Raw genomic sequence first — 115,343 nt, forward strand, 5'->3', positions numbered from 1 at the left:
CGGGGCACGTTGTTTTCGATCCTGGGCTACGGTGCTGTGCTGGCGTGCTTCGCCTATATGTCGACCTGGCAGGGGGAGGAAGAGCCCTACGGCGTACTGAGTCTGCTGCCGTCCCTCCTGATCGTCGTTATCGCTATAAAAACCAAACGCCCCCTCGAATCCATTTTTGCCGGTATCATCGCCGGTTCCCTCCTGATCGATCCGACCAACCTTTTCAGCAGCCTTGGCGAACTCTCCATGAACGTGGTCCAGAACGAGACCATCGCCTGGATCGTGCTGGTCTGCGGCATGATGGGCGGGCTGATCAACATGCTCGAGCGCGGCGGCAGTGTGCTGAGTTTCGGCCAGATGCTGGCGAATCGCATCAAGACCAAGCGCGGCACCATGCTGACCACCTCTTTCCTCGGGCTTGCGGTGTTCATCGACGATTATCTGAATTCACTGGCCGTGTCGGCCTCGATGAAGAATCTGACTGACCGTTTCAAGATCTCCCGGGAGAAACTGGCATTCCTGGTGGATTCCACTGCGGCGCCGGTGTGTATCCTGGTGCCGATTTCCACCTGGGCGGTTTACTTCGGCGCCCTGCTTGAGGAGAACGGCGCCGTGCCCGATGGTCAGGGGATGTCGCTGTATATCGAGTCGATCCCATATATGGCCTATGGCTGGGCCGCGATACTGGTGGTATTCCTGGTTGCGGTGGGGCTGCTGAAGGACTTCGGCCCGATGAAAAAGGCTGAGGAGCGCGCGCGCAACGGTCAGCCGGTTCCAGACGGGGTCGAAGACGTCGGCTTCGATACCAGTAATGTTCGCCGCACCTCCACGACAGTCGGGCTGATGAACTTCCTGCTACCGATGGCCGTGCTGATCATCGCCAGTATTTACTATGAGATCGATCTGCTGCTGGGTGCCCTGGTAGCGTCGATTTTCACCATGGTTCTCTATTTCGCGCAGCGGCTGATGAGCTTCGGCGAGCTGACCGATTCCATGCTCGATGGCTTCAAGGTGATGCTGCACCCGATTGCGGTGGTCTGCGCCGGCTTCATGGTTAAGGCCATCAACGATGAACTGGGTATGACCACGTACATCATCGATACCATCAGCCCTTACCTTTCGCCGGAGCTTTTGCCCGCGCTGGTTTTCGCCACCATGGCGGCCGTGGTGTTTTCGACCGGTTCCAGCTGGGGCGTGTTCGTGGTGTCGTTGCCTATCGTTATCCCGATGGCCCAGGCGGAGAGTCGGCAACGATTCTGACGAAATCCTCCAAAAAGCGCATTAACCATCTGTTTTACAAACCCTAAATTAACTATTTCATCACGTGCAGACGATGCGTTACCTGCTGTATTCCCACACCCAGTAGCCAAAAGCCGTGGCACATAAAAGCCATGTGCCAATAACGACTGCGGCCGCAACGTGGCTGATCGGCGTGATTGCCACTTTAGCTGCTTTCGAGCGACTCGCTTCTATCACATTCGATGGCGTCAGCTTGATGACAAGGACGATGCCCAACGGGACCAAGATAATGTCGTCAAGATAGCCTAGGATCGGTATGAAGTCTGGAATGAGATCAATTGGACTCATGGCGTACGCTGCGATTGCGAGCGCAAGCAGCCGAACGACTATGGGGGTATTCGGGTCTCGCGCCACAAAATAAACCGTCAGCGCATCATGCTGAATGCGTTTTGCCGCAGCTCGCAGCCTGCCAAAGATCACGGTAGACATCTAACTTCTCCTTGCGCGAGTGGCATTGCTTGCAACTCTCAGGGCTGATCGGGTCGTCAATCACCGGCTATTTGGCCAGGCTTGTTTGAAGTTGTTTCAATTGACCCTGGAGGACAGCTTTCTCCTGCAGTAATTCGCGATTCTGATCGTTGAGGAACTGGTTTCGGTCGTCAACCGCCGCCACGCGCTCTCTGAGGTCGGAGATCCGCTGCTGGCAGGCCGCGAGATGTTTTTCAGAATCCGTTAGGGTCGCACTAAGCTTCTCCCGGTGTTCGGCGTCGCTATCTCGCTCCAGCTGGAGGCGGTCGACTGTCGCTTCCAGCGTTTCTGTTCGCGTTGCCCATTGTGTTATGACGGCCTGGCTCGCGTGCAACTTTTCTTTCAAGTTTTCAGCGTGATCCTGACTGGCCTCATAGCGCTGGTTTATTTGGTCGCGATGTTGTCTTAGCGTGTCGCGGTCCTGTTCGCTGGAACGGAGCTGCTGCGTCAGCTGATCCACCTGACCCTCCAGCCCTGACTGAGTCCTGTGGAACTGGTCCCGTTCATGACGGCGATCCTCGGCAATCTCCTGCTGGTAGTGCTCGAAATGGCTGCGGATATCGCGGTTTTCCTGCTTCATTTCTTGGACGGTTGCAGTGATCTCACTGAGTTTCTCCTGACTTGCCTCCAGTTTGGACGTGAGTGAGGCCGCGCGGTGCTGTTCCTGTTGCAGAGCGTGGGCCTGGGCATCGTTTTCTTTGCGAAGCGCTTCATTGGCCTTCTCCAGCCCGCAGCGTTGCTCTTCCAGTGACTCGCACCGCTGCCGCCCCTCTTCCAGCTCGGTGCGCCATTGCTGTTCCAGCGCCTGGTGCGCTTCGCGCTCCTGCGCAATACGTTCATCGGCCGCGTATTGAGCTCGCTCATGCAGGGCTTTCACGGCTGCCACCAAGTCAGCCGGGAGTCCGTTCAGATCCGCTGCGGCTTCGCTGCCTGTTTTCCAACGTTTCAGCATTGGCCCGAGAGTGCTGCGACTGCCGGTACCGAGTTCTGATCGCACCCGGTCGACAGTGGGCTCGTCACCGCGTTGGCGGACGCGTTGCGCAGCGTTGGCGACATCCTGGTAAGTAATTCCGGCGCGGGACATGACATGCCTCATTTTTATCATATAACGTGATATGTAATATTACGTTATTTATGAGATAATTAACAAAGTTAATTTAAGATACATATGGCACGTTAAAGCGCACTAACGTGCGTTAGAGCGTGGTCTGTTCTATCCTGCCCCTGTAACGCCGGTACACGAGCGGCTCTTGAAAGCACGCCTCGAATTGGAGCGATCATGGATCCAAAACCCACTGTCAGGTCCACATTACGTAACGCGGAAAAGACCGTGTTAGCCGGTTCGGCTAACCGGTACATCCACATGGCCACCACCGACAACACGCGCCGGACCTACCGTGCGGCCATTCGCAGCTTTGAGCGCTGGGGCGGACGTCTCCCGACACAGCCGTCGACCCTGGCGGCCTACCTGTCCGACCAGGCAGCCGCGCTGAATCCTCGCACGCTGGATGTTTACCTGACGGCCCTGGGGCGCTGGCACCAGACTCAGGGATTGCGTGATCCCGCTCGAGACCCCGGCGTGCGCAAAACGTTGGAGGGGATTCGTCGCGCCCATGGTCGACCGAAACGGCAAGCCCGGGCGCTGCGACTCGAACACATGGCGGCCTTCCTGCAAACACTCCAGCAACAGCCTGACTCGCTCAAGAAGCATCGCGACTGGGCCTTGCTGCAGGTGGGTTTTTTGGGGCGTTTCGCCGCAGTGAATTGGTAACGATTGAGGTGAAGCACTTGTCGTGGGAGCCGGAAGGGCTGGTGGTGACCCTGCCGCGCTCCAAAACAGACCCTCACGGTGAAGGCCTGAAGCGGGCCCTGCCTCGGGGCAACGAGTTGGTCTGCCCGGTCAGCGCCCTCGAAAACTGGCTACAGCATGCCGGTATTCACGAAGGCCCCGTCTTCCGCGCCGTCAACCGCTGGGGTCGGTTGCAACCCCAAGCCCTTTCAGGCGGGTCGGTGAATCGCATCCTGAAGGCGCTCGGGGAAACCTGCGGTCTGGACTTCGTGCCGACCCTGAGCAGTCACAGCTTCCGGCGCGGTCTGTCCACCGCCGCCGCGCGGGAGAAGGTAGACTTTGCGCAGATCAAGCGCCAGGGCGGCTGGAAGCATGACGGGACGGTACGGGGCTACATCGAGGAAGGACAGCAATTTACGGACAACGCCGCAAACACCTTACTGACCAAAGTCGCCAGGTTGATCCGGGACAACGACTAATGGTGAGCCTGGTCGCGGCTGACTACGCTGCCCGGAAGCACTCAGAGCACGATGGACAGGTGTCTGTAGTGGCTCACAAAGCTAATCTGTCGGGGCCCGCAATTACCCTGAGCAGTGGGAACACATTGGGTGAGAACGGGCGCCCGGATGAGCCCAGATTAGCTGCGAACCGACGAACCTCGGATGCCAACGAGCTCGCAAACATCGACTTCGGCCCACGCTTTGTGAGAATGAGGGTTGACGGACAAACGTGAAAAATCCGCCACATGCCATCCAACCCTCCACTTTTTGCCATTAAAGCATTGACCCTATGTCAGAAGCTCCTGTTGGATAGGCGAACATTGTCATCTTGAGATCCGTCGTGGTGAGCCCGTGACGGATGGCCAGTGCGAACAAGTTGATAACCTCATCCACGTTGGGGCCGACGAGGTGAGCTCCCAATATGTGTTCGCTTTCTTCCTCGATCAGGATTTTGAAGCCATAGACCGGCTCGGCCGCTTGACGCGCGGTGAACCAATCCGAAGTGCGCTGGCTTGAGACACGAAACCGTAACCCCTGCTCACGGGCCTGTGCTTCGTTGAGCCCGGTCGAGGCAATAGGCGGTATCGTAAAAGCGACACTCGGCACACCGACGTAGTCCGGTTTGGCAGGCTTGCCATAGACCAGATGGGCGGCCACGACCTTAGCGTCGTGACTTGAGACGGGCGTGAGAGGCGGCCCTACCTGAGCGGCATCACCAGCGGCGTAGACCGCAGGATTCGATGTACTCTGCAGGTGCTCATTCAGTAATAGCCGGCCTTTCTCGGTCTCTACGCCGGCCGCTTCCAGATTAAGATCCTTGAGCGCCGGTACTCTGCCGGCCGCATGAACGACCAGATCCGCTTCAACGGTATCAGTCTTGCCATTAGAGGCTATGCGTACGCTATAGCCGGTCGCTGTTTTCTCAATGGCTTCGACGTTGCTTTGGGTTCGCACATCGATACCCTGGTGATGGAAGCTGTCCATCAGCCAATCCACCAGATCAGGATCGAACAGCTTGAGCATGCGCTCACCCCGCTGAAGAATGGTGACCTGCGCACCTGCACGGGCAGCCAGATGGGAAAACTCGGCGGCAATGTACCCCCCGCCCACCAGGACAATTCGCGGCGGCAATCTTTCCAGCGCCAGAAACTCTTCATTGTCTATCAAATGTTCTTCACCCGGGATTCCCAGCGTTACCGGCTCGGCTCCGGAAGCGATTAACACATGCCGGGCGTCCAGCGTCTGACCGTCAACTTCGAGGCTATTGGCGCCGGTGAAGCGAGCTTGCCCGTGGAACGTATCGATCCCTTTGTCTTCGAAGCTGTCTTCGTTCTTCTGCGGTATGGGATCGGTGAACCCTCGCTTGAAACGGATCAGGTCTGCCCAGTCGAGGTCGACATCGCCTTTCACACCTTTGCCCCGCATCCGACGAGCGTGGTCCAATGCCTTTGCACCCTGGATCATCATCTTTTTCGGATCACAGCCGCGCAGTGCGCAGGTGCCACCATAAGGGCGGGAATCGATGATTGCGATACGCCAGCCCTTGGCTTGCGCGCGCATAGCCACCACTTTGGCGGCGGTACCAGTACCGACGATAACGAGATCATAGTTTGTTGCCATAACGTTGCCTCCTTGGATTAGCGGCGTCTCGGTATGCAGTTAGCCGAAATGTTGAAGCGACCATCGCCCCCGGTGCAGCGGCACCTTGGGAACGATCGACTTGGGTCCGCGGTTGGCAAGGCACTGTCAACTTTTTCCATCGCCAATCCATGGAAGGTAACATGCCCGCGATTGGCTCGGCGATAGATCCGAATAGACGCATCTTATTTATCCGCGCTGGCTCATCCTGCATAGTTATGCCATGGGGTCATGAAGGTTCCGGAAACCACTGGGCAATGACCATCGCCCCATCATTAACTACGTTGGCAACCAATCGGGCACTCTGTCTGGGCTCATGATTTCTTCAAGCAGAGCCAGCGGCATATTACCGTGGACCTTAAGAATCCTCTTCCGTTCATAAATAACGAAACGGCCCCCTTCTTATGCTGATAATTATTTGTGGAATCAGTAGGGAGCAGCTATGGGGGTACCGTGTGGCTTATGCAGACGCGGCCGGAAAAGCGCCAAATTTAGTTCGCTGACCTGAAGCTCGACCGACTGCCGGACAAAACCACGGCTAAGTGGACCAAAACCTGAATCAACCGCGACGATATTGTTCGTTTCCATCTGCCGCACAATATAGGTGCAGAGCAGTCAGCGGGGAGGCTAAATATTTCAATATTGCATGAAGTAAGCAACTCTTCTATCATTGAAACATGAAACAAGACAGCAATGAAATCGTGGCAAAAAAACTGGCCGCTCTCGCTCACCCTGTGCGCCTGGCGGCCATTCGCCAACTGGCAGCTGCGGGGCCTGCCGGTCTAGCAGCAGGCAAGCTTGCCGAGCGGTTGGGCGCGGCACCGAATGCGCTGACCTTCCACCTGCAGAAGCTGGCTGTCGCCGGCTTGGTAGCGTCACACCGTGAGGGCCAGTTCGTCTATTACCGCGCGGAGTTCAATGCACTGCTGGCATTGACGGATCATCTGGTCGGTGCCTGCTGTAACGAATCGGACGAAAGCTGCGGGCCACGCTGCCCCTCGGCCGTGAATGTGCCGGACGCCGACTAATCTTTCTCAACCGAAGAGGAGAGCGAATATGACACATTCCACTACGTGGACGCGGGCGATTGGCATAGGGCTTGGCGTTTCCATTCTCACCGCTATCGTGGCGGTGGCCTTGTTGAAAGCCGGAGTGTCGCCTTTTCCGAAGCCGCCGTCGCTGGCCTTTGCCGAAACCCTGCTGGGGCGCACCCTTCCACTGCCCGTGGGGCTGCTTTTCCACACGGCCTACGTCACTTTCTGGTCAGTCGTGTTCGTGCGTTTTTTCCCACGCAAAAACCTGCTGACTGCGCTGGGCCTGGCCGCTGCGCTCTGGGTGGTGATCCTGGTGGTGTTCTTCCCCTTGGTGGGCTGGGGTGTCGCGGGTCTGGCGATCAGTCCCAAGCTGATCGTCGCGTCCGCCGTGCCGCACCTGCTGTTCGGCCTGCTGCTGTGGGGGCTGGACCGCTACCTTGCCAAGCCGTATCACGCCTGAGCCCGGACGTATACCATGCCAACGATTGATACTGCGACCCTGCGTGACTGGCAGACCCGTGGCCAAGATTTCACCCTGGTTGATACCCTGCCGGCCGATACCTTCGCCAAGGGACACCTGCCGGGGGCCGTCAACATTGTCTCCGATGACATATCCAATTAGGCACCCAGATGGCTTCCTGACAAGAAGGCGACCATCGTCGTGTATTGCGCCAGCGAAGATTGCAGGCGGGCCGGTAAGGCAGCTGTGCGGCTGGAACGCCTCGGCTATACCGAGGTTTACCACTGTAAGGGCGTTAAGCGGGCCTGGCTGGGCAACGGCTTACCTCTGGGAGACTGACAAAGGACTATAACCCATGCGCGACTGGATGGAACGCCAGCAATCCTGGATCTATCTGCTTTCTATCCTGGCTGGCCTCGCCATCGGCCTGGACCAGCCGGGGATGACCTCCTCACTTGAGGTCTTTCTCTGGCCACTGCTTGGTGGACTGCTCTAAGCCACCTTCACGCAGGTGCCGTTAACGCGGATCGGTCAGGGCATGAAGGATGGGCGCTTCCTGTCGGCCCTGCTGCTCGGTAACTTCGTAATCATTCCTCTCGTCCTGGGTGGACTGATGGCCATCCTGCCCGTATCGCAGGCCGTCCAGGCCGGCGTACTGCTCGTGTTGCTCGTTCCTTGTACCGACTGGTTCATCTCCTTTACTCACCTGGGCAAAGGAGATACGGGCAGGGCCATTTCTGCCGCGCCGGTGCTGTTGATCGTGCAGTTGTTGGCTTTGCCCCTGTATCTTTGGTTCTTTCTGGGCGGGGCGTGGTTCGAGACCGCAATCAGTAGCCACCTGCTTAGCGCCTTTGTGGGATTGATTCTTGTTCCCCTGGGATTGGCTTGGGCGACAGAGCGGTTGGCTGAGCGCAGCCGCCATGCCCGACGATTGGTGCATGGCCTGGGGATGTTACCGGTGCCACTGCTGGCACTGGTGGTCTTTGTTATCGCGGCATCACAGGTGACGACCGTTACCGGCCTCACCGGCGTACTGATGCAGGTGCTGTTGATCTTCATCGCCTACTTGATCTTCGCCGCTTTCCTGGGCAAAGCCCTCGGCAGACTATTTCGGCTGCCCGTTCCGACGGCCAGGACCCTGACCTTCAGCTTCGGCACCCGCAACTCCTTCGTGGTGCTGCCCATCGCCTTGGCGCTGCCCGAGGCCTGGCAAGCCGCCGTGGTGGTTATTGTCTTCCAGTCGCTGGTCGAGCTGTTCGGCATGGTGGCCTACCTGAGCTGGGTGCCGCGCAAATTGATTCCGGAACCCTCGCCCTACTAGCCGCACGGCATCCATGATGCCTCCTCTCGGCGGTGCCGGGCGATCTGCACCATGGCGCCGACCGGAAGATAGCTCACCAGACCCATCCCATGAGTAAACCAAGCACCCATCAACCGAGAAATACCGTGAGGCAGAGCGTAGGGACCTTCTAACGATAACCAGAAATCAGCCAGATATTCCCGGTACCAAAATCCGGATACCCAAAAATACTACTAATAGTCAGGTTCTCAGCAGGGTTTCCAGGTTGGCGGTGATCGTTCGCGCGAGGCGTCTGGCCCGATCGGCGGTGGTTCCGCTGAAGCGCTCGTCCACGGTGTCGAGAAACAGCGCCAACCATCTTTGAAAGTGCTGATGCTGTAAGGAGTGCCGGCTATGGAGCGCCTGGTGCCGGGCGATCATATTACGTCGGTACGCGTCATGCTCGCCGAGCAACATCTTTCGCCAGTAGGCGTAAATCTTTGGTTTGTGTCGGGGCAGATCCATGCCCTGGAACATCGGCGCCAATATGTCGTCAGCCACGACTTTCGCATAGAAGGCATCGACGAGTTCGGTTATGGCATCGGGCGAGTTCAGTTCACGCATGCGGTGGGCACTCCAGCAATCAAGAGATGATCGCCCCGGTTGTTTTGCACTTTACCCGTGATGACCATTGAAATAGCCCTGGGTGCCCTGTTGCGCCATGGCATCCACAATCCGCCCGACACCCTGGATATAGGCGGCTGTGCGCAAGGGTATGGCTTTCTCCTCCGCCATGTTGAAACAGGCATTCGCTTCACGCTCAAGACGCTGCCTGAGTTGCTTTTCCACGGCTTCGCCTGACCAGTAATCGCCCATCCGGTTCTGAACCCATTCCAGATGGCTGACTATCACGCCGCCGGCATTGGCGATGATGTCAGGAATCACGGGGATATTACGATCCTGCAGGACGCGGTCACCGCCGGTGCTGATGGGGCCATTCGCGATCTCCATGATCGCCCTGGCCCGGACCCGGTCCGCGTTGGCGTCCGTTATCTGGTTTTCCAGCGCGGCCAACACCAGAACATCGACGTCCAGTTCCAGCAACTCATCGCCATTAAGGGGCTGCGTCTGCGCGGCGTCACACACGGAATCGTCGCAATAGACCATGCCCTTGAGTTCACGGGTACGGTTCTTGTGACGCAGGATGGGCCCAGGGTTCAATCCCTCTTCACTGTAGATGGCGCCCCGGGAGTCGGACAACGCGACAATATTGTAACCGGCATGGTGCGCCAGGCGCGCAAAATGCTGGCCAGCGTTACCGAATCCCTGGACAGCCACTCTCAGATCTCCCGGTTCCTGGTGCTGCCGTTTTACCCACAGGTCCAACACCTGCAACGCGCCTGCACCAGTGGCTTCCTCACGACCAATGGAGCCCCCCAGCCCCAGGGGCTTACCAGTAATGACGCCGGGCGCGTGCCGACGTTCGATCTGGGCGTATTCGTCCACCATCCAGCCCATGACAATGGCGTTAGTGTTGACGTCGGGGGCCGGAATATCGCGTTCGGGACCAATTACATCGTGAAAAGCACGGATATAGCTACGGGACAATCGCTCCAACTCCATACGGGAGAGGGTCTTCGGATCGACACAGATACCCCCTTTGGCACCACCAAACGGCAGGTCGACCGCAGCACACTTCAACGTCATCCAGAAACTCAGTGTCGCGACCTCATCCTCGGTGACATCGGGGTGGAAGCGAATGCCACCCTTGGTGGGTCCGCGGGTATCGTCGTACTGCACGCGCCAGGCTGGAAAGACACGCAGCGAGCCATCATCCATGCGCACCGATAAACTGGCCTGATGGATGCGTTTAGGTTGCCCCAGGCGGTGGCGACTATCGTCAGCCACCTCCAGCCACTCGTAAATGTCAGCCATTCGGGATTGGGCATCTTCGAGCAAGTGATGGGTATTGCTGCTCATGGTTACCTCAATATCTCAATAGGGAAAGTAAGGTGTAGACAGCCGTGTCTTTTCTCACTGCCCGATGTCGGCGTTGACTTATGGCCGGTCTGAATCACTTACCCCGGCTCCAGGTTCGGCCTTCGTCAGCACTAGAGTACACCGGAACAGCGCTTCCTTAGTGTGGCACATCGCATTGACGCTTTACCGGGCGGATCATGTTCCAGACAGAAGAGACAACCATCAACACAAGGCCGGAGTAAAAAACAAATTGTGCATAGGACGCGTATTGGCCTAACTTAAGCTGGAAAGGGAGGACACCGGCAAACACCAGAAGCGGCCCCAAGCACCCCCAGAATCCCGCGGCCACGCTGCCGGTGGATGCGCCACGTCATGACATTGGCAACCAGAGCGATGAACGCAAAAATCGGGATCAGAGTCGTTATGAAAACCCGCTCCCATGACGCCAGGAAACCGAGGCCCAACGTCGCCCCGATGCCAGCCAATGCGGGAAAACAGACGGCGCAACCCATTCCGGACACAACGCTGCCGATGGAACCTGCTTTATCGGCAATTCGCGAGATCAAATCCATGTTTCTACTCCTCTGCTTTCAATTCTGACTTTATAAATGATGCCCGTTTCGAAAACCGGCAAAACGGCTGTAGCAATCAGTTATCCGTTCAGATTCAGCCGCTTCATGCTGTCACGCAAGCCATTCCCGGCTGCCTTGCCTATCCCGCGCAGCAGGATAGTTTTTGACATCCCTGGTAAAGGTTTGAGCACACAGCTTCAGACCCTCAACCACCGTCGGGTACGGAAACAGCTCATATTGCAACAGCACCTTTTATGGACTTGTTCGACAGGCTAACCTTAAAGCCGTAGTCAACTACGGAGTCAAGGCAAATGTCGAAGGAAGCGAATTCATTTACCATCGGGAGCCTGGCCAAGGCGGCTAACGTCCCAGTCGAAACCATCCGCATCTCTTGTCCTCTAATTCAGTCATTGCATGAAGGTGTTGGGCCAAAGAGTCAAGAGGTAATCGAAGACTGACACGAACAGATACAGTGCGTGACGTTTAACTTATGCGCTGTGTCTTCAGTTCATCAAATGTGCTGAGCTACGCACCAGTTAAAAACAGTGCGTTAACTGGCGAGGCTGCTTCTTCCGTTCATGAAGCCTGTTCATATGCAGTATCTGAGAATAAATCCATGAACCATTTCCTATAGTTTGGCTGCGGTAACTCAACCAAGCTTTCCGAGAACTGGAAACATCGACAACATCCACGACGTGAATAGAGTCATCTGGCCGGTGAGCACCAACACTCCCATGACAACGAGCAGCAGGCCTGCAAACGCTCTCAGCCATCGACTCCAGCGACTTAGCCAGCGTACTCGTTGGCGAAAGTGTTCAATGAACAGAGCGGGTTCCGAGGAAGGGGAGAGCCAAACCCAGCGAATAAACCGCAAGATACAGCATGCCCGCTTCAGCACTGGCCTCTGTGGCACTGAGCGCCAATATGGCCCCGAGTATGGGGCCTATGCAGGGTGTCCAGCCAATGGCAAACGCTATGCCCAGCATAAATGAGGCAGTGGGGCGCCCACCTTTCAAGTGGACTGTCCGATACGCCAGTCCCTCTGTAAAACCGGCAGGCTCCACCAGCCCAGCATAAATAAACCCATCAGCACGATGAGTACGCCAGCTACCAGGTTGGCCTCTTCACGATAAGCCATCAACCATTGCCCGAGAACACTGGCGCTTGCGCCCAAGGCAACAAAGATCAGGCTAAAACCCATCACAAAACACAGGCTCAGCCAGAACGCCTTTAAGCGATTCGAAGCCTCGGTCAGCGCACTCCCGGTAACAACCGACAGATAGCCGGGAACCAGAGGCAACGTGCAGGGAGAGAAGAACGAAACGAGACCACCGGCAAACGCGGCGGCCATTCCCCAGGTCGGAAGATCAAGCATTTAGCCTCCTGGCATTTTGCCAGTAGCGCACTCCTGCCGGGTGATACTCCTCTGGTAAAAGAGCTGGCATAACGGCTTTGATAGCCACCAAGGCACCGTTACCGAATCCCTGGACAGCCACTCTCAGATCTCCCGGTTCCACGCTCTGCCTTTGTCAGCACTTGGGTGCAGCGATTCAGCGCCGCCCTCTTAACGGCAATCGTATCCTGTATTTGCCGCTTTGCTGTGCGGCACTGCTGCTCATCCCCGTTGTCGAGCGAATGAACAAACTCGGCGATCTCCGGAAGCCCCAGGCCTGCCTCACGACAAGCCCCAATGAACTTCAGCCGTTCCAGACAGCGGTCATCAAACAAGCGAAAGCCCCCCGAGGTTCTTCCGCAGGCCTGCACCAGTCGCATATCCAGGTACGTGCGAATCTGAGGCACCGACAGGCCACAGCGGCGGGCCGCCTCGGAAATGACATAGCCTTGGCTCTGTGTTTCCGGTCCGCGTTCAACGTCGGTTCCGCTATTAGGGTATTAATCGTCATGTCAGTCACTTCCTGCTTTGTCGAGCAATTGCCGGGCAATACCCTGACCCAGTTCGAACCTTCCTGAACAGTCACAATGCTCGCGTCGGGTCTGTCCCGGGACCACGCCTCCCCGGCAGATCGAGAAGCAAAAAAGTGGACATCGCAACAGAAGGCACTGCGAATGTCGCCCTCCGTGGCCACGGACACCAGCGAGAGAACCGCGTCCTCTGGCTGAAGCGAAAGCACCTCCTGCGGTGTGACCGTCAAGGTGACCGGCTTGTGGGTGCGGGGACAGTGCGACCGGACCTGTGCGGGTTCGCCAATGACAGCCGGAAACATCAAGGCGTCGAGTGCACACCAGGTGTAGAGCGGCTGATCGTTTACCACAAACGCATGCGGCGTTTCACGCAGGGTGATGCCGGAGCCGACCAGCCGTCCCTGACCGTCATACTCGACGGTTTCCGCAAGGCAGCTGTTCCAGCACCTGCACCACCTGGCCCGTCGTCCAGTTGAGCGACGCTGCAAGCCGCTCAAGAGTGACCGGACGACCCTGGACCAGCTCACGCAATAGCGCCACATGAAGCGTGGCCTCCGCTTCTCCGGTCAGGCCCAGCCGATTCACGATTTCACGCACATCATTCATGGGGCCTTGCCTTATCCCGCGCAGCAGGATAATTGTTTGACATCCTTGGTAAAGGTTTGAGCGCACAGCTTCAGACCCTCAACCATCGTCAGGTACGGGAACAGCTCATCGGCAATCTCGTTGACGGTCATGCCGGCGCGTAGCGCCATCACCGCAGTCTGGATCAGTTCGCCGGCCTCACCCGCGACGGATTGCACACCCAGTAGCCGTCCGCTTTCCCGTTCCGCGACCATTTTAATGAAGCCTCCGGTATCAAAGTTGACCAGGGCCCGTGGCACGTTGTCGAGGGTCAGGGTACGGCTGTCGGTGACGTAGCTCTTTGCCTCGGCGTCGGCCTCGGACAAACCGACAGTCGCGATCTGCGGCTCGGTAAAGACCACCTCCGGCATGGCACTGAGATCCAGGCGGGCATCGCCGTCGGTCATATTGATCGCGGCCCGGCTACCACCTGCGGCCGCCACATAGACAAACTGGGGCTGATTGGTACAGTCGCCGGAAGCGTAAATGCCCGGCACCCGGGTCTGGAGTTGCTCATTGACGACAATGGACCCGCGATCCGTTTCGACACCGACCGCTTCCAGATTCAGCCTGTCTGTGTTCGGTGTGCGTCCCACGGCCACCAGCAGCCGATCGGCCCGCAGTTCCCCTGCGTTCGTGTCGAGCACGAATTCCTCGTTGGTATAACTGATCTGGCTCGCCTGCGTGTCATTCAGAACCTTGATACCCTCGGTTTTGAACGCGGTTTCAATGGCCTCGCCAACAGCCGGGTCCTCGCGGGAAAACAGTCGGCTACGCGCCAGGATGGTCACCTCGCCCAGTCGGGCAAACGCCTGTGCCAGTTCCACTGCAACGACGGACGCCCCGATGACAACCAGTCGGTCCGGAATGGTGTCGCTGGCCAGTGCCGTGGTGGACGTCCAGTAAGGCGTATCGGACAGGCCCGGAACCGGGGGGATGGTAGGCCGCGCACCGGTACCAATGAACGCGCGATCAAACCGTACCTCGTTTTCCGTGCCGTCGGTTCCCGTCACTGTCAGCTTATTGGCGTCGGTAAACGGGCCTCACCCCGCACGACAGTAATCGCCGAATTGTCTTCGAGAATGCCCTCATACTTGTCGCGACGAAGCTCATCGACCCGGGCCTGTTGCTGGGCCAGCAACCGGGGCGGTCAATGGTCGGCTCGACTGCCGCAATGCCCTCGTCGAACGGACTGGTGCGGCGCATGTGAGCCACGTTTGCGGCCCGGATCATGATTTTCGAGGGCACACAGCCGATATTGACGCAGGTGCCACCGATGGTGCCACGCTCGATCAGCGTGACCCGTGCTCCGCGTTCCGTTGACTTCAGGGCGGCGGCCATGGCAGCGCCGCCACTCCCAATCACAGCAATATGCAGGTTGTCGTTACTCATTCATGTGACTCCTTGGTAGATGGGCTATCGCAGCAGGCGTCGTATTTTTTTTGCGCCATACGGCGTAGCAGGTCAGGCCGATAAAATGGCGAGCGCCGGCAACAGCACGTAATCCAGGTAGCCGGTCAGCGCTGCCAGGCCAACGGATCCGAGTAAAACCACCAGAATCGGCGTGAAGCAGCACAGCGCGACCACGACAGTGCCAATAGCACTCGCTCTCAACAGCGTCTTGGATCTTTCATGGTTACTCCTTGGTCGTCCCGGTTTATTTCAGGGTGGACGGATAACCCGCATTGGTGGTTGGCCTGAGTCAGCGCCTCAACGGAGGTTTTCTCATCGTCAAAGGTCACCGTCGCATCCCGTTCCTCATATCGGACATCCACAGCACTTACGCCGTCGACCCGCTTCAGGGCGGCTTTGACGGTAATCGGGCAGGCCGCACAGGTCATGCCTGGAACGGACAAGGTCACCGTTTGTTGTGCCGCCAGGGTAGGCAGGCTGAACAGCGCAAACAGTACGGCAGTGATCAGGGACTTTTTCATGGTGTGGTGCCTCTAAGTTAATAGGTTGGATCAGGTTTCAGTAAAACAGCGGTAAGACGAAAGGGAACGCCAACGCCGTCATTATCAGCAGCGCAACAATCCAGAACACGACTTTATAAGCAGTGCGCACTTGCGGTACCGCGCAGACTTCGCCCGGTTCGCAGTCCTGCGCGGGCCGGTATATCCGACGCCAGGCAAACACCATGGCCACCAGCGCAGCACCAATGAACCACGGACGGTAGGGCTCCAGGGCGGCCAGGTTGCCGATCCATGCACCGGAAACACCCAGTGTGATCAGGACCAGGGGACCCAGACAGCAGGCCGATGCGAGCAGCGCTGCAACCCCGCCTGCGATTAACGACCCGCGACCGGATTTTGACTCTGAATTCAACTCTGACATTGTGATTGCACCTTTTATGGCCTTGTTCGATAAGCTAAGCTTAAAGCCGTAGTCAACTACGGAGGCAAGGAAAATGTCGGATGAAATGAACTCATTGACCATCGGGGGGCTGGCTAAGGCGGCGAACGTCTCAGTTGAGACCATCCGCTACTACCAGCGACGTGGGTTAATACCTGAGCCCCAGCGTCCTCTCGGGGGGATTCGGCGCTACGGTGCCAGCGATATTGGCAGGTTGAGCTTTGTGAAAACCTCGCAGCAGTTAGGCTTTAGTCTCGATGAGATACACGACTTGCTTCAATTGGATGATGGTACTCACTGCCTGGAAGCCAGCACTCTCGCGGAGCGTAAGTTGCACGACGTACGTGGGAAGCTCGAAAAGCTACAGCAAATTGAGGCTTTGCTGAGCGACATGGTTGATCGGTGCTGCGCCTACGAGGGCAATATCTCGTGCCCTTTAATTGCGTCATTACATGAAGGGGTTGGGCGAAAAGTTAGTACCTACCCTAGCTAGAGTGGGATCCCTGCCAAACCTCAGTGACAAAGGGCAGAATGGCAACCACACAGGCCCTCAGAATGTCCAGTGTGACCAGCAGAGTACGGCGGGGAAGTTTTTGGGCAACAGCCCCAAACAGAGGCGCTATTAGCACGTAGCGAGCGACGATCGGGACAGTGGCGTTCACAAAATAAGGGGCGGTTCCTTTGGTCTTGACGAATTGCTGCCTACTATAAGCAATGCCTCCCTCAAGAGCGAACGTACTGTGAGTTAACGCCTCTCAATGGAACCCCATAGCAAAGGACTGCGTATGAGTAGTCTCCATGAAACCGCCTATCCGCGATTGAAGGCGGAGGTCTCGGATCAAGAACTGGCAGAAATTTATACACCCTCTGCCCAGGAACGATCCTTTGCCCGAAAGCACGGTCGAACTCCGGCTGCTCGTGGCGCCCTGCTCATTCTCCTGAAAACAGTGCAGCGCCTGGGCTACTTTGTCCACCTCATAGCCGTTCCCCAATCCATTACAACGCACATTCTGGCGTGCGACGACCTTTCACATCTCGCAGCGAGCCAGCTCAGGGTCTACGACCGTAATGGCGGCGCCCGTCAGCGGATGTTGGACACGGTTCGTCAACAGGTGAACATCAAGGCGTTCACCGTTGAAGGCAAGGCAATTGTACGGGAACTAGCGCGTGAAGCGGCCACCACCAAGCAGGACCTGGCGGACATCATCAATGTGGTGATTGAAGAGCTGGTGCGCCAGCGTTTTGAGTTACCGGGTTTTTCAACGTTGCAACGGACCGCGCGTCAGGCTCGCAGCACGGTCAATACCGGTTACTTTCGGACGCTCAATGTGGGTTTGACAGCGCATCAAAAAAACGAATTTGACCAGTTGCTGCAAGTGCCGGATGATTCCCCTCATACCAGTTGGCATAAGTTGAAACAGGAACCCAAAAAGCCGACCAATACGGAAGTGAAGAAGTATCTTCAGCACCTGGAATGGCTTCAGGGTTGGTGTCAACAATTGCCCGCTGTTGATCACATTCCCGCCGCCAAATATCACCACTTCATACTGGAAGCACGAGCGCTGGGCGCGGCCAACATCAAGGCCATGCAAAGAACCAAACGCTATGCCTTGATGGTTCTGCTGGTCCATGCCCAATTGCGTCGCGCGATGGACGATGCGGTCGACATCTTTGTCCGCAAGATGCGCAACATCAAGACCAAGGCAGAAGCCAACCTGAACCAATATCACCTGGATCATATGAAGCGCATGGACAAGCTGGTGGCTCAACTGCGTGACGTACTGACCGCCGTCCAGGAAGCGCCAACGGATTCTGAGCGAGGTGCCCGAGTGGCGGCTGCCATCCAGAGTGATCCTGATGAATTACTGGCCGAGTGTGAGGAACACATGGCCTATGCTGGCAATAACTTCATCCCGTTCATGCTGCAACCCTACCGCCCGTTACGCCCCCTGTTATTCAATTGCCTTGAACTACTGGATCTGGCGGCAACCAGCCACGATCAATCCTTGATTGAGGCGATTGCGGCTCTGAAAAAGCACCGGCACAGCCGTAAGGAATGCCTTGTGCTCAGCACTCAACCCGTCGACGTGTCCTGGCTACCGGAGCGTTGGCGCCGTTTGGTATTGGGGGCGGGGCCAAGCCAGCTACCGCCCGGCATGGTCTACCGGAAGTATTTCGAGCTGGGCGTACTGACACAGGTGAAGCGTGAACTGATTTCCGGCGATCTCGCGGTCGCGAACAGCGACCAATACAGTGACTACCGCGATCAGCTGGTGGATTGGAGTGTCTATGATGCCCAGATAGCGGACTACAGCGCGATGATTGATATCGAATCCGACCCCGCCGCTTTTGTGGCACAAGCCCACTCCCGGTTGAGCGAAACGGCCGACCGCATTGACCATGGCTTCCCAGAGAATGAATACGCCGTCTTCCATGGTGAAGATCTGGTGATACGGAAGCACCGTCGTAGAGCGCCTCCGGATGGGTTAGCTGAGATTGATAAGCAGTTATCCCAGAATTTGCCCGAAAAGAATATTCTCGACATCCTGGTGGAAGCCGAAAAATGGCTGGGCCTCCACAAACGCTTTGGGCCACTTTCCGGATTTGAGGGCAAGCTCGATGACCCCCGTACCCGCTTTGTTTCGACCTTATTTTGCTATGGCTGCAATCTCGGGCCAACTCAGACCGCGCGATCCATCACGACCCTTAATCGCCGGCAGGTGTCCTGGCTCAACCTGCGGCACGTCACCGAAGAGCGCCTGGAGCAGGCGATTGTACAGGTTATCAATGCCTACAACCGCTACCGGCTGCCGCGACACTGGGGAACCGGCCAGCGGGCCGCCGCCGATGGCACAAAATGGAACCTGTACGAACAGAACCTGCTATCGGAATACCACATACGGTACGGTGGCTATGGCGGGGTGGGCTACTACCACGTCTCGGACAAATACATCGCGCTGTTCAGCCACTTCATTCCTTGCGGCGTTTATGAGGCCATTTATATCCTTGATGGGCTGATCAAAAACGACTCCGATATCCAGCCTGACAGCCTGCATGGCGATACCCAGGCGCAAAGTGCGCCCGTCTTCGGGTTGGCTTATCTGCTGGGTATCAACCTCATGCCCCGAATCCGAAATCTGAAGCAACTGGTGTTCTACAAGCCCGATAAACGCCAGCAGTATGAGCACATCAATGCCTTGTTCAGCGAAACCGTCAACTGGAAACTGATTGAAACCCATGTACCCGACATGCTCCGGGTAGCGCTATCGATCAAGGCTGGCAAGATCGCACCCTCCACGATACTGCGGCGCTTGGGTACCGCAAGCCTCAAGAACAAACTCTACTTTGCTTTCCGGGAACTGGGGAGGGTTGTTCGGACGACCTTTCTTTTGGATTACATTGGCAACGTGGAGTTGCGGCGAACCATTCATGCGGAAACGAACAAAACGGAAGAATTCAACCAGTTCGTGAAATGGCTATTCTTCGGCGGCGAGGGGGTGATCGCCGAGAATATCCGCCACGAGCAACGGAAAGTGATCAAATATAACCATTTGGTGGCCAACCTGGTCATTCTTCACAATGTGGAGTCGATGACGTTGACTCTTAAAGCTCTCAAGGATCAAGGTCATCATATAGATCACGATATTCTCAAAGGGTTGGCCCCATACCGCACGGACCATATCAATCGATTCGGCGATTATACGCTTGATTTTGATCGGCAGGTTTCACCCATGAGCTACAATACAAAAATAATTTAAATCCAATAGGTTAGTGCACTTTCTGGAGGATTTCGTCAGAATCGTTGCCGACCCTCAGGCGATGGATATGTCCATGCCGCTGACGGTCGGCGCCCTGCTCTCGGCCTCGGCCTTCGGTAGTCACGCCTGTTTCTTCAGTGACTCGACGGTGCTGACCTCCACCGGCTCGGGCTGTACGCCGATGCAGCATGCGTTGACGCAGATCCCCTATGCCTTGATCGGAGCGACGCTGGCGTTCGTGTCATTCATTATCATGGGGTATGCGATTGCCTAGGGCGTGCTGAACTGGAAAAGCCGGGTCAGGTTCTGTGCCTTGCCCGGCTTTTTTATGGAATGGAGCTAGAATGATTACCAGGGATCGGACCGGGCACCTGCGGTGCCTCAGAAGCTGAAGAGGGTGTTGCAAAACTACTGCGCTCGGCCATGCGGCGTTGAAAATCCACTCAAAATGCTCATTTACTACTAGTAAACTGCGCTTTTTCGCGGATTTCCGCCTTGCCTGGCCTTCGCTCGCGACGTTTTGCAACACCCTCTAAAGCTTCTGCTACATACTCGAGTTGAATGTAGCCGATCTCGAGTTGAATGTAGCCGATGCTTCAGCTTCGGAGGGCCCACAAGGGCCCCATGGAGTCGGACTTGAATATAAATGGGACCCTACCGAACATTACCGCTCAACCTTCTGCAAAAGAAAATTGGCCATCCAGTGCGCCACTTGCAGCGAATCGGTGTGGGCCGAAGCCTCACCTAGCCCGGCCAACGCATGGTCCGTTGCCTCTGCTGGGATCGGATCATCGCGGCGTGCCTGGAGGAGTTCAGTTTCAAAATCCACATTGAATTCCGGATGCGCCTGCAGGGTCAGAATACGGTTATCGTACTGAAGCGCCGCGAAGGGACAGAACGACGAATAGGCAATGACTTCGGCCTGTTTCGGCTTTGTCAGCACCTGATCCTGATGCACGGCGTTCAGGGTAAATTGACCCCCGAGCGACGCCAGCTCCGGAATGTCCTTTTCCAGTTGAATGTTCTTTTCGAGTTGATAGGTGTGCAGGCCCACGCCCCAACCCGGCAGATATTTGTTGACGTCCGCGCCAAAGGCTTCGGCCACAATCTGGTGGCCAAAACAGATGCCGACGAGGGGGCGGCCCCTATCGTAGATTTCCAGGATCAGGTCTTTGAGACGTGCCATCCATGGCGTCTTCTCGTAAACATTGGACTTGGAGCCGGTGATGATCCAGGCATCACAGACAGCCCCGGAATCGGGGAAGACATCGTCGCGGACATCGTAAACGTCGTAGTCAAAATCGTACCCGGCCCGACCGAACAGCGCCATGAACATGTCCGCGTAGGACCCGTGGGTCTCTATCAGTTCCTCCGGGGTGATGCCGGTGGCGAGAATGCCAATCTTAAAACTCATCAGCTACTCCTGACACGCGGCCTCGCCGCGCGTTACCGAAAGGATTTCAGGCTTGAGGTTTCTGAGTCGGCCTGGATCAGAGCAAGCCCAGATAAGCCTCATACTCGATATCCGAGATCCGCTCGCTTAGCAGGCGGCGCTCCTGGCGCTTGGCTTCGGCGTAGACATGGACGAATTCCTCGCCCAGATAGGCTCGCAGAATCTCGCTCTCTTCAAATCGGTCAGTGGCTTCCAGCCATTCGCAGGGCAACGGGAATTCCGGGTTTTCCTCAGCGTAAGCATCGCCCTCGACCGGTGCTGACGGCTGGAGTTTATTTTCCATGCCATACAGCGCGCCGACCAACACGGTGGCCAGGACCAGATAGGGATTGGCATCGGCGCCAGCGACCCGGTGTTCGATACGCCGCGCGACGTTCGGGCTTTCCGGCACTCGCAAGGCAACGGTGCGGTTCTCATAACCCCAGCTGGCAAACGTCGGCGCGTAGGCCCCCGGCATAAAGCGGCGATAGGAATTCAGGTGCGGCGCAAAGGTGAGCATGCTTTCGGGCATCAGTTGCATCAAGCCAGCGATGGCATGGCGTAAGAGGTCGCTGCCCTCCTCCGTACCGTTGTCGAAAACGTTGTTGCCGTCTTTATCGATCAGGCTGAAATGCACATGGAAGCCATTGCCGCTCTCCTCGGCGTAGGGCTTGGCCATAAACGTCGCCGCGTAGCCGTGGCGACGGGAAACGCCACGAACCAGGCGCTTGAACAGGATGGATTGATCAGCGGCATTTAGCGGGTCAGCCACGTGATTGAGGTTAACCTCGAACTGCCCCGGACCCATTTCGGCAATGATGGTGTCCGCGCCGATACCCTGTGCCTCGCAAGCGGAGCGAACATCGGCGAAGAAGGCATCGAAGCCATCCATTTCCTCTACCGCGTAGCCTTCCGTGTTAGCCAGGCGCCGGCCTTTACCATCGGCCAGCGCAGGCGGTATGGGACGTTGTGTGCTCTCGGATTCCGCATCCATGAGATAGAACTCAAGCTCGGTCGCCATGACCGGCGTTAATCCGCGCTCGGCAAACTGGTCGACGATGCGTTTGAGGACCTGACGGGGGTCCGCCTCGAACGGCGTGCCGTCGGGATTGAACATCATGGCCAGCATCTGGTCCCGCGGTGCTTCGGACCAGGGCACCGGCGTTGGATTTTCCGCGACAGGCATACAGATGCCGTCACTGTCGCCGGTTTCGAACACCAGGCCATTCTCCAATACGTCTGCACCCCAGAAATCGAAGCCAACCACCGAGCGTGGCAATTTGAGCCCCTCTTTCATGGCTTTCTTCAGGCCGCTGGCAGGCAGGCGCTTGCCGCGCAGATTGCCGTTGAGGTCCGTGATGAAGAGGTCCAGGTCGCGGCTCTTGTCCTGATTGTTATTAATGGTCATACGCATCACTCTTGAATGCTTTTCGAAAATCAGACGCCCAAGATATCCCATTGCAGGCAGCGTGTATCTATCACCCAAGGGGTAGGAATCGGCCCATGTTCGCGTCATGGTTGAGCTGACCTACGGCGTGAGGAACATATCCGGGACGCTGGAGGGGTATCGACGCAGGGGTATTGAGGGAGGGCTATCGACGAAGGGGGGCAAGACAGGCTAATAATCTGCCTCGTTCGGAATCAGGCGGTGGTGCCGTGGCCGATACAATACGGGCGGCCTTCGCTATTGAGTGTGACGGCGCCTCTGACCTTGAATATGTCAGCAAGAAGAGATTCGGTGATCACTTGCCCCGGCGCACCGGCGGCTTTTACCTGCCCAGCGTCCAGCACCAGCACATGATCAGCAAATTGCGCGGCCTGGTTCAAATCGTGCAGAGACATGACGACCGTGAGGCTGCGGGCGCGATTGAGTTCTACCAGCAGTTCCAGCACTTCCAGTTGATAGCCCCAATCCAGATAGGTCGTGGGCTCGTCCAGCAACAGGATATCCGTCTGCTGGGCCAGCGCCATGGCAATCCAGGCCCGCTGTTGCTGCCCGCCTGACAGCGCGGCCACCGGTCGTTCGGAATATGCATCCACACCGGTCATCTGCATGGCCTGCTGACCCGCTTCACGATCGGCTCCGGTATCTCGCTGCCACCATTTGCGATGAGGGAACCGGCCCAGCGCGACCAGATCCTTCACCAGAATGCCCTCGGGCACGATGGGCTTTTGCGGCAACATGGCCAGCCGCAGCGCCAATTCGTTTCGGCTCCATGCGGACAGGGGTTGCCTCTCAAGTAGCACCTGTCCTTGGCGTGGCGCTATTAAGCCCGCGAGCCCCTTTAACAGGGTGCTTTTCCCGGAGCCGTTGGGGCCTACCAGGCAAGTGATTTCACCTGCCGGGATAGCCACTGACAACTCGCGCACAACATCCGTATGGCCGTATGCGAGGGTAAGTCGATCGGTGCTCAACATTGCAGACTTCCTGACGATTGCCGGGTCATGGCTGGCGCGATAACAGATAAAGAAAAAAGGGAACGCCCAGTGCCGCCGATACCACGCCAACGGGTAACTCATAGGGTGCGAAAACAGTCCGTCCCAGCGTATCGGCCAGGACAGCCAGCATGGCGCCAAGCGCCGTACACAGCAAAAACTGAACCCCCAGCCCTGAACCTGCCAAGCGTCGGCTGATATGGGGCACCAGTAACCCGATAAAACCAACCGGTCCCACAATGCCCACGGCGCTTGCGGCCATCAGCGCGGCCACCACCAGTGCGATGGCCCGCCATCGGTTCAGATGCAGCCCGAGGCTGCGTGCGTGCTCGTCTTCCAGTTGCATGGCGCTAAGCGGACGCAACAAAATCAGGACCCCGAGCAACCCTATCAAAGTCCAGGGAAGCAACGCCTCCAGGTGCGCCCAGGTCGTGCCATACAGGGAGCCGGCCAGCCATTGCGCTACCAGTTCGGTGTGCGCGTGCCCCCAGAATGCCAGACCGCCGGTGGTCAGCGCGTGTAGCATACCGGCCAATACCGCACCTGTCAGGGTTAGCTTCATTGGCGAGAGGCCGCCATGACGCAGGCTCAAGCCGTAAACGGCCAGTGCCGCGAGTAAACCACCCAGCATGGCGAGCAACGGCAGGTACTGAAGGGCAAAGGGAACGCCGGCGTAGGGATTATCGCCCGGCTGCAGCCAGTCGCCCACCACAAACGCGGCCACCGCCACCAGGCTGGCTCCACCGGAGATGCCTAAAATACCGGCTTCCGCCAGTGGGTTGCGGGTCAGTAGCTGCAACAGCCAGCCCGACACAGCGAAGTGAACACCGATGATTAAACCAATCAGGGCCCGGGGTAGCCGCAGGTCCACGACGACTCGCTGAACGTGGGTTGAGCCCTCCCCCGACAAGCCGGCCAGGACTTGCTGCAAGCTCAGGTCCGTGGCGCCAAACTGAAGACCCAGCCAGGGCGTCAGTACGATGAGCCCGCAGCCGAGCCACATCAGGACGCCTGTCCGCCGCAGTAGAGGGAGCTTCAGAGCGTCTCTGGCTTCAGCGGACATGGCCAGTCTCACGGGCGTTCAGTAAATAAAGCAGCCATGGCGCGCCAATCAGTGCCGTCAGCATACCCACGGGCAACTCCTGTGGAAAAGCAAGCTGCCGCGCCAGCATGTCCGCGGCCAGTAACAGTAACCCACCCAGCATCGCGCTGAGCGGTAGCCAATGCTGAAACTGGTCGCCAATCAGGTGCCGTGCAATATGGGGTGCGACCAGACCGATAAAGATCACCGGGCCGGTTACCGACACCAGCGCAGCCGCCATGATCAACGCCAGCATCAGAAACAGCAGTCGCCAACGACCGACCGCCAACCCCATGGACAGCGCCAGGTCGTCATCGAGTTGCAGCACCCGGAAAGGACGGCGCAAAACCAGTGCCCCCACCAGCGGCAGAACCAGCCACCCGGAAACGAGTTCGAGTTGCAACCAGCCCCGCCCCATCAGGCTGCCGGCTAACCAGTAGTAAAGCTCTGCGGCTTCGGAGCCGGACACCAGCAAGGTGCCCGTGGTGAGGGCCGTGCATAATGCGGTGATAGCAATGCCGGCCAGCACCACTCGCTCAGGCTGGAGCCGGCTGCGGCCGGCGATGAGAAATGTCAGCAGCCCGCCCAGAAGCCCGCCACACAGAGCAATGGCCGGCAGCCACAACGCGTCGGGGGTGAAAAAGGTCTGTGTGCCCACGACCCCAAATGCCGCGGCGGCAATGACCCCTGTCAGTCCGGGTGACGCGAGCGGATTGCGGGTCACGCCCTGCATAATGGCGCCAGCCGCGCCAAGAGCGGCCCCACCCAATAGGGCGAGTAGATTGCGAGGTAAGCGAAGCTCCAGCACGCTGACCCGCTCTATGACGCTCCCCTCGCCGTGCAGGATGCCCCAGAGCACGTCCGGGCCGGTCCACTGCCGGCCAATCATCAGCCCCATCAGAAACAGTGCGCCGAGCGCCAGCGTCGCCGCTCCATAGATATAGGCCATAGGGGTGCCGCTAGGTGCCCGCGTCATCGCGACGAGGTCTTGAGCGGCGTGTCATCCGGGAGAAGCAGGCGCTCTATGTCGTCGAGCACCAGAGACCGTGCTATGGGTCCGGCGCTCTCTTTCCAGTGCTGACCCACCTCAAATACCTGATCGTTCTTGACGGCCTGCAGATAAGGCCACACGGGGTTGACGGTGAAACCCCGCTGGCGATTACTCGGTAGCAACAAAATAACATCTGGATTCAGTGCCAAAAGCGCCTCGAGGCTGATGCGGTAACCCAGGGGAATACCCGACTCGGGATTAGGGGGTGACCCGCCCACGTTGTCGAAGTGCAGCCGCTCCAGCAATGATGCGGTGAGAAAGTGGTCGTAGTAGACGAAAGGCGTTTCGCCGCCGCTGGTGAGAATGGCCACTGTGCGGTTGCCGGGACTCCGGGCTGCAAGGCTGTCGAGACGGGCCTTGAAGCGCTGATTGATTTCGCGCGCCTGCTGCGGTCGCCCGAGCGCGTCGCCGGCCAGGGCCACAGCATCAAGACTGTCCTGCAGAGTAATGAGATCCATCGCGACCATGGGGGCGATGGCTTCAATCTGAGGGCCATCCTTTTCGGTATAGCGCCGAATGGCAAACACCAGATCCGGGGCAATGCGCGATAGTTGTTCCAGGTTAGGCTGATGACGAGGACCGAGACTGGGTATCTTCTCCATCTCGGGTCCCAGGTAGGCGGGTACCCCCTGCAAACCAAAAGTCGTAATCGCAACCGGCTGGCGGCCCAGGGCTACTGATACGTCGGCACCAAATGTCGATATGGCGGCCGGTCTGGTAGCCGGCTGCGCCAACTCAATGGTTTTACCCCGGTCATCGGTGAGGCTAACGGGGTGATTTTCCGCCTGGGTCATGGCAGGAATTAGGATAGTCATCCAGGTGAGGAATGCGGTGAATCCGCGTCTGAGTGCGGGACCTGTCTTAATGCGGAGTCTTGGTTTATCCACGTTAGTGGCGCCCGATAGCCTATTAAATGGGAATCATTAGTAATTGACGCGGTAGTCTAATGGGCTCGCAGGGGCGATTCAACCATTTCGCCCCTGCGAATGCGTTATCTTGATCAAGCCGGAGCCCACAGAGTGGCCCCGGCGCCGGTGGGAGGCCGGATCAGAAGTCGAGTTGCGCCTCCAGAATAAAGCTGCGGCCAGGCTGCGGGAGGCGGCCAACCGGGCTTACGTCCACACCGCGGAAATAGGCGTCGTCGTCCAGCAGGTTGTTCACCGCCAGAGCCAGGTTCAGGTTACGCCCGCTCCCCACGGCAATATCGCGGCCCAGACGGGTGTTGACCAAGTGGTAGGCAGGCAGTTCGCCAGCGCTGCCGTTGGCGGTTTCCTCTTCGGTATTGTCCGCGTCGCTGTAGCTGGTGCTGACGTACACCCAGTTCAAACTGGCAATCCACGCCTGGTAGGTATAAGCCGCGTCGGCACTGACTTTGTGTTCCGGGGCGTTGGGTAATTCGTTGCCGGCGTTGTCGCCGTTGAGCTGTTCCGTGTCGAGATAGGTATAGCCCAGCCCCAGCTCCAGGTTCGGATTCACTTGCCAGCGGTTATCCAGCTCGATGCCCTGGTGCCGTGTTTCACCCAAGTTCTCGAAGCGGCTATCGGTGCGGTTGAATTGAATCTGGTCTTCGTAGTCGATACGGAACAGGGTCACCGACGTCAGTAGCTCGGGGTTCAGCTGCATCCGGCCACCCAACTCGTAGTTCCAAGCTGTCTCGTTGGCCACGTCACCGTCCCGTGTTGTTTGAGCGATTTGCACGGGTACCAGGGAGCGCTGGCTATTGGCGAACAGGAAAAGGCGGTCCGTTGCCTGATAGCCAACCGTCAGTCCCGGCAACCATTCTTCGGTATCGTTCTTTTCCTTGTTGTCGTTCAGATTGTCACGAAAATCCATGTTCACATCTTCGTAGCGCAATCCGGGCGTGACTGTCAGCCGATCGTTGAGAAAGCGCATGGAGTCACTGACGTAAAGAGCCAGCGCCTGGGTGTCGAGATGCCAGTCCCTCGCGGTGGAGCGGGTATTGCTGGCAAATTCGACGCGGTTGACGTCGAAGTCGACATCTTCGGTCAGGTAACGTGCTCCGACGGTGATATCGTGCCGCCCCTTGCTGACCGCCAGGCGTGGCTCGGTACTGTAGACCCGGAAAAGTCTTGGGGAGTCGGCCCGGTGCGTCGAGGGCAGCCCCGGGTCGGCCCAATGACCGGTGCCGCTCAGATTCTGGCCGAAAAAGAACGTCCGATCCGCATCGTGGACGAAGTTGCGCCATTGGAACTCAACGTCCGGCGACGGCGTGTAGGTCCAGGTGAAGGTTGCGCGGGTCATGTCGGCTTCATAGGCATCATGCGGCCGCTGGCTCTGGGTGCGGTCTTCCTCGTAGGCTTGCGGCGTTAAAGCGCCAGGCAGTTCGGCATCGACATCGTAATACTGCAACTGGGTAGCGAGCTCATGCTCACTGTTCAGGTAGTAGCGGGCATCGACGATGAAATTGTCCACCTCGGTATCCGAATGGTCCCGGAACCCATCACCACGCTGGATATTGGCCTGGAATTGCAAATCGAGTTTGTCAGTGGCCGGGCCGCCCACGCGATAGTAGGTATCGGTGAAAATATTGCCGGTGTCTTCCGCGATGGTGACCCGCTCGCGCAACGTCTGGGACGTTTCAGCCGGAATGGGGCGCGTTACGAAGTTAACCACCCCACCGACGTTATTGGGGCCATAGTGTACGGCAGCCCCGCCCCGCACCACGTCTATAGCTTCCAGGCTGGGCAGAGTCACCGGGAACAGGGAAACACCCACATTGCTATAGGGGCCGATGGCGATAGGGTAACCGTCGGTCAGGATCTGCAGGCGCTCGCTGCGCAGAGGATTCAGGCCGCGGACCCCGATATTGGGCAGAATGCCTGTCCCGGTTTCGTCCAGCACCTGGACACCGGGCGTTGCCCGCAGGGCGTCTTCAAGATTGAGCGCCCCACGCTCGTGCAATTCTTCGTTATCGACCACGGTACGCGAGCCCGTGTAGGTTTTTTCGGATTCTTCCGTGGGCGCCCCTAACCAGTCCCCTGTCACGGTAAGGGTCGGCAGGACAAACTGCGTATCGCTGCTACCGGCAGCCGGACTCTGTGCCATGACCGGTGTGCTGATAAGAGCAGCTATTGAAACAGGTACGAGAGAGCTTGAGAGGGGGCGAAGAGACACCGGTCGGGACAGGTACCTGATGGTCGAGAAGAGCATGAAACCTCCATGATTAGCACTACTTGATTGTTTGCATTCTATTTAATGATCGCAAATTATAATGATATTAGTTCTCATTACAATCCAATCAGGCGATACGGAACCGGTTTCTTTCTCAGGTCATGGTTTCGCCCAGGAAGTACTCGACAGGAGGCGGGTGCATCAGAAAATCCTTATGGGAAATGTTCCAGGCATACGCGCCGGCATAGGTGAATATCACCAAGTCCCCTACGTCCAGAACGGGCACGTTAACGCCGCGGGCCAGCACATCTTTGGGGGTGCAGAGTTGGCCGACCAAGGTGACGGCCTGGTGATGAAGACCGGTTTGCGACTGTGCCGCAGGATCGGTCAAGGACATGGCTTCGAAGGGATGGTTGTGGGATTGGGCGGCAGGCGTTCGAAAGTGGTGGGTGCCTCCCCGGCAGACGGCGAAGGCTTCCCCCTGGCTGTGCTTGATATCCAGCACCTCCGTGACGTAATAGCCACAGGCCGCGGCGAGGAAGCGTCCGCACTCGAACCGGATACACCACTCGGGTGCGGCCTCTTTTTCCAGTAAGTCGGTCATTTTTCCGCAAAAATACGGCCAGTCGAATTGTTGGCCGGGCTCGACGTAGTTAATGCCGATGCCACCCCCCACATTGATCTGCTCGATCTGCAGACCGTAGTCCTTCTCCCAGTCTCTGACCCGTCGAAAGTACGCCTGCATCAACGCCAGATGGCGGTCCGGCTCCAGTTGATGGGACATAAGATGAAAGTGAAAACCTTTCAGCTTCAGGTACGCTGCGCTGCCCAGCATGGATAGCGCCTGCTGGAGCGTCTCTTCGTCCATGCCGAAGGGGGTTGGAACGCCCCCCATGGTCAAACGGGTGGTCGCCATTTCCGGCAGGTTCAGGTTAATTCGCAGTAGAATATTCTGGGTACGACGGGCTTTCTCCGTTATCGCCTTCAGGCGTTTCAGTTCCAACAGGCTTTCCACGTGAATCAGTTCGACCTCTGATTCGACAGCATGCTGAAGCTCTGAAACCAGCTTGCCGGGCCCGCCAAAGATGACCGGCACGTCGGGAAAATGGCGCTGCACCCACTGCAACTCGCCACCCGAGGCCACTTCCAGCCCATGGACCCATGGCGCCAGGGTTCGAAGCAATGGCAGCGCCGGGTTGGCTTTGGTGGCGTAAAACATTTCGCATTGCGGCGGCAGGCATTCGACCACCGCCTGCACGTGCTGACTCAGGCTGTCTAGATCGTATATGTAGGCGCAGAGAGGATCGCTGTGCTGGCGCTGCAATGCTTTGGCAGCCATGCGCACGCTATCCGGCACCCTGCCCTCCGATACTTTTGCCTCTGGCATGTTTCCGTTTGGCACGTTTCCCCCTGTTACTTTTTCCTCTGATACTGTCCCGTCCGGTATTTTCCTGTCCGCTAAGTTCGATTGCGCTGCCGTTTTCATGACGTGCTACCCCAGCCGTTGGCTGTATCTTCTGTTTCGGTGTCTTTAGTTTCGGTACCTTCAATGTCGGTGCCTTTAGTTTCGATACATTTACCCCCGACAGGGCCAAGGCGGATGTCCCGCGCCGGTGGCGCCGAAGTCAACGCGGCAAGCGGATTGGGCACCTGCACGTATTCGGAATCCCGGTCTGCCCGCTTGAGCAAACGGGTGATCAGATTGCTTTTGTTGGGAAGAGGCTCGCCCCGCAGTAGGCCGCCGATAACCCGGTGCGCCCAGGCGCTGTCACAACGATCCAGGTACCGTTCCAGATGGGCTCGCCAGACCCGCCACAGGTCCGTCTCCAGGTCCAGATCGTCCAGGGCGAGATAACTGACCGCCTGAAACAGGTTGTTGATCAGCAGGCAGTAGGCAATGCGCTTCCAACCTTTGTCGGCGCTGTAGTGAATCGAGGCCTGCACACGTTCGTCGAGCCCGGCGGGGAGGGGTTCGCTCCAGAGGCCGGCAACCAGCTTGGTGCCCTCGAGGTCGCGTACGAATACCTGGGCGGGCCAGCCGTTTTTCAATCCCACGACGACGTTCTGCAGGTGAGGTTCAAACACCACCCCGTGGATAAACAGGGCGTCGAGCACAGGCGGCATCAGCAGTTCCAGATAGCGCTCGAACCAGTCGATGGTCGCCTGACGCCGGTTGAGTCCGGCGGCGCGCGCGCAGGTATCCACGGCGTCCTTGACCGGACACTGGTCGAAGCGATCCTCACTGAAGAGAGACGCTGCCAGTACCGGCGTCACGCCGTTTTCCAGCAGCGGCTCCAGACTGTTGCGCAAGATCAGGCCAAAGCCTTCCATGAGCGAATGACGAAGGGTGTCTTCCGCTTCGGTAAAATCGAGAGTGACGTAGGCCGGTTCATACATCAGCTCAAACCCCGGATAGCCGGCCAGCAACGGTTCGAGGCGGTTCCGCAAAAGGTGCGACAGGGCCACCGCGCTCTCCAGTTCGTAGTACGCGTTCTTGCGCACGCAGTTGGTGAGCCGGACATGGGTTGAGAACTTATAGAAAAATGCATTGCCTGGCTGGTAAAGCGTGCGCACCGAGGCTGTGGGATAGAAAATACTGCCGCCCTGCCCCAGCGGCTGGATACGCCTACTGCGAATGGCCTCCAGCACAAAGGACTGGCGCATGAGGTAGCGTGCCTGCCAGGGATGCACCGGAAGCGCCACGAAGCCCGGCGGCACCGCAAGCCCCGCTGGCGCGCCCAGATTCTCTAAAGCACCCGCGCTCAGGCCGCGGCTGCGCAGGTCCTCCCGGCGGATCGCGAAATAATAGAGTGCGAATCCCCCACCCATTTCCGGCGAATACTGCAGCGTATCTTCCTCGCTGAAGCCTTCCCGGGCTTTGGGAGCAGGATGGTAGCGATGCCCGAAGCTCAGTGCCTGTTCCGACCACCGGTAACCGGTCAACCCCTGCCCCCAGTCTGCCGGGACCTGGCTATAACTCAGGATGCGCCGCATGACCTCGCGGCTGCCCAGAACCTGCTGATACAGCTCGCCATTGAACGGTTGCCCAAAACGCAGGGCCAGGTTCTGAAGCAGCACTCTCGCCAGCCGGGCCAAATCAAGCACTTGCCAGCCCCGGGACGGTGACTTGTAAAACGGAGCTGACTGGAAACGATAGCTTCCCGCCAGGGAATCCCTCGACACGGCCAGCAACAGTGCCCCCGCCAGTTCCGGCAATTGGACCATCAAGGCCGTGGCGTTGCCGGTCGCCAGCTTCAGTCGCAACGCCTGGGGCCAGCTCTGGCCACTGTCTGGCGGCGCCACCTGCAACTCGCTGGCCGGGGCTGCGATATCGCGGCAATAACAGTTGAGCAAGGCGTCCATGCTGCGTTGGCCGGCGAGGTCCTCGCATTGTTTGTCGCGATAGTGATGATTGAGTGCTGTACTGAACATAATGCGAGTCCTTCCTCCATGAGTATGTTCTGCGGTGTCAGGTGATTGGCTGTTCGGGAGCAGCGTCCGAAGGCGTGGGCTGCCGGACGGTATGAATCAGCGGTAGCGACGCCAGCAATACCCCTGCCCCCAGCCACAAGGGCGCGGCCATGCCCGCGGGGCCACTCAACGCACCGGCGGCCAGGCCGGCTGCCACACCCGCCCATTTACTGACGCTATCCAGCGTGCCAAAGGTGCGTCCGGCGTGGTCGATTTTGGTCATCTGGGCGATCCAGCCGTGCAGGACAAAAAAGCCAAGCGTCATCCCGGCTCCCATGACCATGCGCCATACCGACAGCTCAGCCAGGGTGCCCGACCAGGTCTGGCCGATATAGGAAACGGCCATTAACAGAAAGCCGGCCGCCAAGCCTGTCTGATTCACCCGGCCCATCGTTTTGCCGGCGGGTATCCAGAGCGCAAACAGATAAATCAGGTGCGGCAGGCTATAGAGCATTCCGGCTGCCAGCGGGCCGATACCGACCGTTTGCTGAGCCCAGGGAATGAAATAGGGAAAGGTGACGACCATGGAAAAACTGAAAGCGAACTGCACCGCCCACAACCGTCGCCAATCTTCCAATAAGGTCTTCGATGCCGCCGTGGTCCTGCTGGGTGTTACGGGCGCGGTTGCTCCGGATACCGCAACCTTCGGCGCGGGCTTATCCGCCGAGGTCGCAAAACCGAGCAACAGTGCGGCCAATATAGGCAGCGCCGCCAGATACAAGTAGATATCCTGCGGCGGGAAGATACTGATCAGTGCACCGAACAGCACCGGCGCCAAGACCATGGCGGCCCGGGCCGAGCCCTGCATCCAGTTGAGGCCGCGACTGAGATCGCTCCCCGTCAGGCTGGTCGACAAATAGGCGCTCGAGGCCGCAAACGTGCCGCCAAGCAACCCTTGCAGCACGAGAGCACCCAGGAACACCCAGGCTTGCGGCGCCAGCCCCGCCAGCGCGAAGCCGAGCGCAAGCCCCAGTTGCGCCCGCAGAAGAGACCACCGGCGCCCCCAGCGATCAGCCGCCCTGCCCCATAACGGCGCGGCCAGAGCCGCGCACACGGTGGGCACCACGTAAAACCAGCCCACCCATTGTGTCCCCTTGACGGCAAAAGCGTCGGACAGGATCAAGCCGAAGAAAGGCGGCATGCCGAGTGCCACCAGGGCGGCGGTGAAATGGCACAGCAGCACGATCGCCAACTGTCTGCGTTGGCTCCGGGTCATACAGGACACCGGAGGAAGTTGGGGGCCGTCTTACCGTAGAACTTGTTAATGTCCGTGGCGCCGGTGCTCGCTTTGCTCTCCAGACTGCCCGCCCTTAGCAGGTATTTGACGTAGAGGTAGTCGTCCTCCAGCAAACACTGACGGGCGGTGCCGGTCTCCACACCCTCCTGCTCAAGTTCGTGTAGCGCGCCGGCTATCTGTTGCCGTAACCGGGCATAGCACTCGTTCCGGCTGCGGTGGCCCCTCGCGATCACTTCTTCAAGCAGTACAGCGATATTGAGTTGCAGCGTAATGGTGGTGAACATCTGCGCCAGGGGTTCTTCGGCATCGACCAGGATACGGTCGTCACGAAGTTCAGCCACCAGCGGCGCCAGCGTTTCAAGGCGGGCGCACAACCGCGCAGCCCAAAGCCGGGGGGCATCGTTGTCCTTCATCAGTAACCTAGGCGGGCCAGCCTCTTGCAGTACCAGCATGGAATTCTGCTGGTTCGACTCAAGCGCAACGCCGTACTTCAGCCACAGGCGCAAATGCACCGACAGGGTCAGGTTGAGATAGTCCTCGAGGAAGGCCGTCAGGTCGCCGCCGTAAAAGCGCTCAGCCAACACCTCCATCACGCAGCGCCCGTCGGGGCCGGGCGCCGCCAGAGCCGCCACGGGAACCACCGTTGCACCCTCGATCTCGACCGGGTAACGGCGCACGATCATCCCTAGCCAGTTCAGGTCACCGACGTGGGCGCCGGTGGATTCGTCGGTCAGGATGTACCGCTCTGCCAGCGCCCGGTCATTGGCAGCCAACGCTGACAACAGTCGCTGTACCGTATAGCCGTCGTAAATCGTACTGGGTTTGACCGTACGAATATTACGCGCGCCGAGGGTTCTGATGGTCAGCGGCACCTTTAAGTGGAGCGACGGCTCATCGGTCACTTGCAGGGTGCGTACCGATAACGTCGGCGTCACCCAGACGGCCGGTTTCGGGGCTAAACGAACCTGACCTTCGAGATCCGAGCCGGACAGATACTGCGTAAGGGCGCGGTCCCACACATGCGGGTGTATCGGTATCAGGCAATGGCTCTCGTCCATTGCGGCATCCAGACCGACCGCGGGAAAGTCCGGCCAGCATTCGGGCAGGTCGCCTTGGGCCTGCACGCGCGACTTGGGAACGGCCAGCCAGCGCAACGCGAAGGTTGGCGAAAACTCCGGTGCGTAGGCCTGCAGCGCCTCATAGTCGAAGCCGGTTTTTGCGCGCGCACTGGGGTAGAACGGATGGTCGTGGAACGCAGCCAGGCGGTCGTAAAACAACATGCCGCCCGCACCGTCACCGAATGGGAGCGAAGTCCCACCGGCCTTAGCCAGCCCATGGAACCAGCGGGCCTGCGCCTGCCGGCATAACTGATCGTGGGCAACGGCGGTATCACATTCGGTTTCGTAAGCCCGGTGCTGAGCGAGTGCCTCGCTACCTGCCGCCGGCCGCAAACAGGACAGTATCTCGTCAAACCGGTCCAGCTGCGTCCAGCCATCCACCGCATCGCGGGCCTGCCATAGCAGCGCTTCTCCACTCCAGCGCCAGGTCTGCATAAAACAAGCCGTTTGTACCGGCAGCCACAGGACGCCCCGCTCAAGCTCCCACTTCAGCCATGTGTCGGGCGATGCGGGGGCGTGCGGCACCTTATGCGCGGACACCCGCGCAGCCCTGCTTTGGCAGCCCGCCACGTCTTCACGGATCAGCGTATCGATCAGGCGTTTCGTCAGATGGCGACAGGCGTCTGACTCCGGGGAGATCGCCGGTGCATTCATGAGCGCAGCTCCCATTCATCGAGCAGCAGACCACTCCAGTCGTCCAGGGCTGAGTCGACTGCGGCTGGATCGCTCGCAAAAATGTGCAGGATGCCGAAATAATCCTTGTTGGAATGGGTGATCCGGACTTCGTCGCCAACCTTTCTCAGGGGCTTGAACACCAGCTCGCCGTCACCGCAGGCTTGCTGACGAGCCGCACCTGCCCGAGCGATTTCGCCGGCACCGGGAGCCATCAGATAGCGAACGTGAGCGGCATGGCGAGGCGGTTCAAGCGGGGGTAAGGACTGCCCCAGGTGCAGGCGGAGTACACTGTCGAACCAGCGGTCACCGAGCATGCGATCCAGCAGGAACTCGCGCCCGTCGCCGATGCTGCGGTAATTGATCTCGATCAGTTGGGGACCGGTTGCCGTCAGTACAAACTCGCTGTGGCAGGCGCCGAACTGCACGCCGAAGGCCCGCACCTGCTCCAGCATACGCTGCACGAGCGGGTCGTCTGATTCGAACGAACGCCAACGGGCATCCAACTCCACAAAATGAGGGGGCGGGGACAAGGTCACGTCAAATCCCCCCAGGGCGATCAGGTCGTGCTGATCTCCAAGGGTTTCCAGCGTATGCAGGGACCCTTCAAGGAACGCCTCCAAGATGAGAGGCTGTCCCGGGTTCTGACGCCAGAAATCATCACAGTAATCGTCGAGTTGTGCGCGATTCTCGACTTTCGACACATGCAGGCTCGCCACCCCCTCCCGTGGTTTAACCACGCAGGGGTACGGCACGTCCTCCGGCAACGCGTTCAGGCTCTGCGGATTCTGAAGCTCCGCATACCAGCACCCTCCGCCCTGCTCTGTAGTTTGCAGGCGTGAGCGCATGGCCGCTTTATTTTTGGCCTGATAGCAAACCCGCCAGTCCTTTCCCGGCAATCCGAAATAGGCCGCAGCCATCGCCGTGACCGTTTGCAGGTGATCGCTGTTGGAAAATACGCCGGCCAGGGGCGCCATCGGCGCCAGTACGTCCAGAACGGCAAGCGGATTGAAGACATCGCACTCGACGATATCAGCCGGGTAGGCTGGCAAGTCTGGCTGACTGAAGTGTCGATGATGGGCGGCGACCTGATCGGTTACGATAACGACCCGGCAACCAAGCCGATGAGCGGCGGGCAAGAACCCGGAATTAACAGCGTCCGTGGGCACGTGGGCCAGCATAACCAGGGTATTACTCATCCTGATACTCCCTGTTGATGTCATTTCAGTTTTGCGTCTCATATATATTTTGAGTAATGGGACGCATTATCATTAAAGGCTTATAAATAACCGAAGTTTCTATTCTTTCGGGTGGTAAAGGGCGTCTAAAAAGGCCTGCGTGGCCGGTTAAACTTTGCTGTTGTCGAGGTGAGCCTTGAGTTGCCTGAACATAATGCTGCGGTCTTCACCCAGCAGGAAAGCCTGCGCGCCCCAGGCACGCCAGTGCGCTAACTGTTCGGCTGTGCGGGGCAAGGCGCAAAAATGCCGGCCGGCAGTGCGGCAGGCTTCGGCCAGGCCACGGATCGCCTCCTGTACATGTGGATGAAGGGGCTCGCCAGGGACGCCAAGCGATTGGGAGAGGTCCACAGCGCCCTCCAGCAGCCAGTCGACACCCGGCACACGGGCGATGTCCTCGCCATTGCGCAGACCTTCGGCATCCTCAATCATCAGGACGACGAGTATTTCGCGGTTGGCCTGCTCAAGATAACGGCCAAGAGGAAGGGTCCCGAACCCGGTGGTGCGACCGCCGGTGATACCCCGCTCTCCCTGTGGAGCATAGCGCGCCATATTAACCACGGCTCTGGCCTCAGCCGCGTTGCGCACCCGAGGCACAACGATGCCTTGCGCACCACTATCCAGGGCGTGGGCGATGGCCGCCACATCGGGCTGTGGTACCCGAACCAGCGGCGTGATTCCCGCGCACTCCGCCGCACGGATCATATGCTCAACGGATTCGGGATTGGTGGACAGGTGCTCCGTATCCAGGATGACGAAGTCATACCCGGCGTAACCGATCATCTCTACCAACCAGGGAGACGGCACCGCGTTTAGCAGTCCGTACACCGCTTTTCCTTCCCAGAGCTTGTGCTTAGTCGCGTTCGTGGTGAGCATGGTCCAGCGCCTACTGTTTCGAGCATTGTCGCGAATAGTAATCATTGTCATTACTGGGGTCAACACGACTTTTAGGGCTGTCCAAAAACAGTTTCGGAATGGGTAATCTGCTCGCGGTATGATCCTTGTCGCGAGCCGGGCTGGCTCTGGTCCGCCAACTGGTTTAGCCTGAAAAACAGAATTAGAAGGGCATGTGATGAGAGATCGCGTCAATCAGATACAGACCAATGAGAGCTGGCAGAAAAACCTTGCGGTCCTCATCGAGCACCAGCGTTTGCGTAGCTTTCCGGCGATGCTCGAGGCGTTCCTGTCGACCCTGTGCTTTTTCGATACGATTCTGCTACTGACCTACAAGAAGGCGCTGCGGCCCCTCCTCGTCCACCCGTCCGATCCCGAGGAACAAAGCGATACTCTACGCCAGTACCTGAAGCACGCCTACGTGCTCGACCCGCTGTTCCACGCGATCAAGAACGGTACGTCGCCAGGCATCGTGCGGCTGGCCGAGATCATGCCGGATTCGTTCAAGAGCACCGAGTATTACCAGACCTGTTACCAGAATTTTGGCCTGGTGGACGAGATCAACCTGTTGATCCGCCTCGATGACAAACTAACCTGCGCCATTACCCTCGGCCGCAAGGCGTCGCTGGACTGTATTTCCCGCACCGAATTGAATGCGTTACAGGAGTTCTACCCCGTCATCAGCGCTCTGGTCAGACAGTTCTGGCAGGCCCAGTCCGGCGAATTTCTTCAATACGGCCGCTCTGACGGCCCCATGAAGCGGGCCCTGAGCACCTTTGCCAGCGGGGTATTGACCCAGCGCGAACGCGAAATCACCGACCTGATCCTGCGCGGCTTTTCTTCCCAGGCTATCGCCGACCACCTGAAGATCAGCGTGGGAACCGTGAAGGTGCACCGCAAGAACATCCATACGCGGCTGAACACCTCCACTCAGGCGGAAATATTCACGCAATTCATCAACCACCTGAACCAACTGGAAGAACCCCAGTAGCCGGGCACTAGCAACTGATCCAAACGTTCAGAGGCTGATCCAGACGGTTTTCAGGTCGGTGTATTTTTCCAGCGAATGCAGGGATTTGTCGCGGCCGTAGCCGGACGCCTTCACGCCACCGAAGGGCATGGTGCTGTCGCCACCGCCCCAGCCGTTGACCCAGACCATTCCACTCTGGATCTTGCGGCTGACCCGGTGCGCCCGGGACAGGTTGCCCGTCCACACCGAGGCGCCAAGCCCGTAGCGATTGTCGTTGGCCAGATGAATGGCCTCCGCTTCGTCGCTGAATTCGCCGACCGCAAGTACCGGGCCGAAGATTTCCTCCTGCACGAAGCGCATGTGATTCTGTGCCTCGCCGATAATGGTGGGCTCGACGAAGTACCCTTTTCCCGGCTCGGCTTCGGGCACACCGCCGGTCAGCACCCTGGCGCCCTCGTCGATGGCGGACTGGATATAGCTGGCCACCGTTTCCAACTGGGTTTTGTCGACCAGCGCGCCCATGCGGGTTTCCGGATCGAGCGGATTTCGAGGCCGGTAGACTTTCGCCGCCTCGAGCAGCGCTTCGGTGAAACGCTCGCGAATGGAGGACTGCACATAGAGCCGGGAACAGGCGATACACACCTCGCCCTGGTTGGAAAAGATCGCCGCTGCGGCGGTTGATGCCGCTTTTTCGATGTCCTCGCAATCCTCGAACACCAGCATTGGCGATTTGCCGCCCGCTTCGATCCAGACCCGTTTCAGGTTGGATTGACCGGCGTATTCCATCAGCAGACCGCCCACCCGGCTGGAGCCGGTGAAGGTCAGTACGTTGACGTCGTTGTGCAGCGCCAGGGCTTTGCCGGCGGTGTGGCCGAAACCCGGCAGCACGTTAAATACACCGTCGGGTATGCCCGCCGCCTTGGCCAGCGCTGCCAGACGCAGCACACTCAGCGCGCTTTTTTCAGAAGGCTTGAGGATGACCGAGTTGCCCGCCGCCAATGCCGGGGCGATTTTCCAGGTGGCCATCATCAGCGGGTAGTTCCAGGGCGTGATCGCCGCCACGACACCCGCCGGCTCGTGACTGATCAGGCCCAGGGTGTCATGGCCGGTGGGTGCAATCTCGCCGTATAGCTTGTCAATGGATTCCGCCGTCCAGCGCAGGCAATTGATGGAATCCGGCACATCCACGCTGATCATTTCGCTGATGGGCTTGCCCATATCCAGACTGTCGAGCACGGCCAGTTCGTCACCATGTTGCTCCATCAGGTCGGCCAGACGCAGCAGAACCCGCTTGCGGTCGCCTGGCGCCAGGTCAGACCACGCCCCTGAGACAAACGCGTCGCGGGCGGCCGCGACGGCCTGATCGACGTCGTCCGCATCGCAACTGGCGATATCGGCCAACCGAGTTGCCGTCGCTGGGTTAATGGCCGGGAATGTCTCACCGGACAAAGCGTCCTGGAATCGGCCATTGATAAAGGCCTGCCCATGCAAGGTGACCGATTCGCTCAGGGCTTTCCATTCCGCACTGGTTTTCATGGTCTTCTCCCGACGTTGAATGACTTTTCAGTCAAGCCTAACCGGGGGCGCTGCCAACGCACTATATACCCTAGGAGGTAGACAGCCGGCTGCGCGCTACAACCAGTTCTTCGTCTTGAAATACAGGTAGGGGGCAATACCGGCCATGATCATCAGGCCGATGGCCATGGGATACCCCAGCAGCCAATCCAATTCCGGCATGACTTTGAAGTTCATGCCGTAGATGCTGGCGACCAGCGTTGGCGGCAGGAAAACCACGGCGGCGATGGAGAAGATCTTGATGATCTGGTTCTGTTCGATATTGATGAAACCCTGAGTGGAGTCCATCAGGAAGTTGATCTTGTCGAACAGGAAGGCGGTGTGGGACATCAAGGTTTCCACGTCGCGCATGATTTCCCGCAAGGTATCGGCATGTTCCGGGTCCTTGCGAAGATGCCGTAAAAGGAACGAGATATCCCGCTGGGAGTCCATCAGACACAAACGGATCTTGCCGTTACTGTCTTCCAGGCGGGCCAGTTGCTCGATGGCTTCGTTGAGTTCGGCGTCTTCGTCTTCCAATACCAGATAGCTGACGTCTTCCAGTTGACGGTGAAGGTCCTCAAGGGTATCGGCGTGATTTTCCAGCTTCTGCTCGAACAGCGTCACCAATAGCTCCGCTGGCGACCGAGCCTCGATCTGCCCGCGCCGGGCACGCATGCGCATGAGCCGGAAGTCCGCGACGTCACCCTCGCGTATGGTAATCAGTCGTTTTCTCTGCAGGATACAGGCGACGGAAATGGTGGCGTGCCGGCCCTCGCTGTGTGTCACAAACAGCGAGTGGACGTGGATACCCGCCTGATCGACAAAACAACGGGCGGAGGCTTCGATCTCCTCGACCTCCTCGAACTCCGGCACGTCGCCATGGAGTAGCTTCTGCAACAATGTCCGTTCGCGCTCATCCGGCTCGTGGGCATCAATCCAGTCTGCGGTGGCGAGGTTATCCGCAAGTTCCTCCGCGGTTCCTTCGATTTCCCTGATGACGCCGTTGTCGATGCCGAAAAGCCTGAGCATAGGATGTCCTCGTGTCCCGAAAGTAAATTCCGTTACCCAGCAGTGTAGGCAACTTGATTGGGATTCATCAGCTTATCGCCTCGGGGCATAGGTCGAAATTGCTCCACACGAGGCTGGCGTGAATCGATAACTGGCTTTAAGGGGCGGTATCGATGTGAGATTGGGGATTAAGTGGCGGCAATGCCTGCTTAGCCGAGGCCTCTTTACGCCCGGCTATCCGGGCCCCGGCAACCGCGCGTTCCAGGTCTCTCCAAACCCGGTCGGTGTTGGCCTCCCCTCGGCCGCCGTAGCGCGCTTCACCGAGTTTCAGGAGTGCTTTCCTGAGTTCCGGGTTATGGCGCGGATCGTGTCCGGGCGTTCTTGCGGCCCAAACATCCAATGCCGCATACAGCCGCGCGTTATCCCGCCGGGCGATGGTCTTTTTAACATCGCGATAGGCATGGGTTTCGGAATCACGGCGACGTGCACGTGCTGTCTCCCAGCGATGGCGCACGGCCCCGCCCCACCGCCGTACGATCCAGAATCCGGCCAGTAGACACAGTAATAACAGCATGGCTACGACGACAACTGAGCGCCAATTGACCTCTGCGCGTGCGGGGGCCGGCGGACCGTCCACATCAAACGCAAAGCCTTCGACCGACGCCGTCTCCACGTTACCGGTGGTCAGGTTGTACCAATCCAGCGAAACGCTCGGAACGTCATACTCGCCACCGCCTTGCGCCACAAAAGTGACGCTTTCGGTGCGCGTGCCGGCCATGGTTCCACGGTCAGACGTCTCCGAAACGACCGGTTCATCCGGATAGACGGCCACGCCGGGGAACTCCAGCTCAGGTAGCAGCGAGGGTAAGAACATCGGCGAGGTCCCCGTCACTTTGGCGACCACCGTCCAGCTCAGGCTGTCGCCGGGCTTCATGGGGTCATCGCCACCCTCGCGGCTCTGTTCGAGCTCCAGCGACTCGGCTGCCAGGAACGGGTCCAGTGATTGGGTGCCCGCCGGGACCACGCCACGGAAACGCAACGGGTCCGTCGAAAGATCCACCTGACGCCGGTCGCCGTTTTCGGAATCGGCGTAAGTGACGCGGACCGTCTGCGGCGGTAAGACAAAATCCCCGGCGACCATCGGATAGAGCCGGTAATGCCGGGTAATGCCCGCCCACGTGTCGCCGTCGACGCGCTCGCTGGTTGGGTTCGTCGAGCGTTCGGGCAAACGCACCATCAGGTTGGGCGCTTCCAGGCCGGGCCACTCCGGCGGCGACGGTAGGTATGTGGGCACCAGCACGGTCAGGCGCAGGCTGAGGGGCGTTCCGGGGATTGCATCGGTCTGTTCGAGCTCGGTTTTCAGTACCGGTGTCTGCTGGCCCATCGCCGGCAACGCCACAAGCAATAAAATCAGCATGCTCCAGAGGTAGTTCATGGCGCCTCCCGCGACTGATCGCGAGCCTCAATCATAAAGCGTTGACGCAGGAAGTCGCCGGTGCGGGTATCGACCGTATTCATCCACTGCTCGGTGCTGAGCAAAGCGCCCTCGCCCTTCTCCTGCGGGACTTGCATTTGGGTCTCTGCACCCCGGTTGGACTCGTTGTCGAAGACCACCTCGTCAGCACCCAACTGTTCCTCGCCGGTGTCCGACTGCTCGCGGGTGCGCTCGATATAATCGACAATCTCCCGGGCGACATCGAGGTTGGTCTGCGCATTCGGATAGTTCGGATCACGTTGCAGCGTGGTTTGAAAAGAGCGAACGGCATCGCGGTAGCCGCGGGATTTAATGTGCGCCATGCCCTGAATGAAGGCGGCCTGGGCAGTTTCGACCCGATCCAGTGTCGTGATGGCCTCGTCGTATTGGCCGTTGCGATAGAGGGCGTAGCCGCGCCACAGTGGGTCGGTGAAACGTTCCGCCGCCGCGGAAAAATCCCGGTCGCGGAATGCCCGCTGGCCCTGCTGGTCCGGGGTCGGGAACCAGTCGATCCAACCGTCCGCACGCGCTGGCTCGACCGGCACCACCAACGCGGCAAGCAACGCCAGACCACTCCAACGCATGGTCCAGCCCCGCCGGAACCACAGCAGCATGAGCAGCGCGACCGGCCAGGCCAGCCAATGGCCGCGATCCAGCCAAGGCTGGTCGACGTTATCCAGCAACGCCTGGCGATAGGCGCTATTCAGTGCCCTTTCGATACGGTCGAGATCCTCGTCGTCCGGTGTGACTGTCACTGAGGTCGCCGAGAGCTGGTTGAGCCCCCGGTCGGGACTATCGCCGGGGCGCAACGCCAAAACCGCAATGGACGAAGCAGTAAACCCGTTGAGCGCCTCGGCGTCGGCAGCAGCCAGTTCATCCAGCACAAAGAGGATACCGCCAGGCTCCGCCTCCCGCTCGAGGATCTCGGAGGCCAACTGCAATGCTGCACCGGCTGCGTCACCGTCTTCCGGCATGACGTCGGGTTCCAGCCCGTCGAGATACGGCACCATGACCTCAGGGTCCTCGGTCATGGGTACGACACGGTGGGCGGTGCCGGCATAGGCCACCAGGGCGGTCCGCGCCCCGGCTCGCCGGTCCAGCAGATCGCGGATTTTTTGTTTGCCACGCTCAAGACGGGACGGCGCCACATCGGTTTCCAGCATCGACGGGGTCACTTTCAGGACCACGACTACCGGTGCAGACTGCGCCACGAAAGGGTCAGGCTGCCGGGACCAGGTCGGCCCGGCTGCGCCGACGATTACCAGAATCAGGCTCAGGCCCACGCCATCGATGGCCTGCCAACGCCGTTTTCCGCTGGAGCCCACCGTCAATGCTTTACGAAGGTGCGGGGCGATGGTCTCGTCGACGGTCACGCGGGAGCGGTGAATCCGGCGCGTGCGCCACCAGAGGAATACCACCAACGGCAGCAGCAACAGCCACAGCGGTCTCATGAAATGGAAAGCCGAAACCAGCAGATTCCAGTCACTCATGACAGCGCTCCCCGGCGAACGCCCCACTGCAGCCATCCCAAGGCCATCAAGCCAATTAACGCTGCGGCCAGCAGCGGCAAGTAGGCCAAAGACTGCCGTGGGCGGTATGACAGGGATTCCACCACGCGAGGCGCCAGCGCATCGATACGCTGGTAGACCTGCTCCAGCGATGCCTCGTTCTCCGCATAGAAATACGCGCCCTGGGTGCTTTGGGCGATGGTTTTCAGGGTCTCCAGATCGACTTTTTCCTCGCCCCGGGCCTGCGGATCGCCGACGCCAATCGTGTAGATCTCCACACCCTGGTCCCGGGCAATCGCCGCCGCATTCACCGGGCTCATGCGGCTCGCAGTGTCGCTGCCGTCCGACAGAAGGATGAGCAGACGCTGCTCGATGTCGCTGGCCTCGAACGTCTTGATGGCGAGGCCGATGGTGTCTCCCAGCGCCGTGTGAGGGCCGGCCATGCCCACCTCGGTACGCCGGAGCAGTTCGGTGACGGTATTCAAGTCTTCGGTTAGCGGGGCCTGAACGTAGGCCTTGGAGCCGAAGACGATCAGCGCCATACGATCGCCCTCACGCCGTGAGATAAAGTCTTCGACCACGTCCCGCACCGCTGCAAAACGCTGCTCCGGCTCACCGTCCGGATTCTGGAAATCCCGGGTGTCCATGGAGCCGGAGATGTCGATGGCCAGCACCACATCCCGGGCCGAGCGGCTCATCTCCACAGGCGCCCCCACCCGCTCCGGCTGCGCCAGGGCCAGAACCAGCAGACTCCAGGCCAGGATCGCTGCGAGCATCTGCAGGCGGCGGCGAACCCGCACAATGGCGCCGGGCCCGGTGGTTGCCCCGGCGGCTTCGACCACGCGCCGGAAGAAGGGGAAACGCAGCGCCGGGACGCGCTCGCGATACGGCGGCAAAAGCCACCAGACTAGTAGTGGCAAGGGCAGCAAAGCCAGCGCCCAGGGCTGGCCGAGGGAGATCACCCGGCCTTCTCCGGCTGCGGTGCACGGTGGTGGCGAATCCAGTCCGCTGCCAATGCCCTCAAGGGTGAATTCGACGCCCTGCCTTTATTCGCGACATAGGGCGCTCGAATCAAGTCACCGCCGCCCTGGGCGAATCGTCCGCCGCCACCGGTCTGATCGAGGAATTGCAGCCAGTCATTGCCGGTCAGGGACACCACTTCACGCCGTGGCCAGGCCGCCAGAGCGGTGCGACGCGGCACTTGGGCAACGATCACCGGATCGCCCTCGGACCGGGCTAGGGCGGCCAGCGCTTCCCGGCGATAAGCGTTGGCCCGCCAACGCCGAGCCGCACGCGAGCCCAAACAGGCCAGCACCAGCAATACGATAAGCGCCAGCCAGAGCCAACCCTGGGTTTGTGGCAGCATTGAGACAGCCGGTGGCTCCGCCGGCTCGGCCAGCCGGCCCATCAGATCAATCAGATCGGGCGTAGCCACAGCAGGTTCGGGCGCACTCATCGCGGCATCAACCCGGTCAGCCGGCGCACTTGCGGCAGGGTTTCCTCGGCGGCGCTGATCGGCAATATCGGTACGCCATACCGGCGTTGCCAATCCAGCACCTGTGCCAGCCGGCCCTGTGCCAGGTCGAGCAGTCGGCGGTGAACGATACGGTCCCCGGTATCGATGTCGGCCTGCAGTTCGCCATTGGATACCACCAGTCGCAGCCCTTCGGGCAGGTTCTCCGCAAAGGGATCGGTGATCAGCCCCAGCACCAGATCGTTGTGCCTGGCGACCCCTGCAATGAGCCGTTCGGTCTCGTCGTCGATCACGTCGAAATCGCTCAGCACGACGACGAGATGGTTCCAGGGCGCAATCCGCGCCACCGATTGCAGGACGCGTGTCAGCGAAACAGGTGTCACTTCCGGGGCATCCGCACGCAATAAATGGTTGGCATCGGTAAGCGCCTGGAGAAAACGATCCAGTGATTTGCGCTGGCGCTGGGGACGGATTTCCGCCAACTGCTCGTCGCCAAAGACGATACCGCCGACGCGGTCGCCCTGATCCAGTATGCGAAAGGCCGCCAATGCCGCCACTTCCGCGGCGGTCACTGACTTCATGTTGAGGCGGGAGCCGAAAAACATCGACATCCGCTGATCGACGACAATCAATGCCGGCCGGTCCCTTTCCTCGTTCATCACCCGGACATGGGTCTCTCCGGTCCGTGCGGTCACTTTCCAGTCGATACTGCGGATGTCGTCGCCCGGCAGATAATGCCGCAGGCTGTCGAAATCGAGCCCACGGCCGCGCAACCTCGAGGCATGGCGCCCGTTCAGTACCGACCGAGCTGGCTGCCGTGGCAGAAAGGTGAGCTTGCGGGCCTCGAATTCAAGGGCACGCAACTGCTCTACTGTTACGTGGACATGGGGTGATGCGTTCGTCGCGCCCCGCTGGGGCGGCATGATTCCGGTACGCATACGGGCGGCACGATCGCGCATGACGAGACCCTCAAGGCAGAGCGACCTGTTGGATGAGTTCGGCGACCACCTGATCCGGTGTCACACCTTCGCCCTGGGCTTCGTAGCTCAGGGTCAGGCGATGGCGCAGAACGTCCGGTGCAATCGCGCGGACATCTTCCGGGTCGACATAATCCCGGCCCTGCAGCCAGGCATGGACCCGGCCACAACGGTCCAGTGCAAGGCTGGCGCGGGGGCTGGCGCCGATGTCGATCCAGCGTGGCAAGTCGTCGCCGAATTCCGCAGGTATCCGCGTGGCGTTCACAATATCGGCCATATACCGGACCATGGCATCGGAAACATGGATGGCCGCGATCTCCCGGCGCGCGGCGAAGACCGCCTCCTGGGGAATGGGCGCAGGTTTTTCGCCTGAGGAGCCTTCGCGTGGCACGTCTGCCTTTGCCTGCTCTTCCCCGCGCACCAGCAGGATCACTTTCACCTCGTCCTCCACCGGCGGATAGGTGATATGCACGTGCATCAGGAAACGGTCCATCTGTGCTTCCGGCAGCGGATAGGTGCCCTCTTGGTCCACCGGGTTCTGGGTCGCCATGACGATAAACAGCGGCTCCATCCGATGGGTTTTGCCGGCAATCGTGACTTGCCGTTCCTCCATTGCTTCGAGCAAGGCGGCCTGAACCTTGGCGGGTGCGCGGTTGATTTCGTCGGCCAGAACAACGTTGGCGAAAATAGGACCGGGCTCGAAACGGAACTCCCCACCCTCATCTGTACGAAAGTATATTTCGGTGCCGGTGACATCGGCCGGGAGCAGATCGGGCGTGAATTGGATGCGGCTGAAGTCGCATTCCAGATTGCGGGCCAGTGCCTTGATGGCGCGGGTCTTGGCCAACCCCGGCATCCCTTCGATGAGCAGATTGCCGTCGGCTAACAGGCCGATGAGCAAACGCTCGATCACGGCGGCCTGGCCGATAATCGCCTCGCTCATCCGTGTCCGCAAGGCAGCGATTTGCTCACGGGCATCTATGGACTCTGTGGCCATACCTGCTCCCAATCCGCTGCCATATCAATCACAACCCAGCCACGCTGTTCCGCTTCGTCGAGCCCGCGGTCCAGCGTTCCAATGTGGCTCTCCCGGTCATAAGCCCATTCCCGCTCACTGTCGGTGTGATGGACAATAAGTCCCAGCCGCGGTCCTTCGCCGGCGGTCGTCCACTCCAGCATCTGGAAGTCGCCATCGGAATTGCCGCCGGCGAGAATCGGCCGTTTGCCGATATGGGTATCAATCGCGACCGGCTTCCCTTCTTTATCGTCGATAAACGCGATGCCGGGATCTTTCATCACCGTGGGCTTACCGTCCATGACTTCGTAATGGCTCTTTCCGGTACTCCCGATCACCTGATTGGAAGGAACGTTGTAGGCGCTTTCAGAGAAAGCCCGAATGAAGTGAACCCCGCCGCCCGAGACAATGTAGGTGGTGAACCCTTCATCCCGGAGGTAGCTCAGCAACTCCAGCATGGGTTGAAAGATCATGTCTGAATAAACCATTCCGGTGTCCGGATGGGTGGCGCTGGCCAGCCAATCCCCGGCTTCGGCCTGGAACGCATCGACGGAGAGGTTTGAATGAGTGGCGGCGACGATCTCCAATAGCCCCGCTTTACCGGATTGCACAACGGTTTCCATATCATTCCTGGCCGCCGCTTTGAGGACATCGGACGACAACACGGACGGATCCTCGTCGGCCATGGCTTGCAGGCGATCTATGGCAAACATGAACTGGAAATAGACCGGTTTTTCAGCCCAGAGTGTACCGTCGTTGTCGAAAACCGCGATGCGATCTTCCTGGGGGACGAAGGTATCCGCCTCCGAATTGGTTACCGACTTCACGAAGTTGATGATGGCTGTCTTGGTTTCGGTCTCGTTCCAAGAAGGGAGCGGATCGGCCTTCGCGGCAATCGAGCTCAGCGCTAACGTAAGCAGAACCACATAGAGATAGAGCTGATGCATCCGTATCAGACTAGGTTTCATGTCGTTTTCCCACGCCATGCTTCTGGTTCATTCCGAGGCGCCCGAGCCGGACGCCCCGATGCTGACTTACTGGCGAAGCGCGGGCTGAATGTTCTCGACATTCTGCAAGCGTTTCATCAGCTCTTCGTTTCTGAGGGTGTTGTAACCCAGGCCCGCCGCATTAAGCGAGGACCCTGTCTGGTAGGGATAGTCGGCGAACGTGCTAAAGAATTGCTTGATCTGCTGCTGTACCGGTACGAACGTCCACATCGTATTCTCGGCGTACCAGCGCAAATACATTTCTGATTCCTTCCAAGCCTTTTCGTAGGGATCGGCACGTAAATGGATGACTTTCGGCCATGTCGGAACTTCGCGAATAGCGCTACTGATATCGCCGGTCAGGATAGCGAAATGTATTTTCCAGTCGCCCACCCTGGCAGCGTTCAGATTGCCGCCCTGATCGAAATAGAAGATCTCGTTGCGAGGGCTCTCATCCACCTTGCCGGACAGGAACGGCAGCATGTTGTAGCCGTCCAGATGGACTTTCCACTCTTTACCATTGAGGGACGCGCCCTCTTTCAGGTCCTCGACAATGTTGTCGTCGCCGACCGCGGCGGCAAAGGTCGGGAACCAGTCTTCCTGACTGATGATGTCGTTAATTTTTTGACCGGGCTCGATCACGCCAGGCCATTTGACCACCAGCGGCACTCGGAAGCCGCCCTCCCAGGTGGTGCCCTTCTCCCCATGAAAAGGCGTGGTGCCGCCATCCGGCCAGGAAACGGTTTCCGCGCCGTTGTCCGTCGAGTAGATCACCACGGTGTTGTCGGCGATGCCCAGTTCGTCGAGTTTGTCGAGTAATTGGCCGACTTGCTTGTCGTGCTCCACCATGCCATCGGGATAGAGACCGACACCGGTCACGCCCTCCGATTCCTCTTTCAGATGGGTCCAGACGTGCATGCGGGTCGCGTTATACCAGACGAAAAACGGCTTGCCCTGTTGATTAGCCCGATCAATGAAATCCAGAGCCGCAGCCATGAATTCCTCATCGACGGTTTCCATGCGTTTGCGGGTTAGCGGACCTGTATCTTCGATCTCCCCATCAGCGGACGCCTTAAGTACGCCGCGTGGACCGAACTTTTCGCGGAATTTCTGATCCTTGGGGTAGTAATAGCTCTCGGGCTCTTCTTCGGCGTTCAGGTGGTATAGATTGCCAAAAAACTCGTCGAAGCCATGGTTAGTGGGCAGGTGCTTATCCTGATCGCCCAGGTGGTTCTTGCCGAACTGTCCGGCGGTATATCCATGCTCTTTGAGCATGTCCGCTATGGTGGGCGACCAGTCCGGAATGCCATGTTCGGAGCCCGGCATGCCAATGGTTAACAGTCCGGTCCGGAAAGGGTGCTGGCCGAGGATGAACGAGGCTCGTCCGGCAGTGCAGGACTGCTGGGCGTAGGCGTCGGTAAACATGGCGCCTTCCTGCGCCAGACTGTCGATGTTCGGGGTTTGGTACCCCATGACGCCGTGGTTATAGGCGCTGACATTATGGACCCCAATGTCATCGCCCCAAATGACCAGGAAATTCGGTTTTTTTTCCGCTCTGCTGGCCGCCCTGGCTGTTTTGAGTGTTCTATTTGCTTTGAGTGCTCTGACTGTTGTCGGTCTGCTGAGCGGATGACGCTGCCGCCAATGTGCACAGGCTAACAATGGCCGCCAGCCGAAGCCCAACACGGCGTATCGTGTATCGCATGATGCTATCCTCGGGTTTGAGTGCTCGTCCTGAACAACCAGCCAGCAACTGCGATACGACTCTGTGGCACTATCTCATCAGGCTTATGTACGTCTCCATTAAGATCGTTAAGTTAATTTAGACGATATTTATTCGATGTGTACATCGAAGCGGTTCATCGGTCGCAAAAATTTCACACGCCGTACATATATCCCGGGTTTAGAAGACGCCTCGCTGCCGGCTTGCATCCCCTCTTTGACAAATCGCTAATAACCTATCAAGGCTACGGGGTGTACGATGAGGGTCTACACTCAAGGAGCCTCTGGATAACTCCTTAAACTTACAGCGTCCGCTTTACCCGGGAACAATCACGCATGCCTTACGCTCGAATCATCGGTACCGGTTCATACCTGCCTCAAAAAGTCCTGACTAACAAAGATATGGAAAAGATCGTGGACACCACCGATCAGTGGATACGTGAGCGCACGGGTATCGAGCAGCGCCATATCGCAGCTGCGGACGAGACGGCGGTGGACCTTGCTGAGCAGGCGAGCCTTCGCGCTATCGAGGCTGCTGGCGTCAATCCCCAGGACATCGATCTGATCGTCTTCGCGACCTCCACGCCGGACAAGATCTTCCCCAGCTGTGCCTGCATCCTCCAGGCCCGGTTAGGCATCCAGGGATGCCCGGCTTTCGATATCCAGGCGGTGTGCAGTGGGTTCGTTTACGCCCTCTCGACAGCGGATAAGTTCATCAAAACCGGCGCCAGTAAAAAGGCACTGGTCATTGGCTCGGAAGTTTTCTCTCGCATCGTGAACTGGGACGATCGCGGCACCTGCGTGCTATTCGGCGATGGCGCTGGCGCCGTGGTGCTGGAAGCCAGCGAGGAAACCGGGATTCTCTCCACGCATATTCATGCGGACGGGCAGTATGAAGACCTGTTGCATGTGCCGTGTGGGATTTCCGATGATTTCGAGCGGGTAAAGGCCGGAAAGGCCTTCATCGAGATGAAGGGCAATGAGGTATTCAAGGTCGCCGTGAATACCCTCGGCAAGATCGTCGACGAGACCCTGGACGCGAACCAGATGCAGAAGTCGGATATCGACTGGCTGGTGCCCCATCAGGCAAATCTGCGCATTATCTCCGCGACCGCGAAGAAACTGAATATGTCCATGGATCAGGTGGTGGTCACGGTCAACGAACACGGCAACACTTCCGCGGCATCTATTCCTCTCGCGCTGGACGTGGCAGTGCGCGATGGGCGCATCAAGAAAAACGAAGTGGTGCTGCTGGAAGCATTCGGCGGCGGGTTTACCTGGGGGTCGGCACTGCTTCGCTATTGAGTCGGCAATTCGGACATATCTGTGGTGTCGTCAACGAAGCTCGAATCAACGCATCGAAGCGCTCATATGACTCCCGATGACGCTGTCGATGTCCCATTTCCGCTGCAATTTTTCGATGGCCGACGCGTTGACTGCGAGGAATGTGTCGAATTGGCGTATCAGTTGGACGTGATTGATCGAGCTGAGCCGGTAATGGCTCGAATGCGAGGGCAACCCGGCGCGAAAACTGAACTTATCGTTCTCTGACCAATTACGGGTTCGCCACTCGACAATGCCGATATTGGCAAATACGGCATCGACCCGTTCTAACACCATGACGGAAAGCAACCCCTCGTAATCGGACGTTTCAAGGTACTGAAGGTTCAGGCCGTCCAGCACGTTGAGCTTGTCCCTTGCCACGTCGAAACCTCGAATGATGCCCACCCTGGCCCCCGGCTGGAGCGTCCTCACGCCATTCCTGACTAAATAGCCGTCGACGAAGGGCGCGACCTTATCGCTATAGGCCACCGTCACTCCCTCTTTGTCGACAAGATCCCACTCACTATTGTCGGGAAACCTGAAATCGACATCGCCCTTGATCACGGAAGCGGTCAGTCGCTTGATAGGCAAACTGACAAAGCGAAACTCGATATCCTGACTTTCGGCAAATAACCTCAACAGCTCGATCACAAAGCCGCTGGGCACCCCTTCCTTGCCGCTAAAGTAAGGAAGGTGATCAATTTCTTCGATGCCAACGGTGTAGACCGGACGTTCAGATGCAAGTGAGAATGGAACGGAGAGCGGAATTGAGAAAAGGGAGAAGCAAGCCAGCGTGATGCAAATCAGATAACGCATGGGAACATTCCAGTCTGAAAAGCGACCCCGTCCCTAGGCCTGAACGTGCTGCATCAGATTAAAGTTAAATGATGACATTCCAGCGACAACATTAAATTGAAGTATGGTATCGCCCTGCCAAAAGTGCAACGCCAAACAGTGCACCGAGAACGAGGGGCCCGATGGCCCCTCGAAAACCTTGCAGATGCTACAGGGCGTCCCGGCTGAAGGCGCCGTCGACGAGGCGTAATAACGCCAGCGGGTTGGCATTCTTGACCGCATCCGGCAGCGCCGCGTCTGGCATATTCTGGTAGCACAAGGGTCGAAGGTAACGTTCGATGGCAAGGCTGCCGACGGACGTCCCACGCGCGTCGGACGTTGCCGGATATGGCCCGCCGTGGACCATGGCGTCGTTGACCTCAACGCCCGTCGGATAACCATTGAACAGCAGGCGTCCGACTTTTTGCTCCAGCACTGCGAGCAATTCGCGACGGTCGCGAAGTTCGCTATCGTCGCCGGAAAACACCGTTGCCGTAAGTTGGCCGTTTAAGGCTCGGGCGGCAGCCAGCATCTCATCGGCCCCATCTACTTCAACGACCACCGTGACCGGTCCGAACACTTCCTCGAGCAATGGCGATTCGCCTGTCTCCTTTTGTGACAACAGCAGGTGCTTGTCGGCAGTAAAGAGGCGTGCGGCGGCCTGATTGTCGCCACCCTGGCCGACGGAAACTTCCTCGACGCCTTGCAAGCCCTTGAGCCGTTCGACGCCCCGGCCGTAGTTCTCGACGATCCCCGCATTCAGCATAGTTTGCGGGGCCTGGTCGGCAATCGCCGCGCTCAGTTTCTCGATGAATGCGCCGGAAGCAGTGGAGCGTTCGACGATGACCAGACCGGGGTTGGTGCAAAATTGTCCGCAGCCCTGGGCCACGGAGCCGGCCAGCCCTTTGGCAATCTCCTCACCTTTTTGCTCGAGGGCGCCACTGAGCATGAACACGGGGTTGATGCTCGACATCTCCGCAAACACCGGTATCGGTTCCGGCCGCGTATTGGCAAGATCGAACAGCGCGCGCCCGCCTTTCTGCGAACCGGTGAAGCCCACTGCTTTGATCGCAGGCTCTTGAACCAGTTGGGCGCCCACACGGTCGCCGTAGATCATATTGAAGACGCCCTTGGGCATGCCGGTTTTTTCCACGGCCCGCTCGATGGCGTTGGCGACGCACTCGGACGTCACCATGTGGCCCGGATGGGCTTTCACGACGACCGGGCAGCCCGCAGCCAATGCCGAGGCGGTATCGCCCCCGGCCACCGAGAAAGCAAAAGGAAAGTTGCTGGCGCCAAAAACCGCGACAGGACCCAGCGCGATCTTCATCTGGCGGATGTCCGGTTTGGGCGGCTGCTTTTGCGGATCGCCGCGATCAATCCGGGCGCCATAGAAGTCACCCCGGCGGACGACACTGGCGAACAGCCGAAGCTGGTTGCTGGTGCGCGACCGCTCCCCTTTCAATCGCGCCTCCGGCAGTGCGCTCTCGCGCTGGACTTCGGCGATGACGTCGTCGCCCAGGTCATCGATTTCATCGGCAATGGCGTCCAGGAAATCCGCCCGCGTGTTGGGGTCGGTTTCGCGGTAGTCCACAAAGGCCTTGGCGGCTGCCTGGGCTGCTGCCGTCACCTCGTCGGCGGTCGCTTCCTTGAACGCGACCGCGTAGGCCTCGCCGGTATTGGCGTCGAGACTTTGCAGGGTGACCTGGCCAGCGGCCTTGCGTTGGCCGCCGATGTACTGTTGCCCGAGTATGTGGCTCATTTCGTCCTCCTGTTCGTCATCCTGATAGATAGACTTGGTAATGGGTTTTGGCTTAAAGCTCCAACACGCTCACCGGTACCGGCTTTAGCCGTGCCAAAGGGTTTCGCAGCACAGGACCAAAGGCCTCCGCCTCGATCTCGAAAACATCGCCCTCCCGGGTGGCGACATCGTCGGCGCAGCTCAGCGTTGCGGTGCCGAAGAAATGCACATGAACGTCGCCGGGGCGGCGGAACTGGGCATACTTGAAGTGGTGGGCTTCGAGATTGGCGATGCTGTGGCACATATTGGCTTCACCGGACAGGAAGGGCTTCTCCCAGAGCACCTGGCCGTCCCGGCGAATGCGGGATATCCCCCGGACATCGTCAGGCAAGGTTCCAAGCCGCAGGGCCGGCCCGAATGCACAGGCACGCAGCTTGGAATGCGCCAGGTAAAGGTAGTTCTGGCGTTCCGTCACGTGATCGGAAAACTCGTTGCCCAGCACAAAACCGAGCCGCCGTGGCTGGCCCCGGCTGTCGACGATATAGATGCCGGCGATTTCCGGCTCCTCTCCGCCATCCAGAGCGAAGCTGGGTGATTTCAGGGCTTCGCCCGGCGCCACGACAATGCTGCCGTCGCCTTTGTAGAACCATTCCGGCTGAACGCCCTCCATGCCATCCACTGGTTTTCCGCCATCCAACCCCAGACGAAACATGCGCATGGAGTCGGTCAGCGACTCGGCGTTGTCCAGTTGCCGGTGCATCTTGTCTCTGCCTTCGGCGCTGCCCAGGTGCGTCAGGCCGGTGCCTGTGATCAGCAGATGAGCCGGGTCCGGGTGGTCGATAGGCGCCAGCAGTAGGCCCTTGTCGGCCAGCTCCGCGATATCGACCTGTGTTTTCCCGGGCCACTCGCCGATCAGCGTCTTTAAACTGACGGCGTTGTCGAGGGCTTCAAGCGCCAAGGCATAGACACTTTCGGCGCCGTCGAGAATGCGCCCGTTGGTTGAGTTGTCGGCAACCGCAATGACCTGTTTGTTACCGGCGGCGTCCCGGCTTTGGAGAAGTTGCATAGGGCGTGCTCCTGATCGCTTTTATTCGTGTTGTTCTTATGACCGTGTTTGTCAGTGGGAATGGGACGGCACCTTGGCGCCACGCCGACCCACAAGGAAGTCGAAGTCGCATCCCTCGTCAGCCTGCAGCACGTGCTCGATATAAAGCTGGAGATAGCCGCCATCGCTGGCCAGGACTTTGGATGCCGCCGTGCTGTCCTGAGCCTCCAGCCGGGTGGCCAATTCCTCGTCGCTGATATCCAGGTGCAGCCGGCCGGATTCGCAGTCGAGTTCGATCCAGTCGCCGTCGCGCACGGCCGCCAGAGGTCCACCGGCAGCGGCTTCCGGCGCGACGTGTAGCACGACGGTGCCGTAGGCCGTACCGCTCATCCGGGCGTCGGAGATGCGCACCATGTCGGTAATCCCCTGCTCCAGCAGCTTGGCGGGCAGCCCCATGTTGCCGACTTCCGCCATACCGGGATAACCCTTGGGTCCGCAGTTACGCATGACCAGCACGCTATCGGCATCCACATCCAGTTCCGGGTCGTTGATGCGGGCTTTGTAGTGATCGAAGTTGTCGAACACGATGGCCCTGCCCCGGTGATTCATCAGCTCCGCCGTGGCCGCTGAGGGCTTCAGCACCGCGCCTCGTGGTGCGAGGTTACCGCGTAGAACACAGATACCACCGTCCTTGCAGAGCGGGTTTTCGAACGTGCGGATGACTTCGTCATCGTAAAGGGGCGCCTCGGCGACGTTCTCCCAGAGGGTGTTGCCGTTCACCGTCAGCGCATCGGGATGCGGCAGGCGCTTAGCCTCACCCAGCCGGCGCAGGACCGCGGGCAACCCGCCGGCGTAATAGAACTCTTCCATCAGGAAACGGCCGGACGGCTGGAGATCGACGATGGTTGGCGTACCCCGGCCGATCTCACGCCAATCGTCCAGCTCCAGATCGACGCCGATACGCCCCGCGATGGCCTTGAGGTGGACAACGGCATTGGTGGACCCGCCAATCGCCGCGTTGACCCGGATCGCATTCTCGAAGGCTTCGCGAGTGAGCACCTTCGACAGTTTCAGATCCTCTTTCACCATATCCACGATGCGGTTGCCGGATAGCTGCGCCAGCACATAGCGGCGGGAATCCACAGCGGGAATGGCCGCGTTATGCGGTAAAGAGGTGCCCAGAGCCTCGGCCATACTGGCCATCGTCGAGGCGGTACCCATGGTGTTGCAGGTGCCGGCCGAGCGGGACATATCCGCTTCGGCAGCCATGAAGTCATGCAGCGAAATCTTGCCCGCCTTCACCTGCTCGGAAAGTTGCCATACCGCCGTGCCCGAGCCGATGTCCTTGCCCTTGTGCTTGCCGTTAAGCATGGGGCCGCCGCTGACGACGATGGTCGGCAAGTCGCAGCTCGCCGCGCCCATGAGCAGCGCAGGGGTAGTCTTGTCGCAGCCGACCAGCAGCACGACACCGTCCACCGGGTTGCCGCGCAAGGATTCTTCCACATCCATGCTGGCCAGGTTGCGGGTGAGCATCGCCGTGGGCCGCAAGTTGGATTCGCCGTTGGAGAAAACGGGAAATTCCACCGGGAAGCCGCCTGCTTCGAGAATGCCCTGGCGAACCTTTTCCGCGATACGGCGAAAGTGGGCGTTGCAGGGGGTCAATTCCGACCAGGTATTGCAGATGCCGATAACCGGGCGGCCGTCGAACAGATGGTCGGGAAACCCCTGGTTCTTCATCCAGCTCCGGTACATGAAGCCATTCTTGTCGGCGGTGCCGAACCACGCCGCCGAACGCAGCGGATTTTTCTTGTCGGACTGATCATGGTCAGACATCGGATAGTGCTCCCAAATACTGATTCAAGACTCGTTTGAGAAACGGTGAGACGTTCGTTGATGCTGCGGCCATCAGGCTCGTGTCCGGCGCGACTGCTTCCAGCGGTCGAACAGCACCGCGAGCAGCAGGATCGCCCCACGTACCAGGTACTGATAAAAGGTCGGCACGTTGAGCAGCCCCATGGCGTTCTGCACGCAGCCCATGATCAGCACGCCCACTAAAACACCGGTAATCGACGCCACACCGCCGGAGAGCGAGACACCGCCCAGTACGCAAGCGGAGATCACGGCCAGTTCCAGACCCAGGGAGGTGTTGGGATCGCCGAGTCCCATGCGGGAGGTGAGCAGCACGCCGGCAATACCGGCGACGACGCCTTGTAGGGCAAAGACCGTAATTTTCAGGCGCCGCACGTTCACGCCCGCCAGGTTGGCCGCTTCCGAGTTGCCCCCTGTCGCGAGGACATTGCGGCCGAAGGCAGTGACGTTGAGCAGGATGCCGAAGATGATGAAGCAGAAGATCATGGTCCAGACGGGCACCGTCAGGCCGAGGAAGGAGGCGCTGCCCAGATCGAAGAAGGCAGGCACGGTGATCATCACCGCATCGCCGCCGGACGTGATGTAGGCCAACCCGCGCACGAATTCCATCGCCGCCAGTGTGGCGATCAACGAATTGACGCCGAATCGCGCAACGACAAAACCATTGAACGCCCCCACCGCGGCACCAGCGGCAATGCCGGCCGCCACGCCGATAAAGACGCTCCCCGAACTGGATGTGATGACCGCCGCCACAACGCCGGTAAACGCCACAATGGAGGCGACGGAAAGATCCACCTCTCCAAGCGCCAGTACCAGCATCATGGTGGTCGCGATGGTGCCGATCAGCGTGACCGACAGGAGCAGGCCGACGATGTTACGGCCAGTCAGGAAGTCCGGTACCAGCACCGACAACCCGATAAAAAGCAGGATGAATATCGCAATCAGGCCCGAGGTATCCATCAAGGTGCGGATCGCTTTAGGCAAACCGGCACGCGACTTTGCGGGCGTGAAATCCGGTGAAGACTGAGCCTGAGCCAGTTTTTCGGTAGCCATGGTTGTTCTCTCTCTTATCAAGCGTTCAGGCTGGCAATGCCAGGCCAAGCAAACGTTCAGGCGTGGCCTGGTCGCGGGGTAGGATCTCGATCATCTCGCCATCGCGCATGACGCCAACCCGGTCGCAGATGGAACTGACTTCGGCAAGGTCGCTGGAAATGACCACCACGCTCTTGCCCTGTTCCGCCAGGTCGTAAAGCAGTGAATAGATGTCCCGGCGGGCGCCGACATCGATACCGCGAGTCGGCTCATCCATCACGAACACGTCGATCTCTTCGGACAGCCAGCGGGCCAGAATCGCCTTTTGCTGGTTACCGCCGGAGAGTGTGCCGATGCGGGTCTCAGGGCCCGGCGTCTTGATGCGCAGGCGGCGGATGTAGTCGTGGGCGTTATCCTTTTCCTGTGCGCTATTACGGAACACCTTCCAGCGTGAGAAGAAACGGCGGCAGCTGATATTGATGTTGTCCGCCACGCTCGCGATGGCGAAGATGCCCTGGGATTTGCGGTCTTCCGGACACATGGCGATGCCGGCATGAATCGCCTGCTGCGGGCTGCGGAACTGGCACGGTTTACCTTTGAAATGCACCGCTCCCTCTTCGGGCCTGACCGCGCCGCATACCAGGCGCAGCAGTTCGCTGCGGCCGGCGCCGACCAGGCCAAATAAGCCGAACACTTCGCCCTGCCTGACCGCAAAACTGGCGGGAACACGCACCCCCGGCCCTTTCAAATCCTTGATCTCAAGCAGTGTCGGGCCGTGTTCGCGGCAGCGGTAGCCGTAGACGTCCTCGATCTCGCGGCCGACCATCTCGCTGACCAGCAGGTCGTGGTCGATATGGTCGAGACTGGGATGGGTGCTGATGTGCTTGCCGTCCCGGAAGACAGTGATGGCATCGCACATCTCGAAGACTTCATCCATGCGGTGGGTGACGTAAAGCACCACTTTGCCCTCGTCGCGCAGGCGTTTGACGATACGCTTGAGATTGCGAATTTCCTGCACCGACAGGCTGCTGGTGGGCTCGTCGAAAGCGATAATCCGGGCATTGCGCAGCAGCGCGCGGCCGATTTCGATCATTTGCTGCTGACCAATCGAGAGATCCCGGACCCGGGTCGCCGGGTCGATGTTCTCTTCGCCGAGGTCCTTGAGCACGCCGACCGCACTCTCCCGCATCGCGCGACGGTCGATGAAACCATTCTTCTGCGGGAGCTGGCCAAGCAGCAGGTTCTCCGCGACCGACAGGTTCGGCGACAGGGTCAGCTCTTGGTAAATGATGGCGATGCCCTGGCCCAGTGCCTCTCGTTCGTTGGCGAAGACGTGGCGCTCGCCGTTGATCCAGAGCGCGCCGGACGTCACCTTGTTAACGCCGCTGAGAACCTTTAGCAGCGTGGATTTGCCGGCGCCGTTCTCGCCCATCAAGGCATGGACCTCTCCGGCCTGTGCATCGAAGGACACATTATCCAGGGCGCGAACGCCGGGAAATTCCACGGAGATGCCGTCAAACCGAAGGTATGACTCAGACATGATTGGGCTCCGATAGTGAGTGGACGGAACGATCAGGCGCCCGGTGCGGCGCCTGCCTGAAACCTAGAGGTCGAGTTCTTCCCGGACCTGCTTCCAGTTATCGCGCGTCATCAACGTGCCGGTGGTCTGCGTGTTCGCCTGCGGTTTCTCGCCCGACGTGATCCAGTTGTAGAGGTTCTGCGCACTATCGCGGCCGTGCATGGTGGAGCTCACCGCGACGGTGCCGAAGAAGCCGGTGGGGTTCTCCCGGGAGAATTCGGCGAAGGCGGCACCGGAGCCGTTAATACCGACACCGATCACATCTTCCGACGCGAGGCCATACTGCTCGCTGGCGCGTACGCCACCCAGCACGCTTTCTTCATTGAGCGCGAAGATCACCCAATGCTTGAAGCCGCCCCGCTTGGACAACACCGGCGACGCGGCGGCAAACGCGCTGCTGGTATCGGTGTTCTGCTGCGGTGCATCGAAGATGTTGTCTTTCTTGAAGCCGGCGTTGAGGAGAGCATCCGTCGCGCCGTCGGTACGCTCCTTGGCGGTCGGCAGCTCGTAGTTGGTAATCCGCAGGGCGGCTACATCGTCCATGTTCCAGCCGCGCGCCTCGATCTGCTCCGCGAGGGCGTTGCCGACTTGCTGGCCGATCTTGTAGCCGGACATGCCCAGATGCGGTATGTCCTGCAGGGGTTCGCCTTCGGCATTCAGAAAACGGTCGTCGACGGTGACGACTTTCATGTCGTATTGCTCTGCACGGCGCTTGATCACCGGGCCAAGACGCACATCCGGCGGACAGATGACAAAGCCTTGTGCGCCCTGGGAGTGGAGGTTATCGATGGCTGACAGGACTTCCTGGCCATCCACACCGGAGAGGGTGACGACTTCAAAGCCTTTCTTCTCGCCCAGTTGGGTGGCGGCCTGCTGTTCGTTGATGAACCAGGCCTGTTCGGGCTTCTTGACGATAAAGCCGATGGTGACGTCGTCCTGCGCGGCGTGAGCGCTGGACAACGGCAGGCACGCGAGGCTGGCGCCAAACGCCAGTACTTTAAGCGCACGGACAATAGGAAATGTTTGAAAGGTACGAAAGGTACAGAAGGTACAGAAGGTACGGAGGGTACGAGGGAATAACATCACTGTCTCCTGTGTGCTCGTGGGCACGGTTGTTGTTGTTTCCACAGGTATGCGTCCTTAAGACAGATTCACCTTATGTCGCGGATCGATATCCTACAAATCCCAATTTTGGCTATTACCGATATGTTTTTTGTTATCGGTCCAGTCAGAGCATGGTTGGAGCTGAGGCGGGAGACGGATTAACGTTGGGCAGCGACAAGCTGGGGTGGACGTCTTGGGTGGCGAAGATAAGCGCGCCAGCTCCGTAGAGCTGGCGAAGGAAGGGATAGAGGGAGGGCTTCAGCGTACGGAGAACGTATAGACCGTGCGGGTCTCGTAGGTTTCGCCGGGTTCAAGGATGGTGGACGGAAAGCCCTCCTGATTAGGCGAGTCCGGATAATGCTGGGTTTCCAGGGCAAACCCCGAGCGGTGTTTGTAGGCGCTACCGGATTTACCGGTCAGCGTGCCATCGAGGAAATTGCCGGAGTAGAACTGGATCCCCGGTTCGGTGGTGGCCACCTCCATCACCCGACCGCTGTCCGGCTCGATCACCCGGGCGGCCAGGACGAGTGTGTCGTCTGCTGCCGATGCGCGATCAAGCACGAAGTTGTGATCGTAGCCTTGCCCGAAAGCCAGTTGCTGATTGTCGTTGTCGATCCGGTCGCCAATCGCCGTAGCCTTGGTGAAATCAAACGGCGTCCCCTCGACCGGTCTTATTTCACCCGTGGGAATCAGCGTCTTGTCCACCGGCGTAAACGCATCCGCGTTGATCGTCAACCGGTGATCGAGAATACTGCCGCTGCCCTCGCCCTGGAGATTGAAATAGCTGTGCTGGGTCAGGTTGACCGGGGTCGCCTTGGTGGTGGTTGCCCGGTAGTCGATGGCCAGTTCGTTGTTGTCGGTCAGGGTGTAGGTGACCTCGACTTCCAGCTTGCCGGGATAGCCTTCTTCGCCGTCCGCGCTGGCGTAGGTCAGCACAAGACCGGCGCCCTGCTCGTTCTCGAACGGCTTGGCTTCCCAGAGCTCCCGGTTGAACCCCTTGTCGCCACCATGCAGATGGTTGGGGCCGTTGTTGGTGGCCAGCTCGAAAGTTTCACCGTTTAGCTCGAACGCTCCGCCGGCGATCCGGTTGCCATAGCGACCGATCAACGCCCCGAAATAGGGGTTGGATGTCATATAGGCATCGGAAAGATAGCCCTCGAGGTTGTCGAAACCCAGCACGATATCGTCAAACTGCCCGCTGGCATCGGGCGTCCACAGCGACGTGACGATGCCGCCGTAGTTGGTCACCCGCATTTCCACGCCGTTGGCGTTGACGATGCGGTAGAGATCGGCCTTGCGTCCATCCGGCAAGGCGCCGAAGCTCGACCGCTTTACGGACTCCAGATCGTTCATCGTTTTGTTCCCGTCAGCATGGATTGAACCTGCGGCAAATAAGAGACCCAGGCTAGCGCCCAGGGCCAGGTAAGGGAAAGGCGTTTTCCATGTCATGTTATAAGCTCCTGCATAGACGATTGCTGATGCAATCTGTTGTTGTTCGAAGAATCGGTTGTGAGCCCTGTGACGCGCACAAGCCCAAAATCACGTTAGACTAGCGGGCGATAACCGACTAATACTGTTTTAGCGGTTATTCGATACTCGTTCAGTTATCAGTAAGGCAGGCCCGCCCATGGCAAGACTCAACGACGACTGGTTTCTACGCGCCCGGCTCAAGATGCGGCACCTCCAGCTCTTCCTCGCCATCGACGAGCACCGCAACCTGCACCGCGCGGCCGAGAGCCTGTCCATGAACCAGCCGGCGGCGTCAAAATTGCTGAACGATCTGGAGGTTCAGCTGGATGTGGTGTTGTTCGACCGCCATCCGCGGGGTATGACCCCGAACTGGTATGGCGAAGTCATGGTGCGTCACGCACGTAGCATCGTTTCCCAGCTCAACCACACGGGTGAGGAAATCAACGCCATGCGTCAGGGCAATGCCGGTGTCGTGGCTGTGGGCGCGGTGATGGCGCCCGCCGTCACCATTCTCACCAGTGCAGTGGAGCGGGTACACCGGGCTTTGCCAGGGCTCAAGGTGCGGATCGACGTGGACGTGAGTAAGCGGCTGGTGCCGCGACTGATCGAGGGCGAGTTCGATTTCGTGGTTAGCCGGATTCCGGAAGGATTTACCGCCGAGCGTTTTGTTTTCGAGGAAATCGGCGAGGAAGATATCTGTATTGTCTGCCGCGAGGGCCATCCGGCCATGACTGACACTCCAACGCGCCTGGAGAATCTGACCGCCTATCCCTGGTCACTGCAGCCGCCAGGCGCCCTACTGCGTCAGCGGGTCGATAACTTGTTTCTGCATCATGGCGCGGAGCCGCCGAAATACATCGTGGACACGCCGGATTTCCTGGTTTCTCTGGCACTGGTGGACAAGTCAGATACGCTCACCGTGACGACCCGGCAAGTGGCGGAAATGGTCTGTGCGCCCCAGCGTTTCAGTATCCTTCCCTTTGGTGAACCCATCCGGGTGCAACCCTATGGCCTGGTTAGCCTGCGGGACAAGCGCCTCTCCCCCGGTGCCGCCGCCTTACTGGACACCTTGCGGGGAATCATCAGCGAAACCGATACTGGAGCGTTGGACGGGGCTCAGGGGTTATTCCAATAACCAAGGTTTATCCCAATAGTTAGAGCTTGTCCCAATAGTTAGGACTTGTGCCAATAAAAGGGATCCACAGTCATTCGCTCGCTAAGCAGAAAGGCATCCGCAACGTGCTGCAGCGGCGTGGTATCCACCTCGATGCTCGCGGAATCCACAAGCTCGGCAAAGCGCTGGTAAAGACCCGGATACTCCCGTTCCTCGTCGTCATGCCGTAGCGTTCCATCGATAAACAGCTGGCTACCGCCCTTGGACAGCGTCAAACGCCCTTCTTCGGTGATGACGTGGATATCCCAAAGCTGCGGTCCGGTCTGGCGGGAATCGAAACTGGCGGTCACCGGATAACCGGCGATGCTTTCGAAGCTCAGGTTGGCTGCAATCGGTGTCTGCCGGTTGGATGGCACTTCCAGGACACCCTGACGCAGAAAGAACCCATCGGCCAGGATAGCGGTCGCGATCGACAAACCATTGATGCCCGGATCGAAGACGCCCATTCCGCCGGGTTCCCAGATCCAATCCTGATTCGGGTGCCAGACGCGAACATCTTCCTTCCACTCGATTTCGACGCGGCGCACCTTCTGACTGGCCAACCATGCCCGCGCAGGTTCTACGGCGGGCGCGAACCGCGAATGCCAGGCCGCGAACAGCGTCTTACCCGCGGATTCAGCCTGGCGACGCAGGGCATCGACCTCGCCCAGTGTCGTGCCCGGCGGCTTTTCCAGCATAACGTGCTTGTCTTGCGCCAATGCCCGGCAGGCCAGTGAATAGCGCACGGACGGCGGCACACAAAGGCTGACGGCGTCGAGATCCGGAACGGCTTCCAGCATTGCCTCGAGCGTTGGAAAGTGGGCAACGCCCTCCGGCGCATTGCCACCTGGATCGGCGACAGCCTTGAGCTGGTAGGCGGGGTTATCCCTAAGAGCCGGAAAATGCTGGTCTTGAGCGATTTTGCCGAAACCGACAATACCCAATTTGATGGCGGACCCCGCACTGGTAGCAAACATAGTGGACTTACTCTGAAAAAACCGAAGCCTAACCATAACGATGAAATGGCTTATGTTCTAATAGCGATTTGGATAAGCATTGATATCGATTCTGCAATCAGCCCAGCTTACCCTCCCAGTTAGGCTTGTTTGTGCCTCGGAATGCAGAAAGTCGCGGTCTTCCGGAAACACCAAGTATGGGATTTTTTTGCGTCCGGTTCCGCGAGCTATCACAGTAGACTCACCAGCCCAGACTTCGATGAGGTCAAAGGATATGAGGCTAACGGACTTTATCCGTTCAAGTTTAGAGGAGATTCTCCAGGCGTGGGAAAAGAACGCAGCCGCCATTCTCCCGGACAGGAACTACACCCGGGACGAGTTGCGTGACCACGTTCGCCATATGCTAATGGGCATTACAGCCGATATGGAGCGGCCGCTGACCGAGCTTGAACAAAATGAACGTTCTCAAGGTTTCGGCCCGAGGCCCGAGAGTGAGACGTCGGCTCAGATTCATGGCGCTGAGCGGCAGGACCTGGGTGCCGACATTGTACAGGTCGCGACGGAATTTAGAGCGTTGAGAACCACCATTATCCAACTCTGGCAGAAAGGGGGTAGGACGGAGCTAGAGACGGCCGACGTTGACGATATCGTTCGTTTCTACGAAGCGATTGATCAGGCGCTGGTCGAATCGGTAGACCGCTATGCCCATGAAAAGGAAAAGCAGGGCCGGCTGTTCGAAACGATGCTTGCATCCCTCCCCGACCCGTGTTGCGTGTTGGGTCTCGATGGTCGCTTCCTTTATGCAAACCGAACCATGGCCGATCTCTGTGGCTTAACACGAACCGAACTGGTGGGCCGAAAATTCGAAGAGTTCAAGCTGCATACGTCATACAACGGCTTGGACCCGCTACAACAGGTCATTTCCAGTAAAAAGGAAGTGCGCGGCGACATCGAGATTGGCGCACACGCCGAACGCGCACGCCACTTCGAGTATGTCTATTCGCCCGTATTGGATGCCCACGATAATGTCGAAGCAGTTTCAGGCATCGCGCACGACGTTACCGAACGCAAGCAGTCCGAAGCGACAATATGGCATCACGCGAATTATGACCACTTGACCGATGTACCCAACCGGCGCCTATTCATTGATCGGCTCAACCAACACGCCAGCCACTCCGTACGCACCGGCGAGCCATTTGCCGTGCTGTTTATCGACCTGGATCGTTTCAAGGAAGTCAACGATCAACTGGGGCACGATGCGGGGGATCGCCTACTACAGATCGTTGCCCGGAGGATAGAGTCCCATATACGACAGAGCGACACGGTTGCCCGCCTTGGCGGCGATGAGTTTACCGTGCTGTTGCTCAATGCGGGCTCCCGCGAAGACGTCGAGCAGATCGCCAGCAGCATTCTCCGGGACCTGGCGAAGCCATTCTATTTGAATAATGATGGTGTAACGATTTCCGGTAGCATCGGTATCACGCTGCTCCCCAATGATGCGCAAACCGTCAAACAGTTGATGAACAATGCGGACCAAGCGATGTACCTGGCCAAGAGCGCCGGGCGCAATCAACTCTGTTTTTTCGAAGACGTCATGGCTCACGCCGTAACGGCTCGTCAGGAGCTTGTAGGCTACCTCCGGGCGGCACCGGAGAAGGGTGAGTTGTGCCTCCACTATCAGCCGATTGTCGACTTGAAGACAGGGCGTATTGCAAAGGCCGAAGCCCTGTTGCGTTGGCATCACCCTGTGCGGGGTTTGCTCGCTCCCGGCGAATTTCTCGAGCTGGCTGAAGAAGCCGGTCTGATGGAAACGCTTGAGAACTGGGTATTTTCGGAAGTTGCCGCCGATGTCCAACACTGGGGTATGCTTTCTCAGGAACCGTTTCAGGTGACGATCAACACCTCTCCGTTGCAGTTCATGCATAACGATCATATCAAGCCATGGGAGCCGCACTTGGGCGCCTTTGCCGAATCAAGTACGTCTATCGCGGTCGAACTCTCGGAGAGCGTTTTCCTGCAGGATTCAGCTCACCTCGACGAGCGTTTCTCAACGCTCCACAAGGCTGGCATTCAACTCGCGCTGGACGATTTCGGCACCGGTTATTCATCCCTGGCTTACCTCAAGCGATTCGATATCAACTATCTCAAGATCGACCCGTCCTTTGTCAGGGATGACGGTACGAACCCCAGCAACAAGGCGATTGCCGAGACCATTGTCGTTATGGCTCATAAACTGGGACTGCAGGTGGTGGCCGAAGGCGTCGAGACTGAAGCGCAGCGTGACTGGCTGAAAGAAGCCGGATGTGACTACGCCCAAGGATTCCTGTTTTCGCATCCAATGCCGGCCGTCTCCATGGAGCTGCTGCTAAAAAGCGGGCGTGCATTTCACTAAACCACATTTAGCGGCTACCAGACTGGCAAGCATCGAACCATTTTTTCGACCTGATTTGCCGGCGTCGTTGACTTCTCACTATGCGGTCCGGGCTACCGCAGGTATCCTTCGCACTGGCTGACGCGGATATGCCCGCGTCAGTCGTTTTTACTAGTTCTCAGATAGATTTAGCGATCCTAATGTCTTTATTTTTCAATTTGTCCCGCAACACCCGGCACGTCCTTGTTCTCGCGGTGGTCTGTGTCTTGACCCTGATGTTTTTCTGGCGCTCGGATACCTCCAGCGCAGTTTCAGTCCCCGTCGAGACCTTCCCCGATGACCGGCTGTCCGGAGTGAACCAAGAGCCGATTCAATTACCGGTAATGGCGATGCCGGTTGCCGAAGAGCAAAAAAACGCCTTTGCGGCGGCCATGGAGCCGCAGCCCACTACCGAGGTCTATGAGATCCAGCCTGGCGATACCCTCAGCGAAATCTTTGAAGTTCACGGCGTAGCCGCGAAAACCTTGCATCAGTTATTGGCGGCGGACGCCGAATTCCTTGCTCTTGAAACGTTGCAGCCGGGCACCTTGTTGACCTTCACGTTCGACGTGAATAATCAGTTGCAATCCGTTGAATTGGAATTGGATCCAGGCCGGACAGTGAGCTACTCGCGGCTGGATGGCGGCGATTTCGAGCACGAACTGGTGACTGAACCGATGCGCTGGCATACGGTTCTAATCTCAGGCGACATTCAGGGCAGTTTCTATGCGTCGGGTCTCGAGGCCGGCTTACACAAGGGGCAAGTTGCGCAAGTGAGCCAGCTTTTGAAAAACAAGCTGAACTTTCGCCGGGATTTGCGAGCCGGCGATACCTTTTCGGTTGTTGTCGGCGAAGAAATGACAGCGACCGAAGCCACCGGCAACAGCCGTATCGAGGCCATCGTTTTGCATCGAGGCGCCCGGCCCTACTACGCCTTCCTGCATTCCGATGGAAACTATTACGACCAGAGTGGCGAAAGCGTCACGCCCGCTTTTCTGCGCTATCCCACCAAGCACCGTTATCGGATCAGTTCGTCTTTCGATCCTTACCGTCTGCATCCGGTCACTGGCCGACGCGCTCCCCACAACGGCGTGGACTTGGCGACACCGCCGGGTACGCCTATCGTAAGCACGGGCGACGGCATTGTGTCTCGTATCGGCAATCATCCCTACGCCGGGAAATACGTCGAGATTGAACACAGCGGCGCCTTCAAAACCCGTTACCTGCACCTGAGCAGAATCCTCGTCAAGCGGGGCCAGGTAATCAAACGCGGGAAGAAGATTGCCTTGTCAGGTGCAACCGGCAGAGTAACCGGACCTCACCTGCATTTTGAATTCCATGTGAAGCGACACCCGGTCAACCCGTTGACAGCGAAGATCCCAACGTCCGCCCAGGTTCCGGAATCCGGTATGGCCGCATTCAAGGGACGGATCCGGCACCAAATGGCACAGTTGAAGGTACCCAGCCAGATGCCGGCACAGTTCGCCCGGGGAGCCGGGGCTATTGGCGAAGCCGCCTCCGGCCCCCAACAAGACTGGACGACGCTATGCAAACGTCCGGGTCAGTGTCGCTATCATTGAGTGGCGTGCCTTAAGCCTGATGGCTTGTAAGCTTCGTGTAGAGCGTATCCTTGAGGTGGGCACGCTCCTTCTTCATGTCCAGGAAGTGCGTGTCGTCGGTAGGAACTTCACGGTGCTCAAGCCCGCGAATAGACTTATCCAGCTTGTCGTAGTGGTCACAGAGCTCCTTAAACTGTAAATCCGAACCGCGTAGCTCGCGAATCAGATCCTTGTACTCCGGAAAATCTTTGTGCAGTGCGTGATCACTGATCGACATGATTACCCTCCTATCCTCGTGGGCTTGTCCATACGACTGATGGCCCAAGCGCTTTGCTGCCATCAACCCAAGCATAGCATCCACGACGCTTGCGCATGCCGGGCTATAACACATGTTAATCCTGCTGCCGCTCTCCACTGCCCCTGACCGTTTCCTCCCTCGGCGGCCTTTCCTGGGCCAGCGTTATTCCCGGACAATGCGCGGAGCCAAAGCGCATGGCTCGACCGCTACGATCATGGTGTCGCGTCCAGTATTTATTATTTATGCTGCTGCAGAATCTCGGCAGCGATCTCAAACGACGTCTTCCGTGCCTGATGGTCATAAATCTGGCCGGTTACAATCAGCTCATCGACCTGGGTGCGGTCTAAAAAGCGGTCGATCCAAGTTGCTACGCTCGCTTTTGAACCCACCGCGCTCTCGGCGAGCGCCTGTCCCACCTGTTTGCGCTCCAGCACTGAAGCGACCTCCGCCGGGTCGTTCACGGGTGGTTTCAGGGGTCCTGGCGTGCCTCGTCTGAGGGCGACGAATTGCTGCTCCAACGAGGTCATGAGTCGTCGGCCTGCATCATCGGTATCCGCGGCAAATACATTAATACCGGCGGCCGCGTACGGCGCATCGAGATATTGAGAGGGTTCAAAACGCGCCCTGTAGACATGCAGGGCCTCCCCGAGCATGTCCGGAGCAAAGTGGGAAGCGAACGCGAACGGTAGTCCCAGTGCCGCCGCGAGCTGTGCGCTATACAGGCTTGAGCCTAATAGCCATACCGGCACTCTCAGCCCCATCCCAGGCACGGCTTTGACGCGCTGGCCTGGCTGCTCCGGCTCGAAGTAATGCAGCAACTCCTGCACGTCCTGGGGAAACTGGTTGGCGCCATTCACCTGATCGCGACGCAAGGCCATCATTGTTGCGCCATCGGTACCCGGCGCTCGACCTAACCCTAAATCCACCCTATCCGGATAGAGCGCAGCCAGGGTGCCGAACTGTTCGGCAATGACCAGCGGCGAGTGATTAGGCAGCATGACCCCGCCTGAAGCGATGCGAATATGCCGGGTTCCTTCAGCAACGAATCCCAGAGCCACTGCGGTCGCCGCACTGGCGATACCGGTCATGTTGTGATGTTCGGCCATCCAGAAGCGTTTGTAGCCGAGCCTCTCCGCATGTTGAGCAAGGTCCCGGGAATTAAGCAGCGCCTGTCGCGCATCGCTGTCTTCCGTAATCGGGGAGAGATCGAGCAGGGAAAATGCGCGCACGTTGACTCCTTAATGTCGATACAGGGTGTATACGATAAAGGTCCTGGGACCGCGTTCAAGAACCCAGTAGGTTGCTGAACACACTGGTCAGGATCACCAGGCCTGCGACCCAGCCGATAACGGCGGGCCAGAAATTGGGCATCGGCTGACGCTTCTCGCGCGGCTGGGAATCATCGCCGTTGTCAGTCGATGAGCCGCGATGTACCGGATCGTCGAACGGATCGTTCGATGAGCTATTTTCGTTGTGGACCGCCGCTTCGAACTCCGGCCAACCCAGCCACTGGGCCAGAAAGGCCACCACCGGCTCCGGCAATTCGCCCTCGTCCAGGTGCGGCTTTACACGGGGGTACAGCGCATCGCCAACGGCCTCACGGATGTGGTCCTGGTCCGCTGGCGGTTCGGTCAGAATGGCTCGCCAGATCTGCGGATCACGGCGCCGATAGGAATCGTTGAGCATGGCGTCGACCTGAATGACCACCTCACGAACGACTTGCTGATCTTCTGCGTTGAGCGCAACGCCAGCGGGTCTGCTGTCGCCGCGAGGCGCTTCGTCGGTGCTTCCGAAGGCGTCGCCGCTGTCCGGGGTTCGCTGCGGCACATCGAAGCCGGCTTGTCGAAACGCCTCGTCGCGCGCCTGGTCCAGATCGCTCAGGCTATCGCCGGCGGCGAACTTTTTCTGCGACTCATAGGCCTGCTCGATACGGTCGCGATCGTTTGTAGGGCTGATACCGAGAACTTCCCAGCACGTCATAATGAAAACTCCGGAAAAATTAGGCGAAATGGCCAGAGACAGCCGACGCCGACTCCACTACTATGACAAACTTGTAATGCGGCCTTTTTTGGCCCTAATAATAATTAGGCATGTCGCTTCTGTAATTGGTTTTCCGCCACATTAAGCAAGCGACTCCGCCACACGCTCGGCTTAGAATGATCAGAGAAATAACGACGATGCCCTTACTTTTCAAGTATGGAGCGGTTTCCTTCCTATTTACAGGATTCGCCCTTCAAGTTCACGCGCAGGATAACACGCCATTTTCCGCCATCCCCGACGGCGACGGCCAGATAGAGTCTTCCGATTTCAGCAACGCTTACGATTTCGTTTTGGAAGAACCGATGCCCGAGGTTCTGACCACGACCAAACTACGTCAGCCCAAATCGCGGGTGCCGGGTACCACGACCATTATCCAGGGCGAGCTTATTCGGCAGTTAGGGATTCGCAGCTTGGTGGAGGTGTTTCGTCTCGTACCGGGGATGACCGTGGCGCGGGTTGGCAGCAATAAGCCGGTCACCAGCTACCATGGCACGGTTGCCTACGATCAGCGTCGATTGCAGGTTCAAATCGACGGGCGTACCGCCTATCAACCCAACTTGGCGGGCGTCGAATGGCAGGCGATGCCGGTCGCGCTGGAAAGTATCGAGCGTATCGAAATCAGCCGTGGTCCGAATGCAGCGGCCTACGGCATTAACGCCTTCCTCGGCACGATCAACATCATCACCAAATCGCCGGCCGTCACCGATGGGGCTAACGTACGCACGCGTTTTGGCGCCGACGGTTACAAGTCGCTTTATGGGTCGGTCGGTAATGTCGCGGACGATTACCAATGGCGCCTCGCCTACGAGCGCCGGGAGGACAAAGGGTTCGACAAACAGGTCGAGGGCGGCGAAGAAATCCCCTTTCACGACGGCTACGCCTTCGACCTGGTGAACTACGACGCGATAAAACCGCTAAGTGGCGGCGATAGTATCGAAGTCCGCCTCGGTATTATCGAAGGGATCGACGAGGAAGACCGTTTTAAGACAGGCGATTACGAAACTCAGCCTGATATCGAGGTTGAGGATTACTACGTTCAGGCACGGTGGAATGTGGTTGCCTCGGCACGTCACTTCCTCCACTTGCAAACGAGTTATCAGAGTTACGACCGCAACCAGTCCTGGCGCTGGTGCCCGGAGGACGTTGCTTACTGCTTCACGACCAACCAGGATATCGAGGAATCCCGCCTTGAGTTCGAGCTGCAGGATACCTTTAGCTTCACCCAAGACGTTCGGCTCGTATCCGGCATGGGTTATCGCGAAGACCGTGTCGAATCCGATACCTATTTCAACGGCAAAGAGAACAACTACCAGTTTCGTGCGTTCGGGAATCTGGAATATACCCCCATTGAACGCCTGACCCTCAACATCGGCGGCAATTGGGAAACCACCTCCAATCTGGATGAAGGCTTCTTTTCGCCACGAGTGGCCGCCAATATCCAACTCGCGGAAAACCATACGCTCCGCTTCGTCTATTCCGAGGCCGTGCGCATTCCCAGTACCTTCGAGCAAAACGCCGATTGGGGCTATCGCATGCATAATGTCCAACCTGCGGATGTTTATGGCGAGCTGGAGGGCGAGCGTTTTCTCGACGGAATAGCCACTTACGAGAACCTCGATCCGTTTAAGGAAGAGCGCATTATCTCAAGGGAAATCAGCTATTTTGGTCAGAAGCGCTTAGGCAATGGGCTATTGTCGCTTGAAGTCAAATACTTTCACGACCACATCCGCGATGTCATCAGCGGCTTTCTCAGCCCGGAAGACTGGAACCTCGACAATAACGTAGCGCTGGACCAGCAAGGCTTTGAGGTAGAGACCTCCGTTCAATTCCGCGAGACTCAGCTTCGGGCGACCTATGCCTACATGGACCAGGACGGTGAATACCGGGGCGAGCCACAGACACCCCCGCTGACGCCCAAAAAGAAGCAAAAGTTTATTGACCTCGAAAGTCGTCTGACCGTGCAACATTCCGGTAGCGTGGCCTGGATCCAGAGCTATCCTTTCCATATTACGTCGGCAACGGCGTTTTACTGGATGGATAGCCTGAAACGCAATCAGTTCCAGCGACTGGACTTTCGTCTGGCCAAGGCGTTCCATCAACCCAGGTTCAGCTATGATCTGGCGTTCGTCATGCAGCACTATCTCGACGACGAGCCGCCACAGAGCGAAGACAACATTATCGAAGACCGGAATCAGTTCTATATTGAAGCAGGACTAAGATTTTAACGGCCGGCAAGCGATCAACCGGATGCAGTAACGCAAGACCAAGGCAGGTATGGCATTACATTCAGGGCTCAACCTATTAATGGCAACGTGGCGCTGTATGAGCGGCAGGGCGAGGCCTTGGGGTATTCTGTTAATCGCGATGCTGACCGTGTTTACCCTAAGGCCAGCGCTCGCCCAGGAGACGGCATCGTCGTCTAAACCTGTCGAAACACCCGACATATTTATCGCAGGCTCCGATAACCGATCATTCAACGCGCTGTTTATTGACCGGCTGCGGGAGGCGCTATCTCCGGGTACGGCTATCGCGCCCTATTCTGCGCAAGCGGGCTCTGCATCGCCTCGAACGCTGGTCGTTACCCTGGGGCCTGCTGCGCTTAACGACGTTATCCAGCAGGCGCCGCGTCCGCCTGTTTTGGCCTTGATGATCTCGCAAAAACAGTTCGAACAATACGACAACCTTCAGGGGGCGCCGGTTTCCGCACTCTATCTCGACCCGCCCCTCGCGCGGCAAGCGCTTTTGGGCCGGCAAATCCTGCCCCACGCGGCGACCGTCTCCGTATTGGCCAAAGCCGGCGAAGAACATCTTTACCATGAGCTGGCGGACACGCTGAAGGCATTTAGACTGGAGCTTCGGGTATTCACGGTCAAAAATCCGGAAAACCTCGTCGCCACGTTGAGCCGCGCGTTGAATTTCGGCGACTTCCTGCTTGGTACGCCGGACCCCGAGATCTATAACCGGCAAACTATCAAGCATATTCTGCTGACGACCTATCGGCATAATCGGATCCTGATCGGCCCGGAGCGGGCATTTGTGCAGGCGGGCGCCCTAGCCTCAAGCTATACGACGACTGAGGCCTTCATCGATCAGGCCGCCATTATCGTCGATCAGTTCCTTAAGGGCACGACCTTGCCCGATGCGCATTACCCGGAGCGATTTTCAGTGGTATTTAACCAGCAAGTGGCAAGATCGCTGAACATTCCACTGCCGGACAAGGATGTCCTCGTCGAAAACCTGAGCGCGTTGGAAGAGCGCCAAACAGGGGTGGGACATGATTAAGCGAAAACGCACGCTAAACCGACAGCTGCTGTTACTGGGGACCGTGCCGGCGATTCTCATGTTCTTCGTGCTGCTGATATTTTTCACCTCGGTGAGACTCGACGACGTACGCCGTGATCTGTTCCGGTCAACCCAGGTGGTGGCCGATAACCTGGCACCGGCAGTGGAGTATGCCGTGGTTTCCGGCAACCAATTGGCGCTCAAGCAGATCCTCGAACGCACCCTGCAGCGCAGCGACGTCTCCTGGATAAAAATCTGGGATGTGCGCGACGAGCAGGTCGGTATGATATCTCGCACAGATGTTTCGGCCGATAATGACGACTTTTTCGTATTCAGCTCCGACATTCTGCAGCAGCCCCTCGAAATGGAAAGAGGCAATCAGCTCGACTGGTTCGAGCCAGGGTTGTCCAGCCACTCGGGTGCGTTGCGTATCGGCTCCGTTGAAGTCGCCGTATCGGGCTCGCGGCTGACAACGCAACGGCAGGAGATTATTTTTTCCTCCTTTGCAGTGGCGGTTTCAGTGCTGATCGTCACGCTGCTGATCGTCAACCAAATCGCCCACCGTATATCGGGACCTATCTTAAAACTCACCACTAACGTCAAGAAATTGATCGACGGCCACTATGGGGCACCTGAACATTCTGCCTACGTCGCCGCCGAAATCAGCGAACTGGAACATAACCTCGGCGCCTTGGCTCATCATCTCTCGCAACTCAAGGCGTCTCGGGAGAAAACCCTCGAAGCCTCGGAAGGCGCGCGCGAGCGCGCCGAATCGGCAAGTCGCGCCAAGTCCGAATTCCTGGCCATGATGAGCCACGAGCTGCGCACGCCCCTTAACGGCGTCTTGGGCATGCTTGAGCTGGTGGCAGACGAGCCGATGACCGAGCGCCAGAAGGACTACACCCAAACCGCGCGTCGGGCCACCGAGGATTTGCTCACGGTGATCAGCGATATTCTCGACTACTCCCGGGTAGAGCGCGGCACCCTGAGCCTGGAGGATCGCACCTTCGATCTGCGTCAGTTAATCGAGAACTGCGTAGCCACTCACCGACATGAGTGCGAGGTCAAAGGGCTGGATCTCGAACTAAGGTTCTCCAGCAACTGGCCAAACGCTGGCCGGGTCAAGGGCGACGCAAGCCGCCTACGCCAGGTCCTGGCAGGATTACTGGATAATGCCATCAAGTTTACCGAGGAAGGGCACATCAGTATCCGCAGCGAATGGCTGGAAGTGGAAGGTGAATCGATTTACCTCAGCTGCGAGGTACGGGATTCGGGCTCGGGCATTCCGTCCGAGTATCTTTCGGGGATCTTCAACAGCTTTGAACAAGTGGACAGTTCCTCTTCGCGCCGTTATGGCGGCACGGGCATGGGGTTGGCGCTGGTGCAGCGACTGATCGAGTTGATGGGCGGCCATATTCGGGTGGATACCGACCTCGGAGCGGGTTCGGCCTTTTACTTCGAACTGCCGTTCAGCGCGGTGAAAAGCCCAGACGCCGAAGAAGAGACAGTAAGCACGCCGCAGGCCGCGTTGCCGGGCCGCCACGCTGGTGTCGTTGTAAGTCAAAAAACAGCGGAAACCGCGTTGGCCCTGATTGTCGAGGATAATGAGGTGAACCAGCGGGTCGCATGTGCTCTACTCAGACAGTTTGGCTTCCATACCATCAGCGCCGAAGATGGCGAAGTCGCCGTCAATCTTGTGACCGGAGGCCGGCACACCTACGATCTGATACTTATGGATTGCCAGATGCCCGTGATGGACGGCTATGAGGCCACACGATCCATACGCGCCTGGGAAGCGGCCCACGAAAAGGAGCCGTTACCGATCATTGCGCTCACTGCGGATGCCCTACCCGGCACGGACCACGCCTGTAAATCGGCGGGAATGAACGATTATCTGGCCAAACCCGTGAGAAAGGAAAAGCTACGCAACGTCATTAACCGTTGGTTGCCTCTGCCGGAATCCCAAACCGGAATCGATGGCGAATGACCGGCACAGGCAACGTCCGAACAGGTCGTTAACCCACGGTACGGGAGAGCTCGCGCATCGTGACGAACTCTTCCGCGGATGTGGGGTGGATACCCACAGTGCTATCGAAATCAGCCTTCGTCGCGCCCGCCTTGATCGCTACAGCCAGGCCCTGAAGGATTTCGCCCGCATCCGGCCCCACCATATGGGCAGCCACCACGCGATCGCTGGCATCGTCGACAATCAGCTTCATCAGGCAGCGTTCATCGCGCCCCGAAAGCGTGTGTTTCATGGGTTTAAAGGCGGAACGGTAGATGCGCAAGCGACCGTATTCTGTCAGGGCCATCGCTTCAGTCGGTCCAACCGTACCGATGTTGGGCTGGCAGAACACCGCTGTCGGAATAGCCGTGTAATCCATGGCGCCCTCTCCATCGCCAAATAGCCGGCGCGAAAGTACCATAGCCTGACCCAAAGCAACCGGCGTGAGTTGCGGCGTGCCGATCACATCGCCCAGTGCGGTTATAGACGGCACGGCGGTCTGGAAATGGTCATCGACTTCGATATGTCCGGAAGCCGTCATCTGAACCCCTAGGTCATCCAAGCCCAGGCCGTCCACCAACGCTCGACGGCCGGTCGCCGCCATGACCAGCCCGGACGTCATAACCGAGCCGTCACTGAGCTCCAGTTTGTAATGGGCACCTTCGGGATTGATGGCTTTGATGGTCGTGCCAAAACGAAGCTCGATACCTTTTTTTCGCATCTCTTCTGCCACGAACTCGCGAATATCGTCATCAAAACCGCGCAGAAACAGTTCACCGCGGTAAACCAGGGTCGTGCGAACCCCTAACCCGGCCAGGATACCGGCAAACTCGACGCCAATATAACCACCACCCCAGATCACGGCTTCGCTGGGGAGCTGCGGTAAATAGAACATGTCGTTGGAGGTGAGGATGCACGACTTGCCGGGGATATCGGGAATCACCGGCCAGCTGCCAGTCGCGACCGTAACGTGGCTGGTCGAGATCCGGCGCTCCCCGACCACCACCGTGTGCGGATCTTCGATGCGGGCGGTCCCTTCTATGATCGTGACGCCTGCGTTCTCCAGCAACCGCTGGTATATGCCATTGAGCCGATGGATCTCAGTATTCTTATTGGCAACCAGTTTGGGCCAGTCAAAGCTGACCTGATCACGGGGGACCGACCAGCCATAGCCAGCGGCATCTTCGATATCCTCGCCAACGTGAGAACCATAGACAAAAAGTTTTTTGGGGACGCAGCCCACATTGACGCAGGTGCCCCCGAGGTAGCGGGACTCGACGACTGCAACGCGGGCGCCACGCTGGGCCGACATACGGGCCAGGCGCACACCACCGGAACCCGCGCCGATGACCACCAGATCAAATTCGAACTTCTCCGACACAATGACTCCTTGCTACAGCTACTGTTTACTACCGCTGCCCTTTAAATCACTACTGGGACTGAACGGAAACCACTACTGGACGGTCGCGTTCAGGGGCGCCGAGACGTCGCGGTAAAGAATATATTCCCGGAGGTCCCCCATCTGGACCTCCCCCAGGTTGCGGAAGCCCAGGGACTCGTAAAATTGCAGATAGCGACTGTTGCCGGTATCCAGCACCAGCCCTTGGCCGCGGGGGTTATCTTCGCACAAGCGCTCTACTGCTTCGAGCAGCAGGCGACCGTATCCCCGGTCCTGATACTTGGGATGCACGCCCATCAACGGTAGCTGATGAACACCTTCGTCAGGCAGTTTGGCGCAAATTTGCTCATGATAATCGATATAGCGCCGGGTCGAGGAGAAGCCCGCAGTCAGCATCATCCGGATCCGCCACGAAAACTGATGCGCCAGATCGAGACGCAGCTCGGGGTCGCCCAGAAAAGCAACCGCAACGAGCGTGTCGCCTAGCATCAGACCAATGGCATCCTGATCCAGCTCGAAATAGAGGCTGATGAGTTCGCGTACGGTGGCCCGCACTCGCTTGTCATAGCCGGGCCGCTGGTGGTCGAAAAGATAGTGAAACGTGGGCTCGTGGCGGTAAGCCTTATACAGAATGGATTTCGCCTCGTTCAGGGCACTGCTATCCAAACGCACAACAACGGGTTCGGCGTTTTCCGTGTCGTTTTCCGCGTCGTTTTCAGTACTGTCTTCAAGGGCGTCGGAGACCATGGGCTCACCTCGGATCTGTTGCCAGACTCGTATCGCCGGAAAAGCGTACCCTCCGGCAGCGATCTATTAATGAACGACCAATCGATTAATCAAATCTCCAGGGACAATCTGACGCTAACGATGCCGGGATCGTCCTCTCTGTCGATCGAGGCCTGATCGACCGCGATGCCGTACTGCTGGGTCAGGTTTTCCAGCCAGCGGGCCACTTGGTTAAAAGCCGCATCCTCGATCCAGATCCGCATGCCACTTTCACCACTGGGCTCAAACCGCTGGAGCGATAAGCCAGCCTCATTGGCGCTACTGGTCACCGTCGCCATCAGCGACCGGGTATTCGTAATCTGCGAAGCAACCCCGGCGTTATCGCTCGACGCCGCCAAATTGCGAATCTCGCCTTGGTTCTGTTGCATCCACGCCAGTAGGTCTGCGGCGGACTGGCGCTCATCCAGAGCATCGGCATTAAAACCGGCAGCCGGACGCCATACGACGAAGTAAAGCAAGAACAGGACAATGGCCGCCGCCATGACCTGGAGCGCGATCTGGTCGCGACGGGGTAAATGATCGTACTGGGTGATCAATTTCTGAACCGAGGGGTTCTTTCGCAACGACTGCATCATGAGTCCGCTCCCCCACTGACGGTCAGCCGGGCGCGGGCCCCGCTGGCGTCATTCACCACCGACCCGATGCGGGCGTCCAGACCGCGCTCACCGATAGCGCTACGCAATGCGCTGAGCCGATCGTAGCTGTCGGCCCTGAGTTCAACCACCAGTTCACCCCGCTGACGGCTGTAGTTGACCGAGCTAAATTGCACGTTCTGCCCTCCACCCAGTCTTGAGTATTCGGCGCCGGCCTGGGACAGGAGCGACAGGAAATCCGCCTGGGGCCCCTGTTGGCGGGCCAAACGCAGCTGGCCTTCGAGTACGCGTCGAACATTTTGAGGCGTTGCTTGCCGGTCGCTGGGGAATACATCCCGGTAGATCGACATGGCTTGTTGTTCCAGCTGTCGCGATTCCTGCAAATGGTAGTAGCCAAGCCCCGCTTCGACACCGACCTGTAAAACGAACCAAAGCCCGGCGATCACCGCCGCCGGGCGCCAGAGGCGCCAAAGACCGCCGGTGCGGTCCACCGCCTCGAACTGGCCCTGGCATAGATTGATCGGTGAACACAGTAGATTATGGTGGGCGTGGGCCAACAACTCGAGCGGCGCCATCTGCAAGGATTCCTTGGCGATCCGCAATCGCTCCTGTTTTTCAAGCTCGGCGACAACATGGGCCTGGGCTTCGAGGTCGGCCTCGCTGCCGTAAAGAGCGATAGGAATCTCCGCCACCACCTCGTTTTCGCCCGGCGAGGCTAGAGTGTACGAAAAAATCCCCAAGTTGGCGGTATCCATACGGAACCACTCGCCCCGCGAACCCGCGACCAAGGTGTCTTCGCCCGCTAAGCAGATACACCAGCGGCTATCGTTGGCGGGTAACAGAGCGGCGTCGGGATACATCGAATCCAGATCCGCCCCCTGCACGGCATCGAACAACTCATGCCAAATAGCCATGCGCTGGCGGTCGATAGCGGCGACCCGGAACCCCTGGTCTGATCGTTCCCCCAGCGCCAAGTGTACCGAATCGATGTCCTGGGCAATCTGTTCCTCGACAGCGAACGGCAGCGCCTGGCGGACGTAGCGCGCCTGTTTGGCGGGAATCTCGGCAAAACAGAACAACGCTTCATCCCCCGGTACCAGGCCAATCAAGCGCACATGGTCAAGGTCGTTCTGAGCCAGGGTTTGTTCGATAGCCTCCCGGTCATCGCCTTGTCCGCTGGCCTGAAATACGCCACTGGCATCCACCAGGGTCCAGTTGAAGAGCTGGGCCTCGATATCGCCGTGCAGTGCGCCGAAGGGCGGGACCGGCTGCATGTAGAGTCGATACGACATGAATCAGGATTCCTTGTTGTTCTGCCGCGGTCATCCTGAAGGCTGACCGTCTCCAGAGAGCGTGAAGCGCTCCTTGGTAATCAGGTTTGTCTGGCTTTCGTCTCGGCGCAAGGTAAACATATCGCCCTGCGGATTGCGATAAAGGGTTGTCATCAGGCGGTACACCCGGTCATCGAACGTGATCCGTGAGGCGATATCGAAAAAATCGCTGCGTACCGCTAATCCGGTACCATCGAGCCCCAATCCGGCAAATACGGGATGGGCCAGGAAATCCTGGACCGTCTTGAAATGCTCTTCTTCCTTTTGCCGCTGTTCAATTATGGGCTCCATCTGCTGCGCTGTCAGGTTGTCATGCAGAGACTGGAGCACCACCGCCGGCGCCATATTAACATTGATGGCCGTGCCGGATACGGGCAAGGCGGCCACAAACGGCGCCAGTTTCTGGTACGCCTCCTCGGTTATTCCATTGATCAGGCGCAGTTCGGAAACGCTGGTAAATGGCTGGTTCGCTGCACGATAAGGCGGGCTGAGCCCCAGATACTCCCCGTCCTCCGCACCGTACGCGGACACCGTTTGGTCGTTGGCGTCGACCCAGTCAATCAATGCCTCGACACGAACCGTCGTTATATCCAGTGCCAACAGCAAGCGCTGGAGGCGGTTACGGGTGATTTCATTCACCGCCCCGGATGCATCCAGCAGGTTATTGAGATTGAGCTTCCCGCTCAGGTCGTTGATCTGTACTTCCACAACGCCGGTTTCCTCGTAGGGGATCAGCGCTGAGTATCGAGCCCAGACTTCGCCGGGACTATCGACAAACGCGTTATCTTCCTGGTCTTCGTCGAAATCCCGCCGCAGAATTTGTTGCGCAAAGGCCTCGGCCCCGAACGCAATGGCCTTGCCCTGACTTTGCGACAGGTAATGAGTTGCTTTATAGATGCGCAGCGACTGGAGCTGCATCATCCCCGCCACCATCGTCACCACCAGAGCCATACCCATGAGGACCATGATCAGGGCCACGCCTTGCTGCGCGGACTGCGGATAGCGAATCGGGCGCCTCATTGCGTTGTCTCCAATCCGGAGCCGGCGTCCTGGTTCTGCTGATCCTGGTTATCCTGGTCGTCGGAGGGGTCGTCATCCTCCGCCTCGCCGTCCTCACCCTGCTGGGAAACGAAGCCTTGGGCCGCTTGCGGATCGAAATCGGGGAGCGCAAACAGGCGCCGCAGTTCACCGAATTGCTCATGCTCGATGACCACCTCAACCCCTTTAGGCAACGGCACTGCGGCCAAGGCAGCGGCGGAGTTGGACGTTTGCTGTGCGCCTTCGGCAGTGGGCCACTCGTCCTGCCAGTTATTATTTTCATCCATGAAACGGACTTGAAAATCGGTGACGTGACCCAGTAGCAACTGATCGCGGCCCTCGGCGTCCTGGGCTAGATCGAGCATCCCCCAATAGCGGCGGTGCAGTTTATCTCCGGTGAACTCGTAAGTGGCCCGTTGAAGATCGCTGCGCCGGTTGCCCAAGGGATTGCGCCAGCCCTGACGGGTCAGCGAAATGGCAACGCCCTCCTCGCGGCTGGACATGGCGTAGCGCGGATCGCCGTACAGGTCGCGTATTGGCCGGTTGACGACCTGATTGAGATCGCGCTCTATAATGACCATGGCCCGCTGCAGTTGGGCAAAGTCATTGGCCACTGCGTCGACGCGATCCCGGGTACGAATGACGCCGTTAATCATCTGCCAAACCCCAACGCCAACCAACGCGGTAATGCCGACCGCAATCATGACCTCCAGCAGCGTGAAGCCGCTTTGGCGGGAGGCCCGCGTGTACTTGGCGGTCCTAATAATCACCGAGAAACCCCGTCATCTGCGCCAGCGACCGTGCTTCGTCGTTAACGATGACCGCCACGCTGACATCCACCCGGCGGATCCTGGGGTCCTCCGTCGCGCTGACCACGGTTTCCAGTTGCCATCTGCGGTTGGCGTAGTCCATCTCGTCGGTTTCTTCAGAAATTTCAGGCAGGTTTTCCAGCAATCGCATCTCGGTGATTTCGTTCTCGGCAATCCACGTGGCCAACGTACGATCGCGGATACGCTCGTAGGTACCGATATAATTGCTGGCGACTTCCGAGGCGGCGGTCGCAATGACGCCGAAGACCAATACCGCAACCAGCACTTCTATCAGCGTAAATCCTTGAGCGCGAAAGCGTTGAACACGGGGACCTTTTGCGCTCCGGGAAACAGGGCTGGTTTGCCGGATATCCCACATCAGAACGCGTCCTCATCCGCCGGCGTATGCCATTGGAGCCCGTTCAATCCGTCGGATTCAATACGGTAGACGAGATCGTTATTGTCGCCGGCGGTCATTTGCATTTCGAAGGGTGTCATTTCACCGGAAGAGAAAAAAACCAGGTCGGGCTGGGGCGCGTCGTCGTCTTCGCCGCCCCCGGGCAATGTCGGCAGGTCGTCTTCCGTTTGATAGGTCAAGGCCATCCACTCGGGCACTTGGCGCTTGGCAAACAGGCGCTCCCCCTGGGGCTCCCATATCTGTTCAAGGCCGTTATAGGCCACGAACCGATAGGATTCGTCATCGACAACCAGTCCCATTTCCTGGTTATTCAGCACGGCCTGCTCGGACGCGGTCTGCATCAGCAGGAACATTTCACGGGCAGCGTTTTCCAGCTCCCGCTGCTGAGCGCCGCCGCCCATATTCACCACCGCGATGACGGCAAGCAGGCCGACCACGACCATGACGACCATGATTTCGATCAGTGTGAACCCGCGCGAACGGCGCATAATCGTGAGAGTCATCTGGATGCCGTGAAACTCGCCTGGATGTCGTAAAACCTGCTACCTGGATGTCGCAAACCGACTAAATGTGCTGCAACCCTTCTGAACAGTGCACACCGCTTATTGGTTCGGGTTGTCCGACACGCTGATATCCGCAGCATCGCCGTCACCGCCTTCCCGGCCATCCGAGCCGTAGGAGTATAGGTCGTAGGGACCGTTCACACCCGGGCTGATGTACTGGTAATCATTGTCCCAGGGATCTTGCGGCACCGATTTCAGGTAGCCGTCGGGGTTCCAGTTGCGCGGCTCGGGACTGCCGCTGGGCTTGGTCACCAGGGCCTGTAGTCCTTGCTGGGTGGACGGGTAATGCCCGTTGTCCAGGCGGTAGAGGTCGAGGGCGTTGGCAATGTTGCTCATCTGGGTCTGCGCCACGGTCACCCTGGCCTGATCGCTGCGACCCAAAATATTGGGCGCTACAATAGCAACCAGTAGACCGAGAATTACCATGACCACCATGATCTCGATCAGGGTGAAACCGCCACTTTTATGCATATGCTTCATTGTCATCCGTCTCTTTCGATCGTCAGTTTAATGTTGGCATTCCCTGCCGGGCATTCGCCTTTTCAGACACCTTTTAGCACTGTCTATTTCAAGCGCCTTCTATTTCATGAGTCTGCCCTTTCAAAGGACTTTTTATCCGCAAAGCTACTTCATCCGCAAAGCCACTCAGCCGACCAAGTTGCTCATATTCAGAATCGGCAGCATGATGGCCAGCACGATAATCAACACCACCCCGCCCATAACCAGAAGCATCAGCGGCTCGAATAGGCCGACAAGGGTCTGGATCTTGGCCTGGAGGGTATTCTCCTGCATGTTGGCCGTGCGCTCCAACATGTGATCCAACTCGCCGCTGGTTTCGCCACTGGCGATCATGTGAAGCATCATCGGCGGGAAATATCCCGTGTTATCCAGCGATTTGTGCAGACTGCTACCCTCGCTGACCGCCTGGGCCGCTCCTTTTAAGCGCATCCGCAGGTAATCGTTGGATAGCACCTCCCCCGCAATGCGCATCGCTTCGACCAAAGGCACGCCGCTGGTGGTGAGGATGGATAGTGTACTGGCGTACCGCGCGGTGTTCACACCACGCGACATGCTGGCGAGCCCCGGCATGTGCAGAAGAGACCGGTGAAAACGCAACCGGTTCGATTCCTTGCGCAAGGACATGCGAAAAACGATGGCAGCGGCGGCGATAAGCGCGGCGAGATAGATGCCGTAGTCTGCAAGGAAATCGGACACCGCCAGCATGCCGCGAGTCAATGCGGGCAAGGTTTGCCCCTGCTTGACGAAGACCTCGATGATATCCGGCACCACATAAGTCAACAGGAATACGACAATCGCTACGGCGACGACCGTGAGAATAATGGGATAGATCGCGGCGAGCTGGATTTTCTGCCGGGCTTCCTGGCGCGCTTCGGTGTAGTCCGCCAAGCGGTTGAGCACGAGATCCAGGTGCCCGGCGTGTTCGCCAGCCGCCACGGTTGAGCGATAAAGCCTCGGAAAGGCCCGAGGAAACTCACTCAGGCTATCAGCCAGGGAATAACCTTCCATCACCTTGGATCGGATGGCGATCATCATGCTCTTGATCCGGGGCTTTTCAGACTGCTGGGCTGCGGCGCCCAGCGCCTGTTCCACCGGGATGCCGGACTGGATGAGGGTCGCAATCTGACGCGTCACCAGCGCTAGATCGGAGACGCTCAGCCCCCCACCTCGCCGGCTCAATGGGTTGGAACGGGCTTCCTTTTCCCGGGCGGTTTCGACGGATAACGGCGTCAGCCGCCGCTCCCGCAGCTGTTGCCTGACCGCTCGCGGACTGTCCGCCTCCAGCACGCCGTGTTTCTGCTTTCCCCGGGGGTCCAGCGCTTTGTAATTGTATGCGGGCATGCCTTAACCCCGGTGAGTCACACGAAGAACTTCTTCCACCGTGGTGGAGCCGTTGAGTACTTTGGCCACACCATCGGTATGGATACTGGGGCCATGCCGACGGGCTTCGTGTTCAAGTTCCAGTTCACCGGCCTGTTTGTGGATCAACTGGCTCAGGCTTTCATTGATCTTGACCACTTCGTAAATCCCCATTCGTCCACGATAGCCGAGCTGGTTGCACTCGTTGCAACCTGTGGCCCGATAGATCTGCGGCGGGTCGTTGGGGTCGAGTTGCAGGAATTCGCAGTGCTCTTCCGAAGGGGTATAGGCTTCCTTGCAGTGCGAGCACAGTACCCGCACCAGACGCTGCGCCACAATGCCCACCAGACTCGAGGAAATCAGGAAGGGTTCGATGCCCATATCCATCAAACGGGCAATCGCGCCGACCGCGGTATTGGTGTGTAGCGTCGAGAGCACCAAGTGACCGGTCAAACTGGCCTGCACGGCGATTTCGGCCGTTTCCAGATCCCGGATCTCACCGATCATAACCACATCCGGGTCCTGACGCAGAATCGCACGCAAGCCGCGGGCAAACGTCATATCGACCTTCGGGTTGACCTGGGTCTGACCAATGCCGGAGAGATTGTATTCGATCGGATCTTCAACGGTGAGGATGTTGCGGCTGCGGTCGTTAATCTCCTGCAGCGCGCCATAAAGCGTGGTGGACTTACCCGAACCGGTCGGCCCCGTGACCAAAAGAATGCCATACGGCCGGTGGATCAGTTGGTGAAGAATCTTGAAATCACGCTCGGCCATACCGATGGAGCCGAGACTCAGACGCCCTGCCTGCTTGTCGAGCAGACGCAACACGATACGTTCGCCATTGGACGAAGGCATGGTGGATACCCGCAAATCAACCTCGCGACCGGCCACACGCAGGGAGATCCGGCCATCCTGCGGCACCCGCTTTTCGGCGATATCCAGCCGGGACATAACCTTGATACGAGAGACCAGCAACGGCGCCAGCGCCCGCTTGGGCTGCACGACTTCACGCAGTATGCCGTCCACTCGGAAGCGCACGACAAGCCGTTTCTCGTAGGTTTCGATGTGGACATCCGACGCATTGGTGTTGACCGCTTCGGTGAGGATGGCGTTGATCAGACGAATAATCGGCGCGTCATCTTCCTGCTCCAGCAGGTCTTCGGTTTCCGGTACGGAATCAGCCAGACTGGCCAGATCCATATCCTCGCCGATGCCTTCAACCATCTGCATGGCTTCGGCAGAATCGTTCTGGTAGGCGGCGTTGAGCGCCTCGTCGAAATCCTCGGGTGCGATCGGCTCGAATTTGGCGCGACCGCCGCTTATCCGGTTAGCTTCTGCCAGCGCCGTTGGCGATGCCCCGGGGCGAACCAAAACCTTGATTTCGCCACTCTCTGCACGAGTCAGGATAACGCCGTGCCGCTTGGCAAAGGTAAACGGCAAACGGCCTACCGGGGCATCCTGCGCCTGCATGTTGAGGTCGGTTTCCACGCTGGTCCTCATCTGTTCCTGTCATTAACGAAGGCAAAGGCTACCATACGTCAGTAGGGTGTTTGGTGCCTTTGTCGAGTTATCGGGAAAATTGGGATCTCCGTCAAGCGCATGATGCACCTAATCGTTTATTTTTAAGCAACTTTTGCCTTAATCGGCAGGTGGCACACTGTTATAAATCGCCATCCCTTCGCCGGGGATCGTGAGAGTAATTACCACGCTTTGTCTAAACTGCTAAAGTGCGATGCGCCAAAGCGGTCAATTATACGCGCAACCGAACGAAAGTAGTCGATCAAGGGTCAGAGAGGGTAACGCAACACGTCCTTTCAGGGATGCACCCGACACAGACGAGTTAGGAGATCAACCCAGCTGATGAAAGGCATTGATTCCAGACTTCCCATGATTGCAGCCCTGGCGCTGGTGCTTGCCATGCTGGCGTCGCTGGGTTGGCAGGGCTGGCAATTCTACCAGGCCGAGCAATCGCGCGAGGCTCAGCGAGCCGTACGCACCGAGGCCCAGCAGCCAGCGGCGAGTCAGCAACGGGCCACGGTCAATCTGCCGGAAATCGATCTTTTCGGTGCGCCGGGTGCCCAGGCTCAGGCAGCGCCTCAATCTACCGAAAACCTGCCTGAAACCAACCTGCGCCTGTTTCTGCGCGGCGTTATGGCCGGCGATGAAAACTCCCTTGCAAGCGCACTGATAGAAGGCTCCGATAGCAGGACCGAAGCCTACGCCATCGGTGACGAATTGCCCGGCGATGCCAAGTTGCGCTCGGTGTACGCCAACCGCGTGATTATCGAGCGCAGTGGCAAGCTGGAAAATCTCTATTTTCCAGAACTCTCTGACCGCGGCGGCATCGACGTGACCGGCGGGAGTCCCGAACCCGACGCTGGCCAGCCGGCGCCACCACCAGCCAGCAGCCGTGCGGCGCGCCCCTCGCCCTCTGCGTCTGCAGTGTCGGGAGATCGGCGCGAAGAAATCCGGCGCCGGCTTGAAGACCTTAGGGAGCGCTTGCGGCAAAACAGCAACTGAGGACGAGAATGACCCCGACGCGTATGAGGCAGGGTTTACGGGGCAGGCAAGGCTTGAAAGTGGTAGGCCTGGCCCTGTTGATGACGGCGACCGCCGTCATTGGCATCGAGCTGAGTTCGCGTTTGCTTGAATACATCGCACAGGAATACGGTGAAGACGCCCGCGCCCGCCTGGAGCGCTGGGAGGAGCTGCACCAGCTCGCCAGCCGGGCGCCGGTAGAGCGTCAGCTCCGCTTGGTGAACTCGTTTTTCAACCAAGTGCGGTTTATCAACGACATCGAGCACTGGGGTGACGAAGACTACTGGGCGACGCCGGTGGAAATGCTGGCCACCAACGGCGCCGATTGCGAAGACTTCTCTATTGCCAAGTACTTGACGCTCAGAGCCCTCGGCGTGCCGGACGAACAGCTTCGAATCACTTACGTCAAAGCCATCGAACTTAACCAGGCCCACATGATTCTGGCGTGGTATCCGACCCCTAACGCCGACCCGTTGGTGCTGGACAACCTGATTAACGACATCCGCCCCGCCTCCAGCCGCGATGATCTGGAACCGGTGTACAGCTTTAACGGCGAAGGCCTTTGGTTGCAGCGGCTCGGCGACAGCGATCAACGGATCGGCAATGCGGACAGGCTCGAACGGTGGACAGACCTGAATGACCGGCTAATCGACGCGCTGCGTTAAAGCCGTTGACAGCGTTTCTTTCCTCATATTAGCTTTACGTTAACGTTAGCGTGAACATTGATGATGGGCGACTTTAGCTCCAAGCTCATTGAGTAGATCAGCGACAAGCGGCTGACAACGCATCTGCCAGCAATCACCTGAGAGGACCCGATGACCACTACGCCGCCACTCTGGCAACCGAACCCGGATCGTATCGCCCAGACACGCCTGTCCCAGTTCGAGCAGCACCTGCGTCGGCATTATCCGGACATGGGGCCAGGCTACGAAGGGCTCCACGCCTGGAGTTTGGCAAATACACCGACCTTCTGGCGGGAATTGGCCGAAGAGTACGGCGTGCTGGCCGATTGGCGCGGCCCTGATATAGAAAGCGGGGCCGACGTGGTAGGCCAACGCTTTTTCCCGCAGACGCGTCTTAACTTTGCCGAAAACCTGCTGGCCCGGGGGAACCCGGATGCCGTAGCCATCGTCGAACACCGGGAAGACGGCCGTCGCCGTATCGTTACGTTCGCCGACCTACGTCATAAGTCGCAGGCCCTTGCGGGCTACTTGAAGGCCCAGGGCGTGGAGGCAGGCGATCGGGTCGCGGGGTTTGTGCCCAACGGTATCGAAGCCGTCGTCGGTATGCTCGCGGCGAGCCAGTTAGGCGCTATATGGTCCTCTTGCTCGCCGGATTTTGGCCTCAATGGAGTCATTGACCGGTTCGGCCAAATTGAGCCCAAAGTGTTGATCGCCATCAACGGCTACAGCTACAACGGCAAAGTGATCGATACTCGCCAGCGCGTAGCCGATATCGTCGAGGCATTGCCAACCCTCAACCGCCTGATCCGGATTGACAATTCGGAGCAATGTCCCTGGCCGTCCGATGTTACCGGCACTGGCTGGGACGAGATGCTCAAGACAGCGCCGGAGACCCATTACCCGCGCCTCCCCTTCAACTCACCGCTGTATATCCTGTACTCGTCGGGTACAACCGGCGAGCCCAAGTGCATCGTTCACGGTGCCGGCGGCACTCTGCTTCAGCATATCAAGGAGCTGGCCTTACACACGGACCTGCGCGCCGGCGATCGCATGTTCTACTACACCACCTGCGGCTGGATGATGTGGAACTGGCTGGTCAGTGGTATCGGCCTGGGTGCTACGCTGGTGTTGTTCGACGGCTCCCCCTTTTCGCCTGAACCGTCGGTGCTATGGGATATCGCCGAGAAGGAGCAGATCCGGGTATTCGGTGCCAGCGCCAAGTATTACGCCGCCTGTGAAAAGGCCGGGCTCAAGCCCGGCGAGAGCCATAACCTGGAGCATCTCGATGCCCTGCTGTCCACGGGCAGCCCACTGTCTCACGAAAGCTTCGATTACCTTTATCGCGACGTTAAGGTAGACGTGCGTGTATCCAGCATTTCCGGCGGCACCGATATCGTGGCCTGTTTCGCGCTGGGCAACCCCAACCTGCCGGTTTACCAGGGCGAACTACAGTGCGTCGGGCTAGCCATGGATGTGGCATTCGTCGACGACGACGGCCAACCGCTTACCGCAGGAAAAGGCGAACTGATTTGCCGCAACGCCTTTCCGTCGATGCCGGTAGGCTTCTGGAAGGACAACGACAACGCGCGCTTTTACGAGGCCTACTTCAGCCGCTTTCCGGGTGTTTGGGCTCACGGCGATTACGGCGAATTGAGTGTGCACCCAGAAACGCAGACCACACCCGAGCAACGGGGGGTGCTGATCCACGGTCGCTCCGATGCGACGCTCAATCCCGGCGGGGTGCGCATCGGCACGGCAGAGATTTACCGGCAGGTGGAAAAAGTCGAGGCCGTGCTGGAAGCCCTGGCCATCGGCCAACAGTGGGAAGACGACGTGCGTGTGGTACTCTTTGTGCGGCTGCGCGAGGGTCTGAAGCTCAACGACGAGTTGGTCCAGACCATCCGCCAAACTATCCGCAGCAATACCACACCGCGCCATGTGCCGGCCCGGATTGTCCAGGTGCCGGATATTCCCCGCACGCTCAGCGGCAAGATAGTCGAACTGGCGGTGCGCAATGTGGTGCACGGTGAGCCGGTGAAGAACAAGGACGCTCTGGCTAATCCGGAAGCACTGGAACACTTCGCGCACATACCGGAACTCCAGCAGTAGAGACATTAATGACCCGAACCACCGGTTTTACCCTGAAAGACCTGAGCGATCTTTCCGAGAGCCCGCTGCTGACGCTGCTCGACCATATATGCGAAGGCAGCCTGATCGTCGACGATCACGCCCATATTCTGTGGTTAAGCGATAAATACCGCAACGTACTGGGGGTCGATCCAAAGCTGGCTGTCAAAGGTATGCCGGTGGAGGAACTGATCCCCAACAGCATGATGCGCCAAGTCGTCAGCAGCGGCCAGCCGCTCCTACTCGATCTGCTGCGGGTTCGCGACACCTGGATGGTCGTTACCCGAATACCGATTCGCGACCAGGAAGACAAGGTTATCGGCGGTATCGGCTTTGTCTTCTACAAAGACATGGATTACCTAAAGGCCTTTGTCGAAAAGTACGGCCGGCTACGGGGGATGCCTAGCACCGCCGAAAAACAGCTCGCCAGCATGCGCGACACCAAGTATACGTTTGCGGATTTCATCGGCCAGAGTGAGTCGGTGGAGCAACTACTGCAACGAGCACGGCGTGCTTCGGAACTCGATACGACCGTCATGCTGCTGGGTGAAACCGGTACGGGCAAGGAAGTCCTGGCCCACGCCATTCATCACGCTTCGGTGCGAACCGACCGACCGTTCGTAGGCATCAATATGGCGGCGGTACCGGACAACCTGATGGAGGCGGAATTCTTCGGCGTTGCTCCGGGTGCCTATACCGGCGCCGATCGTAAAGGTCGTAAAGGTAAAATCCAGCTTGCCGACAAGGGCACGCTCTTCCTCGACGAAGTCGGCGACCTGCCGCAAAGTCTCCAAAGCAAGCTGCTGCGGGTTTTGCAGGAGCAGGAGTTCGAGCCCCTGGGCTCCAACGACGTGATACGGGTGAATGTGCGTATCATCGCCGCCACCAGCTGAGACCTTAAAGCGATGGTCGACGCCGGTGAATTCCGCGCCGATCTGTACTACCGGCTGAACGTATTGCCGATTGTGGTGCCCCCTCTGCGGGACCGGGCTGACGACATCGAATTGTTGGCGAACATGATGATCGAGCGTATTGCTCAAGGCCTGGGCATGTCACGGAAATGGCTGACCGATAGCGCTCTGGGTTATCTGCGGGATTACGACTGGCCCGGCAACGTGAGGGAGCTGCAGAATACGTTGGAGCGAACGTTTATTTTTGCCCAGGGGTCGATGTTACAGGCAGACGACTTCCTGCCCTCTACAGAGCGCATGAACGAAAATCGAAAAGACAGCGCGGTGGAACCTTTACAGGACATCATTGCGCGCGCCGAACGCGACGGCATTCAAAAGGCGCTGGAGGCCACGAACAACAACCGCACCCAGGCTGCCCGCGCACTGGGTATTTCACGCGCCAGTCTGTACGAAAAAATGACACGATACGGCCTGTGACACTATCACTGTCCATGTTTATGGACAGTGTATGTTTTTCCTGACACCGCTCAACGATGCTTTCCACGCCCTATTAGCCTGCCTTCTCCTGAAAAGTGTCCGTCCTTCCGGACACGGCTTTTCAAGACGCACACCAAAATAACATTAAACCATTGTTTTAAAACAACATTCCTTAGTTGGCACAGGGTTTGTACTTATACCGAGTGCAGATTTGATCCCTGCGCACAAAAACAATAGAGGAATTAGATAATGACAAAGACGAGCAAAACCCTCGCCTTCATGTCTGCCTGTAGCCTGGCTGCAGCAGTGGCATCAGCCCCGGCAATGGCCCAGGAAAAGGTTCGCTGGAAAATGCAGGCCGCCTACGGCAGCAATCTCCCTGCGCTGGGCGACATCATTCCCGGCGTGGTCGAAGACTTGAATGAGGTGACTGACAATCGCATTATCATCAAGCACTTCGAGCCTAATAAAATCGTACCTACCCTGAACATTACCGATGCGGTCCGTACCGGAAAGCTTGAAGCGGGCTTCACCTGGATCGGTTACGACCAGGGCAAGATTCCTTCTTCCGTTCTGTTCTCAGCCGTCCCTTTCGGTATGGAGCCTTGGGAATACATGGCATGGTGGTATGATGGCGAAGGCCAGCAACTGGCTGAAACCATCTACCACAAGAACAATGTCCATCCCGTGCTTTGCGGCTTGACCGGCCCCGAAACAGGTGGCTGGTTTAATAAAGAAATCAATAGCCTCGAAGATATCGACGGCCTGAAAATTCGCTACGCCGGTATCGGCGGGCGCATCCTCCAAGAACTGGGCGCCTCGGTGACGGTTCTTCCTGGCGGAGAGATTTTCCAGGCGCTGGAGAAAGGCGCCATCGACGCCTCCGAATTCTCCCTACCTACCGTCGATAAAAAGCTTGGCTTCTATGAAGTTGCCAAATACAACTACTTCCCGGGATGGCACCAGCCGTTCGCGGCCTTCCACCTGATCGTCAACAAAGACAAGTGGGATGCTATCAGCGCCGCCGACAAGAAGCTCATCGACCTCGCCTGCCAGGCCGGCGTTACCCGCAACCTGGCCCGCAGTGAAGCCTTCCAGGGTGAAGCAATCGAATTCCTCGAATCCAAGGGCGCAGAAACGCGTAAGCTGCCTGAGCCCGTTCTCCGGGAACTTGAAGAAGTCACCAACAAGGTACTTCAAAGCGAAGCCGATAAGGACGAAGACTTCGCCCGCGTTCTGAAGAGCCAGAAGGCTTTCCAGGATCAGTACCAGCGCTGGCAGGATCTGGGCTATCTGCCCCGCGACTTCTAATCCGCAATAACCTGTACCGCGCGAGCCCGGGTAAACGTCCCGCAAGGGCGAGGCCCGGCTCTCGCGCAATTGATTGCTGATCCCCCGGGGTCAGCCGTCTGCCTGTATTTCCGGAGATAAGCATGAGCGTTTCCACCGATACGGACCGACTCGAACTTGAGCCGGCGCCGCCCGGGCTGACGGGCGACTACCTGCCCCACACCCCGATTTCTCGCGTCTTCGATGGCCTGATCCTGGGGATCGGCAGGCTGAGCGCCTGGCTTTGGCCGATTCTGATGATGATCATCATCGTCAATGTGGTGAGCCGGTACGCCTTTGCTCAAGGCTTCATCGAGCTTGAAGAACTGCAATGGCATATCTATTCCGCCGGGTTCCTCTTCGCGCTGTCCTATGCGCTACTTCAGGACAGCCATGTGCGTGTCGACCTGATTCGCGAACGTATCAGCTATCGCGCTCAGGCCTGGATTGAGCTGATCGGTCTAACGCTTATTCTCGGGCCGTTCATTGCCCTGCTGCTGTATTTCGCCGTGCCCTATGTGATCGATTCCTGGAGCATGAACGAGTCCTCCAGCGCCCCTGGCGGGCTGAGCGAGCGCTGGATCGTCAAAAGCGCCCTGCCACTCGGGCTCGGATTGCTGATCGTTGCAGCCTTTTCACGCCTGACTCGACTGCTGGCGTTTCTGTTCGGCGCGGAGGTGAAACATGGAAATCGCTGAAATTCTCGCCATCGGCATGTTCGTCGTATTTATTCTGCTCATCTTCACCGGCTTCCCTATCGCCTGGGTTCTGGGCGGCGTTGCCGTGGCCTTTACCGGCTTGGCAATGCTCTCTGACATATACCTGGATACCTTTATCGCGATCGACTGGAGTTACTTCTCCCTGTCTATCGAGCGCATCTGGGGCACCATGAGTAGCTGGGTGCTGGTGGCCATCCCCATGTTCGTCTTTATGGGTCAAATGCTGGATCGCTCCGGCATGGCCGAGAAACTGATGCTCAACGTCTCGCGCCTGTTCGGTCGCCTGAACGGCGGTACGGCTATAGCCGTGGTTATCATCGGCCTTTTACTGGCCGCTTCCACCGGGATCGTCGGCGCCTCTGTCGCACTACTGACGCTGCTGGCTGTACCCGTCATGCTCAAGCGTCAATACCAGCCGGAACTGGCCGTAGGCACCGTCTGTGCGGTAGGAACCCTGGGGATCCTCATGCCGCCGTCGATCATGCTGGTTATGATGGCCGACCAGCTGGCGATGTCCGTCGGCGACCTGTTTATGGGTGCGGTTTTCCCCAGTGCGATCCTGGGTGTGGTGTTCGTCCTCTACATCGTCTTCCGTGGCTGGCTCCATCCGGACGTGGCTCCGGCCGGCGACGATGCCGAGCACGTCACCTTTGGCATCGTCTTCGACGCGCTGAAATCCATCGTGCCGCCGGCGCTGCTGATCCTCGCGGTGCTGGGCAGCATCTTCGCCGGAATAGCAACGCCTACCGAGGCCTCCGGCGTGGGCGCATTCGGTGCCACACTGCTTGCCCTGGCCAATAAACGCCTGAACATAACCGTGCTGCGCGAAGTCTGCAGGGAAACCAGCCAGACCACCGCGTTTATCTTTGCCCTGATTATCGGCGCCACCGCGTTTTCCCTGGTTCTGCGCGGCCTGGGTGGCGACGCGATGATCGAAGAAGCCCTGGCGGGCCTGCCGTTCGGTCCTGCTGGCGTCGTGATCTGCATCCTGCTGCTAACTTTCCTGCTGGGGTTCGTGCTCGACTGGATCGAAATCAGCTTGATTATCCTGCCGCTGGTTGCCCCGGTAATCGTCAGCATGGGCTACGACCTGGTCTGGTTCACCGTACTGTTTGCGGTGTGTCTGCAAACCTCCTTCCTGACCCCGCCCGTTGGCTTTGCCCTGTTCTACTGCAAGGGTGTGGCGCCACCGTCTATTGGCGTGAAGACGCTTTACCGTGGCGTGCTGCCGTTTATTGCACTGCAAGTCACCGTGCTCGCCATTATCTTCATCTGGCCCAACCTGGTGACCTGGCTACCCGAACAGGCCTACAGCGGACGATAGGAGACGAATAATGACACATGACAAACTTATTACCGCTGAAGCCGCAGCCGACAAGGTGCCTAGCGATGCGACGCTGGCCACCGGTGGATTCGTGGGCATCGGTTTCCCTGAAGCACTGGCCCGGGCACTTGAGGAGCGTTTCGTCAGCGGCGGCGAACCGCGAAACCTGACCCTGGTCTATGCCGCCGGTCAAGGTGATGGCAAGGAACGGGGACTTAACCATCTGGCCCACGAAGGCCTGGTGAAGCGCGTAATCGGCGGACACTGGGGTCTGGTGCCGAAACTGGGCGCCCTGGCCTGCGACAACAAGATCGAAGCCTACAATCTTCCCCAGGGCGTTATCGCTCAGCTCTATCGCGACATTGCCGCTGGCAAACCCGGCATGCTGACCCATGTGGGCCTGCATACCTTCGTCGATCCCCGCCACGGCGGCGGGCGCATCAACGAGAAAACCCGTGACGAACTGGTGGAACTGATGACGGTGCGTGGGCAGGAGTGCCTCTTCTACCCCACGTTCCCGATCCAGGTGGCCTTTTTGCGCGGCACCACCGCCGATGCCCGGGGCAATATCACCATGGAGCGAGAAGCGCTGCCGCTGGAAAGTCTGGCTATCGCCCAGGCAGTGCATAATTCCGGCGGCAAAGTGTTCGTACAGGTGGAACGCCTCACCGAGCGCCACCAGCTTCATGCCGAGCGGGTGCACATTCCCGGCATTCTGGTGGACCACATTATTCTCGCCGATCCGTCGGAGCACCTGCAGACCTTTGCCGAACCCTATAACCCGGCTTATACCGGTGAAGTTCGCCTCCCCGCCCTGATGGGGGGCGAACCGCTTTCGATTCGCCGGGTCATTGGCCGTCGCGCCGCAGAGCACCTCAAGCCGGATTCGGTCGTGAATCTGGGCATTGGCATGCCGGAGCTGGTAGCCGAGGTGGCCGCCGACAAGGGGCTGCTGGACAAGATCACGCTCACGATCGAGCCCGGCGCTATCGGGGGACGACCGGCCGGTGGTTTGAGCTTTGGCGCTGCAGCCAACGCCGAGGCGATCATCGACCAACCCGCCCAGTTCGACTTCTACGATGGCGGCGGCCTGGATCAGGCCTATCTGGGGATGGCCCAGGTGGACCGTTTCGGCAACGTCAACGTCAGCCGGTTTGGAAGCCGGCTATCCGGAGCGGGCGGGTTCATCAATATCAGTCAGAACGCCCGTGAAGTGTTCTTTATGGGTACGTTCGAGGCCGGGCCTCAGGATATCCTTATCGAAGATACCGGATTGCGGGTCAATAAAGGGGGTACAGGGCGCAAGTTCGTCACGGACGTCGAGCACATGACCTTCAATGGCCGATACGCGCTCGAACGGGAGCAGCGGGTGTTCTACATCACCGAGCGATGCGTATTCCAGCTCACCGCGAACGGACTGGAATTGGTCGAGATCGCACCCGGCCTGGACCTGGACCGGGACATTCTGGCCTATATGGATTTCCGTCCGGCCATCTCAAGTCGCCTTCACGTGACAGATCACTCGCTGTATCGGCCCGCGCCGGCAACATAAGCCCTCTGTCAAAAACAAAAAGGGCGCCAAAACAGGCGCCCTTTTTGATTCTATATCAGCCGATTAGACGACTTTCTTCAACTCTTCCTCAAGCTGAGGAATCGCTTCGAACAAGTCGGCAACCAAGCCGTAGTCAGCCACCTGGAAGATCGGTGCTTCCTCGTCCTTGTTGATCGCAACGATCACCTTGGAGTCGGACATACCCGCCAAGTGCTGGATCGCGCCGGAAATACCGACGGCGATGTACAGCTGCGGTGCAACGATCTTACCGGTCTGGCCGACCTGCATATCGTTGGGTACGAAGCCCGCATCAACTGCGGCACGGGATGCGCCCACTGCTGCACCCAATACGTCGGCGACTTTTTCCAGCATGTGGAAGTTTTCGCCGTTCTGCATGCCGCGACCACCGGAAACGACGATACCGGCGCTACCCAGGTCAGGACGATCGGACTCGGCCAACTGCTCGCTGACGAAGGAAGAAACGCCTGCGTCATGAGCAGCATCGACGTTCTCGACAGAAGCGGAACCGCCTTCGCCAGCCACCGGATCAAACGCCGTCGGACGAACGGTAACCACCTTGATGCTGTCGCTGCTCTTGACGGTCGCCAGGGCGTTACCGGCGTAGATCGGGCGTACGAACGTGTCTTCAGACTCGACGCTCATGATGTCGGACACCTGAGCCACGTCCAGCAGAGCGGCAACGCGCGGCATGAAATCCTTGCCCGTGGTGCCTGCAGCCGCGAAGATGTGGCCGTAGTTCTTGCCCACTTCAGAAACCAGCAGAGACAGGTTCTCCGCCAGGAAGTGGCCATACGCAGCATTATCGGCGACCAGGACCTTGTTGACGCCCTCGATCTTGCTGGCCGCTTCGCTTGCAGCGCCGCAGTTCTCGCCAGCAACCAGAACATCAATGTCACCACCGACAGCCTTGGCAGCAGCCACGACGTTCAGAGTGGCAGGCTTCAGGCTGCTATTGTCATGTTCAGCAATTACAAGGATGCTCATTTAGATCACCTTCGCTTCGTTCTTCAGTTTATCGACCAGTTCTGCCACATCAGCAACCATGATACCGCCCTTGCGGGCTGCGGGTGCTTCAACTTTCACTGTGGACAGACGCGGCGCGACATCAACGCCCAGATCCGCCGGGCTCATGTTATCGAGCGGCTTCTTCTTGGCTTTCATGATGTTGGGCAGCGAAGCGTAACGCGGTTCGTTCAAGCGCAAGTCAGTGGTAACAACCGCCGGCAGGTTGAGAGAAACCGTCACCAGACCACCGTCGACTTCACGGGTCACATTGACCTTCTCGCCTTCAACGGCTACCTCAGAAGCAAAGGTGCCCTGAGCCATACCGGTCAGCGCGGCCAGCATCTGGCCAGTCTGGTTGTTGTCGGTATCGATGGACTGTTTACCCAGGATAACCAGCTTCGGCTCTTCCTTCTCGACCACGGCCTTGAGCAGCTTGGCGGCTTCGAGGGATTGAACTTCCTCGTCGGTTTCGACGTGGATACCGCGGTCGGCCCCGAGTGCCAGTGCGGTGCGGATCTGTTCCTGGGCGGCCTTGGGACCGATGGAAACCACAACGATTTCGCTGGCAACCCCTTTCTCTTTGAGGCGAACCGCTTCTTCAACCGCGATTTCACAGAAAGGGTTCATTGCCATCTTGACGTTGGCAAGATCGACGCCGGTGTTGTCCGGCTTAACGCGAACCTTTACGTTGTAGTCAATTACTCGTTTAACAGCGACCAGAACCTTCATAGATTCCTCGTTCTTCTACGATGGGTTTAATGACTCGCAATCAACAGAGCTCCGATCCAAGCGGATCGCCAGAGCACGATGATTCCTGTCGCATCGATTCGTCCACAGACTCATCGTACGGTTTCGTCGAGGTCCTGCTTACCCGGCTTTTACAGCTCTTTATATGCCAGACCTCTAGCCAACTGCGCCTGCGTTTCACTCGCGCAAATGCAGATTGAACAGCGGGACAAGGCAATGATGTCCCTTCATAAAAGCGCCATAATACTGACGACAAAGCCCAGGGGGGTCAATAGCTGCACAGACATTACACAGCCGGCGCCAGCAGTATTACAATGACACTCGTGCCCGTTCTAAAAGCCTTTCGGATAATCGGGCGGATTCAACACAATGCCACTAGGCAAAGCCATTTTCAAACAAACGTTTGTTTGACTTTTAGAATATTGTATCCTTTACCCCGTGACACAAGCCGCTCAGAGGCGAAACGGTCGTTTATCCGAAGCGGTTTCGGTATTATACACATTCGCAGAGCGATTTATCGATACCGCTGTGCGAACCAGGTGGTTCACTTGTAGCTATTCGATTGTCCCGGAGCCACCTTAAAACTAGAGAGAACAGGATTCTTCTTCGCCGCCTTACACATGCGCGTCGAAATCCCAATATCCACAACGAAGTTTGAGGAGACCAACGTGGAACGCGAATCGATGGAATTTGATGTTCTGATCGTCGGCGCAGGTCCTGCAGGTTTATCCGCAGCCTGCCGTATCATGCAGATGGCACAGGAATCCGGCGAAGAACTCACCGTATGCGTCGTGGAAAAAGGCTCCGAAGTTGGCGCCCATATCATGGCCGGCACCGTTTTCGAACCCACGGCGCTCAATGAACTCTTCCCCGACTGGAAAGAAAAAGGTGCGCCGCTAAACACGCCGGTGACCCGCGATGACATTTTTGTGCTGCGCAGCCAGGATTCGGCCACCAAGGTGCCGAACGCGTTTGTACCTCGCAACATGCACAACCACGGCAACTACATCATCAGTCTGGGCAACCTGTGCCGTTGGCTGGCCGAGCAGGCCGAAGCCCTGGGGGTGGAAGTCTATCCGGGCTTTGCTGCATCCGAGGCCATTGTCGAAGACGGCCACGTCAAAGGCATTCTTACCGGCGATATGGGCGTTGCCCGCGACGGCAGCGAAAAAGACGGCTACATGCCGGGCATGGAGCTGCGCGCCAAGTACACCCTCTTCACCGAAGGCTGCCGCGGCCACTTGGGCAAACGCCTGATCGCCGATTTCAAACTGGATGAAGGCAAGGATCCGCAGCACTACGGTATCGGCATCAAGGAACTGTGGGACATCGATCCCGCCAAGCACGAGCCGGGCCTGGTTATCCACACCACGGGCTGGCCGCTGAGCGAGTCCGGTTCCACCGGCGGCTCTTTCCTCTATCATCTGGAAAATGGCCAGGCCTATGTGGGCCTGATCTCGGATCTGTCCTACAGCAATCCGCACATGGCCCCCTTTAGCGAGTTTCAGCGCCTGAAACTGCATCCGGAGATCCGCAAGCATCTGGAAGGCGGCAAGCGCGTATCCTACGGCGCCCGCGCTATTACCAAGGGCGGCTTCAACTCCCTGCCGAAGATGAGCTTCCCCGGTGGCCTGCTGCTGGGCTGCGATGCCGGCACCCTGAACAGCTCCAAGATCAAAGGCTCCCATACCGCCATGAAATCCGGGCTGCTGGGCGCCGAGGCCGTATTCGACGCACTGAAGGAAGGCAAGAACGGTGAAGAAATCACCGGCTTCCAGGACCGCTTCAAGAACAGCTGGCTGTATAAGGAGCTTTACGACGAGCGCAACTTCGGCCCGGCGATGCACAAGTACGGCAACATCGTGGGTGGCGGTATCGCGTTTTTCGAGCAGAACATCCTGCGTCGCAGCCTGCCGATCACGTTCCGCGATACAATCCCCGACTACGCCACACTCAAGCCGGCCGATCAGGCCAAGAAGATCGACTATCCGAAGCCGGATAATGCGCTAACCTTCGACAAGCTGTCCTCGGTGTTCATCTCCAACACCAACCATGAGGAAGACCAGCCGGTTCATCTGAAGCTGACCAATCCGGATATTCCCATCCAGGAGAACTTGCCGAAGTACGACGAACCGGCCCAGCGTTACTGCCCTGCAGGTGTGTACGAGGTTGTAGAAAAGGACGATGGCAGCGGCAAGCGATTCCAGATCAACGCGCAGAACTGCGTCCACTGCAAGACCTGCGATATCAAGGATCCGGCCCAGAATATTACCTGGGTGACCCCGGAAGGGGGTGGTGGTCCCAACTATCCGAACATGTAACTATTATCAATCCATGAGAAAAGCGTTCTGAGCCTATAAGCTCGATGATCGCTACTCGATGAATGATCGTTATTCGATGATAGCTACTCGACGATAGTCATTAGGCGACTCTGCGGAGTCGCCTTTTTTGTGCCCGCCAGTTCCGCACGGTTTTGACCGAGGAAACGTCTGCTCAAGTCTACCGACTATTTTGCAGGCACAAAAAAAAGCGGCTGAAACAGCCGCTTTTTATAGATCCAGGTCCAGACTAGTGGATGTGGCCGTGCTCCACTTCCTCTTCCGTCGGATCGCGAGTTTCGATAACCTCGACGTCAAAGTGCAGCGTCTCACCGGCCAGCGGATGGTTGGCATCGATGGTTACGGTTTCATCCTGAACCTCAACAACACGAACGACCTGTGGGCCGCCCGGAGTCTGTGCTTGGAACTGCATGCCCGGCTCGATGGATTCAACACCTTCGAAGGCGGTACGCGGTACCGGCTGAATCAGCTCTTCGTTTACTTCACCGTAGCCTTCGGCCGGAGCTACGGTCACCTTGACCTGCTCGCCAGCGTCCTTTTCATTGAGTGCGGATTCCAGACCACCAATAATGTTCTGTGCACCTTCAAGATAGGTCAACGGTTCACGACCTTCCACGCGGGAAGAGTCGAGTTGCTCACCCTGGTCATTGGTAAGCGTGTAATGGATAGAAACAACACGAGGTTGGGCCATGTGATCTCCTTGCGTGCCGCAAATTAAGCAAATGTGTGTCAGGCAATCGAAAGTAGTCTTGAACAGCGGACTGCACAGAGGGACTGACGACCACCCACCCTCGTTAGAGAGCCAGGCTCGTTAACAAGTGATATCTAAACAGCGTAACAAACGTCCGTTGCCGTTCGCTACAATAGGTTGAGACTACTAACTGATTTTTCAACCCTGCGTTCCCAATTCGTAAAAATTACCATCGCTCCACACGCCCAGCATATTGTCGTCATTCCCTTTCGGCACGACACATTCGGCCAGATCATAGTACGCCGCCGTTACCAGACGCGCCTCAAGCCCATGTACAACGTCGACAAGCGGACGCGGCTCGTCACTATCGGCATAGGTCTCCATGCGCAAGGGGTGGCGGTCACTCAGCAACAGCGTTTCGCCGGTGTTGAGAGTCAAAAAAATCTTTTGAGACTGGCCTTCGCCCTGAACGTCCACGCTATGAGCAATAAGCGATGTATCTTCGACCTCCACTCGCCATTTTTCCACCGGCGTCACCAAGTAGTGCTCACCGTCGGATTCCTTGCGCAGGATAGTGGAAAATAACCGCATCAACGCTTCCCTGGCCAATGGCTTGCCTTTATACAACCAGGTTCCGTCACGCTGAATGTGAATATCGATATCGCCCGACAGCTCCGGAGTCCACTTGTCGATAGGCGGACGCCCTTCGAAGGCTGTCTGAGCCTCTTTCAACTGTTCTTCGATGCGCTTGGTCTCGTCATTCGCCATGCTTCGGCTCCAAGATATGGTAGTGTCTTAACGGCTATTCTACACAGGAGCAACCAAGCTTGCTCACTGCGGATCGCTCACCGAAACTCTAAAAGCCGGATATTTAAAATCATGGACTTGGATGCGGAATTTAAACTGGATGATGATCTTTGCTATCTCAACCATGCGGCCGTAGCGCCCTGGCCGTTGCGCAGCATGCAGGCCGTTGAACGCTTCGCACGGGAAAACGCCATGCGCGGCGCGGCGCATTACCCGCGCTGGATGGAGGTCGAGAATACGTTGCGTGAAAATCTCGCCCGGTTGATCAACGCCCCCTCGCCACGTGATATTGCCCTGGTCAAAAGCACATCGGAGGCTTTGTCCTTCGTCGCTTACGGGCTCCACTGGGAGCCCGGTGACGAGATCGTGATATCCGACCAGGAATTCCCTTCCAATCGCATTGTATGGGAATCCTTGGCCGACCAAGGGGTTACCGTTCGAGTTGTTAGTCTCGACGGCGACGACTGCGAGGACGATTTGATCGACGCCTTCAACAACAACACGCGGTTGCTGGCGATCAGCTCGGTCCAGTATGGCACCGGCCTGCGCATGAACTTAGACAAACTCGGCGCTGCGTGTAAGGCCGCCAAGGTCCTCTTTTGCGTTGATGCCATCCAAAGCCTCGGCGCCCTGCCCCTGGATGTGGAGAAATCCCAGATCGATTTCACGATGGCCGACGGTCATAAGTGGCTGCTGGGACCCGAGGGGCTCGGGGTTTTCTATGTGCGGCCGGCATTACGGGAAAGTCTGAAACTCCACGAATTCGGCTGGCACATGATTGCCAATCGTGGCGACTACCGCCAGACCACTTGGCAGGTGGCCCCCGACGCCACACGCTTCGAATGCGGAAGTCCAAATACCATGGGCGCTCATGCGTTCCAAGCCAGCACTGAACTGCTGCTCGAGATCGGCATCGACAAGGTAGAAGCCCTGGTGCTGAATCGCGTCGAACTTCTGGAAAGGGAACTTAATAAAATTCAAGGTATTGAGATACTTTCTTCACGTGACAGACAGCGACAATCCGGCATTTTGACATTCCGAGTCGCCCATCAGGATTCCCAGGCGCTTTACCGGGACTTGATGAGCCGCAACGTCATCTGCGCCAGCCGCGGTGGCGGCGCCCGCTTTTCACCTCACTGCTATACGCCGGATGCGGTCATCCATACGGCGGTCGAGCGCCTCGCCGAATGCATAAGTTAAAGTGTGAGACAGTCGCTCAAGCAAGAAACTGAGTCTTGAGGTCGCCGCAACCGGGGCCGACGATGGGCAGGTCCAGCACGACGGCCTGACTGGTCATGAAGGGGATACCGCGCCGATGGCCATCCACCAGCAATGTGGACAAGGCGCCCACCAGCGGCATATGGGAGACAATCATCAGGGTGTCCGGCAAGTCGGACTCGTAAAGCAGTGCATTCAGGCATTCACCCGGGTCGTCGTCCGGCGTGAGGAAGGGCCTCTCAAGCACCGGCACGTTGATGACCTCAGAGACGATTGCAGCGGTTTGCCCAGCCCTAACCAGCGAGCTGCACCAGATGGTGTCGGGGCGCCAGCGAGACGAAGCAATGTCGCTGGCAACACGGGCGCTACCAAGCCGGCCCGATTCGGTCAGCTCCCTGGCCTGATCGAGGCTGTGCCAGCCCGCTTCTCCGTGGCGCATGATAATCAGGTACACTGCGCTATCCTTCCTTCTGCCGCAGGTTGCTTTTTTTATCAAAGATTTATCAAAGACTTACCGAGCAAAGACTTACGGTGAATTTTGCATGCATGACGCGTTCATGACGATGCTGTACGGGGCAGTATGAACTCCACATCCGAATTCTGGACCGCCATCATCAGTCCATTGATCACGTCCCGAATGGTGGCATCACCGTAAAGGATCTTATAAAGACCGCCGACCAACGGCATCGGCACGCCCATATCTTTCGCTTTTTCCTTCACCAGCAGCAACGTGCGAATACCTTCAGCCACTTGCCCAAGCTCAGCCACGGCATCGTCCAGGGCCTGACCTTTACCGACCGCATGGCCGATACGGTAATTCCGGCTCTTGGAGGAGGTACAGGTAACAATCAAGTCCCCGACACCCGCAAGGCCCATGAAGGTCATGGGGTTTGCGCCGAGACTTACAGCAAAGCGGCTCATTTCAGCCAAGCTGCGGGTAATCAGCATAGCTTTGGCGTTCTCGCCCAAATCCAGCGCCGACGCGAGACCGGCCACGATGGCGTATATATTCTTGAGCGCGCCCGCCAGCTCCACGCCATAAACATCCACGTTGGCGTAAACCCGAAAATATTCACACCCCAGCAGTTGTTGCACCAGGTTGCGCACTTCCAGATCCTTCGCGGCAATAACGGTCGCGGTCAGATCCCGATTAACGATTTCTTGGGCCAGATTAGGCCCGCTCAGCACACCAATCCGTGAGCGCGGAATCTCCTCCTGCAGGATTTCGCTCATCAGGCGAAAACCTTCCTTTTCGATGCCTTTGGTCAAGCTGATGACCGCTTGCCCGGTTTCAAACGCCTGTGCGTGCTCCCGGATCACCGTGCGAAAAGCCTTGCTTGGGATGGCCAAAAAGACCGCCTCAGCCCCCGCTACCGCCTCTTCCAGGTTCGTCGTCGGCTGCACATCCCCGGCCAGGTGGACGCCCGGCATGTAACGGCTATTGACCTTCTTCTGCTGAATTTCCTCCACCTGGGCCGCGTCCCGCATCCAGAACCACACGCTGTGACCATTCTCAGCCAGCACCTTGGTCATGGCCGTACCGAAGCTGCCGCCACCCAGTACGGCAACCTTCCGGGAGGCTATTTCAGACGCGTGCGATTGACCTGATGAAGTGTGTTCAGACATGAAAATTCCGTGATGATTTGAGGGCTCGATACGGGCTGGCGCTGCGGTCGCCTCAGCCTTGGGGAATGAGCGGGCTCTATGTGAGAGCTGCGCCGCGGCCTAAGGCGAGACGATTAGGTTTCTTCGCACTCCAGTGCCCGTACCAAATTTTTGAACTCCTCCCGATTCCGGCTGTTCATACCCATCAGAATCCGGTGGGCATCCAGCACTTTATCCCGAACCTGCTGTTCACTGGCACGCAGCACCGGAATTTCCTCCAGCTCTTCGATACGGGAAGCAGGTTCACGGACGATAATGAAAATTTTATCGAACCCCATGGAGGTGATAATGCGGGTCACATCGGGGTTAGTGGAAATCAGTGTCGGGAGGAAGTGGGATTGCTTTTCCGCGGCCATAGCAATCTTGGCAAGGAGACCGAGCGTGGTGCTATCGATAATGTCAGTCTCGGTCAGATCGATGACTACCGTGCGGAGATCGGGATTGCTAGTAATAGACTCAACAAGATTGTCCAGCGTCGAACACAGGTTCAGCCGGATTTCGCCAATAAACTTGAGGACGTAAATCCCCTGTTGCTCAGCTTGCAATATCTTGTAGCTAGACATATCAGTTCGCTGCTACTTGGTTTGCTATGTCTGGTTGTGCTAATTCGTCACTTGGGACATCTCTACTCGGTAATATGTCCGTCACAGTCACGATAGCAATGTCGTCCGGCAATTCCGTGATTTCATCGAGATTAAGCGCCTCGCTCAGAGCTGCAATAGTGTGACGACCTGCCGAAACGAGTTCAAGTAGTCGCTGCTCCTTTTCGTCAAGGTTTTTCGCCTTAATAACTTCAAGGATACCGTCGGAAAACAGGATAAGCCGAAACGAGCCTTCCAGCGAGGTCTCGTAGATGTCCCACTCGGGACTTTCGAACAGGCCGATAGGGAGGCCGGTACCCTCCAGGAAACGACAGTTCCCATGGCCATCGGCGAGTATCGGCATGGGAAAATGAGCGCCCACCGCGTAAGTCAGCTTGCGCTCGTCATGGTCGATAATGCCTGCGAAAACCGTCAAATGCTTGCCTAAGCCAGTATCGAGCAATTCCGAATTGATGCGTTCGAGGAACCGGTCCGGGTAGAGGATATCGTCGCTGGAACCCCTACGGATGTTTCGTTGCAAACGGTTGGTCAGATTTTTCAATAGTACCGTCACGAACGCCGAACTTGCGCCATGGCCGGAAACATCCGCGATGTAGACCAAGGTGCGATTGTCGTCGAGCCTGAAATAGTCGAGAAAATCCCCGCTCAGGTACAACGAAGGCTTGATCAGGTGTTCGATCGCGAGCCAGCTCGATTCGTAATGACGGTCCGGCAGCATTTTGAGCTGCACTTTGCGGCCTGCGTTCTGGTCCGCACGGAGTTCGGCAATACCGGCCCTGAGATCACGGTTGGCGTCTTCCAGTTCCTGGCGGTATATCTGGTTCAGGCGGGAGATGCGCACTCTGTCCGACAATTTTTCCAGTACGTCGTCGATGGCGCTGGTGTCGCGGTAGGGCTTGATAAGGACGTCGGCCGCCCCGCAGCGCAAGGCAGCCACCACCTCCTGAGCCTCTGACGCCGCATGGCAGGCCACGATGGGCACGAAGGCATCTTCGAGATCAAGCTGGTGAGCCAGTTTATGAATAGCGTCTGGCGGGATATCTGCAAAAATGGCGTCAGGCAGGGTGTCTTCGAATAGACCAGCGGCACTCTCAAGATCGTCGTGAATGCTGACGTAGAAGCTGCGTGCTTCCAGAAGGCGTTCCAGTTCTTTAGCAGCTACGGCGTCCGGATCGATGATCAGAATGCGCTCAGTGCGCGATCCCATTAATACTACCTCCGACAACACTCACGAGCCCCTGAGCGAATCGATAGGCCGGTCACGGGCTCTCAACGACGACAACTGACCGTCCTATCCGCTATTCTGGCATGGCGGTGCGATATAACAAGCAAGCGTTTGCAAAAGTACCCATGTTTTATGTAAGCGAATAACCTGAAAGACCCGGCCGAGCTACTCAAAGCGAGTTCAGGAACTTCGGATTAAATCTATTGGCGAGCCCCTTTAGGCAACTTCAGGCAACTTCGCCATGAAGGCCAATGCGCACGAAAGCCAGACAATAAGGAGATTCATCCGGCAATGCGACGAGCCATTGACGACCTGCTTGGAGCTTATGACAAGCTCATCATGGATCCGGTTCACGGCGGCATTCCCTTATATCGCCATGAAATCCAGGTGATCGACCACCCGCTATTCCAGCGTCTGCGCAATATCTGTCAGAACGATATTCTCAGTCTGGTGTTTCCTGGCGCTACCCATTCCCGGTTCCTGCACAGCATCGGCGTGATGCACGTCGGTGGCCGGATGTTTCGCTCCATGATCAATGCCTACCTGCGCGAGCGCCAGCTGAGTAGCCAGGTGTCGCTGACCATGACCCAGCTCGATGCAATCGATTATCTGGCCAAGATCATCCGGCTGGCCTGCCTGCTTCACGATTCCGGTCACTCCAGCTTTTCGCATCAGTTCACCCAGGCCCGGCGGATAAAAGAGCTGATGGCCCGCCCCAGCCGCTTTGAGGACCTATGGCAGGGCATCGATATTCAGGGCATATACGCCGCGCCACCGGAGGAGCTTGAGCACGAGCACTACTCGGTCCGCGTGGCCTATGACGTGTTGAATAGCGTGGACCTGGCCGGCGCGGGGCTGCACCGGGACGACGTTCTGGGGATTATGGAAACGACGAACGTCACGCCTTCCAAGACGTTCTGCCAGCACGCCGAGACGTTCTGGTCGTTCATTGCCGGCCCTGACGCCAACGCCGGCGCTTTGCAGGATACGTCGACGCCACGATTGGTCATGGATCTATTATCGTCCATCGTCTCTGGCGAAATCGATGCCGACCGGGCCGATTATATGCTCCGCGACGGCTTCCACTCGTCGGTAACCATTGGCGGCTTTAACCTGGACCATCTACTGAGCAACCTCCGTTTCGGCTGGACCGTGGAAGAACCCTGGCTGGGCCTGGCGATTACCCACAAGGGCCTGGGCGCCCTGGAAGACTTCGTTTACAGCCGCTATCAGATGTATCGCAAGGTCTACGCCCACAAAACCGCGCTCGGCTTCGACTGGCTCTTACGCGAGGCCATCAACGAGGTGCTGGAGGACCCGGACACCTTCGACTGGGTCGACCTCTGCCTGAGCCGCATGGACCACTTCGCCGAACTGACGGACAACTTCTTTTGGGAAGCCTTCCGGCGCAAGGCGCGGCAGCAGCCGAAGAGCTACTCCAAGTGCATCGTGGACCGCATCAAACTCGATCATCTGGACACCCTGGAGAACCTCAATGCGTCGGGACAGCAGGCGCATTGCCAACACTTGGCCGATAGCTTAGAAACCCAGGTTTCCGAAGTAGTGACCTGCACCATGCGCGCACGCTTTTCGAATATCCAGGACAACTTCAACGGCATCAAGGTACTCGTCCGCGAACCGGTCACCGGCACGCGTCATCTCCGGCGCATCACCGACGTCAGCGCCTTCTTCACGAAGTTTGGCGATGGCACAATTACTCACTTCTACCGCCGCCCGGCACTGTTACGGGACGCTTGAGGGCTTAAGAAAGACAGGCCGGGGTATGCGGGGGTCATTTTCTTATCGAAGAAAAATGCCCCCCATTGGCCGGATCTCGCTCAGCTCAATGCTTTGCTTTCTCTTAATTCCCCTATCAGGCTCTCGGCGCTTTCATAAGCGCCCTCCACCCGGCCGCCTTGTAGCCAGTCTCCACAGAGTCCGATGCGTGGCGCGGAATACCAGCGGTGGCCGGGCGCAGCGTCGTTGTTCGATGTCTTGGCGTAGAGCCATCGATGAATCAACGTATCGTCAGGTTGGATCCGGCTACCGGCAACCTCACCGAAGGCGTTCAACATCTGCTCGCGAATCCAGTCCTCGGCAGCATTCCGGTGCATCTCAGACCAATCCGCCCGGGCATGCAAAACCCACCATTCGCCAGGACTTTCCCTGCCGGGCTTGCTTGAATTGTTGGCCGCCCATTGCAGCACCGGATGCCCTGTCCCGAAGCCGTCGGCCTGTATGCCCAAGGGTTGGCTAAAATGCGCGGCCACTGTCCAGCACGCCTGCAATGGAAAGTCATGAAAAACCGCGTCCTGTTGCGCCATGTCGATCCCCGAATCCGCCAATAGATCCTTGGCCTGCACAGGCGGTGCCGTTACGACGACCGCATCGAAATAGCCTTGGGTCTGGCCACGGGTATCGATGACTGCCCAACGCTGATGGTCATCCCTCTCAATGCGGGCTATTCGTGTCTCATAACGAACGTCCAGGTGCTCCGCCAGCGAGCGGGATATGGCGGTCATTCTGGGCACGCCGACATAGCGCGTCGCAGAGATGAAATCGGACCATCCCTTTTCCGGGTGTTGATAACGCAAATTTGCCGGCCACGCGGCATAGCGGTGCTCGCCGGCATAGCGGTCGAGGAACGTCCGGAACGCTCGGGATCGAATGGTGAAATACTGAGCGCCGATATCGACGGCCCCGCCAGGAACCCGTTTAGCGGCAAGGCGTCCGCCGGGACCGCGGCTTTTCTCGAAGACAACCGTCTTAACGCCGAGTTCCTGAAGACGGATACCGACCGTCAGGCCGCTGACCCCTGAACCAACAATCGCAACCGAGCGTATAGGACTTAAAGATTTTTCGAAGGTGTCCATTTTTGCGTTCTTGCATCCAAATGTTTGGTTTTAAACGTATAGCCATCGTAGCTGATAGCCCTCTGCCTGACCTTTTGAGAGCGAGCATTGCTTTGGGCTCGTCGATCAGCATTAGTTCGGCAGTGCTTCATTCAAGGCCAACGGCGCTTAATTGGAGTGAGCGCACTTCTATTGGGTTGTGCGCACGTAGTTTAGATAGAGAGCAATTCCAGGTTTAGGTAGAGAGCACTTCCAGCTCGAATTCCAACGTTTCAGTCGTAGAAAGGCGTCGCATTCAATGACTCGTGTTCTGCATTGTCTTTACAGTATTCAAAGGTGGTTCGATTCGGAAGCCCATGCGGATCACCTCGACAGCGCCTCACGGAGCTTCAACGCGGTCAGGGTTCTCCCCTTTCTGGCGCTGCATGCGTTTTGCTTGCTGGCGTTCTTTACCGGTGTCAGCACATTCGCCATCGGATTTGCCGTGGTTTTCTTTCTGGCGCGCATGTTTGCCATCACCGGCTTCTACCACCGCTATTTCTCACATAAAACATTCAAGACCAGCCGGGGCTGGCAGTTCGCTTTCGCCCTGCTGGGCGCCAGTGCAGCCCAACGCGGCCCTCTGTGGTGGGCCGCCCATCACCGCCACCACCACCAGCATTCCGATGCGCCTGAAGACCTTCACTCACCGCAACATGGCGGATTCTGGTGGTCGCATATGGGGTGGTTTACGTGCGATGCGGGCTTTTCCATGGATGAGAAACGCGTGCGCGACTGGCTGAAATTCCCGGAATTGCGCTTCATCAATCGCTTTGACGCGCTTGTACCCGCGGTTTGCCTGGCACTCATTTACGCGCTCGGAGAGGCCCTTGCCCTCTGGGCGCCGGGGCTCGGCACCAGCGGACCACAGCTGGTGGTATGGGGTTTCTTCATCTCCACCGTTGCGCTATTTCACGCCACGGTGTCGATCAACTCGCTGGCTCACGTCTGGGGACGGCGCCGCTTCGAAACGCCGGACGACAGCCGCAATAACCTCTGGCTGGCCCTCATTACCCTGGGCGAAGGCTGGCACAACAACCACCATCGCTGGCCTCTGAGTGCCCGCCAGGGTTTCCGGTGGTACGAAATCGATGTCACTTACTACCTGCTTTGGACGATGGAGAAGATCGGCATCATCCACGACCTCAACCGGCTGCCGGAGGCTGTCCGCAAGGAAACCCTGGAGCTTGACCGCGCCCCATTCAGGAGAGCGTCATGAGCGAATCTGTTGAGCCTTGCCTGAAGCGGTTTCAGGCGCTGTTTAATCGCATGTCCGCGGATCAGCTTGGCGAATTGTCGAGCGTCTACGCCAGTAACGTGAGATTTACCGACCCGTTCGTCTCGATTCAAGGCCTTGACGAACTGACCGAGTATTTTGGCGGTGCCTATGCCAATGTCATCAGCTGCGGGTTCACGTTCGACGAGCCGATGGGTAGCGACATCGATATCTGCCTGCCCTGGACCATGACGCTGCGCCACCGCCGCATTCGACGGGGCAGTCCCGTCACGGTCGAGGGCATAAGCCATCTGCGCATCGTAGACGATCGCGTCGCGTTCCATCGGGATTATTTCGATGCCGGCCAGCTTCTTTACGAGAACGTGCCGGTGCTCGGTACCGCCGTGCGCTGGCTGAGGAAATATGCCGCATGAGCCAAACCAGCCGCGTACTCGACAATACAGCCACCATCTGGCTGACAGGCGCCACCTCGGGCATCGGCCACCATCTGGCGCTTGCCCTGCTTCAAGACGGTCATCATCTGATTGCCAGCGGCCGGCGGCGGGCACCTTTGGAACAGCTCGCCTACGATTTCCCCGAGCAGGTTACCGTGGCGCCAGCGGATACAACCGACCCCCACGACCTCGCCAGCCTCGGGGAAACCTTTGCCGCCCAGGCACCGGTACAGATGGCGATTTTGAACGCCGGTACCTGCGAATACCTGGATGTGCGCCACTTCGATGCCAGCATTGTCGAGCGCAACATCACCACGAACTTCACGGGGTCCGTGCGTAGTGTTGAAGCGGTCTTGCCGGCGTTGCGAGAGGCTCGCCAGCAAGGCCTGCCCGCTCATTTGGTCATCGTCAGCTCTTCTGCCTGGTGGCTACCCTTCGGGCGCGCTGAAGGCTATGGCGCCTCCAAAGCGGCGTTGAGCTACTTCGCACACGCTCTGCGGGCGGATTTGGCCGCCGAAGGTATTACCGTCACGGTGGTATCCCCCGGTTTCGTGAAAACCCCGTTGACCGAGCGCAACGACTTTCCTATGCCATTCCTTATCGAGCCGAGTGACGCTGCGGAACGCATCTTAAGCGGCTTGAAGAAAGGCACGAGGGAAATCCATTTTCCCAAGCGTTTTACCGTAACGCTCAAACTGCTGGGCGCATTGCCACAACGTATGATCGACGCGTTGTCCGCGCGCATGGCCAGAAAATCCCGGGAAGAAAATCAATGAGTAAACGACAACGCATCGCGGTTGTTGGCAGCGGTGTAGCCGGGTTAACCAGCGCCTGGCTTTTGGCTGACCAGCATGATGTTACCGTTTTCGAAGCGGCGGATTACGCCGGCGGACATACCCACACCCGCACGGTTGCCCTTGGAGGCGAGCAGTGGCCGGTAAACACCGGCTTTATCGTATTCAACGACTGGACCTATCCCAATTTCATCAAGCTGATGGATCGGTTGGGCGTGGAATCGGAAGAGAGCACCATGAGTTTCAGTGTGGACTGCGACCGCACGGGGCTCGAATATAACGGGACCAACCTGGATACGCTGTTCGCCCAGCGCCGCAACGTGATGAACCTGCCCTTTATCCGGATGATTCTGGAGATCCTGCGGTTCAACCGCCAGAGCCGGGCCGACCTCGAAGCCGACCGGATTGCGGATACCGAGACCCTGGGCGAGTATCTCAATCGCAACGGCTATTCACGTTACTTCCGCAATTTCTATATCGTGCCCATGGGTGCAGCCATCTGGTCAGCGCCGGAAATCACTCTAGAGCAGTTTCCGGTGCGCTTCTTCCTGCAGTTCTTTAATAATCACGGCATGCTGTCCGTCGACGACCGCCCGACCTGGCGCGTGCTCAAAGGCGGTTCCGCCAGTTACGTCAGCAGGATGATGGACAAGCTCGGACCCTGCATACGGCTGAACACCCCGGTCTCCGGCGTCAAGCGCTATGCGGACCGGGTCGAGATTGAATCGGGCGGCCAGGTCGAGTCGTTCGACCAGGTGATTCTCGCCTGTCACAGCGATCAGGCGTTGGCCATGCTCAGGGATTCGTCAGATGCCGAGCGCGACATCCTCGGGGCCATCGGCTATCAGGAAAACGACGTCGCACTACACACCGATGCCAGCGTGTTGCCCTCCAACCGCCGGGCCTGGGCCGCGTGGAACTACTTTATCCCCCAGCACACCACCGAACCCGTCTCGGTCACCTACAACATGAACATCCTGCAGAACTTCCAACAGGCGCCGGAAACCCTCTGCGTGACGCTCAACCGCACCCACGCTATCCATCCGGACCGCATCATCGATCGCTACCGCTATGCGCATCCTGTATTCACGTTGGACGCAGTGAATGCTCAGCAACGTTACGATGAAATCGGCAACGCCAACCGCACGCATTATTGCGGCGCCTACTGGTTCAATGGCTTCCACGAAGATGGCGTCCGTAGCGCCTTGCGGGTCACCGAAGCATTCGGCGTGGGGCTCTGACCATGGGCAACGCCATGTTGAACAGTCAATGGCTAAGCGGTCGCATCCGCCACCGCCGGTTACATCCGGTCCGGCATGCCTTCGAATACGATACTGGCATGCTCGCGCTCGATCTGGACGAGTGGTCCAGCGTGGGGACGGTCAGTCGCTGGTTCTCCGTGGAACGGATGAACTGGCTATCGCTTAAACGCAGAGATTACTTCCAGCCCGGGGAAGACGACCTCAAAGCCGCCATCGGGAAACGAGTCGAGCAAGCCACCGGCTGGCGTCCGGACGGCAGAATCGAGCTGATCACGCACCCGCGTTATCTCGGCCATATCTTTAACCCCGTCAGCTTCTACTGTTGCTACAGCGCCGGTGACGACCCCGCTCGGGGCGTCCCGCCTCGCGTCATTGCGGCACAGATAACCAACACACCCTGGCACGAACGCCACTTGTACGTCCTTGAATCCGGCCCGGTTGAAACCAGTCGCGCCGGCTGGACCCATCAGCGATTCCAGTTCGGCAAACGTTTTCATGTGTCGCCGTACAACCCGATGGATCAGGACTACCAGTGGTTGTTTTGTTTCCGTGGATCCGAACTGCGCATCCACATGAACGTCATCCGGGACGGCGCCAAGGTTTTCGATGCCACCCTGGAAGTCCAACGCACCCCTCTTACACGTAAATCAGTACGTCAGCATATCCGGCGTTTTCCGCTGGAGACTGTCAAGGTGGCCGGAGGCATCTACTGGCACGCGCTGAAGCTGAAACTGAAAGGCGCCGCGCTCCAGGACCACCCGGACAAACTCGACAATAGAGACCCGGCCTACCGCCGGGGCCATGAAGACCAGGGTAAGCGGGTCGATACCGCCTCACCCCGCAGTGGAAAGGTAAGCTCATGGAGAACCTGAAGACCGCACGTTCCGCAACGCGCACCTCTACCGTCAGCGATTGGGCGCGCACGTTGGTGTGCAAGCAGCTGGCACAGCTTGAGGCGGGCCAGCTTCGTATTGTCGAAGACGGCCGGCCCGACCGCACATTCGGGGACGGCGATAGCCGTTTCGATAAGGCCGAGTTACACGTCCACGATGCCTCCGCCTGGCGGGATATTCTGACTGGCGGCAGTATCGGCGCCGCCGAAGCCTTTGTGGCCGGCGACTGGACAACCCCCGATCTGACGGCGTTGCTGCGTTTCTTCACCCGCAATGTCGACCGCATGAATGCGTTCGAGGATCGCTTCAGCTGGCTGACCAAACCGGCCCTGCGGGGCCTGCACTGGCTCAACCGCAACAGTCGCACGGGATCGCGCAAAAATATCGAAGCCCACTACGATCTTGGCAACGCGCTGTTCGAGCTTTTCCTCGACCCGACGATGATGTACTCCTCCGCGATTTATCCGGACGATAGCGCCACCCTGGATGACGCGGCATTGTTCAAACTCGACCGGATCTGCCGCAAGCTGGACCTGCAGCCTGGCGACAGGGTTATCGAAATCGGCACCGGTTGGGGCGGATTCGCGCTTTATGCCGCCCGCCATTACGGTTGCCATGTCACCACGACAACGATCTCGCAGGAACAGTTCGATCGGGCGAAAGCACGCATTGAAGCGGAAGGACTCGACGATCGGATCACGTTGTTGTTCGATGACTATAGGGATCTGACCGGCCAGTACGACAAGCTGGTGTCCATCGAAATGATCGAAGCCGTGGGGCCACAATACCTGGACAGCTATTTCGCGCAGATCGGCACGTTGCTCAAGCCCGATGGTTTAGTGCTCATTCAGGCGATCAACATGCCCGAGCAGCGTTACCAGCGTGCCCTTCGCAACGTGGACTTTATTCAGCGCTTTATCTTTCCGGGTAGCTTTATCCCCTCTTTCGGTGCCATGTTTCAATCCGTGCGTCAGCAAAGCGATCTGGTCATGACCCACGCGGAGGACTTCGGTTTCCATTACGCACGGACCCTGCGTGACTGGCGCGGCCGTTTTATGGCGTCAAAGCAGACAATCCGCCAGCTAGGCTACGACGACGCGTTTATCCGCCTCTGGGAGTTCTACTTTTCCTACTGCGAAGCGGGCTTTGCCGAGCGCGCCATCGGCGTCTCCCAGATCGTATTCGCCAAGCCGGGCAATACGCGCAACGCCATACTG

At 58.4% G+C, this 115,343-nt stretch carries 101 protein-coding genes and 5 pseudogenes (2 of these 106 only partly in view); 37 read left to right on the top strand and 69 right to left on the bottom strand.

Annotated features, from left to right (window positions below; genetic code table 11):
- Positions 1-1,251 carry the 3' portion of a Na+/H+ antiporter NhaC family protein gene (locus FXO11_RS09930; RefSeq protein WP_227546104.1) on the top strand. Its footprint begins 72 nt before the window's first position, so 1,251 of the gene's 1,323 nt are visible here — the last part of the coding sequence; the start codon falls outside the window, past its left edge; it ends in the stop codon at positions 1,249-1,251.
- Between the two features lie 78 nt (positions 1,252-1,329).
- Here FXO11_RS09930 and FXO11_RS09935 read toward each other — a convergent pair whose 3' ends face one another.
- Positions 1,330-1,719, bottom strand: a complete 390-nt coding sequence (locus FXO11_RS09935) for a YkvA family protein (protein WP_148862835.1) — start codon at positions 1,717-1,719, stop codon at positions 1,330-1,332.
- Between the two features lie 67 nt (positions 1,720-1,786).
- Positions 1,787-2,842: a DNA-binding protein gene (locus FXO11_RS09940; RefSeq protein WP_168203152.1), complete on the bottom strand. Its 1,056-nt coding sequence runs from the start codon at positions 2,840-2,842 to the stop codon at positions 1,787-1,789.
- A 195-nt stretch (positions 2,843-3,037) separates the two neighbouring features.
- Between FXO11_RS09940 and FXO11_RS20445 the strand changes: the two genes are divergently transcribed.
- Both FXO11_RS20445 and FXO11_RS20450 read left to right on the top strand, forming a co-directional pair.
- On the top strand, positions 3,038-3,529 hold the full coding sequence (locus tag FXO11_RS20445) for a hypothetical protein (RefSeq protein ID WP_227546105.1): 492 nt from the start codon (positions 3,038-3,040) through the stop codon (positions 3,527-3,529).
- A 17-nt stretch (positions 3,530-3,546) separates the two neighbouring features.
- On the top strand, positions 3,547-4,026 hold the full coding sequence (locus tag FXO11_RS20450) for a site-specific integrase (protein WP_264766204.1): 480 nt from the start codon (positions 3,547-3,549) through the stop codon (positions 4,024-4,026).
- Between the two features lie 294 nt (positions 4,027-4,320).
- Here FXO11_RS20450 and FXO11_RS09950 read toward each other — a convergent pair whose 3' ends face one another.
- Positions 4,321-5,667, bottom strand: a complete 1,347-nt coding sequence (locus tag FXO11_RS09950) for a dihydrolipoyl dehydrogenase family protein (protein WP_148862837.1) — start codon at positions 5,665-5,667, stop codon at positions 4,321-4,323.
- 695 nt (positions 5,668-6,362) lie between these two features.
- Between FXO11_RS09950 and FXO11_RS09955 the strand changes: the two genes are divergently transcribed.
- The 5 genes and pseudogenes from FXO11_RS09955 (at position 6,363) to FXO11_RS09975 (ending at position 8,500) form a co-directional block, all read left to right on the top strand.
- Entirely contained in the window at positions 6,363-6,713 is a 351-nt protein-coding gene (locus FXO11_RS09955; RefSeq protein WP_148862838.1) for an ArsR/SmtB family transcription factor, read from the top strand.
- A gap of 28 nt (positions 6,714-6,741) precedes the next feature.
- Positions 6,742-7,179 carry a hypothetical protein gene (locus FXO11_RS09960; protein ID WP_148862839.1) on the top strand — a complete coding sequence of 146 codons (438 nt, stop codon included), beginning with the start codon at positions 6,742-6,744 and terminating at the stop codon, positions 7,177-7,179.
- A gap of 15 nt (positions 7,180-7,194) precedes the next feature.
- Positions 7,195-7,518: pseudogene (locus FXO11_RS20455) on the top strand (rhodanese-like domain-containing protein).
- A 16-nt stretch (positions 7,519-7,534) separates the two neighbouring features.
- Positions 7,535-7,675 carry a hypothetical protein gene (locus FXO11_RS20330; RefSeq protein ID WP_202980315.1) on the top strand — a complete coding sequence of 47 codons (141 nt, stop codon included), beginning with the start codon at positions 7,535-7,537 and terminating at the stop codon, positions 7,673-7,675.
- A gap of 42 nt (positions 7,676-7,717) precedes the next feature.
- Positions 7,718-8,500 (top strand): arsenic resistance protein, encoded by a 783-nt coding sequence (locus FXO11_RS09975; RefSeq protein ID WP_202980316.1) that lies wholly within the window; start codon positions 7,718-7,720, stop codon positions 8,498-8,500.
- Positions 8,501-8,719: 219 nt separating this feature from the next.
- Here the strand turns inward: FXO11_RS09975 and FXO11_RS09980 are convergent, their stop codons facing one another.
- From FXO11_RS09980 to merT, 11 genes and pseudogenes are all read right to left on the bottom strand, one after another.
- A complete protein-coding gene (locus tag FXO11_RS09980; protein ID WP_148862841.1) occupies positions 8,720-9,082 on the bottom strand; it encodes a group III truncated hemoglobin in 363 nt (120 codons plus the stop codon).
- A gap of 51 nt (positions 9,083-9,133) precedes the next feature.
- Entirely contained in the window at positions 9,134-10,438 is a 1,305-nt protein-coding gene (locus FXO11_RS09985) for a Glu/Leu/Phe/Val family dehydrogenase (RefSeq protein WP_148862842.1), read from the bottom strand.
- Positions 10,439-10,716: 278 nt separating this feature from the next.
- A complete protein-coding gene (locus tag FXO11_RS09990) occupies positions 10,717-11,010 on the bottom strand; it encodes a MerC family mercury resistance protein (protein WP_227546107.1) in 294 nt (97 codons plus the stop codon).
- Between the two features lie 649 nt (positions 11,011-11,659).
- Positions 11,660-12,385 (bottom strand): annotated as a pseudogene (locus FXO11_RS20615) (cytochrome c biogenesis CcdA family protein).
- A gap of 98 nt (positions 12,386-12,483) precedes the next feature.
- Positions 12,484-12,810, bottom strand: a complete 327-nt coding sequence (locus FXO11_RS10005; RefSeq protein ID WP_264766206.1) for a MerR family DNA-binding protein — start codon at positions 12,808-12,810, stop codon at positions 12,484-12,486.
- A complete protein-coding gene (gene merB, locus FXO11_RS10010) occupies positions 12,708-13,430 on the bottom strand; it encodes an alkylmercury lyase MerB (protein ID WP_227546108.1) in 723 nt (240 codons plus the stop codon). Before merB ends, FXO11_RS10005 begins: the two co-directional genes overlap by 103 nt.
- Positions 13,342-13,539: a hypothetical protein gene (locus FXO11_RS20460; RefSeq protein ID WP_227546109.1), complete on the bottom strand. Its 198-nt coding sequence runs from the start codon at positions 13,537-13,539 to the stop codon at positions 13,342-13,344. The genes merB and FXO11_RS20460 overlap by 89 nt, the downstream gene beginning before the upstream one ends.
- A gap of 11 nt (positions 13,540-13,550) precedes the next feature.
- A pseudogene (merA, locus tag FXO11_RS10015) lies at positions 13,551-14,949 on the bottom strand (mercury(II) reductase).
- A 72-nt stretch (positions 14,950-15,021) separates the two neighbouring features.
- Entirely contained in the window at positions 15,022-15,171 is a 150-nt protein-coding gene (gene merF, locus FXO11_RS20465; RefSeq protein ID WP_227546110.1) for a mercury resistance system transport protein MerF, read from the bottom strand.
- Between the two features lie 43 nt (positions 15,172-15,214).
- A pseudogene (gene merP, locus FXO11_RS10025) lies at positions 15,215-15,491 on the bottom strand (mercury resistance system periplasmic binding protein MerP).
- A 37-nt stretch (positions 15,492-15,528) separates the two neighbouring features.
- Complete coding sequence (gene merT / locus FXO11_RS10030) at positions 15,529-15,891, bottom strand: mercuric ion transporter MerT (RefSeq protein WP_148862843.1); 363 nt, start codon at positions 15,889-15,891, stop codon at positions 15,529-15,531.
- A gap of 73 nt (positions 15,892-15,964) precedes the next feature.
- Here merT and merR point away from each other — a divergent pair, with 73 nt between their 5' ends.
- The 3 genes from merR to FXO11_RS10055 all read left to right on the top strand — a co-directional run bounded on the left by merR (position 15,965) and on the right by FXO11_RS10055 (position 19,941).
- Complete coding sequence (gene merR, locus FXO11_RS10035) at positions 15,965-16,402, top strand: Hg(II)-responsive transcriptional regulator (RefSeq protein WP_148862844.1); 438 nt, start codon at positions 15,965-15,967, stop codon at positions 16,400-16,402.
- Between the two features lie 292 nt (positions 16,403-16,694).
- The gene (locus FXO11_RS10045; RefSeq protein WP_148862845.1) at positions 16,695-19,667 is read left to right on the top strand and encodes a Tn3 family transposase; all 2,973 of its coding nucleotides are present in this window, start codon (positions 16,695-16,697) and stop codon (positions 19,665-19,667) included.
- Positions 19,668-19,734: 67 nt separating this feature from the next.
- Positions 19,735-19,941 carry a Na+/H+ antiporter NhaC family protein gene (locus tag FXO11_RS10055; RefSeq protein WP_264766207.1) on the top strand — a complete coding sequence of 69 codons (207 nt, stop codon included), beginning with the start codon at positions 19,735-19,737 and terminating at the stop codon, positions 19,939-19,941.
- A 390-nt stretch (positions 19,942-20,331) separates the two neighbouring features.
- Here FXO11_RS10055 and FXO11_RS10060 read toward each other — a convergent pair whose 3' ends face one another.
- From FXO11_RS10060 to FXO11_RS10120, 13 genes are all read right to left on the bottom strand, one after another.
- A complete protein-coding gene (locus tag FXO11_RS10060) occupies positions 20,332-21,081 on the bottom strand; it encodes a glutamine amidotransferase-related protein (RefSeq protein ID WP_148862846.1) in 750 nt (249 codons plus the stop codon).
- A 76-nt stretch (positions 21,082-21,157) separates the two neighbouring features.
- Positions 21,158-22,507 (bottom strand): glutamine synthetase family protein, encoded by a 1,350-nt coding sequence (locus tag FXO11_RS10065; protein ID WP_148862847.1) that lies wholly within the window; start codon positions 22,505-22,507, stop codon positions 21,158-21,160.
- A gap of 233 nt (positions 22,508-22,740) precedes the next feature.
- The gene (locus tag FXO11_RS10070) at positions 22,741-23,517 is read right to left on the bottom strand and encodes an ABC transporter ATP-binding protein (RefSeq protein ID WP_148862848.1); all 777 of its coding nucleotides are present in this window, start codon (positions 23,515-23,517) and stop codon (positions 22,741-22,743) included.
- 25 nt (positions 23,518-23,542) lie between these two features.
- A complete protein-coding gene (locus FXO11_RS10075) occupies positions 23,543-24,598 on the bottom strand; it encodes a FecCD family ABC transporter permease (RefSeq protein WP_148862849.1) in 1,056 nt (351 codons plus the stop codon).
- On the bottom strand, positions 24,588-25,592 hold the full coding sequence (locus tag FXO11_RS10080; RefSeq protein ID WP_148862850.1) for a FecCD family ABC transporter permease: 1,005 nt from the start codon (positions 25,590-25,592) through the stop codon (positions 24,588-24,590). Before FXO11_RS10080 ends, FXO11_RS10075 begins: the two co-directional genes overlap by 11 nt.
- Positions 25,589-26,482 carry an ABC transporter substrate-binding protein gene (locus FXO11_RS10085; RefSeq protein WP_227546111.1) on the bottom strand — a complete coding sequence of 298 codons (894 nt, stop codon included), beginning with the start codon at positions 26,480-26,482 and terminating at the stop codon, positions 25,589-25,591. Before FXO11_RS10085 ends, FXO11_RS10080 begins: the two co-directional genes overlap by 4 nt.
- A gap of 232 nt (positions 26,483-26,714) precedes the next feature.
- Positions 26,715-28,733 carry a TonB-dependent receptor family protein gene (locus FXO11_RS10090; protein WP_227546112.1) on the bottom strand — a complete coding sequence of 673 codons (2,019 nt, stop codon included), beginning with the start codon at positions 28,731-28,733 and terminating at the stop codon, positions 26,715-26,717.
- 220 nt (positions 28,734-28,953) lie between these two features.
- Positions 28,954-30,138 carry a type III PLP-dependent enzyme gene (locus FXO11_RS10095; RefSeq protein WP_227546113.1) on the bottom strand — a complete coding sequence of 395 codons (1,185 nt, stop codon included), beginning with the start codon at positions 30,136-30,138 and terminating at the stop codon, positions 28,954-28,956.
- A 143-nt stretch (positions 30,139-30,281) separates the two neighbouring features.
- Positions 30,282-32,231: an IucA/IucC family protein gene (locus FXO11_RS10100; protein ID WP_148862854.1), complete on the bottom strand. Its 1,950-nt coding sequence runs from the start codon at positions 32,229-32,231 to the stop codon at positions 30,282-30,284.
- Between the two features lie 37 nt (positions 32,232-32,268).
- A complete protein-coding gene (locus tag FXO11_RS10105; RefSeq protein ID WP_148862855.1) occupies positions 32,269-33,486 on the bottom strand; it encodes an MFS transporter in 1,218 nt (405 codons plus the stop codon).
- Positions 33,483-35,279 (bottom strand): IucA/IucC family protein, encoded by a 1,797-nt coding sequence (locus tag FXO11_RS10110; RefSeq protein ID WP_148862856.1) that lies wholly within the window; start codon positions 35,277-35,279, stop codon positions 33,483-33,485. The genes FXO11_RS10105 and FXO11_RS10110 overlap by 4 nt, the downstream gene beginning before the upstream one ends.
- Positions 35,276-36,496, bottom strand: coding sequence for an ATP-grasp domain-containing protein (locus tag FXO11_RS10115; protein ID WP_202980214.1), 1,221 nt, complete (start codon positions 36,494-36,496; stop codon positions 35,276-35,278). Before FXO11_RS10115 ends, FXO11_RS10110 begins: the two co-directional genes overlap by 4 nt.
- Positions 36,497-36,643: 147 nt before the next feature.
- Entirely contained in the window at positions 36,644-37,408 is a 765-nt protein-coding gene (locus FXO11_RS10120) for an HpcH/HpaI aldolase family protein (RefSeq protein ID WP_148862858.1), read from the bottom strand.
- 196 nt (positions 37,409-37,604) lie between these two features.
- Between FXO11_RS10120 and FXO11_RS10125 the strand changes: the two genes are divergently transcribed.
- Complete coding sequence (locus FXO11_RS10125; protein WP_148862859.1) at positions 37,605-38,417, top strand: response regulator transcription factor; 813 nt, start codon at positions 37,605-37,607, stop codon at positions 38,415-38,417.
- 27 nt (positions 38,418-38,444) lie between these two features.
- On the opposite strand, the gene FXO11_RS10130 is transcribed toward FXO11_RS10125, so the two are convergent.
- From FXO11_RS10130 to FXO11_RS10175, 10 genes are all read right to left on the bottom strand, one after another.
- Positions 38,445-39,932 carry an aldehyde dehydrogenase gene (locus FXO11_RS10130; RefSeq protein ID WP_148862860.1) on the bottom strand — a complete coding sequence of 496 codons (1,488 nt, stop codon included), beginning with the start codon at positions 39,930-39,932 and terminating at the stop codon, positions 38,445-38,447.
- A gap of 96 nt (positions 39,933-40,028) precedes the next feature.
- Positions 40,029-40,982 carry a magnesium/cobalt transporter CorA gene (gene corA / locus FXO11_RS10135; protein ID WP_148862861.1) on the bottom strand — a complete coding sequence of 318 codons (954 nt, stop codon included), beginning with the start codon at positions 40,980-40,982 and terminating at the stop codon, positions 40,029-40,031.
- A gap of 136 nt (positions 40,983-41,118) precedes the next feature.
- Positions 41,119-42,396, bottom strand: a complete 1,278-nt coding sequence (locus FXO11_RS10140; protein WP_148862862.1) for a BatD family protein — start codon at positions 42,394-42,396, stop codon at positions 41,119-41,121.
- Complete coding sequence (locus tag FXO11_RS10145; protein WP_148862863.1) at positions 42,393-43,925, bottom strand: VWA domain-containing protein; 1,533 nt, start codon at positions 43,923-43,925, stop codon at positions 42,393-42,395. The genes FXO11_RS10140 and FXO11_RS10145 overlap by 4 nt, the downstream gene beginning before the upstream one ends.
- On the bottom strand, positions 43,922-44,905 hold the full coding sequence (locus tag FXO11_RS10150; protein WP_148862864.1) for a VWA domain-containing protein: 984 nt from the start codon (positions 44,903-44,905) through the stop codon (positions 43,922-43,924). Before FXO11_RS10150 ends, FXO11_RS10145 begins: the two co-directional genes overlap by 4 nt.
- Entirely contained in the window at positions 44,902-45,399 is a 498-nt protein-coding gene (locus FXO11_RS10155) for a DUF4381 domain-containing protein (protein WP_148862865.1), read from the bottom strand. Before FXO11_RS10155 ends, FXO11_RS10150 begins: the two co-directional genes overlap by 4 nt.
- The gene (locus tag FXO11_RS10160) at positions 45,396-46,376 is read right to left on the bottom strand and encodes a DUF58 domain-containing protein (protein WP_148862866.1); all 981 of its coding nucleotides are present in this window, start codon (positions 46,374-46,376) and stop codon (positions 45,396-45,398) included. The genes FXO11_RS10155 and FXO11_RS10160 overlap by 4 nt, the downstream gene beginning before the upstream one ends.
- A gap of 10 nt (positions 46,377-46,386) precedes the next feature.
- Positions 46,387-47,391, bottom strand: coding sequence for an AAA family ATPase (locus FXO11_RS10165; RefSeq protein WP_148862867.1), 1,005 nt, complete (start codon positions 47,389-47,391; stop codon positions 46,387-46,389).
- Positions 47,373-48,377, bottom strand: coding sequence for an HAD family hydrolase (locus FXO11_RS10170; protein ID WP_227545844.1), 1,005 nt, complete (start codon positions 48,375-48,377; stop codon positions 47,373-47,375). Before FXO11_RS10170 ends, FXO11_RS10165 begins: the two co-directional genes overlap by 19 nt.
- Positions 48,378-48,443: 66 nt before the next feature.
- Positions 48,444-50,057: an arylsulfatase gene (locus FXO11_RS10175; protein ID WP_148862868.1), complete on the bottom strand. Its 1,614-nt coding sequence runs from the start codon at positions 50,055-50,057 to the stop codon at positions 48,444-48,446.
- 396 nt (positions 50,058-50,453) lie between these two features.
- Here FXO11_RS10175 and FXO11_RS10180 point away from each other — a divergent pair, with 396 nt between their 5' ends.
- On the top strand, positions 50,454-51,422 hold the full coding sequence (locus FXO11_RS10180; protein WP_148862869.1) for a beta-ketoacyl-ACP synthase III: 969 nt from the start codon (positions 50,454-50,456) through the stop codon (positions 51,420-51,422).
- Positions 51,423-51,467: 45 nt separating this feature from the next.
- Here the strand turns inward: FXO11_RS10180 and FXO11_RS10185 are convergent, their stop codons facing one another.
- The 8 genes from FXO11_RS10185 to FXO11_RS10220 form a co-directional block, all read right to left on the bottom strand.
- Positions 51,468-52,256: a transporter substrate-binding domain-containing protein gene (locus FXO11_RS10185; protein WP_148862870.1), complete on the bottom strand. Its 789-nt coding sequence runs from the start codon at positions 52,254-52,256 to the stop codon at positions 51,468-51,470.
- A 187-nt stretch (positions 52,257-52,443) separates the two neighbouring features.
- Positions 52,444-54,036, bottom strand: coding sequence for an aldehyde dehydrogenase (NADP(+)) (locus FXO11_RS10190; RefSeq protein WP_148862871.1), 1,593 nt, complete (start codon positions 54,034-54,036; stop codon positions 52,444-52,446).
- Between the two features lie 52 nt (positions 54,037-54,088).
- Positions 54,089-55,081 carry an AraD1 family protein gene (gene araD1, locus FXO11_RS10195; RefSeq protein ID WP_148862872.1) on the bottom strand — a complete coding sequence of 331 codons (993 nt, stop codon included), beginning with the start codon at positions 55,079-55,081 and terminating at the stop codon, positions 54,089-54,091.
- Between the two features lie 51 nt (positions 55,082-55,132).
- On the bottom strand, positions 55,133-56,893 hold the full coding sequence (locus FXO11_RS10200; protein WP_148862873.1) for an IlvD/Edd family dehydratase: 1,761 nt from the start codon (positions 56,891-56,893) through the stop codon (positions 55,133-55,135).
- Between the two features lie 72 nt (positions 56,894-56,965).
- Entirely contained in the window at positions 56,966-57,889 is a 924-nt protein-coding gene (gene araH, locus FXO11_RS10205) for an L-arabinose ABC transporter permease AraH (protein WP_406565647.1), read from the bottom strand.
- Positions 57,890-58,007: 118 nt separating this feature from the next.
- Entirely contained in the window at positions 58,008-59,501 is a 1,494-nt protein-coding gene (gene araG, locus FXO11_RS10210; protein WP_148862874.1) for an L-arabinose ABC transporter ATP-binding protein AraG, read from the bottom strand.
- Between the two features lie 63 nt (positions 59,502-59,564).
- A complete protein-coding gene (locus FXO11_RS10215; RefSeq protein ID WP_148862875.1) occupies positions 59,565-60,623 on the bottom strand; it encodes an arabinose ABC transporter substrate-binding protein in 1,059 nt (352 codons plus the stop codon).
- A 279-nt stretch (positions 60,624-60,902) separates the two neighbouring features.
- Positions 60,903-62,093, bottom strand: a complete 1,191-nt coding sequence (locus FXO11_RS10220; protein ID WP_148862876.1) for an aldose epimerase family protein — start codon at positions 62,091-62,093, stop codon at positions 60,903-60,905.
- 178 nt (positions 62,094-62,271) lie between these two features.
- Here FXO11_RS10220 and FXO11_RS10225 point away from each other — a divergent pair, with 178 nt between their 5' ends.
- Positions 62,272-63,249 carry a LysR family transcriptional regulator gene (locus tag FXO11_RS10225; RefSeq protein ID WP_148862877.1) on the top strand — a complete coding sequence of 326 codons (978 nt, stop codon included), beginning with the start codon at positions 62,272-62,274 and terminating at the stop codon, positions 63,247-63,249.
- 38 nt (positions 63,250-63,287) lie between these two features.
- On the opposite strand, the gene FXO11_RS10230 is transcribed toward FXO11_RS10225, so the two are convergent.
- A complete protein-coding gene (locus FXO11_RS10230) occupies positions 63,288-64,244 on the bottom strand; it encodes a Gfo/Idh/MocA family protein (protein WP_148862878.1) in 957 nt (318 codons plus the stop codon).
- Positions 64,245-64,497: 253 nt separating this feature from the next.
- Between FXO11_RS10230 and FXO11_RS10235 the strand changes: the two genes are divergently transcribed.
- Together FXO11_RS10235 and FXO11_RS10240 are read left to right on the top strand one after the other, a co-directional pair.
- Positions 64,498-66,615 (top strand): putative bifunctional diguanylate cyclase/phosphodiesterase, encoded by a 2,118-nt coding sequence (locus FXO11_RS10235; RefSeq protein WP_148862879.1) that lies wholly within the window; start codon positions 64,498-64,500, stop codon positions 66,613-66,615.
- Between the two features lie 179 nt (positions 66,616-66,794).
- Positions 66,795-68,213 carry a peptidoglycan DD-metalloendopeptidase family protein gene (locus tag FXO11_RS10240; protein ID WP_148862880.1) on the top strand — a complete coding sequence of 473 codons (1,419 nt, stop codon included), beginning with the start codon at positions 66,795-66,797 and terminating at the stop codon, positions 68,211-68,213.
- 10 nt (positions 68,214-68,223) lie between these two features.
- On the opposite strand, the gene FXO11_RS10245 is transcribed toward FXO11_RS10240, so the two are convergent.
- The 3 genes from FXO11_RS10245 to FXO11_RS10255 all read right to left on the bottom strand — a co-directional run bounded on the left by FXO11_RS10245 (position 68,224) and on the right by FXO11_RS10255 (position 70,470).
- On the bottom strand, positions 68,224-68,469 hold the full coding sequence (locus FXO11_RS10245) for a YdcH family protein (RefSeq protein WP_148862881.1): 246 nt from the start codon (positions 68,467-68,469) through the stop codon (positions 68,224-68,226).
- Between the two features lie 257 nt (positions 68,470-68,726).
- Positions 68,727-69,719, bottom strand: a complete 993-nt coding sequence (locus FXO11_RS10250; RefSeq protein WP_148862882.1) for an LLM class flavin-dependent oxidoreductase — start codon at positions 69,717-69,719, stop codon at positions 68,727-68,729.
- A 55-nt stretch (positions 69,720-69,774) separates the two neighbouring features.
- Positions 69,775-70,470 carry a J domain-containing protein gene (locus FXO11_RS10255; protein WP_148862883.1) on the bottom strand — a complete coding sequence of 232 codons (696 nt, stop codon included), beginning with the start codon at positions 70,468-70,470 and terminating at the stop codon, positions 69,775-69,777.
- A gap of 197 nt (positions 70,471-70,667) precedes the next feature.
- Here FXO11_RS10255 and FXO11_RS10260 point away from each other — a divergent pair, with 197 nt between their 5' ends.
- The 3 genes from FXO11_RS10260 (at position 70,668) to FXO11_RS10270 (ending at position 75,799) form a co-directional block, all read left to right on the top strand.
- Positions 70,668-72,755: a TonB-dependent receptor plug domain-containing protein gene (locus tag FXO11_RS10260; RefSeq protein ID WP_227545846.1), complete on the top strand. Its 2,088-nt coding sequence runs from the start codon at positions 70,668-70,670 to the stop codon at positions 72,753-72,755.
- A 97-nt stretch (positions 72,756-72,852) separates the two neighbouring features.
- The gene (locus tag FXO11_RS10265; RefSeq protein WP_168203155.1) at positions 72,853-73,812 is read left to right on the top strand and encodes an ABC transporter substrate-binding protein; all 960 of its coding nucleotides are present in this window, start codon (positions 72,853-72,855) and stop codon (positions 73,810-73,812) included.
- Entirely contained in the window at positions 73,805-75,799 is a 1,995-nt protein-coding gene (locus FXO11_RS10270; RefSeq protein ID WP_148862885.1) for an ATP-binding protein, read from the top strand. The genes FXO11_RS10265 and FXO11_RS10270 overlap by 8 nt, the downstream gene beginning before the upstream one ends.
- Before the next feature lie 28 nt (positions 75,800-75,827).
- On the opposite strand, the gene gorA is transcribed toward FXO11_RS10270, so the two are convergent.
- The 11 genes from gorA to gspE form a co-directional block, all read right to left on the bottom strand.
- A complete protein-coding gene (gene gorA, locus FXO11_RS10275; RefSeq protein WP_148862886.1) occupies positions 75,828-77,198 on the bottom strand; it encodes a glutathione-disulfide reductase in 1,371 nt (456 codons plus the stop codon).
- 72 nt (positions 77,199-77,270) lie between these two features.
- Positions 77,271-77,963, bottom strand: coding sequence for a GNAT family N-acetyltransferase (locus tag FXO11_RS10280; protein WP_148862887.1), 693 nt, complete (start codon positions 77,961-77,963; stop codon positions 77,271-77,273).
- Between the two features lie 89 nt (positions 77,964-78,052).
- Positions 78,053-78,577, bottom strand: a complete 525-nt coding sequence (gene gspM / locus FXO11_RS10285) for a type II secretion system protein GspM (RefSeq protein WP_148862888.1) — start codon at positions 78,575-78,577, stop codon at positions 78,053-78,055.
- Complete coding sequence (gene gspL, locus FXO11_RS10290; RefSeq protein WP_148862889.1) at positions 78,574-79,887, bottom strand: type II secretion system protein GspL; 1,314 nt, start codon at positions 79,885-79,887, stop codon at positions 78,574-78,576. Before gspL ends, gspM begins: the two co-directional genes overlap by 4 nt.
- A gap of 30 nt (positions 79,888-79,917) precedes the next feature.
- A complete protein-coding gene (gene gspK, locus FXO11_RS10295; RefSeq protein ID WP_148862890.1) occupies positions 79,918-80,946 on the bottom strand; it encodes a type II secretion system minor pseudopilin GspK in 1,029 nt (342 codons plus the stop codon).
- Positions 80,943-81,734: a type II secretion system minor pseudopilin GspJ gene (gene gspJ, locus FXO11_RS10300; protein WP_227545847.1), complete on the bottom strand. Its 792-nt coding sequence runs from the start codon at positions 81,732-81,734 to the stop codon at positions 80,943-80,945. Before gspJ ends, gspK begins: the two co-directional genes overlap by 4 nt.
- The gene (gene gspI / locus FXO11_RS10305; RefSeq protein WP_148862891.1) at positions 81,724-82,152 is read right to left on the bottom strand and encodes a type II secretion system minor pseudopilin GspI; all 429 of its coding nucleotides are present in this window, start codon (positions 82,150-82,152) and stop codon (positions 81,724-81,726) included. Before gspI ends, gspJ begins: the two co-directional genes overlap by 11 nt.
- On the bottom strand, positions 82,152-82,694 hold the full coding sequence (gene gspH, locus FXO11_RS10310; RefSeq protein ID WP_227545848.1) for a type II secretion system minor pseudopilin GspH: 543 nt from the start codon (positions 82,692-82,694) through the stop codon (positions 82,152-82,154). Before gspH ends, gspI begins: the two co-directional genes overlap by 1 nt.
- Before the next feature lie 99 nt (positions 82,695-82,793).
- Positions 82,794-83,234 (bottom strand): type II secretion system major pseudopilin GspG, encoded by a 441-nt coding sequence (gene gspG, locus FXO11_RS10315; protein ID WP_406565648.1) that lies wholly within the window; start codon positions 83,232-83,234, stop codon positions 82,794-82,796.
- A gap of 165 nt (positions 83,235-83,399) precedes the next feature.
- Complete coding sequence (gene gspF, locus FXO11_RS10320) at positions 83,400-84,614, bottom strand: type II secretion system inner membrane protein GspF (RefSeq protein WP_148862893.1); 1,215 nt, start codon at positions 84,612-84,614, stop codon at positions 83,400-83,402.
- A 3-nt stretch (positions 84,615-84,617) separates the two neighbouring features.
- Entirely contained in the window at positions 84,618-86,135 is a 1,518-nt protein-coding gene (gene gspE, locus FXO11_RS10325) for a type II secretion system ATPase GspE (protein WP_168203156.1), read from the bottom strand.
- Positions 86,136-86,495: 360 nt separating this feature from the next.
- Here gspE and FXO11_RS10330 point away from each other — a divergent pair, with 360 nt between their 5' ends.
- From FXO11_RS10330 to FXO11_RS10365, 9 genes and pseudogenes are all read left to right on the top strand, one after another.
- Entirely contained in the window at positions 86,496-87,155 is a 660-nt protein-coding gene (locus tag FXO11_RS10330) for a type II secretion system protein N (RefSeq protein WP_148862894.1), read from the top strand.
- A gap of 8 nt (positions 87,156-87,163) precedes the next feature.
- Positions 87,164-87,838, top strand: coding sequence for a transglutaminase-like cysteine peptidase (locus FXO11_RS10335; protein ID WP_148862895.1), 675 nt, complete (start codon positions 87,164-87,166; stop codon positions 87,836-87,838).
- 150 nt (positions 87,839-87,988) lie between these two features.
- The gene (locus FXO11_RS10340) at positions 87,989-89,965 is read left to right on the top strand and encodes an acetoacetate--CoA ligase (protein WP_148862896.1); all 1,977 of its coding nucleotides are present in this window, start codon (positions 87,989-87,991) and stop codon (positions 89,963-89,965) included.
- 290 nt (positions 89,966-90,255) lie between these two features.
- Positions 90,256-90,888: pseudogene (locus FXO11_RS20335) on the top strand (sigma 54-interacting transcriptional regulator); the annotation flags it as partial.
- Positions 90,889-91,371 carry a helix-turn-helix domain-containing protein gene (locus tag FXO11_RS20340; RefSeq protein WP_202980217.1) on the top strand — a complete coding sequence of 161 codons (483 nt, stop codon included), beginning with the start codon at positions 90,889-90,891 and terminating at the stop codon, positions 91,369-91,371.
- 249 nt (positions 91,372-91,620) lie between these two features.
- Positions 91,621-92,682 (top strand): TRAP transporter substrate-binding protein, encoded by a 1,062-nt coding sequence (locus tag FXO11_RS10350; protein WP_148862897.1) that lies wholly within the window; start codon positions 91,621-91,623, stop codon positions 92,680-92,682.
- Positions 92,683-92,804: 122 nt separating this feature from the next.
- The gene (locus FXO11_RS10355) at positions 92,805-93,398 is read left to right on the top strand and encodes a TRAP transporter small permease subunit (RefSeq protein WP_148862898.1); all 594 of its coding nucleotides are present in this window, start codon (positions 92,805-92,807) and stop codon (positions 93,396-93,398) included.
- Positions 93,385-94,743, top strand: a complete 1,359-nt coding sequence (locus FXO11_RS10360; protein WP_148862899.1) for a TRAP transporter large permease — start codon at positions 93,385-93,387, stop codon at positions 94,741-94,743. Before FXO11_RS10355 ends, FXO11_RS10360 begins: the two co-directional genes overlap by 14 nt.
- A 10-nt stretch (positions 94,744-94,753) precedes the next feature.
- Entirely contained in the window at positions 94,754-96,295 is a 1,542-nt protein-coding gene (locus FXO11_RS10365) for an acyl CoA:acetate/3-ketoacid CoA transferase (protein ID WP_148862900.1), read from the top strand.
- 63 nt (positions 96,296-96,358) lie between these two features.
- Here FXO11_RS10365 and FXO11_RS10370 read toward each other — a convergent pair whose 3' ends face one another.
- Together FXO11_RS10370 and FXO11_RS10375 are read right to left on the bottom strand one after the other, a co-directional pair.
- Positions 96,359-97,300, bottom strand: coding sequence for an electron transfer flavoprotein subunit alpha/FixB family protein (locus FXO11_RS10370; RefSeq protein WP_148862901.1), 942 nt, complete (start codon positions 97,298-97,300; stop codon positions 96,359-96,361).
- Positions 97,301-98,050 (bottom strand): electron transfer flavoprotein subunit beta/FixA family protein, encoded by a 750-nt coding sequence (locus tag FXO11_RS10375; protein ID WP_148862902.1) that lies wholly within the window; start codon positions 98,048-98,050, stop codon positions 97,301-97,303. It abuts the gene before it with no gap.
- Positions 98,051-98,736: 686 nt separating this feature from the next.
- Between FXO11_RS10375 and FXO11_RS10380 the strand changes: the two genes are divergently transcribed.
- Positions 98,737-100,389, top strand: coding sequence for an electron transfer flavoprotein-ubiquinone oxidoreductase (locus tag FXO11_RS10380; RefSeq protein WP_148862903.1), 1,653 nt, complete (start codon positions 98,737-98,739; stop codon positions 100,387-100,389).
- A gap of 247 nt (positions 100,390-100,636) precedes the next feature.
- Here the strand turns inward: FXO11_RS10380 and FXO11_RS10385 are convergent, their stop codons facing one another.
- The gene (locus FXO11_RS10385; RefSeq protein WP_148862904.1) at positions 100,637-101,098 is read right to left on the bottom strand and encodes an FKBP-type peptidyl-prolyl cis-trans isomerase; all 462 of its coding nucleotides are present in this window, start codon (positions 101,096-101,098) and stop codon (positions 100,637-100,639) included.
- 198 nt (positions 101,099-101,296) lie between these two features.
- The gene (locus tag FXO11_RS10390; RefSeq protein ID WP_148862905.1) at positions 101,297-101,866 is read right to left on the bottom strand and encodes a DUF1285 domain-containing protein; all 570 of its coding nucleotides are present in this window, start codon (positions 101,864-101,866) and stop codon (positions 101,297-101,299) included.
- 111 nt (positions 101,867-101,977) lie between these two features.
- Between FXO11_RS10390 and FXO11_RS10395 the strand changes: the two genes are divergently transcribed.
- The gene (locus FXO11_RS10395; protein ID WP_148862906.1) at positions 101,978-103,105 is read left to right on the top strand and encodes an aminotransferase class V-fold PLP-dependent enzyme; all 1,128 of its coding nucleotides are present in this window, start codon (positions 101,978-101,980) and stop codon (positions 103,103-103,105) included.
- Between the two features lie 16 nt (positions 103,106-103,121).
- Here FXO11_RS10395 and FXO11_RS10400 read toward each other — a convergent pair whose 3' ends face one another.
- From FXO11_RS10400 to FXO11_RS10415, 4 genes are all read right to left on the bottom strand, one after another.
- Positions 103,122-103,577: a SixA phosphatase family protein gene (locus FXO11_RS10400; protein ID WP_148862907.1), complete on the bottom strand. Its 456-nt coding sequence runs from the start codon at positions 103,575-103,577 to the stop codon at positions 103,122-103,124.
- Between the two features lie 101 nt (positions 103,578-103,678).
- Positions 103,679-104,749 carry an NAD(P)H-dependent glycerol-3-phosphate dehydrogenase gene (locus tag FXO11_RS10405; protein WP_148862908.1) on the bottom strand — a complete coding sequence of 357 codons (1,071 nt, stop codon included), beginning with the start codon at positions 104,747-104,749 and terminating at the stop codon, positions 103,679-103,681.
- 113 nt (positions 104,750-104,862) lie between these two features.
- Positions 104,863-105,351, bottom strand: a complete 489-nt coding sequence (locus FXO11_RS10410) for an STAS domain-containing protein (RefSeq protein ID WP_148862909.1) — start codon at positions 105,349-105,351, stop codon at positions 104,863-104,865.
- A 1-nt stretch (position 105,352) separates the two neighbouring features.
- Positions 105,353-106,597, bottom strand: coding sequence for a PP2C family protein-serine/threonine phosphatase (locus FXO11_RS10415; protein WP_148862910.1), 1,245 nt, complete (start codon positions 106,595-106,597; stop codon positions 105,353-105,355).
- A gap of 309 nt (positions 106,598-106,906) precedes the next feature.
- On the opposite strand from FXO11_RS10415, the gene FXO11_RS10420 reads away from it, so the two are divergent.
- The gene (locus FXO11_RS10420) at positions 106,907-108,373 is read left to right on the top strand and encodes an HD domain-containing protein (RefSeq protein ID WP_148862911.1); all 1,467 of its coding nucleotides are present in this window, start codon (positions 106,907-106,909) and stop codon (positions 108,371-108,373) included.
- Between the two features lie 80 nt (positions 108,374-108,453).
- On the opposite strand, the gene FXO11_RS10425 is transcribed toward FXO11_RS10420, so the two are convergent.
- Complete coding sequence (locus tag FXO11_RS10425; RefSeq protein ID WP_148862912.1) at positions 108,454-109,488, bottom strand: NAD(P)/FAD-dependent oxidoreductase; 1,035 nt, start codon at positions 109,486-109,488, stop codon at positions 108,454-108,456.
- 277 nt (positions 109,489-109,765) lie between these two features.
- Between FXO11_RS10425 and FXO11_RS10430 the strand changes: the two genes are divergently transcribed.
- The 6 genes in view from FXO11_RS10430 to FXO11_RS10455 are tightly spaced (at most 2 nt apart) and all read left to right on the top strand, a layout consistent with a single transcriptional unit that may run on beyond the window.
- Positions 109,766-110,725, top strand: a complete 960-nt coding sequence (locus FXO11_RS10430; protein ID WP_148862913.1) for an acyl-CoA desaturase — start codon at positions 109,766-109,768, stop codon at positions 110,723-110,725.
- Complete coding sequence (locus FXO11_RS10435; protein WP_148862914.1) at positions 110,722-111,156, top strand: nuclear transport factor 2 family protein; 435 nt, start codon at positions 110,722-110,724, stop codon at positions 111,154-111,156. Before FXO11_RS10430 ends, FXO11_RS10435 begins: the two co-directional genes overlap by 4 nt.
- Positions 111,153-111,953, top strand: a complete 801-nt coding sequence (locus FXO11_RS10440) for an SDR family NAD(P)-dependent oxidoreductase (RefSeq protein WP_148862915.1) — start codon at positions 111,153-111,155, stop codon at positions 111,951-111,953. Before FXO11_RS10435 ends, FXO11_RS10440 begins: the two co-directional genes overlap by 4 nt.
- Positions 111,950-113,212 carry an NAD(P)/FAD-dependent oxidoreductase gene (locus FXO11_RS10445; protein WP_148862916.1) on the top strand — a complete coding sequence of 421 codons (1,263 nt, stop codon included), beginning with the start codon at positions 111,950-111,952 and terminating at the stop codon, positions 113,210-113,212. The genes FXO11_RS10440 and FXO11_RS10445 overlap by 4 nt, the downstream gene beginning before the upstream one ends.
- Positions 113,213-113,214: 2 nt before the next feature.
- Positions 113,215-114,105 carry a DUF1365 domain-containing protein gene (locus FXO11_RS10450; protein WP_227545849.1) on the top strand — a complete coding sequence of 297 codons (891 nt, stop codon included), beginning with the start codon at positions 113,215-113,217 and terminating at the stop codon, positions 114,103-114,105.
- On the top strand, positions 114,093-115,343 hold the 5' portion of the coding sequence (locus FXO11_RS10455) for an SAM-dependent methyltransferase (RefSeq protein WP_148862917.1). The gene runs 9 nt beyond the window's last position; the window shows 1,251 of its 1,260 coding nt (coding positions 1-1,251); the start codon lies at positions 114,093-114,095; its stop codon lies off the right edge, out of view. The genes FXO11_RS10450 and FXO11_RS10455 overlap by 13 nt, the downstream gene beginning before the upstream one ends.

Source organism: Marinobacter fonticola (assembly GCF_008122265.1).
In the GTDB taxonomy this organism is placed as follows: Bacteria; Pseudomonadota; Gammaproteobacteria; order Pseudomonadales; family Oleiphilaceae; genus Marinobacter_A; species Marinobacter_A fonticola.

What these genes read in the sequence shown, in the direction of transcription:
- FXO11_RS10270 (WP_148862885.1), top strand. Translation starts at nt 73,805, where the DNA reads ATGATTAAGCGAAAACGCACGCTAAACCGACAGCTGCTGTTACTGGGG.
- FXO11_RS10125 (WP_148862859.1), top strand. Translation starts at nt 37,605, where the DNA reads ATGAGAGATCGCGTCAATCAGATACAGACCAATGAGAGCTGGCAGAAA.
- FXO11_RS10190 (WP_148862871.1), bottom strand. Translation starts at nt 54,036, where the DNA reads ATGAGCCACATACTCGGGCAACAGTACATCGGCGGCCAACGCAAGGCC.
- gspE (WP_168203156.1), bottom strand. Translation starts at nt 86,135, where the DNA reads ATGAGGACCAGCGTGGAAACCGACCTCAACATGCAGGCGCAGGATGCC.
- FXO11_RS20340 (WP_202980217.1), top strand. Translation starts at nt 90,889, where the DNA reads ATGGTCGACGCCGGTGAATTCCGCGCCGATCTGTACTACCGGCTGAAC.
- FXO11_RS09940 (WP_168203152.1), bottom strand. Translation starts at nt 2,842, where the DNA reads ATGTCCCGCGCCGGAATTACTTACCAGGATGTCGCCAACGCTGCGCAA.
- FXO11_RS10340 (WP_148862896.1), top strand. Translation starts at nt 87,989, where the DNA reads ATGACCACTACGCCGCCACTCTGGCAACCGAACCCGGATCGTATCGCC.
- araH (WP_406565647.1), bottom strand. Translation starts at nt 57,889, where the DNA reads ATGGATACCTCGGGCCTGATTGCGATATTCATCCTGCTTTTTATCGGG.
- FXO11_RS09975 (WP_202980316.1), top strand. Translation starts at nt 7,718, where the DNA reads ATGAAGGATGGGCGCTTCCTGTCGGCCCTGCTGCTCGGTAACTTCGTA.
- FXO11_RS10235 (WP_148862879.1), top strand. Translation starts at nt 64,498, where the DNA reads ATGAGGCTAACGGACTTTATCCGTTCAAGTTTAGAGGAGATTCTCCAG.
- FXO11_RS09990 (WP_227546107.1), bottom strand. Translation starts at nt 11,010, where the DNA reads ATGGATTTGATCTCGCGAATTGCCGATAAAGCAGGTTCCATCGGCAGC.
- FXO11_RS10430 (WP_148862913.1), top strand. Translation starts at nt 109,766, where the DNA reads ATGACTCGTGTTCTGCATTGTCTTTACAGTATTCAAAGGTGGTTCGAT.
- FXO11_RS10385 (WP_148862904.1), bottom strand. Translation starts at nt 101,098, where the DNA reads ATGGCCCAACCTCGTGTTGTTTCTATCCATTACACGCTTACCAATGAC.
- FXO11_RS10165 (WP_148862867.1), bottom strand. Translation starts at nt 47,391, where the DNA reads ATGGCCACAGAGTCCATAGATGCCCGTGAGCAAATCGCTGCCTTGCGG.
- FXO11_RS10355 (WP_148862898.1), top strand. Translation starts at nt 92,805, where the DNA reads ATGAGCGTTTCCACCGATACGGACCGACTCGAACTTGAGCCGGCGCCG.
- FXO11_RS10330 (WP_148862894.1), top strand. Translation starts at nt 86,496, where the DNA reads ATGAAAGGCATTGATTCCAGACTTCCCATGATTGCAGCCCTGGCGCTG.
- FXO11_RS10445 (WP_148862916.1), top strand. Translation starts at nt 111,950, where the DNA reads ATGAGTAAACGACAACGCATCGCGGTTGTTGGCAGCGGTGTAGCCGGG.
- gspI (WP_148862891.1), bottom strand. Translation starts at nt 82,152, where the DNA reads ATGTGGGATATCCGGCAAACCAGCCCTGTTTCCCGGAGCGCAAAAGGT.
- FXO11_RS09960 (WP_148862839.1), top strand. Translation starts at nt 6,742, where the DNA reads ATGACACATTCCACTACGTGGACGCGGGCGATTGGCATAGGGCTTGGC.
- FXO11_RS10350 (WP_148862897.1), top strand. Translation starts at nt 91,621, where the DNA reads ATGACAAAGACGAGCAAAACCCTCGCCTTCATGTCTGCCTGTAGCCTG.
- FXO11_RS10225 (WP_148862877.1), top strand. Translation starts at nt 62,272, where the DNA reads ATGGCAAGACTCAACGACGACTGGTTTCTACGCGCCCGGCTCAAGATG.
- FXO11_RS10435 (WP_148862914.1), top strand. Translation starts at nt 110,722, where the DNA reads ATGAGCGAATCTGTTGAGCCTTGCCTGAAGCGGTTTCAGGCGCTGTTT.
- FXO11_RS10410 (WP_148862909.1), bottom strand. Translation starts at nt 105,351, where the DNA reads ATGTCTAGCTACAAGATATTGCAAGCTGAGCAACAGGGGATTTACGTC.
- FXO11_RS20330 (WP_202980315.1), top strand. Translation starts at nt 7,535, where the DNA reads ATGCGCGACTGGATGGAACGCCAGCAATCCTGGATCTATCTGCTTTCT.
- FXO11_RS10060 (WP_148862846.1), bottom strand. Translation starts at nt 21,081, where the DNA reads ATGAGTTTTAAGATTGGCATTCTCGCCACCGGCATCACCCCGGAGGAA.
- FXO11_RS10185 (WP_148862870.1), bottom strand. Translation starts at nt 52,256, where the DNA reads ATGCGTTATCTGATTTGCATCACGCTGGCTTGCTTCTCCCTTTTCTCA.
- FXO11_RS09985 (WP_148862842.1), bottom strand. Translation starts at nt 10,438, where the DNA reads ATGAGCAGCAATACCCATCACTTGCTCGAAGATGCCCAATCCCGAATG.
- FXO11_RS10145 (WP_148862863.1), bottom strand. Translation starts at nt 43,925, where the DNA reads ATGAGTGACTGGAATCTGCTGGTTTCGGCTTTCCATTTCATGAGACCG.
- gspK (WP_148862890.1), bottom strand. Translation starts at nt 80,946, where the DNA reads ATGAGGCGCCCGATTCGCTATCCGCAGTCCGCGCAGCAAGGCGTGGCC.
- FXO11_RS10425 (WP_148862912.1), bottom strand. Translation starts at nt 109,488, where the DNA reads ATGGACACCTTCGAAAAATCTTTAAGTCCTATACGCTCGGTTGCGATT.
- corA (WP_148862861.1), bottom strand. Translation starts at nt 40,982, where the DNA reads ATGCTCAGGCTTTTCGGCATCGACAACGGCGTCATCAGGGAAATCGAA.
- FXO11_RS10065 (WP_148862847.1), bottom strand. Translation starts at nt 22,507, where the DNA reads ATGACCATTAATAACAATCAGGACAAGAGCCGCGACCTGGACCTCTTC.
- FXO11_RS10085 (WP_227546111.1), bottom strand. Translation starts at nt 26,482, where the DNA reads ATGACTATCCTAATTCCTGCCATGACCCAGGCGGAAAATCACCCCGTT.
- FXO11_RS10240 (WP_148862880.1), top strand. Translation starts at nt 66,795, where the DNA reads ATGTCTTTATTTTTCAATTTGTCCCGCAACACCCGGCACGTCCTTGTT.
- araG (WP_148862874.1), bottom strand. Translation starts at nt 59,501, where the DNA reads ATGTCTGAGTCATACCTTCGGTTTGACGGCATCTCCGTGGAATTTCCC.
- FXO11_RS10170 (WP_227545844.1), bottom strand. Translation starts at nt 48,377, where the DNA reads ATGAAACCTAGTCTGATACGGATGCATCAGCTCTATCTCTATGTGGTT.
- FXO11_RS10180 (WP_148862869.1), top strand. Translation starts at nt 50,454, where the DNA reads ATGCCTTACGCTCGAATCATCGGTACCGGTTCATACCTGCCTCAAAAA.
- FXO11_RS10360 (WP_148862899.1), top strand. Translation starts at nt 93,385, where the DNA reads ATGGAAATCGCTGAAATTCTCGCCATCGGCATGTTCGTCGTATTTATT.
- FXO11_RS10450 (WP_227545849.1), top strand. Translation starts at nt 113,215, where the DNA reads ATGGGCAACGCCATGTTGAACAGTCAATGGCTAAGCGGTCGCATCCGC.
- gspF (WP_148862893.1), bottom strand. Translation starts at nt 84,614, where the DNA reads ATGCCCGCATACAATTACAAAGCGCTGGACCCCCGGGGAAAGCAGAAA.
- araD1 (WP_148862872.1), bottom strand. Translation starts at nt 55,081, where the DNA reads ATGCAACTTCTCCAAAGCCGGGACGCCGCCGGTAACAAACAGGTCATT.
- FXO11_RS10105 (WP_148862855.1), bottom strand. Translation starts at nt 33,486, where the DNA reads ATGACCCGGAGCCAACGCAGACAGTTGGCGATCGTGCTGCTGTGCCAT.
- FXO11_RS10100 (WP_148862854.1), bottom strand. Translation starts at nt 32,231, where the DNA reads ATGTTCAGTACAGCACTCAATCATCACTATCGCGACAAACAATGCGAG.
- FXO11_RS10130 (WP_148862860.1), bottom strand. Translation starts at nt 39,932, where the DNA reads ATGAAAACCAGTGCGGAATGGAAAGCCCTGAGCGAATCGGTCACCTTG.
- FXO11_RS10390 (WP_148862905.1), bottom strand. Translation starts at nt 101,866, where the DNA reads ATGGCGAATGACGAGACCAAGCGCATCGAAGAACAGTTGAAAGAGGCT.
- FXO11_RS10200 (WP_148862873.1), bottom strand. Translation starts at nt 56,893, where the DNA reads ATGTCTGACCATGATCAGTCCGACAAGAAAAATCCGCTGCGTTCGGCG.
- FXO11_RS09955 (WP_148862838.1), top strand. Translation starts at nt 6,363, where the DNA reads ATGAAACAAGACAGCAATGAAATCGTGGCAAAAAAACTGGCCGCTCTC.
- FXO11_RS10365 (WP_148862900.1), top strand. Translation starts at nt 94,754, where the DNA reads ATGACACATGACAAACTTATTACCGCTGAAGCCGCAGCCGACAAGGTG.
- FXO11_RS10420 (WP_148862911.1), top strand. Translation starts at nt 106,907, where the DNA reads ATGCGACGAGCCATTGACGACCTGCTTGGAGCTTATGACAAGCTCATC.
- FXO11_RS10370 (WP_148862901.1), bottom strand. Translation starts at nt 97,300, where the DNA reads ATGAGCATCCTTGTAATTGCTGAACATGACAATAGCAGCCTGAAGCCT.
- FXO11_RS10045 (WP_148862845.1), top strand. Translation starts at nt 16,695, where the DNA reads ATGAGTAGTCTCCATGAAACCGCCTATCCGCGATTGAAGGCGGAGGTC.
- FXO11_RS10090 (WP_227546112.1), bottom strand. Translation starts at nt 28,733, where the DNA reads ATGGCACAGAGTCCGGCTGCCGGTAGCAGCGATACGCAGTTTGTCCTG.
- FXO11_RS10255 (WP_148862883.1), bottom strand. Translation starts at nt 70,470, where the DNA reads ATGACGTGCTGGGAAGTTCTCGGTATCAGCCCTACAAACGATCGCGAC.
- FXO11_RS10215 (WP_148862875.1), bottom strand. Translation starts at nt 60,623, where the DNA reads ATGTTATTCCCTCGTACCCTCCGTACCTTCTGTACCTTCTGTACCTTT.
- FXO11_RS10335 (WP_148862895.1), top strand. Translation starts at nt 87,164, where the DNA reads ATGACCCCGACGCGTATGAGGCAGGGTTTACGGGGCAGGCAAGGCTTG.
- FXO11_RS10415 (WP_148862910.1), bottom strand. Translation starts at nt 106,597, where the DNA reads ATGGGATCGCGCACTGAGCGCATTCTGATCATCGATCCGGACGCCGTA.
- FXO11_RS10375 (WP_148862902.1), bottom strand. Translation starts at nt 98,050, where the DNA reads ATGAAGGTTCTGGTCGCTGTTAAACGAGTAATTGACTACAACGTAAAG.
- merR (WP_148862844.1), top strand. Translation starts at nt 15,965, where the DNA reads ATGTCGGATGAAATGAACTCATTGACCATCGGGGGGCTGGCTAAGGCG.
- FXO11_RS20445 (WP_227546105.1), top strand. Translation starts at nt 3,038, where the DNA reads ATGGATCCAAAACCCACTGTCAGGTCCACATTACGTAACGCGGAAAAG.
- gspG (WP_406565648.1), bottom strand. Translation starts at nt 83,234, where the DNA reads ATGAAGCATATGCATAAAAGTGGCGGTTTCACCCTGATCGAGATCATG.
- gspH (WP_227545848.1), bottom strand. Translation starts at nt 82,694, where the DNA reads ATGACTCTCACGATTATGCGCCGTTCGCGCGGGTTCACACTGATCGAA.
- FXO11_RS10055 (WP_264766207.1), top strand. Translation starts at nt 19,735, where the DNA reads ATGTCCATGCCGCTGACGGTCGGCGCCCTGCTCTCGGCCTCGGCCTTC.
- FXO11_RS10395 (WP_148862906.1), top strand. Translation starts at nt 101,978, where the DNA reads ATGGACTTGGATGCGGAATTTAAACTGGATGATGATCTTTGCTATCTC.
- FXO11_RS10220 (WP_148862876.1), bottom strand. Translation starts at nt 62,093, where the DNA reads ATGACATGGAAAACGCCTTTCCCTTACCTGGCCCTGGGCGCTAGCCTG.
- FXO11_RS10280 (WP_148862887.1), bottom strand. Translation starts at nt 77,963, where the DNA reads ATGGTCTCCGACGCCCTTGAAGACAGTACTGAAAACGACGCGGAAAAC.
- FXO11_RS10120 (WP_148862858.1), bottom strand. Translation starts at nt 37,408, where the DNA reads ATGCTCACCACGAACGCGACTAAGCACAAGCTCTGGGAAGGAAAAGCG.
- merT (WP_148862843.1), bottom strand. Translation starts at nt 15,891, where the DNA reads ATGTCAGAGTTGAATTCAGAGTCAAAATCCGGTCGCGGGTCGTTAATC.
- FXO11_RS10080 (WP_148862850.1), bottom strand. Translation starts at nt 25,592, where the DNA reads ATGACGCGGGCACCTAGCGGCACCCCTATGGCCTATATCTATGGAGCG.
- FXO11_RS10095 (WP_227546113.1), bottom strand. Translation starts at nt 30,138, where the DNA reads ATGGCTGCCAAAGCATTGCAGCGCCAGCACAGCGATCCTCTCTGCGCC.
- FXO11_RS10075 (WP_148862849.1), bottom strand. Translation starts at nt 24,598, where the DNA reads ATGTCCGCTGAAGCCAGAGACGCTCTGAAGCTCCCTCTACTGCGGCGG.
- FXO11_RS10160 (WP_148862866.1), bottom strand. Translation starts at nt 46,376, where the DNA reads ATGCGCGATCGTGCCGCCCGTATGCGTACCGGAATCATGCCGCCCCAG.
- FXO11_RS10140 (WP_148862862.1), bottom strand. Translation starts at nt 42,396, where the DNA reads ATGAACTACCTCTGGAGCATGCTGATTTTATTGCTTGTGGCGTTGCCG.
- FXO11_RS10070 (WP_148862848.1), bottom strand. Translation starts at nt 23,517, where the DNA reads ATGTTGAGCACCGATCGACTTACCCTCGCATACGGCCATACGGATGTT.
- FXO11_RS10440 (WP_148862915.1), top strand. Translation starts at nt 111,153, where the DNA reads ATGAGCCAAACCAGCCGCGTACTCGACAATACAGCCACCATCTGGCTG.
- gspL (WP_148862889.1), bottom strand. Translation starts at nt 79,887, where the DNA reads ATGTCGTATCGACTCTACATGCAGCCGGTCCCGCCCTTCGGCGCACTG.
- FXO11_RS09980 (WP_148862841.1), bottom strand. Translation starts at nt 9,082, where the DNA reads ATGCGTGAACTGAACTCGCCCGATGCCATAACCGAACTCGTCGATGCC.
- FXO11_RS10155 (WP_148862865.1), bottom strand. Translation starts at nt 45,399, where the DNA reads ATGAGTGCGCCCGAACCTGCTGTGGCTACGCCCGATCTGATTGATCTG.
- FXO11_RS10405 (WP_148862908.1), bottom strand. Translation starts at nt 104,749, where the DNA reads ATGTCTGAACACACTTCATCAGGTCAATCGCACGCGTCTGAAATAGCC.
- FXO11_RS10230 (WP_148862878.1), bottom strand. Translation starts at nt 64,244, where the DNA reads ATGTTTGCTACCAGTGCGGGGTCCGCCATCAAATTGGGTATTGTCGGT.
- FXO11_RS20460 (WP_227546109.1), bottom strand. Translation starts at nt 13,539, where the DNA reads ATGAATGATGTGCGTGAAATCGTGAATCGGCTGGGCCTGACCGGAGAA.
- FXO11_RS10260 (WP_227545846.1), top strand. Translation starts at nt 70,668, where the DNA reads ATGCCCTTACTTTTCAAGTATGGAGCGGTTTCCTTCCTATTTACAGGA.
- FXO11_RS09950 (WP_148862837.1), bottom strand. Translation starts at nt 5,667, where the DNA reads ATGGCAACAAACTATGATCTCGTTATCGTCGGTACTGGTACCGCCGCC.
- FXO11_RS10110 (WP_148862856.1), bottom strand. Translation starts at nt 35,279, where the DNA reads ATGAATGCACCGGCGATCTCCCCGGAGTCAGACGCCTGTCGCCATCTG.
- FXO11_RS10265 (WP_168203155.1), top strand. Translation starts at nt 72,853, where the DNA reads ATGAGCGGCAGGGCGAGGCCTTGGGGTATTCTGTTAATCGCGATGCTG.
- gspM (WP_148862888.1), bottom strand. Translation starts at nt 78,577, where the DNA reads ATGATGCAGTCGTTGCGAAAGAACCCCTCGGTTCAGAAATTGATCACC.
- FXO11_RS10245 (WP_148862881.1), bottom strand. Translation starts at nt 68,469, where the DNA reads ATGTCGATCAGTGATCACGCACTGCACAAAGATTTTCCGGAGTACAAG.
- FXO11_RS10115 (WP_202980214.1), bottom strand. Translation starts at nt 36,496, where the DNA reads ATGAGTAATACCCTGGTTATGCTGGCCCACGTGCCCACGGACGCTGTT.
- FXO11_RS09935 (WP_148862835.1), bottom strand. Translation starts at nt 1,719, where the DNA reads ATGTCTACCGTGATCTTTGGCAGGCTGCGAGCTGCGGCAAAACGCATT.